The sequence below is a fragment of the Azoarcus sp. KH32C genome (genome assembly GCF_000349945.1).
GTDB lineage: Bacteria > Pseudomonadota > Gammaproteobacteria > Burkholderiales > Rhodocyclaceae > Aromatoleum.
Genome location: NC_020516.1, coordinates 169,918 through 285,260 on the forward strand (window position 1 = coordinate 169,918; position 115,343 = coordinate 285,260).

General features: G+C 65.4%; 95 protein-coding genes (2 of these 95 only partly in view). 37 read left to right on the top strand and 58 right to left on the bottom strand.

From position 1 onward, the window contains the following. The 6 genes from AZKH_RS00785 to AZKH_RS00810 all read left to right on the top strand — a co-directional run. Positions 1-258, top strand: partial view of a VOC family protein gene (locus tag AZKH_RS00785; RefSeq protein WP_015433810.1) — the 3' portion only. 204 nt of this gene lie to the left of the window's left edge; 258 of the gene's 462 nt are visible here — the last part of the coding sequence; its start codon lies off the left edge, out of view; the stop codon is at positions 256-258. Positions 259-469: 211 nt separating this feature from the next. Next, on the top strand, positions 470-736 hold the full coding sequence (locus tag AZKH_RS00790) for a hypothetical protein (protein WP_015433811.1): 267 nt from the start codon (positions 470-472) through the stop codon (positions 734-736). Positions 737-913: 177 nt separating this feature from the next. Further along, positions 914-1,627 (top strand): phospholipase D family protein, encoded by a 714-nt coding sequence (locus AZKH_RS00795; protein ID WP_015433812.1) that lies wholly within the window; start codon positions 914-916, stop codon positions 1,625-1,627. A gap of 24 nt (positions 1,628-1,651) precedes the next feature. After that, positions 1,652-2,407, top strand: a complete 756-nt coding sequence (locus AZKH_RS00800) for a nuclease-related domain-containing protein (RefSeq protein WP_156822012.1) — start codon at positions 1,652-1,654, stop codon at positions 2,405-2,407. Then, positions 2,400-2,996, top strand: a complete 597-nt coding sequence (locus AZKH_RS00805; protein WP_015433814.1) for a hypothetical protein — start codon at positions 2,400-2,402, stop codon at positions 2,994-2,996. The genes AZKH_RS00800 and AZKH_RS00805 overlap by 8 nt, the downstream gene beginning before the upstream one ends. 843 nt (positions 2,997-3,839) lie before the next feature. Beyond that, on the top strand, positions 3,840-5,321 hold the full coding sequence (locus tag AZKH_RS00810) for an AAA family ATPase (RefSeq protein WP_015433815.1): 1,482 nt from the start codon (positions 3,840-3,842) through the stop codon (positions 5,319-5,321). A 93-nt stretch (positions 5,322-5,414) separates the two neighbouring features. Here the strand turns inward: AZKH_RS00810 and AZKH_RS00815 are convergent, their stop codons facing one another. Continuing rightward, the gene (locus tag AZKH_RS00815; RefSeq protein WP_041655775.1) at positions 5,415-5,777 is read right to left on the bottom strand and encodes a hypothetical protein; all 363 of its coding nucleotides are present in this window, start codon (positions 5,775-5,777) and stop codon (positions 5,415-5,417) included. 326 nt (positions 5,778-6,103) lie between these two features. On the opposite strand from AZKH_RS00815, the gene AZKH_RS00820 reads away from it, so the two are divergent. The 6 genes from AZKH_RS00820 to AZKH_RS00845 all read left to right on the top strand — a co-directional run bounded on the left by AZKH_RS00820 (position 6,104) and on the right by AZKH_RS00845 (position 12,635). Beyond that, positions 6,104-8,242 (top strand): 4Fe-4S binding protein, encoded by a 2,139-nt coding sequence (locus AZKH_RS00820; protein WP_015433817.1) that lies wholly within the window; start codon positions 6,104-6,106, stop codon positions 8,240-8,242. 87 nt (positions 8,243-8,329) lie between these two features. Beyond that, positions 8,330-8,755, top strand: a complete 426-nt coding sequence (locus AZKH_RS00825; RefSeq protein ID WP_015433818.1) for a response regulator — start codon at positions 8,330-8,332, stop codon at positions 8,753-8,755. 8 nt (positions 8,756-8,763) lie between these two features. After that, positions 8,764-10,944, top strand: a complete 2,181-nt coding sequence (locus AZKH_RS00830; protein WP_051071628.1) for a response regulator — start codon at positions 8,764-8,766, stop codon at positions 10,942-10,944. Positions 10,945-11,064: 120 nt separating this feature from the next. Next, a complete protein-coding gene (gene msrB, locus AZKH_RS00835; protein WP_015433820.1) occupies positions 11,065-11,568 on the top strand; it encodes a peptide-methionine (R)-S-oxide reductase MsrB in 504 nt (167 codons plus the stop codon). Next, positions 11,565-12,188 (top strand): peptide-methionine (S)-S-oxide reductase MsrA, encoded by a 624-nt coding sequence (gene msrA, locus AZKH_RS00840; protein ID WP_015433821.1) that lies wholly within the window; start codon positions 11,565-11,567, stop codon positions 12,186-12,188. The genes msrB and msrA overlap by 4 nt, the downstream gene beginning before the upstream one ends. Before the next feature lie 15 nt (positions 12,189-12,203). Then, positions 12,204-12,635: a gamma-glutamylcyclotransferase family protein gene (locus tag AZKH_RS00845; protein WP_041655776.1), complete on the top strand. Its 432-nt coding sequence runs from the start codon at positions 12,204-12,206 to the stop codon at positions 12,633-12,635. Between the two features lie 19 nt (positions 12,636-12,654). On the opposite strand, the gene AZKH_RS00850 is transcribed toward AZKH_RS00845, so the two are convergent. Then, positions 12,655-13,554, bottom strand: a complete 900-nt coding sequence (locus tag AZKH_RS00850) for a LysR family transcriptional regulator (RefSeq protein ID WP_015433823.1) — start codon at positions 13,552-13,554, stop codon at positions 12,655-12,657. Between the two features lie 106 nt (positions 13,555-13,660). Between AZKH_RS00850 and AZKH_RS00855 the strand changes: the two genes are divergently transcribed. Next, entirely contained in the window at positions 13,661-14,293 is a 633-nt protein-coding gene (locus tag AZKH_RS00855; protein WP_015433824.1) for an NADPH-dependent F420 reductase, read from the top strand. Between the two features lie 8 nt (positions 14,294-14,301). Here the strand turns inward: AZKH_RS00855 and AZKH_RS00860 are convergent, their stop codons facing one another. Both AZKH_RS00860 and AZKH_RS00865 read right to left on the bottom strand, forming a co-directional pair. Next, complete coding sequence (locus AZKH_RS00860) at positions 14,302-14,775, bottom strand: hypothetical protein (RefSeq protein ID WP_015433825.1); 474 nt, start codon at positions 14,773-14,775, stop codon at positions 14,302-14,304. 307 nt (positions 14,776-15,082) lie between these two features. Continuing rightward, the gene (locus AZKH_RS00865) at positions 15,083-15,643 is read right to left on the bottom strand and encodes a response regulator (RefSeq protein ID WP_041656562.1); all 561 of its coding nucleotides are present in this window, start codon (positions 15,641-15,643) and stop codon (positions 15,083-15,085) included. A 378-nt stretch (positions 15,644-16,021) separates the two neighbouring features. Here AZKH_RS00865 and AZKH_RS00870 point away from each other — a divergent pair, with 378 nt between their 5' ends. Continuing rightward, positions 16,022-16,948: an alpha/beta hydrolase gene (locus AZKH_RS00870; protein ID WP_015433827.1), complete on the top strand. Its 927-nt coding sequence runs from the start codon at positions 16,022-16,024 to the stop codon at positions 16,946-16,948. Positions 16,949-17,007: 59 nt separating this feature from the next. Here the strand turns inward: AZKH_RS00870 and AZKH_RS00875 are convergent, their stop codons facing one another. Then, positions 17,008-17,340, bottom strand: coding sequence for a hypothetical protein (locus tag AZKH_RS00875; RefSeq protein WP_156822013.1), 333 nt, complete (start codon positions 17,338-17,340; stop codon positions 17,008-17,010). 41 nt (positions 17,341-17,381) lie between these two features. Next, positions 17,382-18,095 carry an SDR family NAD(P)-dependent oxidoreductase gene (locus AZKH_RS00880; RefSeq protein WP_015433829.1) on the bottom strand — a complete coding sequence of 238 codons (714 nt, stop codon included), beginning with the start codon at positions 18,093-18,095 and terminating at the stop codon, positions 17,382-17,384. A 180-nt stretch (positions 18,096-18,275) separates the two neighbouring features. Between AZKH_RS00880 and AZKH_RS00885 the strand changes: the two genes are divergently transcribed. Beyond that, entirely contained in the window at positions 18,276-19,325 is a 1,050-nt protein-coding gene (locus tag AZKH_RS00885; protein ID WP_041655778.1) for a patatin-like phospholipase family protein, read from the top strand. A gap of 84 nt (positions 19,326-19,409) precedes the next feature. After that, entirely contained in the window at positions 19,410-20,006 is a 597-nt protein-coding gene (locus tag AZKH_RS00890; RefSeq protein WP_015433831.1) for a hypothetical protein, read from the top strand. Positions 20,007-20,019: 13 nt separating this feature from the next. Here the strand turns inward: AZKH_RS00890 and AZKH_RS00895 are convergent, their stop codons facing one another. From AZKH_RS00895 to AZKH_RS00930, 8 genes are all read right to left on the bottom strand, one after another. Next, positions 20,020-20,664, bottom strand: coding sequence for a DUF924 family protein (locus AZKH_RS00895; RefSeq protein ID WP_015433832.1), 645 nt, complete (start codon positions 20,662-20,664; stop codon positions 20,020-20,022). Positions 20,665-20,712: 48 nt separating this feature from the next. Then, positions 20,713-21,297 (bottom strand): class I SAM-dependent methyltransferase, encoded by a 585-nt coding sequence (locus AZKH_RS00900; protein ID WP_015433833.1) that lies wholly within the window; start codon positions 21,295-21,297, stop codon positions 20,713-20,715. Positions 21,298-21,355: 58 nt separating this feature from the next. After that, entirely contained in the window at positions 21,356-21,676 is a 321-nt protein-coding gene (locus AZKH_RS00905; protein ID WP_015433834.1) for a cytochrome C oxidase subunit IV family protein, read from the bottom strand. Positions 21,677-21,685: 9 nt separating this feature from the next. Further along, positions 21,686-22,378 (bottom strand): heme-copper oxidase subunit III family protein, encoded by a 693-nt coding sequence (locus AZKH_RS00910; RefSeq protein WP_015433835.1) that lies wholly within the window; start codon positions 22,376-22,378, stop codon positions 21,686-21,688. A 16-nt stretch (positions 22,379-22,394) separates the two neighbouring features. Continuing rightward, entirely contained in the window at positions 22,395-23,057 is a 663-nt protein-coding gene (locus AZKH_RS00915; RefSeq protein WP_015433836.1) for a cytochrome c oxidase subunit 3, read from the bottom strand. After that, positions 23,054-24,811 carry a cytochrome c oxidase subunit I gene (ctaD, locus tag AZKH_RS00920; protein WP_156822014.1) on the bottom strand — a complete coding sequence of 586 codons (1,758 nt, stop codon included), beginning with the start codon at positions 24,809-24,811 and terminating at the stop codon, positions 23,054-23,056. The genes AZKH_RS00915 and ctaD overlap by 4 nt, the downstream gene beginning before the upstream one ends. A gap of 11 nt (positions 24,812-24,822) precedes the next feature. Then, positions 24,823-25,950: a cytochrome c oxidase subunit II gene (locus AZKH_RS00925; protein WP_015433838.1), complete on the bottom strand. Its 1,128-nt coding sequence runs from the start codon at positions 25,948-25,950 to the stop codon at positions 24,823-24,825. A gap of 123 nt (positions 25,951-26,073) precedes the next feature. After that, positions 26,074-26,592, bottom strand: coding sequence for a DUF1269 domain-containing protein (locus tag AZKH_RS00930; RefSeq protein WP_156822015.1), 519 nt, complete (start codon positions 26,590-26,592; stop codon positions 26,074-26,076). 290 nt (positions 26,593-26,882) lie between these two features. On the opposite strand from AZKH_RS00930, the gene AZKH_RS00935 reads away from it, so the two are divergent. Together AZKH_RS00935 and AZKH_RS00940 are read left to right on the top strand one after the other, a co-directional pair. Then, positions 26,883-27,251: a hypothetical protein gene (locus tag AZKH_RS00935; RefSeq protein ID WP_015433840.1), complete on the top strand. Its 369-nt coding sequence runs from the start codon at positions 26,883-26,885 to the stop codon at positions 27,249-27,251. Between the two features lie 13 nt (positions 27,252-27,264). Continuing rightward, entirely contained in the window at positions 27,265-27,837 is a 573-nt protein-coding gene (locus tag AZKH_RS00940) for a YMGG-like glycine zipper-containing protein (protein ID WP_015433841.1), read from the top strand. 85 nt (positions 27,838-27,922) lie between these two features. On the opposite strand, the gene AZKH_RS00945 is transcribed toward AZKH_RS00940, so the two are convergent. From AZKH_RS00945 to AZKH_RS00960, 4 genes are all read right to left on the bottom strand, one after another. Continuing rightward, positions 27,923-28,831: a hypothetical protein gene (locus AZKH_RS00945; RefSeq protein ID WP_041655780.1), complete on the bottom strand. Its 909-nt coding sequence runs from the start codon at positions 28,829-28,831 to the stop codon at positions 27,923-27,925. A gap of 131 nt (positions 28,832-28,962) precedes the next feature. Beyond that, the gene (locus tag AZKH_RS00950; RefSeq protein ID WP_015433843.1) at positions 28,963-29,526 is read right to left on the bottom strand and encodes a YSC84-related protein; all 564 of its coding nucleotides are present in this window, start codon (positions 29,524-29,526) and stop codon (positions 28,963-28,965) included. A gap of 258 nt (positions 29,527-29,784) precedes the next feature. After that, positions 29,785-30,288 carry a YbaK/EbsC family protein gene (locus AZKH_RS00955; protein ID WP_015433844.1) on the bottom strand — a complete coding sequence of 168 codons (504 nt, stop codon included), beginning with the start codon at positions 30,286-30,288 and terminating at the stop codon, positions 29,785-29,787. Beyond that, complete coding sequence (locus AZKH_RS00960; protein ID WP_015433845.1) at positions 30,289-31,893, bottom strand: MFS transporter; 1,605 nt, start codon at positions 31,891-31,893, stop codon at positions 30,289-30,291. Positions 31,894-32,113: 220 nt separating this feature from the next. Here AZKH_RS00960 and AZKH_RS00965 point away from each other — a divergent pair, with 220 nt between their 5' ends. The 3 genes from AZKH_RS00965 to AZKH_RS00975 all read left to right on the top strand — a co-directional run bounded on the left by AZKH_RS00965 (position 32,114) and on the right by AZKH_RS00975 (position 40,188). Continuing rightward, positions 32,114-33,460: a DUF1615 domain-containing protein gene (locus tag AZKH_RS00965; RefSeq protein WP_041655781.1), complete on the top strand. Its 1,347-nt coding sequence runs from the start codon at positions 32,114-32,116 to the stop codon at positions 33,458-33,460. 108 nt (positions 33,461-33,568) lie between these two features. Continuing rightward, on the top strand, positions 33,569-37,975 hold the full coding sequence (locus tag AZKH_RS26085) for a response regulator (protein ID WP_015433847.1): 4,407 nt from the start codon (positions 33,569-33,571) through the stop codon (positions 37,973-37,975). Next, entirely contained in the window at positions 37,972-40,188 is a 2,217-nt protein-coding gene (locus AZKH_RS00975; protein WP_015433848.1) for an EAL domain-containing protein, read from the top strand. Before AZKH_RS26085 ends, AZKH_RS00975 begins: the two co-directional genes overlap by 4 nt. A gap of 13 nt (positions 40,189-40,201) precedes the next feature. Here AZKH_RS00975 and AZKH_RS00980 read toward each other — a convergent pair whose 3' ends face one another. Beyond that, a complete protein-coding gene (locus AZKH_RS00980; protein WP_015433849.1) occupies positions 40,202-41,848 on the bottom strand; it encodes a PQQ-binding-like beta-propeller repeat protein in 1,647 nt (548 codons plus the stop codon). A 182-nt stretch (positions 41,849-42,030) separates the two neighbouring features. Between AZKH_RS00980 and AZKH_RS00985 the strand changes: the two genes are divergently transcribed. Continuing rightward, on the top strand, positions 42,031-42,735 hold the full coding sequence (locus AZKH_RS00985; RefSeq protein WP_041655785.1) for a 2-phosphosulfolactate phosphatase: 705 nt from the start codon (positions 42,031-42,033) through the stop codon (positions 42,733-42,735). A gap of 42 nt (positions 42,736-42,777) precedes the next feature. Here AZKH_RS00985 and AZKH_RS00990 read toward each other — a convergent pair whose 3' ends face one another. The 3 genes from AZKH_RS00990 to AZKH_RS01000 all read right to left on the bottom strand — a co-directional run bounded on the left by AZKH_RS00990 (position 42,778) and on the right by AZKH_RS01000 (position 47,803). Then, positions 42,778-43,602 (bottom strand): hypothetical protein, encoded by an 825-nt coding sequence (locus tag AZKH_RS00990; RefSeq protein ID WP_015433851.1) that lies wholly within the window; start codon positions 43,600-43,602, stop codon positions 42,778-42,780. A 52-nt stretch (positions 43,603-43,654) separates the two neighbouring features. Next, positions 43,655-46,642: an EAL domain-containing protein gene (locus AZKH_RS00995; protein ID WP_015433852.1), complete on the bottom strand. Its 2,988-nt coding sequence runs from the start codon at positions 46,640-46,642 to the stop codon at positions 43,655-43,657. Positions 46,643-46,744: 102 nt separating this feature from the next. Continuing rightward, positions 46,745-47,803 carry a PHB depolymerase family esterase gene (locus AZKH_RS01000; protein WP_015433853.1) on the bottom strand — a complete coding sequence of 353 codons (1,059 nt, stop codon included), beginning with the start codon at positions 47,801-47,803 and terminating at the stop codon, positions 46,745-46,747. 334 nt (positions 47,804-48,137) lie between these two features. On the opposite strand from AZKH_RS01000, the gene AZKH_RS01005 reads away from it, so the two are divergent. Further along, complete coding sequence (locus tag AZKH_RS01005) at positions 48,138-48,410, top strand: STAS domain-containing protein (protein ID WP_156822017.1); 273 nt, start codon at positions 48,138-48,140, stop codon at positions 48,408-48,410. Positions 48,411-48,683: 273 nt separating this feature from the next. After that, a complete protein-coding gene (locus AZKH_RS01010) occupies positions 48,684-50,777 on the top strand; it encodes an EAL domain-containing protein (RefSeq protein WP_156822018.1) in 2,094 nt (697 codons plus the stop codon). Positions 50,778-50,780: 3 nt separating this feature from the next. Here the strand turns inward: AZKH_RS01010 and AZKH_RS01015 are convergent, their stop codons facing one another. Beyond that, entirely contained in the window at positions 50,781-52,079 is a 1,299-nt protein-coding gene (locus AZKH_RS01015; RefSeq protein WP_015433856.1) for a DUF445 domain-containing protein, read from the bottom strand. Positions 52,080-52,237: 158 nt separating this feature from the next. On the opposite strand from AZKH_RS01015, the gene AZKH_RS01020 reads away from it, so the two are divergent. Further along, a complete protein-coding gene (locus AZKH_RS01020; protein ID WP_015433857.1) occupies positions 52,238-54,295 on the top strand; it encodes a helicase-related protein in 2,058 nt (685 codons plus the stop codon). A gap of 13 nt (positions 54,296-54,308) precedes the next feature. On the opposite strand, the gene AZKH_RS01025 is transcribed toward AZKH_RS01020, so the two are convergent. Continuing rightward, entirely contained in the window at positions 54,309-55,214 is a 906-nt protein-coding gene (locus AZKH_RS01025) for a ketopantoate reductase family protein (protein ID WP_041655787.1), read from the bottom strand. Positions 55,215-55,420: 206 nt separating this feature from the next. On the opposite strand from AZKH_RS01025, the gene AZKH_RS01030 reads away from it, so the two are divergent. Together AZKH_RS01030 and AZKH_RS01035 are read left to right on the top strand one after the other, a co-directional pair. Further along, positions 55,421-56,590 carry a zinc-dependent alcohol dehydrogenase gene (locus AZKH_RS01030; protein ID WP_015433859.1) on the top strand — a complete coding sequence of 390 codons (1,170 nt, stop codon included), beginning with the start codon at positions 55,421-55,423 and terminating at the stop codon, positions 56,588-56,590. Positions 56,591-56,649: 59 nt separating this feature from the next. Then, complete coding sequence (locus AZKH_RS01035) at positions 56,650-57,195, top strand: hypothetical protein (protein ID WP_015433860.1); 546 nt, start codon at positions 56,650-56,652, stop codon at positions 57,193-57,195. 25 nt (positions 57,196-57,220) lie between these two features. On the opposite strand, the gene AZKH_RS01040 is transcribed toward AZKH_RS01035, so the two are convergent. After that, complete coding sequence (locus tag AZKH_RS01040) at positions 57,221-58,654, bottom strand: hypothetical protein (RefSeq protein WP_015433861.1); 1,434 nt, start codon at positions 58,652-58,654, stop codon at positions 57,221-57,223. Further along, positions 58,651-59,913 (bottom strand): prohibitin family protein, encoded by a 1,263-nt coding sequence (locus AZKH_RS01045; protein WP_015433862.1) that lies wholly within the window; start codon positions 59,911-59,913, stop codon positions 58,651-58,653. Before AZKH_RS01045 ends, AZKH_RS01040 begins: the two co-directional genes overlap by 4 nt. 259 nt (positions 59,914-60,172) lie before the next feature. Here AZKH_RS01045 and AZKH_RS01050 point away from each other — a divergent pair, with 259 nt between their 5' ends. Both AZKH_RS01050 and AZKH_RS01055 read left to right on the top strand, forming a co-directional pair. Next, positions 60,173-60,889 (top strand): response regulator, encoded by a 717-nt coding sequence (locus AZKH_RS01050; protein ID WP_041655789.1) that lies wholly within the window; start codon positions 60,173-60,175, stop codon positions 60,887-60,889. 8 nt (positions 60,890-60,897) lie between these two features. After that, positions 60,898-62,988, top strand: coding sequence for a HAMP domain-containing sensor histidine kinase (locus tag AZKH_RS01055; RefSeq protein ID WP_197538744.1), 2,091 nt, complete (start codon positions 60,898-60,900; stop codon positions 62,986-62,988). Between the two features lie 25 nt (positions 62,989-63,013). Here the strand turns inward: AZKH_RS01055 and AZKH_RS01060 are convergent, their stop codons facing one another. Together AZKH_RS01060 and AZKH_RS27145 are read right to left on the bottom strand one after the other, a co-directional pair. Further along, positions 63,014-63,511 carry a hypothetical protein gene (locus AZKH_RS01060; RefSeq protein ID WP_015433865.1) on the bottom strand — a complete coding sequence of 166 codons (498 nt, stop codon included), beginning with the start codon at positions 63,509-63,511 and terminating at the stop codon, positions 63,014-63,016. Positions 63,512-63,594: 83 nt separating this feature from the next. Then, a complete protein-coding gene (locus AZKH_RS27145; protein ID WP_172642445.1) occupies positions 63,595-66,339 on the bottom strand; it encodes an ATP-binding protein in 2,745 nt (914 codons plus the stop codon). Positions 66,340-66,568: 229 nt separating this feature from the next. Here AZKH_RS27145 and AZKH_RS01070 point away from each other — a divergent pair, with 229 nt between their 5' ends. Beyond that, positions 66,569-68,551, top strand: a complete 1,983-nt coding sequence (locus AZKH_RS01070; protein ID WP_015433867.1) for a glycosyltransferase family 41 protein — start codon at positions 66,569-66,571, stop codon at positions 68,549-68,551. Between the two features lie 139 nt (positions 68,552-68,690). Continuing rightward, on the top strand, positions 68,691-69,455 hold the full coding sequence (locus AZKH_RS01075; protein ID WP_015433868.1) for a hypothetical protein: 765 nt from the start codon (positions 68,691-68,693) through the stop codon (positions 69,453-69,455). Positions 69,456-69,574: 119 nt separating this feature from the next. On the opposite strand, the gene AZKH_RS01080 is transcribed toward AZKH_RS01075, so the two are convergent. Next, positions 69,575-71,062: a diguanylate cyclase domain-containing protein gene (locus tag AZKH_RS01080; RefSeq protein WP_015433869.1), complete on the bottom strand. Its 1,488-nt coding sequence runs from the start codon at positions 71,060-71,062 to the stop codon at positions 69,575-69,577. A 91-nt stretch (positions 71,063-71,153) separates the two neighbouring features. Next, positions 71,154-72,995 carry a diguanylate cyclase domain-containing protein gene (locus tag AZKH_RS01085; protein ID WP_015433870.1) on the bottom strand — a complete coding sequence of 614 codons (1,842 nt, stop codon included), beginning with the start codon at positions 72,993-72,995 and terminating at the stop codon, positions 71,154-71,156. A 377-nt stretch (positions 72,996-73,372) separates the two neighbouring features. Between AZKH_RS01085 and AZKH_RS01090 the strand changes: the two genes are divergently transcribed. Beyond that, the gene (locus AZKH_RS01090) at positions 73,373-74,662 is read left to right on the top strand and encodes an HD-GYP domain-containing protein (RefSeq protein ID WP_015433871.1); all 1,290 of its coding nucleotides are present in this window, start codon (positions 73,373-73,375) and stop codon (positions 74,660-74,662) included. 25 nt (positions 74,663-74,687) lie between these two features. Here AZKH_RS01090 and AZKH_RS26095 read toward each other — a convergent pair whose 3' ends face one another. The 3 genes from AZKH_RS26095 to AZKH_RS27430 form a co-directional block, all read right to left on the bottom strand. Next, a complete protein-coding gene (locus AZKH_RS26095) occupies positions 74,688-75,839 on the bottom strand; it encodes a response regulator (protein WP_015433872.1) in 1,152 nt (383 codons plus the stop codon). After that, positions 75,836-77,305: an ATP-binding protein gene (locus AZKH_RS26535; protein WP_015433873.1), complete on the bottom strand. Its 1,470-nt coding sequence runs from the start codon at positions 77,303-77,305 to the stop codon at positions 75,836-75,838. The genes AZKH_RS26095 and AZKH_RS26535 overlap by 4 nt, the downstream gene beginning before the upstream one ends. A gap of 409 nt (positions 77,306-77,714) precedes the next feature. Next, positions 77,715-77,897 (bottom strand): hypothetical protein, encoded by a 183-nt coding sequence (locus AZKH_RS27430; RefSeq protein WP_172642446.1) that lies wholly within the window; start codon positions 77,895-77,897, stop codon positions 77,715-77,717. Positions 77,898-78,038: 141 nt separating this feature from the next. Here AZKH_RS27430 and AZKH_RS01105 point away from each other — a divergent pair, with 141 nt between their 5' ends. Both AZKH_RS01105 and AZKH_RS01110 read left to right on the top strand, forming a co-directional pair. Continuing rightward, on the top strand, positions 78,039-79,382 hold the full coding sequence (locus AZKH_RS01105) for a sigma-54 dependent transcriptional regulator (RefSeq protein WP_041656598.1): 1,344 nt from the start codon (positions 78,039-78,041) through the stop codon (positions 79,380-79,382). Between the two features lie 15 nt (positions 79,383-79,397). Next, positions 79,398-80,717 (top strand): acetate kinase, encoded by a 1,320-nt coding sequence (locus AZKH_RS01110; protein ID WP_041656604.1) that lies wholly within the window; start codon positions 79,398-79,400, stop codon positions 80,715-80,717. Between the two features lie 6 nt (positions 80,718-80,723). Here AZKH_RS01110 and AZKH_RS26100 read toward each other — a convergent pair whose 3' ends face one another. The 5 genes from AZKH_RS26100 to AZKH_RS01135 all read right to left on the bottom strand — a co-directional run bounded on the left by AZKH_RS26100 (position 80,724) and on the right by AZKH_RS01135 (position 86,183). Beyond that, positions 80,724-81,584 (bottom strand): hypothetical protein, encoded by an 861-nt coding sequence (locus AZKH_RS26100; protein WP_015433876.1) that lies wholly within the window; start codon positions 81,582-81,584, stop codon positions 80,724-80,726. A gap of 16 nt (positions 81,585-81,600) precedes the next feature. Beyond that, positions 81,601-82,299 carry a C39 family peptidase gene (locus AZKH_RS01120; RefSeq protein ID WP_015433877.1) on the bottom strand — a complete coding sequence of 233 codons (699 nt, stop codon included), beginning with the start codon at positions 82,297-82,299 and terminating at the stop codon, positions 81,601-81,603. 12 nt (positions 82,300-82,311) lie between these two features. After that, positions 82,312-82,698, bottom strand: coding sequence for a hypothetical protein (locus AZKH_RS01125; RefSeq protein WP_015433878.1), 387 nt, complete (start codon positions 82,696-82,698; stop codon positions 82,312-82,314). 72 nt (positions 82,699-82,770) lie between these two features. Beyond that, on the bottom strand, positions 82,771-84,432 hold the full coding sequence (locus tag AZKH_RS01130; RefSeq protein ID WP_015433879.1) for a hypothetical protein: 1,662 nt from the start codon (positions 84,430-84,432) through the stop codon (positions 82,771-82,773). A gap of 95 nt (positions 84,433-84,527) precedes the next feature. Further along, positions 84,528-86,183: a hypothetical protein gene (locus AZKH_RS01135; protein WP_015433880.1), complete on the bottom strand. Its 1,656-nt coding sequence runs from the start codon at positions 86,181-86,183 to the stop codon at positions 84,528-84,530. Between the two features lie 376 nt (positions 86,184-86,559). On the opposite strand from AZKH_RS01135, the gene trmA reads away from it, so the two are divergent. Further along, positions 86,560-87,648, top strand: coding sequence for a tRNA (uridine(54)-C5)-methyltransferase TrmA (trmA, locus tag AZKH_RS01140; RefSeq protein ID WP_015433881.1), 1,089 nt, complete (start codon positions 86,560-86,562; stop codon positions 87,646-87,648). Here trmA and AZKH_RS01145 read toward each other — a convergent pair. Continuing rightward, on the bottom strand, positions 87,645-87,989 hold the full coding sequence (locus AZKH_RS01145; RefSeq protein WP_015433882.1) for a hypothetical protein: 345 nt from the start codon (positions 87,987-87,989) through the stop codon (positions 87,645-87,647). The genes trmA and AZKH_RS01145 overlap by 4 nt on opposite strands. 158 nt (positions 87,990-88,147) lie before the next feature. On the opposite strand from AZKH_RS01145, the gene AZKH_RS01150 reads away from it, so the two are divergent. Then, complete coding sequence (locus tag AZKH_RS01150; RefSeq protein ID WP_015433883.1) at positions 88,148-89,191, top strand: type I glyceraldehyde-3-phosphate dehydrogenase; 1,044 nt, start codon at positions 88,148-88,150, stop codon at positions 89,189-89,191. 85 nt (positions 89,192-89,276) lie between these two features. On the opposite strand, the gene AZKH_RS01155 is transcribed toward AZKH_RS01150, so the two are convergent. Beyond that, positions 89,277-90,149: a Tim44 domain-containing protein gene (locus AZKH_RS01155; RefSeq protein ID WP_015433884.1), complete on the bottom strand. Its 873-nt coding sequence runs from the start codon at positions 90,147-90,149 to the stop codon at positions 89,277-89,279. 132 nt (positions 90,150-90,281) lie between these two features. On the opposite strand from AZKH_RS01155, the gene AZKH_RS01160 reads away from it, so the two are divergent. After that, positions 90,282-91,184, top strand: a complete 903-nt coding sequence (locus tag AZKH_RS01160) for a LysR family transcriptional regulator (protein WP_015433885.1) — start codon at positions 90,282-90,284, stop codon at positions 91,182-91,184. Here AZKH_RS01160 and AZKH_RS01165 read toward each other — a convergent pair. The 18 genes from AZKH_RS01165 to AZKH_RS01250 all read right to left on the bottom strand — a co-directional run. Further along, entirely contained in the window at positions 91,151-92,695 is a 1,545-nt protein-coding gene (locus AZKH_RS01165; protein WP_015433886.1) for an LTA synthase family protein, read from the bottom strand. The two genes, AZKH_RS01160 and AZKH_RS01165, sit on opposite strands and share 34 nt — an antisense overlap. Before the next feature lie 6 nt (positions 92,696-92,701). Continuing rightward, positions 92,702-93,463 carry an SDR family oxidoreductase gene (locus tag AZKH_RS01170; RefSeq protein ID WP_015433887.1) on the bottom strand — a complete coding sequence of 254 codons (762 nt, stop codon included), beginning with the start codon at positions 93,461-93,463 and terminating at the stop codon, positions 92,702-92,704. A 2-nt stretch (positions 93,464-93,465) separates the two neighbouring features. Next, on the bottom strand, positions 93,466-94,689 hold the full coding sequence (locus AZKH_RS01175; RefSeq protein WP_015433888.1) for a capsule biosynthesis protein: 1,224 nt from the start codon (positions 94,687-94,689) through the stop codon (positions 93,466-93,468). A gap of 2 nt (positions 94,690-94,691) precedes the next feature. Further along, positions 94,692-95,750 carry a capsule polysaccharide biosynthesis protein gene (locus tag AZKH_RS01180; RefSeq protein WP_015433889.1) on the bottom strand — a complete coding sequence of 353 codons (1,059 nt, stop codon included), beginning with the start codon at positions 95,748-95,750 and terminating at the stop codon, positions 94,692-94,694. Beyond that, entirely contained in the window at positions 95,737-96,885 is a 1,149-nt protein-coding gene (locus AZKH_RS01185; RefSeq protein ID WP_015433890.1) for a glycosyltransferase family 1 protein, read from the bottom strand. Before AZKH_RS01185 ends, AZKH_RS01180 begins: the two co-directional genes overlap by 14 nt. A gap of 73 nt (positions 96,886-96,958) precedes the next feature. Then, positions 96,959-97,990, bottom strand: coding sequence for a polysaccharide biosynthesis/export family protein (locus AZKH_RS01190; protein WP_197538745.1), 1,032 nt, complete (start codon positions 97,988-97,990; stop codon positions 96,959-96,961). Between the two features lie 362 nt (positions 97,991-98,352). Beyond that, positions 98,353-99,339 carry a GDP-mannose 4,6-dehydratase gene (locus AZKH_RS01195; RefSeq protein ID WP_015433892.1) on the bottom strand — a complete coding sequence of 329 codons (987 nt, stop codon included), beginning with the start codon at positions 99,337-99,339 and terminating at the stop codon, positions 98,353-98,355. Further along, on the bottom strand, positions 99,332-100,414 hold the full coding sequence (gene gmd / locus AZKH_RS01200; RefSeq protein WP_041655794.1) for a GDP-mannose 4,6-dehydratase: 1,083 nt from the start codon (positions 100,412-100,414) through the stop codon (positions 99,332-99,334). The genes AZKH_RS01195 and gmd overlap by 8 nt, the downstream gene beginning before the upstream one ends. 111 nt (positions 100,415-100,525) lie before the next feature. Continuing rightward, on the bottom strand, positions 100,526-102,361 hold the full coding sequence (locus tag AZKH_RS01205; protein ID WP_041655796.1) for a Wzt carbohydrate-binding domain-containing protein: 1,836 nt from the start codon (positions 102,359-102,361) through the stop codon (positions 100,526-100,528). Between the two features lie 79 nt (positions 102,362-102,440). After that, entirely contained in the window at positions 102,441-104,291 is a 1,851-nt protein-coding gene (locus AZKH_RS01210; protein ID WP_015433896.1) for a hypothetical protein, read from the bottom strand. A gap of 13 nt (positions 104,292-104,304) precedes the next feature. Beyond that, the gene (locus AZKH_RS01215) at positions 104,305-105,606 is read right to left on the bottom strand and encodes a glycosyltransferase family 4 protein (protein ID WP_015433897.1); all 1,302 of its coding nucleotides are present in this window, start codon (positions 105,604-105,606) and stop codon (positions 104,305-104,307) included. Then, on the bottom strand, positions 105,603-106,640 hold the full coding sequence (locus AZKH_RS01220) for a glycosyltransferase family 4 protein (protein WP_015433898.1): 1,038 nt from the start codon (positions 106,638-106,640) through the stop codon (positions 105,603-105,605). The genes AZKH_RS01215 and AZKH_RS01220 overlap by 4 nt, the downstream gene beginning before the upstream one ends. Further along, positions 106,637-107,674 (bottom strand): glycosyltransferase family 4 protein, encoded by a 1,038-nt coding sequence (locus AZKH_RS01225; RefSeq protein ID WP_015433899.1) that lies wholly within the window; start codon positions 107,672-107,674, stop codon positions 106,637-106,639. The genes AZKH_RS01220 and AZKH_RS01225 overlap by 4 nt, the downstream gene beginning before the upstream one ends. After that, a complete protein-coding gene (locus tag AZKH_RS01230) occupies positions 107,671-108,777 on the bottom strand; it encodes a DegT/DnrJ/EryC1/StrS aminotransferase family protein (protein WP_015433900.1) in 1,107 nt (368 codons plus the stop codon). Before AZKH_RS01230 ends, AZKH_RS01225 begins: the two co-directional genes overlap by 4 nt. Further along, complete coding sequence (locus AZKH_RS01235; RefSeq protein WP_015433901.1) at positions 108,774-109,415, bottom strand: acetyltransferase; 642 nt, start codon at positions 109,413-109,415, stop codon at positions 108,774-108,776. Before AZKH_RS01235 ends, AZKH_RS01230 begins: the two co-directional genes overlap by 4 nt. After that, a complete protein-coding gene (locus tag AZKH_RS26105; protein WP_051071630.1) occupies positions 109,412-112,459 on the bottom strand; it encodes an FkbM family methyltransferase in 3,048 nt (1,015 codons plus the stop codon). Before AZKH_RS26105 ends, AZKH_RS01235 begins: the two co-directional genes overlap by 4 nt. A 1,115-nt stretch (positions 112,460-113,574) precedes the next feature. Then, positions 113,575-114,729: a glycosyltransferase family 1 protein gene (locus AZKH_RS01245; RefSeq protein ID WP_172642447.1), complete on the bottom strand. Its 1,155-nt coding sequence runs from the start codon at positions 114,727-114,729 to the stop codon at positions 113,575-113,577. A 122-nt stretch (positions 114,730-114,851) separates the two neighbouring features. After that, on the bottom strand, positions 114,852-115,343 hold the 3' portion of the coding sequence (locus AZKH_RS01250) for an ABC transporter ATP-binding protein (protein ID WP_015433904.1). It continues 165 nt past the right edge of the window; only the last 492 of its 657 coding nucleotides appear in the window; the start codon falls outside the window, past its right edge — the gene reads right to left on this strand; the stop codon is at positions 114,852-114,854.

Here is a 115,343-nt window from a genome sequence, read left to right on the forward strand (position 1 = left end):
GAATGGAACGCCCTTGGGGCCAAAGCCCTGAAAGGTTCGCCGGTCACGATCCACCTCTACGTCGACAACGCCGACGCCTTCTTCGAACGCGCCATTTCCGCCGGAGCCAAGGTCACGATGCCGCTCGACGACGCCTTCTGGGGCGACCGCTACGGCAAACTCGAAGACCCCTTCGGCCACCAGTGGTCCGTCGCGACCCACATCCGCGACGTCGGCCCCGAAGAGATGCAGGAGGCGGCGAAGAAAGCCTGCGGCTGACGTAAATATTCCATCCGCACGAAACCCCTATGGAACTTGGCGCTGCGGCCGCCGTCAACGCGTGATATCCCGCGCGCATCGGATGCTGGGTGTATTTCCCCGCTTGCGTTCGCAAGTGCATGTGACATAATGCCTTTCGCGTGAAGACGCACCGGCGTAGCATCCGGCTGCATCCTCTTTGCGATCCGATTGTCGGGGAGCCATCAGAACGATGAAACCGGTCAGCGAATACCTTGCCCTGCTATGGACTGGCCCCCTCGCGCCGCGTCTGCTCGCCGCTGCGCTGGCCGTCGCTAGCACGCCGGCGATGACGCCGCTGCAATCGACCTACCGTTGCGTCGACGCCGGCCGCGTCATCTACGCTGACACCCCCTGCTACAGAACGCTCGCGCAGACGAGCCGCACCCCCAGCTCCACAGAGAGACCCGTCACCCCCACCACCAACGCCGCCATCAAGCAAAGCACCATCGGCGGCTGAGGTGATGGGCGGGACGCCATCCGCGAACTATTCCACTTGTGTCATATGTGTGCGAATGTAAGATGCACACATAAACGCCATCGACATGAACACAGAGTCATCGTCCGAGCTGACCGTTGACCCCGTGCCCCATCCGATCGAATGGCCACGAGACACAACGGAGAACGGATTCGCGACATGGCCAAGTTCCTCAACACCAGCGCCACCAACTACTTCCTCGAAGAGCTGATCAAGACCGCCAAGGATCGCCTGATCCTGATCAGCCCCTTCCTCAAGCTTAACGACCGCATGAAGGAGCTCTTGGCCGACAAGAACCGGCTCAAGATCGACGTCCGCATCGTCTACGGCAAGAGCGAACTGCAGCCGGAAGAAATCAACTGGCTCAAGGAACTCACCTACATCCGCACCAGCTTCTGCAAGAACCTGCACGCCAAGTGCTACCTGAACGAAGAGCTGGCCATCATCACCAGCCTCAACCTCTACGAGTTCAGCCAGATCAACAACAACGAAATGGGTGTGCTGATCCGCCGCAACGACGACGCGGAACTCTACAAGGACACCTACGAAGAAGCCCAACGCATCATCCGCATCAGCGACGAAGTGCGGATCACGCTGGAGCGCGTCACCGCCGAAGCGCGCACCGACGGCGACGGCAAGGTCGACGGTGAAGAAGCCGCCGACAAGGCCGACAAGCTCACCACCTCGAAACTCGCGCAAAAACTCGGCGTCCGCACCGCCGACATCCTCGACCGCCTCGTCGCCGGCGGCCTGCTCGAACTGCGCGACGGCAAGCACTACATCACCGCCAAGGGCAAGGAAGCCGGCGGCGAATTCCGCATGAGCCCGAAATTCGGGCCGTATTTCCTGTGGCCGGAAAACGTCGGGTTGTGATCCTGCGCCATGAACGCGATCGACATGACCCCGATCCTGGCGCCCCTGTGGAACGTCGCCTACTTCCTGATCATCGCCGCGGTGATCGCCGGTGTGCTGCGCTTGCCCGTCGTCAAGGGCTGGTTCGGCGAAGCGCAAGGCGCCGTCGCAAAGCACCTGCTGCTCAATAAGGACATCTACACCACCCTCCACAACATCACCATCCCGACCTCGAACGGCACCACCCAGATCGATCACGTCGTCGTCTCGAAGTACGGCATCTTCGTCATCGAGACGAAGAACATGAAAGGCTGGATCTTCGGCGACAAAAAAGGCCCCCAGTGGACGCAAAACCTCTTCGGCCGCAAGTTCCGCTTCCAGAACCCCCTCCACCAGAACTACCGCCACATCCGCGCGCTGGCCGAATTCCTCAAACTCGACGACACCAACTTCCACTCCGTCGTGATGTTCTGGGGTGATGCCCAATTCAAGACCCCGATGCCGGAAAACGTCCTGACCGCCGGCTACACGAGCTACATCAAGAGCAAACAGAAAGTGCTCTTTTCCGACGACGACGTCCGCTCGATCGTCTCCGTGATCCAGTCCGGAGCGCTGCCGAAAACCTGGGCGACGAGAACCGCGCATGTCGAATCGCTCAAGGCGAGGCATTCGACTACGACGACGTGCCCGAAATGTTCGAGCGAGCTGGTGTTGAGGACGGCGAAATCGGGGGCGAATGCGGGGAAGCAGTTTTATGGGTGTTCGAAGTTTCCGGCGTGTCGGTATGTGCGGAATGTTTGAAGGGATTTCGATGAACAAACCTCCATTTCCGCGCCTGCTCGCCGCCGCGCTCGCGCTCCTCGCGATGCCGCTCATCACGCATGCCCAATCGATCTACCGCTGCGAACAGGGCGGCCGCGTCACCTATACCGACTCCCCCTGCAATCGCCCGCTGATTCAATCGGGCAACGCCGCTCCCGCACTAACCTCCAGTGTGAAACAGACCGTCGTCGGCGGTGGATACGAAAAGCCGAACGGCCCGTGGCAGGGGGAGGCGCAATACCAGGTGACGAATGCGGGGCTACGGCAGAACGGCACTCACTTCGTCGTGCCCTTGAGTATGGAGATTTCCGAAGACGGCAAGTTTGTCGGGTCGAGCCCGGAAAACCGGTGCCAATTGCTCGGCGTTGCTTCGCCGGGGTATACGCCGAAGATCCTGAACTTGGATGTGACTTTGTCGAATTGCGCCGCGGAGGATCTGAATCAGCGGTATCAGGGATCGTTGGTTTTGAATACGGCGGCGCGGACGGCGCAGTTGAGTTTGCATGCGCAACGGATATGGCCTGGAGTAGCTTTGATTGCGGATGTGAAAGGGACGATGCGAAGGTGATTATTCGGACGCGCAGCGTCAGGCCGAACCCGGGGCCAGATGCGGACGTTGTGACCCGCGCAACGGATGTCTGGTTTTCTTCCAAAACGTGACGCCATAAATCAAGCGCCTACTTCGGACATTCCCCAAAAATCGGAGGGCTACCGGTCAGGTGGGGGCCCAAATCTCTTTGGACGACCACCCGAAAATTGGCCGATGCTACGATCCCTTCGTCGGTGAAGTTGATGGATAAGATCTTGAAGGTTACCGGGATGCCCGTTACACCTCCCCTCAAGCCACCACCATACAAGAATGCAACTCCACCCTCCTCAGATTCACGCACATAGACAAAGCAATGGCCGTTGCGCCCCCTATGGTCAGGGTCACCAAGTTTTGAGATAACGTCCGCCCTAGTCGTAGTGCCAGTAACTATGAATTCGGGAACTGAATTCGATATATTCTGGCGCGTCCCCGGTCTATCCCCCAATGGCAGCACGGGGATGGGTAAGCAGCTGCATAAAATTCCCGGCAACAAGAGGGCCAAGATTGCGCGAGTCCTTTTCTGCCAGTTCATTTTGAAAAATTGGCTGCGATTACGAGAACCATCATAGCTTGCGACACGAAGTTCCGCTCTTAAGTTAGATGAAGCCGAAGCCGCGGTCGTCGTTCCATTTGCCCAGCGTGCCGTCGATGCGCATGGGAAGCCCGAATGTCATTTGATGGGGGCATGATACGCGGAGCTGACGGCCAGATGAATTGGCGCTGCGAGCCACGGCATCTCGTGCGGCGACGGGCATATGGATTCAGCTATCATCGCGTCGCCGTGGCCATCCACTTTGAACCCCGCCAGAACGACGACAAAGCATGAAAGACATCCGAAATCTCGAATCGCTCCTCGCTGCCGGCATGCCGCTTGTTGCTGTTGAATCGCACGAGGAGTCCAAGGTGCTGGCGATGATGGAGCGCTTCGCCAACCTGAACGACCGCGCGATGTTCGTCTGGACGCTGACCCACGGACTGCGGCCGCGCAATACTGGAAATTCCGCCTACAACACCGAGGAGATCGTTCAGGCCTTGCGCCATATCGAGGGTTCGCCGCAGAACGCCATCTACGTGTTTGTCGATGCCCACCCCTTCCTTGAAGATCCGATGGTGGTGAGGACGATCAAGAACATTGCCAATAAGGCCGAGGTCGTGCCGCGCATGCTGGTGTTCCTGTCGCACCAGATCACGCTGCCGCCCGAACTGTCGCGGCTGACGGCGAGCTTTACGCCATCACTTCCGGATGCGGCGAGGATCAAGGCGATCCTGAACGAGGAGGCGACGCGCTACCGCGGCGCCACCGGCAGCAAGGTGAGTGCCAACCGCGAGGCGCTCCTGATGCTGATGCAGCATCTGGCGGGCCTTACCGAAGAGGACGCGCGCCGTCTGGCGCGCATGGCGATCCGTGACGACGGTGCGGTGACGCTGGCAGATATCGGCCGCGTGCTGAAGGCTAAACACGAATTCCTGCAGGGCAGCGACATCCTGTCGCTGGAGCCGGGCATCCCTGACATTGATCAGCTTGGCGGTCTGGCCAATCTCAAGCGCTGGCTGGGTGTGCGGCGCGAGATCTTCCTCTCCGGCGACTCCTCCAGCCCGCTGCCGCCGCCCAAGGGCATGCTGCTGCTCGGCGTGCAGGGGGCCGGCAAGAGTCTGGCCGCAAAATGCGTCGCGGGTGCCTGGCACCTGCCGCTCTTCCGTCTGGATTTCGGCACCCTGTATCAGAAATATCACGGCGAGACGGAAGCCAACCTGCGCGAGGCGCTGCGCGTCGCCGCGGCGATGGCGCCCTGCGTGCTGTGGATGGATGAAATCGAAAAGGGCATTGCCGGCGACGCCGACGGCGACAGCGATGGCGGCGTCTCCAAACGCCTACTGGGCACGCTGCTGACCTGGATGGCTGAACGCAGCGCACGCGTGTTCATGGTCGCAACCGCGAACGACATCTCGCAGTTGCCACCGGAGCTGATGCGCAAGGGGCGCTTCGACGAAATCTTTTTCGTCGACCTGCCGCAGGCGCCGGCACGGGAGCAGATCTTCACCATCCATTTGCAGCGCCACAAACTGGTGCCGGAAAGCTTCGACCTGCCTGCGCTTGCGGAGGCGGCGGACGGCTTTTCCGGTGCGGAAATCGAACAGGCGATCGTTTCCGCGCTCTACGAGGCACACGCCGCGAAGGCGCCATTGGCGACGGCGCATGTGCTGCAGGAATTGGCGCGGACGCGACCGATCTCGGTGGTGATGGCGGAGAAGATCGCCAGGCTGCGTGAATGGGCTTCGGAGCGCGCGGTGTCGGCCGATTGAATCGTTCCGACATCAACTGCAGGATGGGCTGATCGTTGCGATATCTGTCGCTCAACCCATCCTGGGCGGACTGCAAGCTGCGGCAGCTTCCGTTCAGTTGGCCGGACTCGGGTGGTCCGTCGTGAATTGATGCTTGAGCCAGGCGTCCGACAAGGGGGCGGCCGACATGTCTTTCTCGGTCGGACCGGTGCGGCCCGCGACGCCTTCGGTCGATACGAAGGCCATGGGTTTGCCCGCAAATTGGCGTCCAAGCCAGGCGACGGCATAGTCGTGGCCGGATTCGTCTGAGCCGCGGGCGCGCGGTGCGCTCATCGCCTCTCTGGCCGTGAGCTCACGGTGATCGGTGCTGAATTGACGCTGCAGCCATTCGGTCGAGTCGACCGCGCCGGCCGGTGCTGCCGCAAGGATTCCGGCGCCGAGGGCGGCCAGAATCAAGCCTTTCGAGACTGTTCTCATGATCAGTTCCTCCAGTTCTACGTTGGGGGGAGGGTGGCGAGCACACCCGTACTGATTAGTCGTGCGATGCATGCCTTTTCTTACAGCCCGGACTCTTGCCGCGCTGAAGCTGCCACGTAGCTTAGACGTCTGCGGATGGCGAAAGATTGCCCAAGGTCAGAATCCTTTTCCGGCATGCCCCTTGCTGAAATCCTTGGGACGGATCTCTCGGGAGGTACGGGTGTCGCGAAAAAGAACGTGGGCATCTTGATCGCCATGCCGTTCCTGCGCAGTTGTGTCGTTTCGGCGCAGCCAGGCGACAGCTTTTCGATCAGAAGGAGGACGGGATGGCGCGGCAAGCTTGCGGCTTCTGGCGGCTGTGGCCGCTGGCTCTCCTGCTGTGGGTCGTGGCGGCCTCGGCCGGAGAACTGACGCAGGCCGACGTTGCGCGGCGTTTTCCGCCCCCGCTGCAGGTCGGTGCGAAGATCGGTGCGACCCTCAACGAGGCGCCGGCCTGGCCTTTGACGAACGAGCTGACCCCGGAGGCGGGGCCGGTCGGCTACGTTTTCGAATCGATCGACCTTGCGCCGATCCCGGGATTTGAAGGCACGCCCTTCAACCTGCTGATCGCCATCGATGCCCGCGGCGACTTCACCTCCGTCGAGGTCCTGCGCCAGCACGAGCCGGTCTTTCTGTCTGGCTTGGGCGAGGCGCCATTGCACGCCTTCGTCGCGCAGTACGCCGGCAAGAACATCAAGCAGCCGATCACGGTGTCCAGCGCCTACGGGCGTAGCAGCGACGCCGGCGGCCGCCGCGTGGTCCTCGACGGCGTCGCCAAGGCGACGGCTTCCATCCGCGTCGTCAATCAGACCGTACTCACGGCCGCGCTCGCCGTCGCCCGGGCCCACCTCGGCCTCGCGACGCCGGGCCGACACGGGGCGGTCGCCGAGGTACGTACGGAACTGTACGAGAACAAGGATTTCGCCGCCCTGCTGCGCGACGGCGACCTCATCCGCAAGCGCTGGAGCAATCGCGAAGTCGAAGCCCTTTTCGCCGGCACCGATGCGGCAGGGATTGACGAAGCGGCCCTGGCCGCGCCCGACGACACCTTCATCGATCTCTACGTCGGCTACCTCAACGCTCCCACCCTCGGGCGCGCGCTGCTCGGCGAGCGCGGCTACGCCGAGCTCATGCGCCAGCTCGGGCCGGGGCAATCCGCTTACTGGCTGGCGGCCCAGGGCCGTCACCGCCTGCTGGGGCCGGACTTCGTGCGCGGCACCATGCCGCCGCGGCTGACCGTGAGCCAGGACGGCCCCCTGGAAGCGCGCGACGCCGACCTCGAACTGCGCCCGCCGGCCGGCGCGCCGCCCTTCGACACCATGGTGGTCCTCAAGTCGCCGCAATTGTCGGGACTCGACCCGGGGCGGGGGGTGAATATCGCGCTGGAGGTAGTGCGGGAGAAGGGGCAGATCTACCCGGTCCTCACCCGCCAGACCCTCGATCTCGATTACACCCCGCCCGCGCGGTATTTCACCTGGCCGCCGGAGCCGCTGCCCGAATGGCTCGTTGCCTGGAAGGCCCGCTGGCCTGAGCTGGCGATCATCGCGGCCGGGCTGCTTACGCTCTCCCTGGTGCTGGCGCGGCCGCGCCGGCTGGCGATGGACGAGCGCCGGATGTTCGCCTTCCGCATGGGATTCCTGGCCTTCACGCTGGTCTTCGTCGGCTGGTACGCGCAGGGCCAGCTCTCCATCGTCCAGCTCACCGGCGCGGTCAAGACCCTGGTGGCGGGCCAGGGGCTGGGCAGCTTCCTGTATGACCCGGTGTCGCTGCTGCTCATCGCCTTCACCGCGATTTCCTTCGTGCTGTGGGGGCGCGGCACCTTCTGCGGCTGGCTGTGCCCCTTCGGTGCGCTGCAGGAATTCGTGGCCGTGATCGCCCGCCGGCTTGGCGTGAAAAACCGGCGTCTGCCGCAGCGGCTGGAAAGCCTCCTCGAACGTGGCCGCTTTGTGGTCCTCGCCGGCCTGCTGCTCGCCGCTGCCGTGGCACCGGGCGTGGCCGAGGGCCTAGTCGAGATCGAACCCTTCAAGACCGCGATCACCGTCGGCTTCGACCGCAGCTGGCCCTTCGTCGCCTGGGCGGTGCTGCTGCTCGCGTTGGGCGGTGTCTATTACAAGTTCTTCTGCCGCTTCGTCTGTCCCCTCGGCGCGGCGATGACCGTGGGCGGGCGCCTGCGCCGCTTCGACTGGCAGGCAATCCGCCCGGAATGCGGCCACCCCTGCCAGACCTGCCGCGCCCGTTGCGAATACGACGCCATTGCGCGCGACGGCCGCATCCTCTACGACCGCTGCTTTCAGTGCCTGGACTGCGTGGGCGTCTATCACGACGCGCGCCGGTGCGCGCCGCTCGTCTTCCATGCCCGCACGGGCCGCGAGTGGCGGCTGAATCAGGCGTCAGCGCAGGCACCGGCGGAGCAAACCGCGGACTGATCCTCGACAAGCCACGCCGGGACGAGCATGCGCACGGATTCGGATAGAATTCGCGCGATTTCAAACGGATGTTTCGGGGACGAGCCGATGGAAGACAATTCGTTAGCAAGTCTCGGTGCGCTGCACTTTCTTGTCGTCGACGACGACCCGTTGATGGTTTGCGTCGCCGTTGAACACTTCAGTTCTCAGGGCATCGAAGTGGAGGCGGTCAGCAATGGTGCGGAGGCATTGCGCAAGATGGAGGCTCGGCTGCCCGATCTGGTGCTTTGCGATCGCAAGATGCCTGAAATGTCCGGCGCCGCATTGTTGGAGGAAATTCGTCATCGCGGACCGGAGTGGCAGCGCGTCGCCTTTATCTTTGTCACCGGCCTGGTGGACAGGCGGGATCGCTACGCCATGATGCCGCTCCATCCGGATGGCTACATGACCAAACCGGTCGATTTCGACAAGGAAGGTCCGGTGATCGCGAAAATTCTGCGCGAGAAGCGCGCTGAATATGGCGCTGCCCCGTGACAGGTGCTGTGAATAAACCCTCCGGTCGGGTCTCGGCCTACATCACCGGCCTCAGTCTGGTGATCGCGCTGACGATTGCAATCAGCCTTCCGTCGCTTTATTGGGTGCTCAAGCATCAGCAGCTTCAAGCCGAAGTCGATGTCGAGAGCGCGATCAATGCTCGCGAGATCATGGAGGTGGTGGCAGTCGACCCGGAGAACTGGCAGCAAGAACGGATCCTCCGAGAGAAGATCGAGGAGGATCAGACCGCGACGGATCTTCCCGAGTACCGTGGCGTCATGAATGCCGAGGGCAAGGTGATTGCCGAGACGGCGCCCCTCGAAACAAGCTGGATCGTCGAGCATCGCAGTGCAATCGCGGACGACGGCGAGGAGTACGGTTCGATGACCGTCGCACGCGACCTGCGACCCGTGTTGCTGCATACCGGCATCGTGGGGCTGCTGGCGTTGCTGCTCGGCTTGAGTGTATTTGCTGTCCTGCGCATCGTGCCGCTGCGCGCGCTGGATCGGGCGCTCAAGGAGCTTCAGGATCTGAACGACGAACTTGAAGAGCGGGTGACGGAGCGCACGCGCGCGCTGTCCGCGGCCCAACAGGAGGCAGAGGCTGCAAGTCATTCCAAGAGCGCATTCCTTGCCAACATGAGCCATGAAATCCGCACGCCGATGAACAGCGTGCTCGGCATGGCGCACCTGCTGATGCGCACCCCGCTCGCCCCCGTGCAGCAGAACTATGCCGAAAAGATCATGCTTTCCGGCCAGCACCTGCTGCGCCTCATCGACCAGATTCTCGATCTGTCAAAGATCGAGGCCGGCAAACTGATCCTCGAGGTTGCGCCATTCGATATCCGGCTGGTGGCCGCGAACGTTTCCAGCCTGATGGAGGAGCGAGCCACCGCAAAGAATCTCGATTTTGCGTGCCATCTCCCGCCCACGCTCGACCGGATGCTGCTCGGCGACTCGCTGCGCCTGGCTCAGATTTTGATCAATCTGAGCGGCAACGCGATCAGGTTCACCGATGCAGGCCGTGTCGAGATCCATGTTTCGATCGACGAGGAGAGCGAATCCGACGTCCTGCTGCGCTTTGAGGTGCGGGACACGGGGATCGGTCTGACCGCAGGCGACAGGGAGCGGATCTTCCGTTCCTTCGAGCAGGCCGACGTGTCGACCACGCGCAAGTTCGGAGGGACCGGGCTGGGTCTTGCGATCAGCACACAATTGGCCGAATTGATGAACGGCACGCTCGACGTGTCCAGTAATCCGGGCGAAGGCAGCACCTTCTGGTTCACGGCCCGATTCGCGAAGGGCGAGCGCTTGTCCAACGACGTCGTGGTCGCCACGGCGGGCAAGGCGTGCCTGGAGGCGGAAATTTCCAGGTATCGGCAGCTGCTGCAAGGGCGGAACATCCTGTTGGCTGAAGACCATCCCCTGAACCAGATGGTCGCCCGCGCCTTACTTGAGGATGTGGGCTGCGTGGTCACTATCGCCGGCAATGGCAAGGAGGCGCTCGACCTGTTGCGTGACACCAAGCTGCGCTTCGATTGCGTGCTGATGGACGTGCAGATGCCGGTCATGGATGGCTACGAAGCGACGCGCCAGATCCGCGCCGATGCTTCGCTGGACGACGTGTTTGTCGTCGCGATGACCGCCAACGCGACGAGGGAAGACCACATGAGCTGCGTCGACGCCGGCATGGACGACTTCCTCACCAAGCCGGTCGACCCCGCAAAGCTCTACGCGATGCTCGCGGCGATGCTCGCGGACGCGCCACCGGCCCAGCTGCCATTCGGGAAGGATTCGACTCCGGACCGGAGACCGCCCGCCGCTTCGCAGCCGATCGACCCGGAGCTACTGCCTGACTTTGATCCAGCGACACTCGAGAAACTGTCCGGGCACAATCGGCAGAAACAGATTTACTTCGCCGATATCTTCAGGACCTCCACCCAATCCGACCTCGAGAAGATCGCTGTCGCCTTGGATGTCCGGGATTTTGACGAAGCCTCGGAAATCGCGCATCGCATCAAGGGATCGGCTCGAACCATCGGCGCATTGCGGCTCGGCGAACTGAGCTTTGTGATGGAAAAGCTGCGGCGATCGGGCGATATCGACAGTGCGCGCGGGACCCTGGAACGGATGAAAGCAACGTTTCACGAGGTCTCCACCGCAATCGAAAGGCTCTTTACGGCCTCCTGAGGCTCCGCCTGCTTTCGTGACTGTAAGATTTGATCGGTTTGCGCGACTAACTGTCACAGATACGAGGAGCGCGGCGGAAGGCGGACTTCCCGCGCTGCGTATCGTTGATGGGGAATAGTCATGAATCGACGTTATTCGCTTCAAGCCTTGCTGGGTCTTGTTCTGATGCCGTTCGGGGTGCGTCGTGGCACAGCCGCGGACAAGTCCGGCCCGGCGCTTGTGAAATCCCGTTCCGAATGGGCGAAGCTGTTGCCCGCCGACGCCTATCGGGTGCTGTTCGAGGAGGCGACCGAACGCCCCGGGAGCAGTGCGCTGAATCATGAGAAGCGGGCCGGGACCTTCGTCTGCGCGGCGTGCTTTCAGCCCTTGTTCGATAGCGCGACGAAGTTCGAAAGCGGGACGGGCTGGCCGAGCTTCTGGCAGCCCTTGCAGGCTGCGGTCGCGACGAAGACCGATTACCTGCTGGTGGTGCCGCGCACGGAATATCACTGCTCGCGCTGCGGCGGGCATCAGGGGCACGTCTTCGACGACGGGCCGAAGCCGACCGGTCTGCGCTATTGCAACAACGGCGTCGCCTTGCAGTTCGTCGCGCGGGGCGAGCCTTTGCCGGAGCTGCGGACATGAAAGCCAGGTTCGCTGTGGTGGCGGGCTTGGCGCTCGCGCTTTCCGGCGGCCTGGCCGCGAACATCACCCATGGGGCCGACGCGGCGGCGCCGTCCTCCGCATCGGCCTCGGCAATCTTCGCCGGCGGCTGTTTCTGGTCCATGGAGGCGGCGTTCGAGAAGCTGCCCGGCGTGATCAGTGCGGAGTCGGGCTACACCGGCGGGCGGACGGCCAATCCGAGCTACGAGGACGTGAGCTCGGGGCGGACCGGACATGCGGAGGCGGTGCGCGTGCGCTTCGATCCGGCGAAGGTGAGCTATCCGCAACTGGTCGATTACTTCTGGCATCACATCGACCCGACGGTGAAGGACCAGCAGTTTTGCGATCACGGTCCGCAGTACCGGACGGGAATCTATTTTTCCGACGAGGCGCAGCACAAGGCGGCCGAGGCGAGTCGCGACGCCTTGCTGAAGAGCGGCCGCTTCGCGCAGATCCGTACCGAGATCGTCGCGGCCGGGCCCTTCTATCCGGCGGAGGAGTACCACCAGGACTTCGTGAAGAAGAATCCCTTGCGCTACGAGGCGTACCGGATCGGCTGCGTCCGCGACGCCCGGCTGGCTCAGGTGTGGGGAACGAAATAAGGAGGGCGCGGGGCGATGCAGCATTGCTTTACCTACGGTTCGCTGATGTGCGAGGACATCATGTCGGCGGTATGCGGCGCGCAAAGCCGCTTCGTCGCGGCGTCGCTCGACGGGTATCGACGCCGGCCGGTGGTCGGGCAGGCCTATCCGGGGATGGTGCCCGCGGCGGGCGCGCGGGTGGCGGGGGTGTTGTACCTGGACCTGCCTGAGTCCGCGTGGCCGCGGCTGGATCGTTTCGAGGGCGACGAGTACGAGCGCCGCGAGGTGCTGGTGCGCTTCGAGGATGGCCGGACGGAGACGGCATGGACCTATGTCTTCCGGCCGGAGTATGCGGCGCGGCTAGGGGAGGGAGAGTGGGATTTCGAGCGCTTCCTCGCGACCGGCAAGGCGCGCTTCACGGCGCAGTACGTGGGCTTCGACACCCTGGGGGACGAGGGCGCGATCTGATGTGAAGGCAAGCCGTGAGTCACCAGACGGGGTCGCGGCTCGCAAAGTGTTCGGCAAGGAAGTCGATCAGGACGCGGACCTTGGGCGAGAGGTGCTTGCGCGTCGGATACACGGCATAAATGCCGAACTCGATGGACTTGTAGTCGGGCATGAGTTCGACGAGGGTGCCGGCGGCCAGGTCGCTCCCGACGAGGAAGGTCGGTTGCAGGACCACCCCCTGATGCGCGAGCGCTGCGGCGCGGCAGGTTTCGCCGTTGTTGGTGTGCATCCAGGGATTCGTTCGCACGCTGACCGGGCCGTCCGGCCCGACGAAGTGCCATTCATCGCGGGTGGATAGATAGGTGTAGCCGATGACGTCGTGGCCGGCGAGTTCGTCCGGGTGGGAGGGCGTGCCGCGGCGCGCGAGGTATTCCGGCGAGGCGCAGAGCACCATCCGTGCGCTGGCGAGCCGGCGGCTGACGAGCGACGAGCTTTCCAGTGCCGCGATGCGGATCGCCACGTCGAAACCTTCCTCGACGAGGTCGACCACGCGATCGGCGAGCGTGACCTCCAGCGTCACGCGGGGATGGCGTGCCTTGAAGAGGCCCCACAGCGGCGCGAGATGCAGGATGCCGAAGGTGAAGGGGGCGTTGATCCGCAGCAGGCCGCTCGCCGCTTCGCTGCGCGAGGTGATTTCCGCTTCGGCGTCGGCGAGGTTCGCGAGCAGTTCCTTGCTGCGCGCGTAGAAGACCTGGCCTTCGGCGGTCAGCGATACGCGACGGGTCGTGCGGTGAAGGAGCCGGATGCCGAGCCGCTCTTCCATCTCGACGACGTGCCGCGACACCGCGGCCTTGGAGAGCTTCAGCGCATCGGCCGCCGCGACGAAGCTGCCGGCTTCGACGACCGCGTTGAAGGTCTGCATTTCGAGGAATCGGTCCATTGTATCGATTTGGGGAACAATTAATCCATGTGACGGCAGTTTATCGTCGATATTCGTTCCAATAAAGTGACCTCCACGTACTCATCAACTCCTTGGAGGAAACATCATGAAAGTCACCGTCATCGGCGCCGGCAACATGGGCTCGGCCTTCGTCAAGCAACTCACCCGCGCCGGCCATCAAGTCAGCGTCGTCGCGCGCAACGCCGAGAAAGCGCAGGCCGTCGCCGCGGCCCATCCGGGCGCCAAGGCCGTCCCGGCCGAGGGTTCGGCTGCTTCGGCCGACGCAGTGATCCTCGCGACCGGTTACGGCGACGCGGTGTCCGCGCTGAAGAGCGTGGGCGGTCTCGCCGGCAAGGTCGTCATCGATATCACCAATCCGCTAACCGCGGACTACATGGGCCTGACGGTCGGTCACAGCACGTCGGCATCCGAAGAGATCGCCAAGGCGGTTCCTGGTGCGGAAGTGGTCAAAGGCTTCAATACGCTGTTTGCGCAGGTGCTCGGCGAAGGGGCGGATTTCGGCAATGGCCGCGCGGCGACGGTGTTCGTGGCGAGCGACAGCGAGCGTGCGCGGAAGGTCGCGAAGGAGCTGGCGTCGAGCATGGGTTTCACGACCGTGGATGCGGGCGGGCTGAAGAACGCACGTTACCTGGAGCCGCTGGCGGGGCTGAACATCTATCTGGGCTACGGTGCGGGCCTCGGTACGGCGATCGCGCCGACCTGGATTCACCGCGGCTGATCCCGCCCCTAATCCCGCGCCGGATCCTCCTCGAAGGCGTCGATCACGGCGGTCGACGAGCGCATGATCTGCGCGCGGCAGGCTGGACGGATGTCGCACATCACGGCCTGCACGAGCGTGGCTGCGAACGCGAGGTCGCGCGGCGGGGTGAAGAGCGGGATGGTGATCGTGCGGCTGCGCAGCAGGTCGGGCTGCTCCTGGATGGTCTTGACGATCGGCGGAAGCGGGCCGCGCTTGGGGTAGAGGGAGCGGCGGGAGCTCGTCCGGTCGGCCCGGCGGGCGTATTGCGCGCGGACTTCGGGGGGCGTCTCGGGCGCCCGGGCGAGGCGGCAGCGGAAGGTGGAATCGTGGTTGTACCAGCACAGCCACAGGGTTTCGCCGAGGGCATCGTCCAGCGGGCGTTGGCCGTGCCCGGGAGGGGCGAGCGTGCCCAGCGCGGCAAGTGCTGCGCAGGTTCGGAGGGCGGATCTTGGCTTGGGCATGGATAGCACTCCAGAAGCGTGGCGGCGCGATGCCGCGTGTCTTGCAGAGGGAGAATAGCCATGCGCGCCGAAGCGCCGGCTTCGCGAGCCGGTGCCGGTCGCGGCGTTGTCGGATCATGCGCGCCCGTCGCGGGCGGCGCCCCGGACGTGTCGTTGCCGGGCTGCCGTCGGGGCCGCACGCATGCGGCAGGCACGCATGATCACTATAGACAGCGCCGGTGTCGGCCCGATCCGTAACAAATTCATGCGGCCGCGCGACGACAGGGTAGCCAGACGCGGAAGGAGGGGCCTGGGCCGACCGTGCCGGTCAGGCGGCGGCGTACAGACGGTTGACGGTGGAAACCAGGTCTTCGTTTCGGAAAGGTTTCGGCAGCACGCCGTGAGCCCCGCGCGCGAGGGCGGCATCGAGGCGGTCCTGCGTTTCGGCCGAGATGACCAGCACTTTGAGCGGAACGGGCGGCGGAGCTTCCTTGAGGTGATCCAGCACGGCGAAGCCGTCCATGTGCGGCATGCGCAGGTCGAGCGTCATCACGTTGGGCCTGAAGGTGTGGATCATCGTCCCGGCCTGGAAGCCGCCCGCGGCGATCGCCGTCTTGTAGCCGGCGAGATTGAGTGCGCGAGCGATCGCGTTCCCCATGCCGGGCTCGTCGTCGACGATCAGGACCCGCCGCTCCGCGGTCTCGACGCTTGGCTCCGGCATGCCGTGCGCCTTCATGAAACGCCGCAGCTCGTCGAGCGGGATGCGGTAGTCCCCGCGCCCCGGCAGGCGATAGGCATTGAGCTCGCCACGTTCGACCCAGCGGATCACCGTCCGGAAGCTGACGCCACACAGTTTGGCGGCTTCGGTCGTTGTTAGCACTTCGTTCATGGCGGTCACTCCGATGGAATCCATGGAGTATTTATATGTTCGCCTGTCACATTAGTCAATTAAGGTCTGTTAGTGCTGTTGTGAAGAATTGTCACGTCGATCGTGACGGTGCCGAAGGGGCTATTCGACCGGGCAGCCGCGAAAGGGTTAGCATCCTGGCCGAGCGGGAATTGAAGCCGTGTGTGCGCTCCCACGCCGCTCTACCCGATGCGGCGCGGCTATTGCTGGATCATTTGCGGCACGGGGAGTGAGGTCGCGACACTTCGCGGCCATCCTGCATCGACCAAATCGCTGCCAGGGCGTAGGCTTGAATGCTGCCTTGGGGGCAGGGGGCTGCTGGTGCCGACCGCCCGGTCCCCGGTTGTCGCGGAAATTGCAATGTCGATGGCCATCACCTTTGCCAATGCCCTGATGCTCTTCACCGGTGCGGCGGCAACCCTCGCCGTGCTGCGCGCGGCCGCGCATTACGCGATCCGCGTGACACTCGCCGCGCCGTGCGTCCGCGAGACCGAAACCCCCGCCGCCCGCGGTCTCGCCTTCGAGACCGTGCGCATCCCCACCGCCAACGGCAGGCAGCTCCATGCATGGCTGATCCCGCGCGCCGCAACGGGTCGCGCACCGGGCGTCGTCCTCGTGCACGGCTGGGGCGGCAACGCGCAGGCGATGCTGCCGCTGGCGGGGCCGCTGCACCGCGCCGGCTTCACCACGTTGCTGATCGATGCCCGTTGCCATGGCCTGTCCGACGCCGACACCTTCGCCTCGCTGCCGCGCTTCGCGGAAGACGCGAGCCACGCCTGCGACTGGCTGGCGGCGCGAACCGACATTGACGCGCAGCGCATCGCGTTGCTCGGCCACTCGGTCGGCGCCGGCGCCGTTCTCCTCGCCGCGGCCCGCCGCGCCGACATCGCCGCCGTGGTCAGCGTCTCCGCCTTCGCCCACCCCGAAGAAATGATGCGCCGCGTCCTCGCCGCCAAGCGCATCCCCGACGTCCTTGCGCGCTACATCCTCCGCCACGTCGAACGCACCATCGGCCACCGCTTCGACGACATTGCACCGCTTGCCAGCATCGCCCGGCTGCGCTGCCCGGTACTGCTGGTGCATGGCGAACAGGACATCATCGTCCCGCCGGCCGACGCCCGTCGCCTCCATGCGGCGGCCCGCCCCGGTGCCGTCGACTTGCTGATCCTGTCCGGCGATCACGAATCCTTCACGGATATGGAGCGCGAGCTCGCGGCCGTGGTGGTTTTCCTGCAGCGCGCATTCTGGCCGTGCGGCATCAGTTGGCCGCCCGAGCGGCGCAACTGATTCAAGCAAGCGGCAAGTAGCTTAGCGAGCCTCCATGACGATTGGGGGGGCTCAGGTCATTACGCCCCGCACGGCGCCTGCCGCGCCCCACTCTCGCGCATGATCATCTCGACCACTGCCCGATTCTCAGTCGGTGCGAGTTCCACGCGCAGCACGCATCCGCCGACATGCGCTGTGTCGGCGTCGGATGTCGTGAAGGTTTCACTAGGCGACTGGCCGGGCTGGTTCGTGTAGGACTGCCCCGGGCATTCGGCGGCGAGGGCGTCGGCGGCGAGGTCGGTGCTGAGGGCGATGCTGGTTTCCGAGACGCCGGCCTGCACGAGGCGGAGTTTGGCGCGGTCTGCGTCGGCGGGGGTGGGGAAGGCGCCGACCAATACGGTGCTGGTTGCCATCTTTGTCTCCTTCATTACTGGTTTGCCAGCGGGACGCTGGGTCAGAACTTCTCGCACCAGGGCCGCAGGTCGAGTTCTTGTGTCCAGGCGCTGCGCGGCTGGCAGTGCAGCTGGTAATAGGCGTCGGCGATGGCGGCGGGGTCGAGCATGGAGGCTGAGGCTTCGCCTCCCGCGGGGCCGATCCGGCCGTCGATGACGATGTGGGCGACGTGGATGCCGCGGGGGCCGAGCTCGCGCGCCATGCTTTGCGACAGCGAGCGCAGGCCGGCCTTGCCGACGGCGAGGTTGTGGAAGCCGGCGCTGCCGCGCAGGCTCGCAGTGGCGCCGGTGAAGAGGAGGGTGCCGCCTTCGCCGCCTTGCTCGATGCGCGCGAGCATCGCGCGGGCCGCCGCCCGGCCGACGAGGAAGCCGCCGAGACAGCCGACACGCCAGCAGCGTTCGAAGTCGGCGGCGCTCGTTTCGAGCACGCTGCCGGGGACGTAGGTGCCGGCGTTATAGACGACGACCTGGGGTGTGCCGAGGTCGGCTTCGACCGCGGCGAAGAGCTGGTCGACCGCGGCCTCGTCGGTGGCGTCGCAGATGTAGGGATGGGCGGAATGCACGATGCCGCAGCAGGCGGAGGCGAGCCCGTCGAGGCGGGCGGCGTTGCGTGCGACGAGCGCGACGCTCATCTCGGCGTGCGCAAAACGTTGTGCGAGCGCGAATCCGAGGCCGGGACCGGCCCCGACGATGACGGCGACTTTGGCGGCTTTCATCGCAGGCTCCTGTTGGGGGAAGGGGATGAGTTCATCTTAGCTCGTGGCTCGCGGAACGCATTTGGGCCTGCAAACGGCGTTCCTTGGAATCCCTGGCATTGAATTCTTGACACATCCTTCTTTCATTCTTCCTGTATGGTGCACTGCACCAATGCATCGCCGAAGAATGGAGGATTGTTCATGCTTCGAAAACGATGGTGGCAAGGCAAGGCCGGCTCGGTGCCGGCGTTGAACCTCGCGCTACAAGGCGGCGGGGCCCATGGAGCCTATACCTGGGGTGTCCTCGATCGCCTGCTGGAGGACGGCTGGCGGCTCGAGGGCATCAGCGGCACGAGCGCCGGTGCGATGAACGCCGTTGCACTTGCGCAGGGCTGGACGCGCGGCGGGCCCGAGGGGGCGCGCGAGAGCCTGTCGGCTTTCTGGGAGGCGGTCGCGGACAAGACGCCGCCGGAGCTGGACCTGCTGCATAGCCTGAACCCTGGCGGCAACGGTGGGCTGCCGGGCCCGGTGAATGCGCTGATGCATGTCACGAAGCTGTTGTCGCCCTACCAGTTCAACCCCTTCGAACTGAATCCGCTGCGCGACGTCGTCAGCAGCCAGTTTGATTTCGACTACCTGCGCCGCGCCTGCCGCTTGAAGCTCTTCATCGCGGCGACCCGCGTGCGCACGGGCAAGGTGCGCCTCTTTCATACGGGCGAGATCACCGCCGAGAGCCTGCTGGCGTCGGCCTGTCTGCCGTCGATTCACCATGCGGTGGAAATCGACGGCGAGGCGTACTGGGACGGCGGGTTCAGTGCGAATCCCGCGATCTATCCGCTGATGTATGAATGCCGCACGCCGGACATCCTGCTCGTGCTGCTCAATCCCTTGAGCACGTCCGACGCGCCGCGCAGCGCGGAGGACATCGCCGGCCGGGCGACCGAACTGGGCTTCTCGACGACCTTCCTCCGCGAGATGCGCATGATCACGCACGCTCGCGCCTACATCGCCGAGGGTCCGTCGTGGGTGCCGCGCGGGCGCCTCGAGCGCAAGGTCATGGGGCTGCGCTTCCACCTGATCGAGGCCGAAGAGCTCGCGGAGACGGGCAACGGCAGCAAGCTCAACGCGGCGCGCGCCTTCCTGCACGAGCTGCGCGACTTGGGCCGCGTGCGCGCCGCGCGCTGGATCCGCACGCGGCGGCGTTTCGTCGGCAAGCAGGGGACGGTGGATCTGCCGAAGCTGTTTTCGTGAGCGTCTGCGTTCCAGTTTGTTTCACTGGATGCGATCCGGATATTCCCCTGCTAGGCTTGGATGGAGTGACCTGGGGGGGAAATCATGCGGAACCCAATCGCTTCTTCGGTCGTTTCGCTTTGCCTGCTCGGCGGCTGCGCGTCGCAAGGTGTCTCGCTGCAGGAGGGGACGGTTCTGCTGGGCGAGGTCAGCCACACGGTGACCGAGCGTGATGTCGCAGCGAATCGAATCGGGCCCGAAACGACAGTCGCCGACCTCGCGCATCACATGAGACGTTTGGGCTTCACCAAGGAGCAGATTGCCGCCGGACGGGTGGTCGCGGTCCGCGAACGCATTTACTGGCACACCGTCGTATCCGGCATCAGGCACGATGACGTCTTCCTGGCCTTGGTGCCGGAGGGGATGAGCGTCAAACCCGGAGACATCGTCGAGAAGGCGCTGCAGCGCCCGCCGACGATCGTGCGCGTGCGTGCGCGAAGCCAGGCCGACGCCCATTGCCGCTTCGAGGAGCTGCCCACGGGGGACCTCAAGGGCGTGACCGGCATGCTGAGAAGAGTGGGGCCGAGCGGCGCGGCGACCTTGTACTGCGAAGGCATCGAGAAGGAAGGGTGGGTGCGGCTGCAGTCGTACTGGCACAAGCCACCTCCCGGAAGTGCGGAGTCGGACGAGCAATCCATGTGATCTACGGCGCGATTCAGAAGGACGAGCCCGGCTCGCGCAGGAAGGCGATCTCATCGTCGGTCGACGTTCGCCCCAGCAGCCGGTTGCGGTGCGGGAAGCGGCCGAAGCGGGCGATGATGTCGCGGTGGCGGATGGCGTAGTCGGTGTAGTCGTCGAAGGTCGCGCGGCCGGCGTCGGGGACTTCGTCGGCGAGGCGGCCGAAGAGGGCGACGACGCGCTGCTGGTCGGCGAGCGACTCCGAATGTTCGAGCGGCAGGCAAAAGAACACGCGCTCGATCGGGCGCAATGCCGCATTGGCACCCGCCGCGAGCCCTTCGACGCACCAACGGCGGGCAAGCGGGTCGTAGGCGAAGGCCTGTGCGGTGTCCCGATGCATGTTGCGGGAGAACTGGTCGGTGAGCAGGATCAGTGCGAGGCGGCCGCGGGGCGTCGCGACCCAGTCGTCGAGTTCGCCGGCGGCGGCGCGGTCGAGCCACGCGGCGAAGCGCCGCCGGATCACGCCGTCGGTTTCGCGATCCTTGCGCCACCAGAGCTTTGCCTGCCTCGCGGCGACCGCAGCGTCGTCCGGTCCGGTGCGAGCGGCAGTGTCCGTGCCGAACCAGAAGCGGCAGATCGAGGCCGGCGTTTCGATGTCGGAGGCAGGAGGTTCGCGGGTCATTTCGGCGGCAAGCTCATCACGAAGCGGATGCAGCGAGCGACCCCAAACTTACGTTGTCCGGGAATCCGCACGCAGCTCCCAGATTCCCGCTGGCGGCGTGTTCCGCCATACCACCGCGGTGCGCTTCCAGCGCAGGAGTCGCGGGGCCGGGAAGGGCGCGCGGGGGTGGTAGGTGAATTGGACGAGCTTGCGGTCCGGCTTGTGTGCGAGGAACCGGCACAGGCTGTGTGCCGTCTCGATGGCGACATGCTCCGGAAGCGAACGGAAGGGCAGGCTGGAGACGAGGACAATCTTGCCCGGGTAGTCGATCAGCTCATCCACGACCTCTTTCGCCGAGGCCTGCCTGACGTCCACGTCGGGGTAGCGGCGCTGGAGCCGATGGGCGAGGGAGGGCTGCAACTCGACCGCGATCAACGGCACGTCGGGCAGCTTGTCCAGCAGCGCATCCGTGACGGGGCCGGTCCCGGCGCCGAGTTCGATGACGAGGTCGGCACCTGCCGCCGCGTTTGCCATGGTGTTCGCCAAGGCCCGTGAAGACGGCAGCAGCGTGCCGGTGGAGCCCGGATTGCGCAGCATTGCCATCAGCAATTGAAGGTGCATCGAGGCGTGTTCACGCGAACCAAAGGAAACCATCTTAATTTCGAACCAGGTGCTGCGGACGGGCGCTTACGTTTTGATAGGTTCCAGACTCTCACGGGCCGGTAAAGAAGAGATGCCGCATGAGGAAGGTGTAGTCGCCCTCGGCGACCATCAGCCCGACCAGCACCAGCACGCACAGCGGCGGCAGCAGGATGGTGCAGATCAGCGCGAGCCGCTCCCAGCGCAGGTGCATGAAGACGGCGACGATCAGGCCCGCCTTCATCGCCATCAGGAGCAGGATCAGCGACCAGCGCAGCAGGCCCTGGAAGTGGAAGTAGTCGACGAGGTAGGAGAAGGTGCTGAGCACGAAGAGCAGGCCCCAGACCTTCAGGTAGAGGCCGATCGAGTGCTGTTGTGCGGGGGCGTGGTCCATGGCTGCCTCCTACCACAGGTAGAACAGGGCGAAGATGAACACCCAGACGAGGTCGACGAAGTGCCAGTACAGGCCCGCGATCTCGACGATCTGGTAGTTGCCGCTCTTCTCGTAGCGCCCGGCGAGCACGCGCGAGGCGACGGTCAGCAGGTAGATCACGCCGGCGGTGACATGCAGGCCGTGGAAGCCGGTGATCATGAAGAAGGTCGAGCCGAACTGCGCCGCGCCCATCGGGTTACCCCAGGGGCGCACGCCTTCGTGCACGATCAGCTTGGTCCATTCCAGTGCCTGCATGCCGACGAAGCTCGCGCCGAAAAGCGCGGTGACGATCATCAGCACGCCCGTGCGGACGCGGTCGCGGCGATAGGCGAAGTTCACGGCCATTGCCATCGTGCCGCTGCTCGTGATCAGGATGAAGGTCATGATCGCGATCAGGATCAGCGGGATGCTGTGGCCGCCGACCGTCAGCGCGAAGACTTCGCTGGGGTTGGGCCACGGCTCGGTCGTCGCGAGGCGCACCGACATGTAGCCGGTGAGGAAGCAACTGAAGACGAAGATGTCCGAGAGCAGGAAGATCCACATCATCGCCTTGCCCCAGGGCACCTGGAAGGCCTGGCGGTCGCCGGACCAGTCGTCGACGAGGCTGCGCCAGCCGGTGGCCGCGGCGGCGGTGGTCGGTTCGGTGGGTGAGATCGCGCTCATCGGGTCACCTCATGTGTCATCGCACGCCGCAGAATTCGGCGATCGCGCCGAGGGTCGCCGGCGGGCTCGCGAGCAGCGCGAAGAGCACGAGCCACACGGCGAGCAGGAAGTGCCAATAGCGGGCGCAGAGCGCGACGGCAGGGTCGGCGCCGGCGGAGGGAGGCGCGCGCCAGGCTCGCAGCGTGACGCGGGCCCACGCGACGAGTCCGCCGGCGAGATGCAGGCCGTGCAGGCCCGTCAGCAGGTAGAAGAAGCTCGCCGCCGGGTGGCTCGCGACGAAGTGGCCGTGTGCGACGAACTGCCGCCACACCAGGCCCTGCCCGACGAGGAAGGCGAGCGCGAAGCAACCCGCGAGGGCGAGCGCGCTGCGAACCGCCACCCGGCCGTGGCGCGATGCGCTCGCCGCCGCCTGCAGCGCAAGGCTGCTCATCGCGAGCAAGGCCGTGTTCACCCACAAGGGCGCGGCGTTCGCGAGCGGGGCGCCGGGTTCGTCCACGAGCGCCTGCCAGTCCGGCTGCTGCGAACGGATCACGACCGCGAGCACGAAGAGGCCGAACAGCACCGCGATCACCGCGATCAGCATGTGCAGGCCGATTGCCGCAGCGGGGCGCGGCGTGTGTTCCGCCGGCGCCGGCTGGGGCAGCCAGGGGCGGGCGGCAAGGGCGTCGAGAAAGCTCATGCGTGTCCCTCCCAGGCCGGCCGGCCCTCGGGCATGCCATCCGGCGGCGTCTGCTGGGGCACGTTCTGCGGGATGAAGTCCTGCTCGGCGCCCGGCACGCTGTAGTCGTAGGCCCAGCGGTAGACGACCGGGAGTTCGGCGCCCCAGTTGCCGTGCTTCGGCGGCGTGTCCGGCGTCTGCCATTCGAGCGTCGTCGCCCCCCACGGATTCGCGCCCGCCGGCTTGCCGTGCCGCGCGCTCCACGCGAGATTGAACAGGAAGGCGAGCTGGGTTACGCCGACGATCAGCGCGGCGACGGTGATGAAGGCGTTGAGCGACTGCGCCGACGGCGGGATGAAATCGTAGCCCTCGAAGGCGTAATAGCGGCGCGGCATGCCGAGGAAGCCCAGGTAGTGCATCGGGAAGAAGATGGCGTAGGCGCCGACGAAGGTGACCCAGAAATGCAGCTTGCCGAGCGTCTCGTCGAGCATTCGTCCGGTGACCTTCGGGTACCAGTGGTAGAGGCCGCCGAAGATCGCGAGCACCGGCGACACGCCCATCACCATGTGGAAGTGGGCGACGACGAAGTAGGTGTCGGAGAGCGGAATATCGACGCTGACGTTGCCGAGGAAGAGGCCGGTGAGCCCGCCGATGACGAAGGTGCTGATGAAGCCGACCGCGAACAGCATCGGCACCGTCAGGTGGATGTCGCCGCGCCACAGCGTCAGCACCCAGTTGTAGACCTTGATCGCGGTCGGCACGGCGATGATCAGCGTCGTCGTCGCGAAGAAGTAGCCGAAATAGGGGTTCATGCCGGACACGTACATGTGGTGCGCCCACACGACGAAGGACAGCACGCCGATCGCGACCAGCGCCCACACCATCATGCGGTAGCCGAAGATGTTCTTGCGCGCGTGGGTGCTGATGAGCTCCGAGATGATGCCGAAGGCGGGTAGCGCGACGATATAGACCTCGGGGTGGCCGAAGAACCAGAACAGATGCTGGAACAGGATCGGGCTGCCGCCGCTGTGCTTGAGCGGCTGGCCCATCGACACGATCGCCGGCACGAAGAAGCTCGTGCCGAGCAGCTTGTCGAAGAGCATCATCACCGCGCTGACGAAGAGCGCCGGGAAGGCGAGCAGCGCGAGGATCGACGCGATGAAGATCCCCCACACCGTGAGCGGCATGCGCATCAGCGTCATGCCGCGCGTGCGCGCCTGCAGCACCGTCGTGACGTAGTTGAGGCCGCCCATCGTCGCCGCGACGATGAAGATCGCGAGCGACACCAGCAGCGTGACGATGCCCCACTCCGTGCCCGGCGTACCGGGCAGGATCGCCTGCGGCGGATACAGCGTCCAGCCGGCCCCCGATGCACCGCCCGGAACGAAGAAGCTCGCCAGCAGCACTAGCACCGCGAGCAGGTACATCCAGTACGACAGCATGTTCAGGTAGGGGAAGACCATGTCGCGCGCACCGACCATCAGCGGGATCAGGTAGTTGCCGAAGCCGCCGAGGAAGAGCGCGGTGAGCAGGTAGATCACCATGATCATGCCGTGCATCGTGACGTACTGGTAATAGCTCGCGGCGTCGATGAAGCTGAGGCGGCCGGGAAAACCGAGCTGCAGGCGCATCAGGTTCGACAGCGCCAGTGCGATCAGGCCGACGACGAGCGCGGTGATCGTGTACTGGATCGCAATGACCTTGTGGTCCTGGCTCCACACATACTTCATCCAGAAGCTCTGCGGTCCGGCGTGGGCGTCGTCGTCGTGGCTCATCGCGGCCTCCGTCATGGCGTCTTCGTGGCGCCGCCGCCGGCGCCGTCGAGCGACTTGATATAGGCGACCAGCGCCGCGACCTCGTCGTCGGCGAGATTCGCTTGCGGCATGATCGCGGGGTAGCCCTGCACGATTGCCGCCGTCGGTTCGCGCATCGACTGCGCGAGGTAGGTCTCGTCGGCGACGACCTTGCTGCCGTCGGCGAGCGTCTCGTTGCGGCCGAAGAGCCCCTTCCAGCCCGGGCCGATGCTGCGGCTGCCGTCGATGCTGTGGCAGGCGCCGCAGCCGCGCGCCTGCGCGAGCGAGCGTCCGCGCGCGACGAGGGCCTCGGGTCCGCTCGCGGCCGGCGCTGCGAGGATCTGGCCGAAGGTCGGCTGCGTCGCGAGCCAGGCGTGGAAGGCCGATTCGTCCTCGACGACGACGTGGCCGCGCATGTTGAAATGGCCGACGCCGCAGAGCTCCGCGCACAGGATCTCGAAGCGCCCCATCCGCGTCGGCGTGAACCAGAAGCGCGACACCGTGCCCGGCACGATGTCCATCTTCGTGCGGAATTCCGGCACGTAGAAATCGTGCAGCACGTCGCGCGAACGCAGCACGATCTTCACCGGCTTGCCGAGCGGCAGATGCAGCTCGGGGCCGTCGATCAGCACGTCGTCGCGGCCGTGAGCGTCGTTCGGATCGACGCCGAAGGGCTTGTCCGCGCTCATGAAGCGGGTGTCGCTGAGGCCGAGCTGGCCATCCGCGCCGGGAAAGCGGAAGCGCCACTGCCATTGCTGCCCGAGCACTTCGACGACCAGCGCGTCAGGCGGAACGTTGATCATGTCGGAATAGACGTAGAGGCCCGGCGTCAGCATTGCGACGATGCCGAGCGTGGTGATGACGGTGAGCGAGCTTTCGAGTTTCGGGCGTTCCGGCTCGTAGGCCGCGCGGTGCCCGGGGCGGTGCCGGTAACGCACGATCGCCCAAGCGACGAAGAGGTTCACCGCGACGAAGACGACGCCGGTGATGATCAGCGTGATCAGGATCGTGTCGTCGAGCCGGCCCCAGTTGGATGCGATCGGCGTGAACCACCACGGGCTGGCGAAATGGAACAGCACCGAAGCGGCAACGATCAGGATCAGCGCGATAGCGAGTGCCATGGTGCCTCGTTCCCGGCACGCGGGCTGACGCCCCGGCCCGCGGCCGCGCCGGTGTTCGGCCGCGGGACTTGCCCTTCCTGAACCGTAGTTCCCGCAACGGCCCCTTTCAAGGCCGCGGGTGTATCACGGAAACGCGGGGATCGTCGGCTCCGTGCCTTCGATGTCGGCTTCGGGGTGGTGCTCCCGGATCATGTCCTCGAACTCATCGACGCGATCCGTCGGCACATCGACCATCATCAGCAGCATCCCCTTGTCGATCGCCTCCTGAAAGCGCTGGAGATGCGAGTTCGGAATCCCGACCCCGATCATCGCCGACACCCAGGCGCCGAAGCCGGCGCCGCCCAGCGCGCCGAACAGGATCGCGCCGCCGGCGGCCACCATCCCGACCGGCGGGAAGGCCAATGCAGCGAGGCCGGCCAGTACGCCGACGGTGCCGCCCACCGCCAGCCCGCGCTCGATCGCGGGCACGAGGTCGGTTTTCTGGGCGATGCCGGCTTCGGGCAGTTCCTCGAGCGGGACGTCGCTGCTCGCGAGCACATGTATATGTTCGTAAGGAATGTGTGCCAGGAGGAATTCATCGACGATCCTGCGCACCGTGTCGACGTCGGGCAGCAGGAAGTACAACCTCTTCAAGCCTTTCATGACGGTCTCCTTGCCGGGGTGGGCGGCTCCTCCCTTGTTGTGCGTGCTCCGCAAGTCCGTCCGTGTCTTGCGGGCGGGGGAGGCGCTGCGGAGTGTGCCAAGTCTGAGACCGCGGATTTCTCCCCAAGGTTTCGGCCATTCTCGCTGCTTTTGTGCCGGCCCGAGGGGCTACCGTGGATACAGTACTGTACAAATCCGCGTGAATTTCACCCCCAAAGTCGTGGTCTTTCGTATAGAAAGGCATCACCCGGCTTTGCCGGGTGGCGACAAGGAGAAAGAAGGAGAAAAGCATGAAAGGGTTCAAATGGACGCTTGCGCTGGTCCTGGCCATGGGCGCGGTGCTGCCGACGGTTGCGTCGGCGGACGGCCACTGGCGGGGCAGCGTCGGCGTCTACATCGGCGGACCGGGCCTGTACTACGGGCCGGGGCCGTATTACGGGCCGTATTACGCCTACCCGCCGCCCTACTACGTCTATTCGCCGCCGCCGGTCGTCGTGCACGAGTCGCCGCCGGTCTACGTGGAGCGGGGCGAGGATGAAGGCGCCCCGCCGCGCAGCAAGAACTACTGGTACTACTGCGATCGCCCGTCGGGCTACTACCCCTACGTGAAAGAATGTCCGGGCGGCTGGCAACGCGTCGCGCCGACCCCGCCGCGCTGATGGAGAAACTGCGATGACCGCGATGAAGGTCCTGCCGGTGTCCGCCCTGCTGATGGCCCTGCTCGTGACGGGAGGCTGCGTCTCGCTGCCGACCGGTCCGAGCGTGACCGTCCTGCCGGGCTCAAACCGGAGTTTCAGCGAGTTCCGCCGCGATGATGCCGATTGCCGTGAATACGCCTACGAGCAGATCGGCGGGCGTTCGGCCCAGCAGCGCGCCAACGACAGCGCCGTCAGCAGCGCGGCGGTCGGCACCGTGGTCGGTGCGGCGGCCGGGGCAGCCTTGGGGGGTAGCCGCGGCGCGGGCGTAGGGGCGGGAACGGGCCTGCTGTTCGGCAGCGCCATCGGCGCCGATGCGGCGCAGAGTTCGGCCTACGGCTCGCAGCGGCGCTACGACAACGCCTACGTGCAGTGCATGTACGCGAGCGGACACCGGGTGCCGATGTCCGGCCGCTACGCGACGGGCCGGTCCGAGCGCTACGATCGGTATGACGGCGGCTATCGGGATCGCGATTACCGCGACCGCGACTATCGCGGCACGCCGCCGCCTCCGCCCGAGGGCATGCCGCCTCCGCCGCCGCCGTACTGAGTCCCTTCCTGTTGTGTAACGGTTTGCGTCGGCCGCCCCTGCCCTGGGGCGGCCTGGTGCTTTGCGCAGCGGTCGCTGCGCGACGCTAGCGTTCGGGCTGATCGTTCTTGCCGCCTTCCTTTTGCTGCGGGTGCTTGCGCCCGTGCGCCTGCTGTTCGCCGCCCTGACCGCGCGGTCCGCGTTCTTCCATGCGCGGGCCGCCCGCTTGGCGTTCGCGCATGTCGCGTTCACGCATCTGCTGTTCGCGCCTCGACTCCATGTCCCGCCGCTCCATCTGACGGCGTTCCATCGGCATCGGTTCTTCCCGGCGATGGCGCGGTTCCGCGTCGCGGGCGAAAGGCTGACGATCCCGCTCCTCCATGCGCGGGCTGCGCTCAGGGCGCGTGGCTTCGCGTTCGTGTCGATCCGGTGCCTTCATCCTCGATGACGGCTCGGGCACGACCTCGCGCGCGACGGACTCGTGCGGCCGATAGCGGTAATGCTCGCCGATCAGTTCTCGCTGCTGGCGGATCTCGCGCGGATAGCGGTCGCCCGAGTACTGCCGCTGATAGGTCGGCAAGGGGGCCGGCCGCGGGGCGGCGCGGCGGTTCCAGTGGTCCCAGCCGCGATGGCGCTCAGCCCATTCCGGACCCCAGTGCTCGTGCCAGCGCGGCGGACGATCACGCCGCCAGTCGCGGAAATACACCGGCGGAGCCCGGTAGTAGCGCACCGGGACGCGCAGCACGAAGAGCGGCACGGCCGCCGGCGCAACGATCGTCCACGGGCCGTTGTACCACGAGCTCATGTACCAGTCGTCGTCGTAGAAGACCCAGTACACGCCGTCATAAAAGAAGAAATTACCCGGCACCGAGGGCGCGTAATACACCGGATACCCTGGTACCGGCACAAGCTGCGGATACACCGGCAGGTTGATGCCGATACTCACCTGCACCGCAGCCATCGCCGACGTGACGCCGGCCAACAGCAGCCACAACACCATCAATAGAGCACGCATGGTCGTATCTCCCTCGGGGTCGCCCCACGTGAGATGCTATCGCTGTTGCCGTGGTCGTGGATGAGATCCCGTGTGCTTTTCGAGCCCGGCGAGATATCCGGGCCCGTCTAGCCTCCGCTTGCATGTTGCGATCAGCGCTTGATGCGCGAGATCTTGGTGCCTTCGATGCTGAGGCTCGCCATCAGCCCCTGCTGGTCGAAAATGAACGCATACGCGTCGTCGCGCAAGGTTGTCGACGACAGGTTCTTCGCGACCCCTTCATTGACCGCCACGACCGTCGGGCCCACGCCGATTTCCCAGCCCTTCGACTGGTCGAGGTATTTCACGGCCTTGTCGGTCATCAGGAAGACGACGTAGCCGTAGGACTCGGCCCCGGCCTGCCAGCCCCAGGATGCGGACACGGAGTTGTAGTAGCCGGCGATCTTCGCGCCCTTCATCAGCACGCCTTCACCGTAGCTGCCGCCGAAGACGAGGCCGGCCTTGATGATCTTCGGAAAGACCAGGATCTCTTTTGCCTTCTTCGAGATGGTTTCCGCCGTGGGATTGGTCTTGTAGAGCGCCTGCAGCGCTTCGGCGGCATCGCGGTTCAGGTCTTCGGCGGTCGCGCCGATCACCTGGCTGCTCAATCCGCCCAGCGACAAAGCCGCTGCGGCGACGAGAATCGACTTGTGGAATGTGCGTCGTGTCACGGTCATGGTTCGTTCCTTCCGCTACGTCGGGATGGAAGACCCCAACCTTTCTGGAGGTTGCGTGCACCATGCAAACGGGATGAATGTGACAGCCCGTGCGCGGGCGCCCTTCGGTCGTTCCAGTACCTTTATAGGACGACGATGCACGCCGCGCCATCGTTTCCTGCTGCGAACTTCGGCGAAATTGCAACGAAATGCTGAATCGTGGAGCGCCTGCGCGCCGATCGGTCATGCCATGCGGGCAATCCCGGTCGCGTATTGCGATCAGCCTTCCTGACGGATGTCGGACCACTCGACGCCGGTCAGGCGGGCGAGGTCCCGCGGCGTCAGCGGGAACACCGAGAAGGGGGTGCCGGCGGCGGCCCAGACGCGCTCGAAGCGCTGCAGGTCGGTGTCGAGCAGCAGTTTCACCGGCTGGGCGTGTCCGAACGGAGCGACGCCGCCGATCGCGTAGCCGGTCGCCTGACGCACGAAATCCGCATCCGCGCGGCCGAGCGCCTCGCCGACGAGCTGCGACACCTTGCGTTCGCAGACGCGGTTGTCGCCGCTCGCGACGACCACGACGGCGCGGTCGCTTTCCTTCGCACGGAACACGATCGACTTCGCGATCTCCGCGACCGTGCAGCCGATCGCCGCGGCCGCCTCGGCGCTCGTGCGCGTCGGCTGTTCGAATTCGACGACCCGGGCGGCGAGGCCGGCGTCGGCGAGCAGTTGCTGGGTCTTCAGGGCGGTCGGGTGCTGGGCGGGTTTCATCGGCGGCGCGGTCATTCAGTTTCCGCTCATTGTCTCCGAAACGTAGCGGCGGATGCGCGGCGCCTCGCTGCCGATGTGGAAGGCGAGGCGCCGTTCGCGCAGCCCGACGTCGGCCGCGGTGAAGCGCTCGAGGCGACGCTGGTGCTCGATCCAGTTCTCGTCGACGAAGTACTCGATATAGCGTCCCGGCAGCGAGGTGTCGCGAAAGAGTCCCCACGACATCGCGCCCTGGCGCAGCCGCGCGCGGCGCGTCTCCTGCATGACTGCGCTGAAGCCGGCGGCGCGCGCGGGGTCGATCAGGTATTCGATCGTCACCATCACCGGGCCCTCGTCCGGCTGGATGTCGATCACCGCGGGCGGAATCGTCGAGGTGACCGAGGCGGGCGTCAGGTCTTCGTCGGCGGTGTGGACCTTCACATGGCGGCGCGTGATCACCATCACCAGCGGCCCGACGACCGACGCGATCAGGATGCTGACCGTCACCGTCGTCAGGTTCGCGACGTAGCCCCACAGCGCCGCGCCGGCGGCGCTACCGCCCATCAGCGCCATCTGGTAGATCGACATGCCGCGCGCCCGCACCCAGTTCGGCAGCCCCATCTGCGCGGCGACTGTCAGGGAGTTCGCGGTCGAGATCCACGCCATGCCGGCGACGACCATCGCCGGCACCGCGAGCCACAGCGTCGGCACCAGCACGACCACGACGGCGCAGGCCGCGTGCGTGAGCGTGCCCCAGCGCACGAAGGCTTCGCGCTCGAGCTTCTGGCGCAGGCGCGCGAGATTCAGCGCCGCGAACACGGCACCGCTGCCCATTGCCGCGAGCAGCAGCGTGTAGCTCCCCGCCCCGCCGCCATGCACGTTGCGCGCAACCAGCGGCAGCAGCGCCGTGAGCGAGGTTGATTGCAGGAAGAAGAGGAAGATGCGCGCGAGCACCCGGCGCATCGGCGGCGACTGCAGCACGTGCTGCAGGCCGACCCGCATCGCGGCGAGGAAGCGCTCGCCGGGCAGGGCGCTGATCTTCGGTTCGGTGCGCCAGCGCATGATCTGCACGAAGGCGATTACGGCGAGCACCGCGTTGAGCATGAAGACGTAGGGACTGCCGACGCTCGCGAGCAGCGCCCCGGCGACGACCGGACCGATCACGCGCGACATGTTCATCGCGACGCCGTTCAGGGCCAGCGCGGCCGGCAGGTCGTGACGCGGCACGATATCCGGGATGATCGCCGCGAACACCGGCCAGCGCATCGCGAGCCCGATGCCGTTGGCGAAGGTCAGCGCGAGCAGGAGTTCGGCGTTGAGCGTTCCGGTGAATGACAGCGCGCCGAGCACGACCGCGACCAGCGCGACCCACAGCTGCGTGCCGGCGAAGTACCGGCGGCGGTCGACGATGTCGGCGAGCGCGCCGCTCGGCAGCCCCAGCACGAACACCGGCAGGGTGGAGGCCGCCTGCACCATCGCCACCATCAGCGCGCTCGTCGTCAGCGAGGTCATCAGCCAGGCCGAGGCGACGTCGTTCATCCACATCGTGACGTTCGCCGCGAGCCAGGCGAGCCACAGCATGCGGAACACGGGCACGCGCAGCGGTGCGAGCGCCGAGGGCGCTTCGGCGGAATCGAGCGGCAAGGTTTCCTCCGTGGGGTGAGGGGGATCGACGTCGATGTGCAGGACCCGCGAATTTTTTCAGTATAGCGGGGCCGACGATCCGTTCTCGGAGCCTTGCCCATCGCGGCGAGTTCCTCATCCGCTGCTCCCATCCTCGCGCAGCGTTATGATTGCGCTTCGCGTCAGCCCGACGCGGTCGCGCCGCGTTGTTCCACGGTGCGACGCCCCTCCCTCCGAAAGCATGAACGCCTCACCGAAACCCCGTTCCCTCGCCGTCCTCCTTGCTCCCAGTCTGATCGTCGCCGCTTGCGCGACCGGCCCCCGGCCTGCCGTGCAGGCACCCGCGCCAGTCGAGACGCTGCCGATGCCGGGGGCGCCCGGCGGTCCCGCATCGACCGCCCCGTCGACGCCCGCGGCGACTCCGCTGCCGGTGCCGTCGCCCGACATGCCGCGCGGTGGCGGCCGCATCCCGCCGCTCTCGGTGCCGGCGCCGGTCGTACCTCCGGCGCCGGCTCCGCGCCCGTCCAGCCCGCGCGAGCTCGAGGCGCGCGCGCGGCTGCAGGTGCTGCTGCCGCCGACCGTCATCCGCGACCGCGACGAGTGGGCGGGCGACATCGCCGCCGCCTTCGGCGCGCTGCAGCTCGCGCCGAGCGCCGAAAACCTGTGCGCGTCGATCGCCGTGATCGAACAGGAGTCCGGCTTTCAGGCCGACCCCGTGGTGCCCGGCCTGTCGCGCATCGCCTGGAAGGAGATCGAAACGCGCCGCCAGCGCTACGGCATCCCCAAGCTCGCGCTCGATGCCGCGCTGTCGAAGACCTCGCCGGACGGCCGGACCTATCGCCAGCGCATCGACAGCCTGCGCACCGAGCGGCAGATGAGCGTGCTCTACGGTGACATCATCGACGAGGTGCCCGGCGGCAAGCTGCTGCTGAGCGGCTACAACCCGGTGCACACCGGCGGGCCGATGCAGGTCAGCGTCGCCTTCGCCGAGGAGCATGCCCGCACGAAACCCTATCCGGCGCCCGGGAACGGCAAGATCCGCGAAGCCGTGTTCTCGCGCCGCGGCGGCCTGCATTTCGGCATTGCGCACCTGCTCGACTACCCGGTGAGCTATTCGAGCCCGCTCTACCGCTTCGCCGACTTCAACGCCGGCCACTACGCGAGCCGCAATGCGGCCTTCCAGTTGGCGGTCGCGCGCCTGACCGGGCAGACGCTCGCCCCCGACGGCGACCTGCTGCGCTACGAGAACGGCGAGCCGTCGCGGAGCGCAAGCGCGACGCAGAAGGCGCTGTTCAAGCTCTCGATGCCCTTGCGCCTGTCCCGCGGCGAGATCCTGACCGCCCTGGAACAGGAAAAGAGCGATGCCTTCGCCCGTACCGCGCTCTACCAGCGCGTCTTCTCGCTCGCCGACCAACGTGCCGGCCGGCCCATGTCGCGCGAGGTCCTGCCGCGCATCAGCCTCAAGAGCCCGAAGATCACCCGCAAGCTGACCACGGCGTGGTTTGCTGAGCGGGTGAATACGCGCTACGGCAGCTGCATGGGGCGCGCACAGCCCGTGATGCTCATGCCCACCGCCAGGCTGAAGTAATTCACGCCCGGCGGCCGGAAATTCTCATCAATGTAAAGGGGTTATTGAGTTCCTCCCGGCATGAGGCGATCATGATTACCGGCTAGCCACTAACTGGAGTCCGCCCCCGTGGATGGCGCAATCAAGTGGATCGAAGCGGTCTTCGAGGCCATTCCCCTGCCTTTGCTCGAAGTCTGGGGCATGGTCGGCTACCTGCTCGGATTCGGGCTGATGATCTGCGCCTTCGGCGGCTTCACCTTTCGGCCCGGCGGACGCTGGCGCGTGGGCCGCGAGCGCCAGACCTGGGATGGCCGCGCGCTGCGCAGCCTCGTGCTGACCTTCGTGCTGATCCTCGCGACCGGCTACCTCGGCTCCTTCATCGTCCTGGTCCCCGGCGCGCAGACCTTCGAATCGCTGAAGGACCTGACCGTCTTCCTGTGCGTCGTCCTCTTCGGCTATCCCGCCCTGATCGTCGTGCCCTTCGCCTACGGGCTGTCGGATCTGATCGAAGGCGTGCCGCCGGATTTCTTGCGCGACTGGTTCTTCGGCTACTTCATCAACCCGGCCTGCTTCTGGGTCGCCTACCAGTTCATCGGCCGCGATCCCGACTTCCGGCAGCTGCGCACCTGGCGCTGGTACCTGCTGTTCGTCGCGGTCTTCATGAGCATCGAGCCGCAATTGTGGGGCTACATCTGCGCCGACAAATTCACGGCGGAGATCTCCTACCGTAACATCACGCCGGCGCTGTTCTTCACGACCTCGATCACGTGGATCCTCGCGCCGTTGGCGATGCTCGTCGCGTTGCCGCTGGCGCGGAAGTACCGCCTGTTCTGGGCCGAGATCCCCGGCCATGTCCGCGAACGCGTGCTGGGGCGCAAGGACTGGGTGTGGGAGAGCGGCGTCGGCGATCCGCGCACCGCTGAAAGCCGGGCGCGCGACGGTCTGCCGATCCGCATGTTCCTCGCCACGCCCTTCATCGTGCTCGTGCTGGTGATGGTCGGCGCGACCGCCTACACGACGCTGCACAGCGCGGAGGAGTCGGCCAACAAGCTCGCCACGCGACTGCACCAGGAAGCTTCCGAGAACATCAATCTCTATCTCGACGATTACCTGGAGCGCTCGCGTGAGTTCGAGGCCGGGCGGCGCATCGCCGACATCAACCAGTTGCTCGGCCGCCTGCCGCTCGCCGAGCACGGTCGGGCCTTCGTCGTCGACCGCCAGGGCAAGCTCGTCGCCTCGTCCGAAAACGCGGTGCCGCCGCTGCCCTTCGTGCGGGAAGATCCGGTTGTCGTGAAGGCGGTCGAGCGGCTCGGCGAGACGAGCGGGCCGCTGGCGGCGCTGACGACGCCGGCCCAGTTCCAGTTCGACATCGTCACAACAAAGCCCCTGTCGCGCGAGACCTGGCTGGCGCGCGCGACGCCCTACCGCGACCGTAGCGGCGAGACCGACTGGATCCTGATGACGGCCATGCCGGCCGGCTATTACCTGGAAGGCGTAAGGGCCGGCAACAGCCGTTCGGCGATGGTGTTCGCCGTGGCGTTGACGCTGTCGCTGGTGATCGCGGGCTATCTCGCGATGATCGTCGCCGCACCGATCCGCAGCATCGTGCTCGCGACGCGCGAGCTGATGAAGGGCGACCTCGCGCAGCGGGTGCCCGGGACCCGTCTCGAAGAGCTGGGCCTGCTCGCCCGCTCCTTCAACAAGATGGCCGAGGAGCTGCAGACCTCCTTCGAGGCGCTGCGCAACGAAGTCAAGACGCGCAAGGCGCGCGAGCGCGAGCTCGAGGACAGCGAGGGGCGCGTGCGGCTGAGCGAGAACCGCCTGCAACTGGCGACCTGTGCCGCGCATCTCGGCGTGTGGGACTGGGACATCGGGAAGAACGAGCTCGTCTGGGACGACGCGATGTACCGCCAGTACGGCATCGAGCGCGACCGCTTCGGCGGCGCCTACGAGGCCTGGTCGAGCAGCCTCGCCCCGGAAGACTTCGAGCGTGCGAACGCCGAGGTCGAGGCGGCGCTGCGCGGCGAGCGGGAGTTCGAGTCCGAGTTCCGCATTGTCTGGCCGGACGGCTCCGTCCATTACATCCGCGGCGTCGCCCAGACCATCCGCGCCGAGGACGGACGGCCGCTGCGCATGGTCGGCATCAACTACGACGTCACCGAGCAGAAGCGCGCCGCGGCCGAGATCCTCAAGCTCAACGCCGAGCTCGAGCGGCGCGTGATCGAGCGCACCGCCCAGCTCAAGGCCGCGAACAAGGAGCTGCTGAAGGCGAAGGACATCGCCGAGGACGCCAAGCGCGCGCAGTCCGAATTCCTCGCGAACATGAGCCACGAGATCCGCACGCCAATGAACGCGATCCTCGGCATGCTCTATCTCGCGCTGAAGAGCGAGCTCACACCGAGCCAGCACAACTATCTCGCCAAGGCGCAGGGCGCGGCGCACTCGCTGCTCGGCATCATCAACGACATCCTCGACATCTCGAAGATCGAAGCCGGCAAGCTCGACATCGAGCAGGTCGAATTCGGCCTCGACACCGTGCTCGAGCAGCTCACCGACGCGGTCGGCTACCTCGCCGAGGACAAGGGCGTCGAGTTCCTCGTCCGCTACGATCCGGCGATCCCCTCGCGCCTCGTCGGCGATCCGCTGCGCCTCGGGCAGATCCTGCTCAACCTGTGCGGCAACGCGGTCAAGTTCACCGAGCGTGGCGAGGTCGAACTGTCCTTCCGCTGCATCGACGCGGGCGAGACCGACATCCTGCTCCAGGTCTTCGTGCGCGACACCGGCATCGGCATGACGGCCGAGGTGCAGCGCAAGCTCTTCGAGAAATTCACCCAGGCCGACCAGAGCACCACGCGCCGTTTCGGCGGCACCGGGCTGGGGCTCGCGATCAGCCGCAATCTCGCCGAGCTGATGGGCGGCAACATCTGGGTCGACGACTCGCAGCCGGGCAAGGGCACGACGATGTGCTTCACGATGCGGCTCCGGATCGCTCCGCAGGGGCAGGCCCGCCAGCGCGAGCTGGTCGAGCGCGCAGGGCCACTGCTCGAAGGCATCCGCGTGCTGGTCGTCGACGACAACGAGGCCTCGCGCGAAATCCTCGCCGACATGCTGCGCTTCTTCCGGCTCGACGTCGGCACGGCGCTAAGCGGGGCGGCGGCGCTGGCGGCCTTGCGCGGCGCGACGGAAAAGCCCTACGACCTGGTACTGATGGACTGGCGCATGCCCGGCATGAACGGCGACGAGGCGACGGCGCTGATCCATCGTGACGGCGCCATCCCGCATCATCCCAAGGTGGTGATGGTCACCGCCTACGGGCGCGAAGACGTCTTCCGTTTCGCCGAACAGGCGGGCGTCGACGGTTTCCTGATCAAGCCGGTGTCGCCCTCGGTGCTGCTCGACACGATCCTCTCGGTGCTCGGGCGCGGACGCATCTTCGGCGCCGAGGAACGCACGGGCACGCGCGAACCGACGACCGCCGGCCGACTCGCCGGCGCGCGCGTGCTGCTCGTCGAAGACAACGACATCAACCGCGAATTCGCCACCGAGCTACTGCGCAGCGAAGGCATCGAGGTCGACGAGGCGCGCACCGGCGCCGAGGCGGTCGACCGCGTGCAGACGGGCGACTACGACGCGGTGCTGATGGACATCCAGATGCCGGTGATGGACGGGCTCGAAGCCGCGCGCCGGATCCGCGCGCTCGCCGGCTTGCCCGGCTGCGAAGCCTTCGCGCGGCTTCCGATCGTCGCGATGACGGCGCTGGCGATGACGCGCGACGCCGAGAAGAGCCAGGCCGCCGGCATGAATGACCACGTCACCAAGCCGATCGCGCCCGAGCGCCTGATGGCGACGCTGGCGAAGTGGGTGCAGGTGCCGCCGGAGCGCCACGCGGCGCAGCTCGCCCGGATCGCGCCGAAAGCCGGCGAAGTGCCGGGCGACCTGCTGGCGCTCGCGAGCCTCGACGCCCGCGAGGGCATCCGCCGCATCGGCGGCAAGGCCGACGCCTATCGCAAGCAGCTGCAGCGCTTTCGCAAGCGCCACGCCGGCGCGGTCGCCGACTTGCGCGCCCAGCTCGCGGCCGGCGCGCTGCAGCGTGCCGAGGAAATCTGTCATGTGCTGAAGGGCGTCACCGGCACGCTCGGCGCACGGGCGCTGTACGAGAGGATCTCGGCCATCGACGCGCTGCTCAAGGCGGGCGTGCTGCCCGACGCCGTCGCGCTCGACGAGGCCGAGGCGCTGCAGCAGCGGCTGATGGACGAGATCGACGGCCTCGACACCGGGACCGAGGTGCCTACTCGAGCGGCAGCGCCGCTCACTCCGGAGGCCGTGCGGGCGCTCCTCGTCAGGCTCGAACTCGCGCTCGACAGCGATCTCGGCGCCGCCGAACCGCTGCTCACCGAATTGCGCGCCGGCATCGCCGGCACCCCGCTCGAAACCGAAGTCGCCGTCGTGGCCGCGCTGGTCGATGTGTTCGACATCGATGCGGCCCGCGCGAAGCTCAAGCAACTGGACGCCCCCCAACCGGATACGACGCGATGAATCCCACTCTCGCCCAAGCCGCCCGGCCCGCCCGCGAACGCTGCCGCCTGCTGATCGTCGACGATGCGCACGAGAACCTGCACGCGCTGATGAACATTCTGCGCGACGACTATGCGCTCGTCGCCGCGACGAACGGCGAGAAGGCGCTCGAACTCGCGCGCCGCACTCCCCAGCCCGACCTGATCCTGCTCGACATCCGCATGCCGGACATGGACGGCTACTCGGTGCTCGCCGCGCTGAAGCTCGATCCGGCGACGGCCGACATCCCGGTGATCTTCGTCACCGCGCTCAGCGAGGCGGCGGACGAGGCGCGCGGACTGGCGATGGGCGTGGCCGACTACATCACCAAGCCGGTGAATCCCGACCTCCTCAAGGTGCGCGTGCGCGATCAGTTGGAGCTGCAGCGCTACCGCAAGCACCCCGTGCTGTTCGACATCGCCGCGCATGCCGATCCGACCCATCCGGCGTCGCTGTTGGTCGTCGACGACATCCCGGAGAACATCCACGAACTGCTCGAAGCGCTGAAGAGCGAGTATCGCATCCGCGTCGCTCGCAACGGCGCCGAGGCGCTCGATGTCGTGCAAGGTCCGACCCCGCCCGACCTCGTGCTGCTCGACATCCTGATGCCCGACATGGACGGCTACGAGGTCTGCCGCCGGATCAAGGAGATGCCGGGCGGGGACCGCATCCCGGTGCTCTTCGTCACCGTCGTCGACGCGACCGACGAGAAGGTGAAGGGCTTCGAGCTCGGCGCCGCCGACTACATCACCAAGCCCTTCGACATCGACGAGGTGCGCGCGCGCATCCGCACCCATCTCGAACTCGCGCGCCTGCGCCGCTTTCTCGAAGACCTCGTCGCGCAACGCAGCGCGATGCTGCAGGTGAGCGAGGAGAAATACCGCGTGCTCGCGCACCGCGACCCGCTCACCGGGCTCGCGAACCGCATGCTGTTCGCCGAGCTGCTGTCGCACGCGATCCTGCACGCGGAGCGCAGCCAGAACCAGTTCGCGCTGCTCTTTCTCGACCTCGACCGCTTCAAGACCATCAACGAAAGCCTCGGCCACAAGGTCGGCGACCAACTGCTGATCGAGGGCGCCAAGCGGCTCAAGGCCCTGCTGCCCGACAGCGACGCGATCGCGCGGATTGGCGGCGACGAATTCAACATCATCGTCGACCACAGCGACGACATGCCGATCGACCTGATGGCGCAACGCATGATCGATGCCTTCGCCGAGCCCTTCGTCGCTGCCGGTCACAGCGTCTACGTCGGAGTCAGCGTCGGGATTGCGCTGTTTCCTGCCGACGGCACGAGCGCGGAAGTGCTGCAGAGCAGCGCCGACGCCGCCCTGCATCAGGCCAAGATGCAGGGGCGCGGCATCCTGCGCTTCTTCTCGCCGGAGTTGACCCGCCGCGCGAAGGAGCGCGTCGCGCTCGACGCCGACCTGCGCCGCGCGCTGGAGCGCCAGGAATTGCGGCTGCACTACCAGCCTCAGGTCGACCTCTTCAGCGGCGAGATCGTCGGGCTGGAGGCGCTGGTGCGCTGGCAACACCCCGAGCGCGGCATGATCCCGCCGGGCGACTTCATCCCGCTCGCCGAGGAAAGCGGCCTCGTCGTGCCGCTCGGCGACTGGGTGCTGCAGGAGGCCTGTCGCCAGATCAAGCTCTGGTCCGATGCCGGCTGCGCCGTGCGCCAGACTGCGGTCAACGTGTCCACGGTGCAGCTGAGCCGCGGCAACCTCGTCGGATCGGTCAGGAGCGCGCTGGCGACGAGCGGCATCGCGCCCGAACAGCTCGAGCTCGAGATCACCGAGAGCTTCGTGATGGCCGACCGCGAACAGTCGTTCAAGACGCTCGCGGAACTGAAGGCGCTCGGCGTGCGCCTGTCGATCGACGACTTCGGTACCGGCTACTCATCGCTCGCCTACCTGCAGCAGCTCGACGTCCATACGCTCAAGATCGACCGCTCCTTCGTCAGCGACATGACGACCGACAGCGGCAACGCGTCCATCGTCCGCGCGGTGATCGGCATCGGCCACAGCCTGGGGCTGACCGTCGTCGCCGAGGGCGTCGAGGACGAGGTCCAGGCGCACGTCTTGCGCTCGATGCGCTGCAACGTGATGCAGGGCTACCTCGTCAGCCGTCCGCTGCCCGTCGAGCGGATGACCGAGTTTCTTGCCTCGTACCGGCCCGGCGGCATGCCGCCGGGCGGCTGATCCGCGGCGGCGCTCAACGCGCCGTCGCAGTCGCGATGTTGGAGTATCCCGAACTCCCCGCGGTATTGCTGGCGCGCAGGCGATAGGAATAGGTCGATTTCGACTTCACCTGCGCGTCGGACCAAGCGGTCGCGGTCGCGGCGAGCTGAGCGACGGGAGCGAACGCAGTGCAGGCGCTTCCCATACAGCGCTCCACCGTGATCGAACTGGCGTCGCTGGCGGTATTGCGCCAGACGAGGTCGATCCTGCGCCGCGTCGTCGAACTTGCCGCCAGGTTCGTCGGCGCGGTCGGCACCGTCACGCCGGGCGGCACCGGCACGACATTGGGGGGAACCGCCCAGCACGTAATCAAGGCATCGTAGCCACCCGTGGCGCACACGTCGCCATTCGGCAGCGCCGCCGCCCAGACCGTCTCGAGCGTGGAGAAGGCGACCCACAGCAGTTGTCCGCTCGAACTGTAGCCCGCCGTTACCCCGGGGATAAAGCCACCCGGCAGGTTCGGGCCGCCCCGGCCCGTGACCACCGTGGTGCCGTCCGGCATTACGAGCACCGCCCGCGGGATCTCGTCCGTATTCAGCTTGCCGTCGCGGACCGCTTCCCAGCGCACCGCGCCGGTGGTCTCGAAGGCGACCGTGTACCAGTCGAGGAAGCCGCGGTTGGTCTGCCCGGTCACCGCCAGGCTGCCGTCGGGCGCCATCGCCATCCGCAGACCGAAGGCGTCGCCGGCGTCGGCGGGCTTCCGGTCGGTGCGCCATACGCGCTTCCCGGTTGCCCGCTCGTAGGCGATCACCGTGAGAAAGTACTTGAGCGCAGGCGTGCCCGCGCCGGTCACGCCCTGGCCGGTGACGTAGACGCGTTTGGCATCGACCACGACGTCCTTCGCCGTCGTGCCTTCGGCGGCGGTCACCTGCCACTTGCGGATACCTGTCGCGGTGTCATACGCGATCGTGTTCCACAACGCGCCGCCGGAGATCCCTCCCGTCACCACCACATCGGCGCCGTCGGGGCTCAAGGCCAGCGAAGCGGCGAGCGCGTAGCCGCTGCCCGTCGCATCCCGTTGCGACCACAGCAGGGCGCCGGACGGGTCGTACTTCTGGACGAACATGCCGCTTCCCCGTCCGCTCACGGCCAGATAGGCATTGCCATCCGCATCGACCACGAGCCGTCCGACGGCCGGGAGGAATCCCACCGCCGGATCGACGCGCCACAGCAATGCCCCGTTCGTGTCGAACCGGACCAAGGTGCTCTGGATCGGATTGCCGCTTGAGTTGACGCTGTGACCGACCGCCAGGAAATCGCCGCCCGGGGCCGCGACCACCCAGTCGCCGACAAAGGTCCCCGATGCCGGGTTGACCGTGCTGCGCCAGCGGAACACACCGTTTTCGGTGTACGAGGTGACGGCCAGATTGCGCCCGCCGGACGGCCCCGACACGATGGCGACATTGCCCCGGGCATCGACGGCCATCCGCGCCGCCTGTCCGGCGCTGTCGATCCCCGCGGAAAGACCTCCCGCCGTCCATTGCAGCACCGGCTCGGTGATGGCGGCGCCGACGGGCGGCACCATTCCCACCGTGAGCATCAGGACGACCGCCGCCGCGGCCATCGCCCGGCCAATACGGCATGCCGGGATAAGGGATTGAGCGTTGAAGTGCTGTCGCATGATCCAATCTCCTCCAACCATCCCCCGGTGAAAAAAGTATAGGAACGGCTGTCGCCGCCCGCGGACGCGAACGCCATTGGTTTGATGGCCGTCAACAAAATCGCCGAATGCTCTGCGAGGACGTTCGGGCGGTGGGCTCGCCGATCGACTCACGCCTACCCCCTTTGCCGTATGATGGCCAGATGGAGATCCATCGCATCAGCCTGCACCGCCTCGTGCAGGCGCCGCACGATTTCGACACCGTCGTCGTGATCGATGTGCTGCGCTCGTTCTCGACCGCCGCCTACGCCTTCGCGGCCGGTGCGTCGGAAATCCACCCCGTCCAGACCGCCGCCGAGGCGCAGCTGTTGTTGAACCGGATCCCGGAGGCGCTAACGATCGGCGCGCTGCCCGGCGGCCGTCCGATGGCCGGCTTCGACCTCGGCAATTCGCCTTCCCGCGTGCAGGCGCTTGCGCTTGCCGGGCGTCCGGTGATCCTCACGACCGCCGCAGGCGTGCAGGCGCTGATCCGCTTCGGTCACGTGCCCCGTCTCTTCGCGACGAGCCTCGTCTGCGCCGGGGCGACGCTTGCCGCGCTGCAGGCCATCGCCCCTCGGCGCATCGCGCTGCTCACGACCGGCGAATGGACCGATCGCGACGGCGACGAGGACATCGCCTGCGCCGACTACCTCGCCGCGGGCCTGCTCGGCCATCCGATCAGCCACGCCGTCCTCTCCCGTCGTGTGCGCGAATCCGACTTCGGCCGGCGTTTCGCGGCCGGTACCGACCCGGCGCTGCCCCTCGCCGACCTGGAGCTCTGCGCAGTCGTCGACCGCTTCGACTTCGCGATGCCGGTCGTGCGCGAGGACGACGGGCTGGTCGTGCGCCCGCTCCGGTCTGCACCGTAAGAACCCTGCAACGCTGACCCGTCTGGCGCGAAGCGCGCCTGCTCACTCCCCCGTCGGTGCCTTCCTCAACAACTCCGTCGGCCGCATCGGATTCCGATACCCGCCGGCTCCGGCGTCGTAGGTCTCGTACGGCATGTCGTAGTGGCGGCCGGTTGCCGGGTCCTGCATGCGTTCGTAGCCCATGGTCAGCTCGCGGCGGGCCTGCGAGATGCGGTCTTCGGACAGGCCTTTCTGGCGCCAGGATTCGATCAGGCCGGAGTTGTCGAGCGGGTTGTTGCGCGGGAGCATGACGCGGTCGGCGCCGGCGACCTGGCGGGGGTTGGTGACGGCGATGCTCTGCGCGACGGCGGGCAGCCAGGTGCGGTCCTGCGGCCAGTTGGCGGCGGGGGACTGGTAGAGGGTCATCGTCGCCCAGTAGCGGCCGTAGGCCGAGCTCACGCCGACGGTGGCATTCATGCGCACCGGCACGCCGTTGTAGGTGCCGGCGAGTTCGTATTCCTCGGTACGCCAGGGGCTCATGATGCCGGGCTGGTCGCCGAGGCGGCGGTTGGCGGTGACCTGCATCGTGGGATTCACCTGCCGCATCGTCATCGCGAGGAACTGCTGCGGTGTCATGTCGCCGAAGCCGCCGGCGAGGAGCGCGCTGGAGACGAAGGTCGTGCCGTTGGGCGCGAAGAGATCGACGCCGTTGGTCGTCTCCTTCATCGCCCAGCCCTTCGGGGTGGACCAGCGGAAGTACTGCCCCTGGTGGGTCTCGAGGACGGGGCGGTTCAGGGCGACAGGTTTGGCATCCACCGCCAGCCCGGGAGGCGCGGCCGACAGCAGCACGGCGGAGGCGAGGGCGGCACAGAAATTCCGTAGTGTCATGGCAGATGTCCGGCGGCAGGTGATATGGAATTGTGCTGTAAATCTTTCCGCATCAGGCTGAGGGAACGGTCCAGGCGTGCGCCGGGAAGCGCTCGGCCCAGGCCATGAAGTCTTCCGGCGGCATCGGCCTCGCGATGAAGTAGCCCTGGCCGACGTCGCAGCCCAGTTCGGCGAGCCGGTCCCAGCTCTCGCGCGTCTCGATGCCCTCGGCGACCGCCTTGCGCCCGAGGTCGTGGATCAGGTCGATGGTCGAGCGCACGATCAGCTCGCAGTCCTTGCGGCTCGACATGTCACGAATGAAGGACTGGTCGATCTTGATGTACTCGACCGGCAGCTTCTGCAGATAGCTGAGCGAGGAGTAGCCGGTGCCGAAATCGTCGATGTAAAGCGGGATCCCCTCGTTGCGCAGGCCGTGCAGCACGTGCAGTGCGAACTCGGCGTCCTCCATCACGGCGCTTTCGGTGATCTCCATTTCGAACAGGCCGGCGCAGACGCCATAGGCCGCCTGCAAATGGCGGATCTTCTCAAGCAGCTTTTCGTCGTGCAGGTTGCGGGCCGAGAGGTTCACGGCGATCGGCAGTTCGCGTCCTTGCCGTGCCCACTGCTGATTCAGGCGCATCGCCGTCTCGACCACCCATTCGGTGAGCGGCTTGATCAGGCCGGTGTTCTCGGCCAGTTCGATGAATTCGCCGGGCGGGATGATGCCGCGTTCGGCGTGCTTCCAGCGCACCAGCCCTTCGGCGCCGCAGACGCGGCCGCTCGCGAGCTCCACCTTGGGCTGCAGGTAGAGCAGGAGGTCGCCGTGCTCGATCGCGCGTCGCAGCTCGCTGACAAGGGTCAGGCGGCGCGCCTGGGTCGGGTTCTGCGCGGGATCGAACATGACGTGGCCGAGCCCTTTCTTCTTCGCCACCTGCACCGCGATGTCCATGTGGCGGTACAGGTCGTGCGCGGTGGTGCCGTGCTCGGGGAAGAGCGCGACGCCGATGCGGGCGGAGACGTCGAGCGCGATGTCGGCGATCGGGAAGGGCGGCGCCAGCGCCTGCTCCAGGCGGCTCACCAGCGCGAGCGCGGCGCTTGCGTCGCCCGCGGGCAGCAGCGCGGCGAATTCGTCCCCGCGAAGGCGCGCCACCGTCGCCGATGCGGGGGCCGCGCTGCGCAGCCGCGTGCCGAATTCGCGCAGCATGTCGTCGCCGTGCCGGAAACCCAGCGCGTCGTTGATTTCGCTCAGGCGTTCGATGTTGGCCTGCAGCACGGCGAAGGGGGCGTCGGACTGCTTGCCGGATTCCAGCGCGGCGTTGATCGCGGCGGTGAATTGCGTCTCGTTCGGCAGCCCGGTGAGGGTGTCGAAGTGCGTCAGCCGGTACATCGCCTCCTGGCTCTTCTGCTGTTCGGCGCGCACGCGCAGCGTGGCGATGCCGAAGGCGAGGTCGTCGGCCGACTCGGTGAGCAGCACGACTTCGTCCGGGCCGAAGATGTCCGGTGCCGCATCGTAGATCGCGAGTGCGCCGATCACTTCGCCGCCGACTTGCAGGGGGCAGGCGATCACCGATTCGTAGGCGGGGACTGCGGCCCTCCAGGGGGCGTAGTTCGGGTCGTTGGCAATGTCCCGCACGACCCTCGTCTGTCCGTTGCGGATCGTCGTTCCGACGGCGCCCCGGCCATGCTCGTTGTCGGCCCAGGTGGCCGTCAATGCGCGCACGCCGGCCAGGCCGCCGGGATAGCCGCTCTCGGCCATCGCCCGAAGCGACTGGGCCGGGTCGTGAAGGCGGTACCACACCACCGCCGTGTCGTAGCCGCCGGTTTCGACAATCGCGCGGCACATGCCGTCGAGGAGCTCCTGTTCGTCGGTCGCACGCAGCATCGTCCGGTTGCCCGCGCTCAGCGTCCGCAGCGCGCGGCTGACATGCTCCAGCTCGTACACGTGGCGCTCGAGATCGGCATTGAGGCTGCGGATCCGCTCTTCGGCTTCCTTGCGTGCGGTGATGTCGGTGCCGAGCACGTAGTAGCCGGCGACGCCGCCGTCGGCATCCCGTCGCGGCGCATAGCTGATGAGCTGCCAGACGCCCGGGAAGGGCTGCCAGTCGTAGCTCTGCGGCTCGCCCAGCAAGGCTTTCGCGATGATCGGGGAGGCGATCGCGTAGCGCTCCTCGCCGAGGATCTCGCGGACGGTGCAACCGGTGATGTCGGGGCGATCCGACGCGAAACGCGCCCGATACTGCTCGTTCACATAGACGTAGCGCTGCTCGGCGTCCACGTAGGCGATCAGCGCCGGGACGTTGCGGATCACGCTGCGCAGGTGATCTTCGCTGTCGCGCAACTGTGCCGTCCGCTCCCGCACGTGCTGTTCGAGCAACTCGTTCTGTTCGAGGATCGTGCGGCGGGCCTGTCGCTCGATGGCTTCCGACTCCCGCAACTGCCGGCGGATCAGCGAATAGCTCGCCGCGAGCAGCGCGAAGAGCGACGCCGCAAGCAGGGCACCGACCGACGCCAGGACCTTGTCGGTGCGTTGTTGCTCGGCATTGCGCGCCTTCAGCTGGCGGTTCTCGTCCGCGTCCATGTCGCGCATCAGGCCGTAGGCGCGTTCACGCGTTTCCTGCAACGGCGCCGATGCGGCGTAGGCGTTCGCGGCATCGACTCCTTCCGTGCTGCGCAGCATCTGTACGCGCTGCGAAATCGCGATGCGCTCGTCGACGACTTCGCGCAACAGCTGCCAGCGTTCCTGCTGCCGAGGTTCGTCGGCCGTGAGCTGCTTGATGCGTTGCAGACTGGCTTCGCGGGCCGCGATCAGCGTGTCCCGTTGTTCGAGATGGGCCGGATTTCCCGAAAGCCTGTAGTTCTGCGTGCTCAGTTCGATCTCGACCGTGCTCGCCTTGGCCTGGGCGAGGTTGCTGAGCACGTCATGGCTGCGGGTCAGCCGGTGTTCCGCTTCCGCAGCATCCTTCGACAATTTCCAGGTGGTAATGCCGAGCACGCCGACCACCAGCACCGCAGCGACGAATGCGATCAGGACTCGAGTTTCGAAGCTGGCCTCAGGTTTCAATCGGTCCCTCCGGATTGCCTACGTCAGTAAGAATAGAGCACAGCGCCCGTACCGCATGGGCATTGCCGCACGGCAGGATGAAAGGGGCGGAGCGTAGCCGCTTCAGCCGGACTTCACCGCCGCATCGAAGAAGCGCCACGCGAGCTTCAGCGCGTCGGGGCCGTGCGGATCCGAGAACGCCTGGTGCGCCGCTCCGCCGCTCCAGGCGTGGCCGAGGCCGGCGACGCGGATCAGCCGCACCTGCGTGTGCCCGCCGTGCTTCCAGTCGGTCACCGTGTAGGGATGGCGCTTGCCGCGTTGGGCCTGTCGCGGGCGAGCCTGCATGGCCTTGGCGGGCGCGAGGAGCTCGAGCCACAGGCGCACCGAGGCGTCGGCGTTCGTGTCCGCGACGCCGTGATCCGCGTCCCCGTGGATCACGATCAGCGGCGGCAGGCGACGGCCCGCGAGCCGGTGACGGAGCGGGTCGTGATGCGGCTGGCGCCGTCCGCGCAGCGCCTGGCCCGCCTGCAAGGGACTCGACGCGCTGTGCGGCACCGCGCCCGAATGCGTGCCGACGGCGGCGAACAGCGACGGGTAGCGCAGCGCCACCGTCAGCGCCATCGCCCCGCCGGCGGACAGGCCCAGGCCGAACACCTGGTCGGCGCGCAGCCGGTGCGTGCTGCAGACGTGATCGACGATTGTCTTCAGGATCGCGGCTTCGGTGGCGACGACGTGTTCGTGGCCGAACCAGTTCCAGCATCGATGCGGGTTCGCCTCCTGCGCCTGTTCGGGCAGCAGCACCGCGTAGCGGCCGGCACGCGCGTTCGCCGCGGCGCGGGTGGTGGCCGCGAAGCTTGCCGAATCCTGGCCGCAGCCGTGCAGCAGCACGACGAGCGGCAAGGGGCGCCGGAGGCCGGGCGGAAGGTAGAGCCGATAGCGGCGCATCGCGATCGGCCCGAGACCCCAACGCCCTTCCTCCCAGCGGCCGCCCGCGCGCGTCGAAGGCGCCTGCGTAGGCGAGGCGACGCCGGTCAATATCTGCGTCGCCGCCTTCTTCAAGAGCGGCGTAGCGCGCTTCGCCGTGGCTTTGCCCGCCGCGCGCTGGACGCGTGCCGACGCGCGCGCAGTGCTACGCGCGAGATCGAACCAGGCGCCGATCCATTTTGACCGTCGTGCATTCATGCCCGCAAGCCGGAAAGTTCCATTGCACATGTCCTCGACGTAGAAGGCTCCGGGGTCGCCCGGCGTGTGGAATCAGCAATCGATATGCCTTGCGCTTGCCGTGACGCCCTCCGCGCGGTCGGGATCGCTTTTTGCGGGCGCGGACTCGACGTCGTCTTCATGCATACCGCATGGACTGCCTGAAATAGGCATTCGGGTAGATGAAATACTCATATTCAATGATATCGCCGACCGACCGAGAATCGTACCATCGCGACTTCCAAAACAAGTGAGTGCGGGCCGGCGATCCCGGGAAGCACTCGACAAGAACGGCAAGAGGGCGGAGGAACATTCGATGCGAGTGACATTGGTTGAAGGGGGTGAGGTTTCGCGCCTGGTGTTCGAAGGAGACATGACCCTGGAATTCTCCAACGAAATGGAAGATCGGATCATCGGCGCGATGCGACGGCGCAAGCCCGTCCAGGTCGATCTGTCGGCGGTGGAGGAGATCGACCTGTGTGGCGTACATATGCTGGGCATGATGCAAACGATGGGTAAGGACAAGGTGGATATCGTCGCGACCTCGCCGGCGGTCGAACGGCGCTTCAGAAAACTGCTCTCCAACTAGCGGCGCGGCAGTCGTCGCGGAGGAGAAAGCAGGGCCGGGCAATGAGGAGGGGGAGATGCGCAGAGCGCCAGAAGGTGCCGCGCCGGATGTGCGGGGTTGTGCCGATTGCGGTGCAGCCCCGCGTTCCGATTGCCGTCTTCCCGGCCGACCCCGGCCGCGCCCGAATGCCCGAAACCCTTGAGCCGTGCGCTTGGCGAATGAACGGCGGACGTCTATCCTAAGCTTCAGGACGAGTTGGGCGCGGTTCACTCGATCCGGAACAAGGGTGGTGCGATGGATCAACGCCGGATTTCTCGCGACACGGGCTTCCTCGACCATGACTTCGAGGAAATCTTCGACGCGATTCCGGTTGCCGTATTCATCAAGGACCGCGACAGTCGCGTGGTACTGATCAACCGGGCCTGCGAGGCGCAGTGGGGCATCCCGCGCGAGGCAATCTGCGGCACCGATGGCGCGCAGTTCTTCCCTCCGGAGCAGATGAAGGTCTTCCTCGAGAAGGACAGGGAAGTCTTTCGCGGCGGCGCGCAGATCGAGTTCGAGGAGGAGTACTGGAACTCGACGCTGCAGGAAAACCGCATCGGCCACACCGTCAAGAAACCGATCTACGATTCCGCCGGCGAACCGGCCTACCTGGTCGGGATCACCTCGGACATCACCGAGCGCAAGCGCGCCGAGAGCGAGCATCGGCAGGTCGAGGAGTCGATGAAGCTCGCCGCCCAGATCTACCGGTCGAGCAGCGAAGCGATCATGGTCACCGACGAGCACAACCGCATCGTCGATGTGAATGACGCCTTCACCCGGCTGATGGGTTACGAGCTCTCCGAGATCGAGGGCAAGGACCCGAGGATCATGCAGTCCGGCCTGCACGACAAGGAGTTCTATCGGCAGTTCTGGCAGGCGATCAAGGAGCACGGGCGCTGGCAGGGGGAAGTCTGGGATCGTCGCAGCGACGGCCAGCTGATCGCAAAGTGGGTCACGATCAGCGTCATCCGCAGCCTCGACGGCAGCGTCTTCCGACATGTCGCGCAGTTCTCCGACATCACCGAAAAGAAGCTGCAGGACGAGCTGATCTGGCATCAGGCGAATTTCGATCCGCTGACCGACCTGCCCAACCGCCGCCTATTCCGCGACCGCCTCGAGCAGGAGGTCAAGAAGGCGCACCGCACGGGGAAACCGCTCGCGCTGCTCTTCATCGATCTCGATCGCTTCAAGGAAATCAACGACACGTTCGGGCACGACAAGGGCGACCTGCTGCTGGCGGAAGCGGCGCGGCGCATTCGCCTGTGCGTGCGGGACACTGACACCCTCGCCCGCTTGGGCGGGGACGAGTTCACGGTGATCGTCCCGGAGTTCCAGGGGGTGGTCGCGGTCGAGCGCATCGCGCAGCAGATCATCATGGAGCTCAGTGCACCGTTCGAGCTCGGAAGCGATCGCGGCCACATCTCGGCGAGCGTCGGCATCACGGTCTATCCCGACGATGCGGAGAGCCTGGAGGAGCTGATGAAGCTCGCGGACCGCGCGATGTATCTCGCCAAGGAGCAGGGCCGCGGCAGATTCGCCTACTTCACCGAGAGCATGCAGCGCAAGGCCGAGGAAAAGCGCGTCCTGACCAGCGACCTGCGGCACGCGCTCACGCGCGACGAGTTGGTCGTCTATTTCCAGCCCATCGTCGACGCCTCCACGGCCCGGATCGTGAAGGCCGAGGCCTTGCTGCGCTGGCGGCATCCGACGCGCGGCATGGTCAGCCCGATGGACTTCATCCCGCTGGCCGAAGAGTCCGGACTGATCCTCGAAATCGGCGAGTGGGTGTTCCAGCGGGCCATCGATGCCGTCGCCCACTGGCAAGAGGCTTTCGGCCGGCTGATTCCGGTGAGTGTGAATAAGTCGCCGCTGCAGTTTGCCGAGCAGTTGGCCGGCAATCGGTGGATGGAGCGCCTGCGCACCCTGTCCTTGCCCAGCCACAGCATCACGGTCGAAATCACCGAGAGCATCCTGATCAAGGATTCGCCGACCGTGAAGCGCCGCCTGCTCGATTTTCGCAATTGCGGCGTCGAAGTGTCGATCGACGATTTCGGCACCGGCTTTTCCTCGCTGTCCTACCTGAAGCAGTTCGACGTCGATTTCCTGAAGATCGACCGTTCGTTCATCGGCAATCTGGCCGAGGATGCGGCCGACAAGGCGCTCACCGAGGCGATCATCGTGATGGCGCACAAGCTCGGCCTGAAGACCATCGCCGAGGGGGTGGAAACCGAAGCGCAGCGCGACATGCTGGTCCGCTTCGACTGCGACTACGCGCAGGGCTACCTCTTTTCGGGGCCGCTTCCGATCGAGGGGTTCGACGCGCTGTTGCAGGTCCAGGCCGCCTGAGCGCTAGGACGCGCGCGCCACCAGCAGCGTCAGCGCATGCAGCAGCAGCCCGATGCCGCCGCCGACGACGGTGCCGTTGACGCGGATGAACTGCAGGTCGCGGCCGACGGCGAGTTCCACTTCGCGTACCAGATCGTCGTCGTTCCAGCTCTTGATGGTCGAGGCGATGTGGTGCGACAGCGCGTCGCGGAAATCGTCGGCGAGCGCAACGACGGCGGATTCGAGGTGGTCGTCGAGCGAGGTGCGCAGTGCCAGGTTGTCGGCGAGCGTGGCTCCGAAGGCGCTCGCGGCGCCGGCGAGGCGCTGGCGCAGGTGGGATTCGGGGCGATCCAGGTCTTCGTTCAGCCAGGCTTTCAACTCGTCCCACAGGCCGTTGAGGTAATGCGCGAGCACCGGGTGCGTGAGGATCTCGAGCTTCGCGGCGTTGATCCGCGCAGCGAAATCGGCATCGTTCTTCAGGCGGTCGATGAACTCCGCGACCATCTCGTCGAAGGCGCGCCGCCGCGGGTGCTCCGGGTCGTCGCCGATGTCGTGCATCCAGCCGTTGACGCCCTTGACGATGCTCGCGGCGATCTTGCGCGCGAACTCCTCGGTATCGGTCACGAGCCCGACTGCGCGCAGCGTCTTCGGATATTCCTTGCCGGCGATCTCGATGATCATCGTCGCGAAGCTCGCCTGCACGTCCTCGTCGTCCAGCCAGTGCGCGAGCCGCCGCAGGCCCAGGTCGAGCAGTTCCTGGTGGCGGTTGTCGACGGTCAGCGTATCGAGCACCTGTCCGGCCACACGCGAAACGTCGATCTCCTTCAGCCGCTCGCGCACGCCCGCGGCAATCAGGCTGCGCACCCGCGCGTCGTCGATGAAGTCCAGCCAGCCCGCGAGTGCCACCGCGAGCTTGTCCGCGACGAGCTTAGCGTTGTCCGACTGCCGCAGCCAGCTTCCGAGCCGGTCCGCCGGGCCGAAGGCGCGCAGCTTGTGGACGAGAGTCTCGGTCGCGAGGAACTTGTCGCGCACGAAGGCCGCCAGGTTGTCGCCGACGCGCACCTTGTTCGACGGGATGATCGCGGTGTGCGGAATCGGCAGCCCGAGCGGCCGCCGGAACAGCGCCACCACGGCAAACCAGTCGGCGAGCGCGCCGATCATCGCCGCTTCGGCGAAGGCCGCGACCCAGCCCCAGATCCCGGCGCCATGCTGCAGCCGGGCAAGGACGAACAGCCCCGCGGCGGCCGCGAGCAGCCCGCCGGCCACCCGCTTCATCTTCGCCAGCTGACGCGCCTTGGCGTCCCGCGCAGTGATGGCCATCATCGCTCCTCCATCGGTGAAGGTGTGAGCAATCCGATGCAACGAAAGAAGCCTAGCCTGCCGCAAGGGATTGAGTAAGATCGCCTACAGGCATTGTGATTGCTATCCGGAAAGCCCTCAGGCATGAGACCCTCCCTCCTTTGACGCCTGGAACAAGCGAATTGGACGAGAACTTCCTCATCGACCCCGAAGCCGTCATCCCGGCCGGACCGGACCCGGAGGCGGATGACGCGCTCCTCGACGTCGCGCGCGAACTGCATGCCTATCTGCAAGGCTTCAACGCGCGCCTCGTGCACAACGAAGGCGCGGTCGCGATCGAGGTCGCCGGCGAGGTTGAGGCGGACGGGCGGCGGCAGCCCTATCGGCTGGTGCCCGTGCGCTGCGTGCTCGCGCGCATCCAGAAGTGGCGCAAGCTTACGCCCGACCGCCACCTCGCGCTGGTGCGCGAGCGGCTGCATGCCGAGTCGATCGCGGAGTTCGAGGCCGACGTGCGCGGCTTCGTCGCGAGCGTCGTGCGCCGGGCGGAGGCTGAAGGGCTCGACGCCGCGCGTTTCCTGCGGGCGCTGGAGACCGGCAAGGAACTCGCGAGCCGGCGCTTCCAGATTGTCGAGGACCGGCTCGCCGAAGCGGTGGGGCGCCGCCGTGTCGAAGCGCAGGCGGAGACCTTGCGCGGCACCGTAAAGCTGACGCGCTATCCCGAATCCTTCGAGACGGCGTTCATGATGCGGCGTCGCTTCATCGCGATCCTCGGACCGACGAACTCGGGCAAGACGCACGCCGCGATGGAGGCGCTGGCGAAGGCCGAGAGCGGCGTCTATCTGGCGCCGTTGCGCCTGCTGGCGCTGGAAAACTACGAGCGTCTTCTGGATCGCGGCGTCGCGGTGAGCCTCATCACCGGCGAAGAGCGTCGCCTCACGCCGGGTGCGACCCACGTCGCGAGCACGATCGAGATGCTCAACACGGCGCGCCCCGTGGAAGTCGCCGTGATCGACGAGATCCAGATGCTGGAGGACCTCGAACGCGGCTCGGCATGGACCGCGGCGGTGTGCGGGGCGGCGGCGAAGACGGTGTTCCTGCTCGGCGCGCTGTCGGCGCGTCCGGCGATCGAGGCGCTCGCCGAGCGGCTCGGCTGCGAGCTCGAAGTGCGCACGCTGGAACGCAAGTCGCCGCTCGAGATGGCGCCGCGCGAGGTCGGCAGCATCGGCCAACTGAAGCGTGGCGATGCGGTGATCGCCTTCTCGCGCCGCGACGTGCTGAATTGGGCGACCAATATCGCGGAGGCGGGTTTTCGCGTCGCGACGATCTACGGCAACCTCTCGCCCGAGGTTCGCCGCGCGCAGGCGCAGCGCTTTCGCGATGGCGAGGCCGACATCGTCGTCGCGACCGACGCGATCGGCATGGGGCTGAACCTGCCCGTGGCGCGCGTCGTGTTCTCGACCGCGAAGAAGTTCGACGGCATCTCCGAGGACATCCTCGCGCCCTGGCTCACGCATCAGATCGCGGGCCGCGCCGGGCGCTTCGGCATCCACGACGCCGGCCTCGTCGCGGGCTTCGACGAGCACACCCACCGCATCATCGGCCGCCTGATGAAGACGCCCGCCGACCCGCTGTCGAACCGCGGCTTCTACGTCACGCCCTCTCTGCACCACGTGAAAAGCATCTCCGCCGCGACCGGCGAGCGTGGGCTCGCGCGCCTGCTGGAACTCTTCTCGCGCAACATCGACCTCACCGACGACTTCTTCCTGCCGGGTGACCTGACCGAGCAGATCGAACGGGCGCGTTGGCTCGATACGCTGCCGCTGTCGCTCGAACACCGCTTCACGCTGTCGCTGGTGCCGGTGTCGACGCGCGTCGAATCGCTGAACCAGGCGTGGCAGACCTGGGCGCGGGCGCTGTCGAAGGAGAAGAGCTCGCACCTCGCGATCGAGCCCATCGGCGAAGGGCGCTACGCGCTGCAGGCGGCCGAGGATGCGTGCAAGAAGTATTCGGCCTACGCGTGGCTCGGCTACCGGCTGCCGGACTACTACCCGGATGCCGAGGCGGCCGTGTCGCTCGCGCGCAGCATGTCCGAGACGGTCGACGAGATGCTCGCGCGCCAGCACGGACGGCGGCGCGACGCGAAACGGCGCCCGGGCTCGCGCGGCAAGGCGCGCAGCGCCGCGCCGGGCGCGTATGGCGATCGGCGTTCCGAAAGACGAAGATCCGACAGGCGCTCGTAGCGCGGCCCGTTTTCTAGGTCGTCGCCTCCGCGCGGCGCGCTTCGAGCAGCTTCACGATGCTGTACAGCACGCGATTGACCGGCGTCGCGACGCCAAGCTCTTCGCCCCGGTGCAGCACATAGCCGTTGAGGTGATCGATTTCGCTGCGCTTGCCGCGCGCGAGATCCTGCGCCGTCGACGAGAACTGCGTCGGCATCGTCTGCGCGATGCGCTGCACGGATTCCCAGCAGTCCCCGGGCACCGTGACGCCTTCGGCCCACGCGACGTCGAGGCATTCCTGCACGGCGTCGCGCATCACCCTTTCGATGCCGTCGCCGGCGACGAGCCGCCCGTAGGGCAGCTGCGTGATCGCCGACAGCGCGTTGTAGGCGCAATTGAGGACCAGCTTCCGCCACAGCGCACCGGTGACGTTGTCCGAGACCTCGACGCGGACGTCGGCTTCACCGAAGAGCGCGACCAGCTGCGCGCTTTCCTTCGACGGGCCGATCACCAACTCGCCGCGGCCGTGGTGCTTCACATGGCCGGGCCCCGCCATCTCGGTCGCGACATAGACGACCGCCGCGCCGACTTCCCGCCCGAGCTGGGTCTGTAGTCGCTCGGCGTTGTCGACGCCGTTCTGCAGGCTCAGCACGATCGCCTCCGGGTCGAGATGAGGGCCCATTTCGTTCGCCGCGATCGCCGTGTCGGTCGATTTCACGCAGCACAGCACCAGTTTCGCGCCGCGCACGGCCGCCGCGTCGGTGCTCGCGTGGACCCGTACGTGCTCGCGAAAGGTTTGCGCATCCAGATAGAGCCCGTCGCGCTGCATCGCCTCGACGTGCTGTGGCCGCCCGATGAGGACGACCTCGTTTCCTGCCCGCGCCAGCATGCCGCCGTAGTAGCAACCGACGGCACCGGCGCCCATCACCGCAATCTTCATCTTGTCCGCTCCTGGTTCGGTGTTCCGCGAATGTTCCATGGGGACGATTTGACATCCTCGATGTGTCTTTTACAACGCTCCTGCCTGATCGCGACGGGGAGAGGCGGGCCATCCCGTCAGGAACGGCGTTTGCACCGTTCGCCCGAAGCGGGGTCCGGACCGCCGCGGCAAGGCCCCGGCCCTGCGGCAAGTCGAAGGAGCAGCCGATGAAAGCACTGTGCTGGCATGGCAAGAAGGATGTCCGCTACGACAGCGTTCCCGACCCCCGCATCGAGGATCCCCGCGACGTGATCGTGAAGGTCACGAGTTGCGCGATCTGTGGTTCCGACCTGCATCTGTACGATGGGTTCATGATGGGGATGGAATCCGGCGACATTCTCGGCCACGAGTTCATGGGCGAGGTCGTGGAGGTCGGTTCGGCGGACCATCGGCTCAAGGTCGGCGACCGCGTCGTCGTGCCTTTCACGATCTGTTGCGGGGAATGCGAACAGTGCCGGCGCGGCAATTTTTCGGTCTGCGAGCGCAGCAACCGCAACAAGGCGCTCGCCGAAAAGCTGTTCGGCCACGCGACAGCGGGGCTCTTCGGCTATACGCATCTCACCGGCGGCTACGCGGGTGGCCAGGCGGAATACGTGCGCGTGCCCTTTGCGGACGTCGGTCCGGTCAAGGTCGACAGCGGGATGACGGACGATCAGGTGCTCTTTCTCGGCGACATCCTGCCGACCGGGTGGCAGGCGGCGGTGCAGTGCGACATCCAGCCGACCGATACCGTCGCGATCTGGGGCGCGGGCCCGGTCGGGCAGTTCGCGATCCGCAGCGCCGTCCTGCTCGGCGCCCGGCAGGTGATCGCGATCGATCGCGTCGCCGAGCGCTTGTCGATGGCGCGGGCCGGCGGGGCAATCACGATCGATTTCGATCACGAGAGCGTCACCGACCGGCTCAAGGACCTGACGGTCGGCAAGGGGCCGGAGAAATGCATCGACGCGGTCGGCATGGAGGCCCACGCGACGCACGCGCTCGACTCGCTGTACGACAGGGCGAAGCAGGCCGTGATGCCCGAAACGGACAGGCCGTACGTATTGCGCGAGATGATCTACGCCTGCCGCCCGGCGGGAATCCTGTCCGTCCCCGGCGTCTATGGCGGATTCATCGACAAGGTGCCTATCGGGGTACTGATGAACAAGGGCCTGACGCTGCGCACCGGCCAGACGCACGTCAATCGCTGGACCGGCGACCTGCTCGACCGGATCGTCGAGGGCCAGATCGACCCCTCCTTCGTCGTCACGCACCGGGCTTCGCTCGCGGACGGCGCGGAGATGTACAAGACCTTCCGCGACAAGAAGGATGGCTGCGTGAAGGTGATCCTCACACCCTGACCCCTGACCCCTGACCCCTGACCCCTGACCCCTGACCCCGCTACTGGAGGATGAATGCGATGGACACTGTCACAACTTCCGTGAGTCGTCCCCGCCTCGCCCGGTCGACCGCCCGCCGGCTCGGCTGGTTGAGCATCGGGCTCGGCGTTGCGGAGCTGCTGATGCCGCGCGCCGTTGCGAGCATCACCGGCATGCGTGGTCGCGAAGGTATGGTGCGCGCGTGCGGGGTGCGAGAGATCGTCACCGGCATCGGCATCCTCGCCGCGCGCCGGCCGGCTCCGTGGATGTGGGTGCGCGTGGCCGGCAATGCGATGGACGCGGCCGCGCTGGGCCTCAACAACCGTTCGCGCCTGGACTCGCGCACCGCGGTGGCCGCGATCGCAACCGTGGCCGGTGTCGCGGCGCTGGATGCGGGGTGCGCGACCGCCCTCGGACGCATCGAACGCCGCGGCAAGCCGCAAGGCCGCGATTACAGCGACCGGCGCGGCATGCCTTTGCCGCCGTCGGCGATGCGCGGCGCGGCGCGCAAGGATGTCGGGACTCCGGCCGACATGGCGACCCCGGCACTGCTCGCTCCCTGGCCTCCGAGCGGGAGCCGCTCCTAGCGGCTATCGTCAGAGCGCCCCGTTCTCAGCGCACGCTCACCGTCTGCGCCTTCCACGCCGGATCCTGCCAGCGGTAGAAGGTGCTGAGGTTGTTGACCTTGTCGGCCTGCTTCTTCGTCTCCAGCGTCGCGAGCGACAGCACTTCGAAGCTCTGCGCGTAGCGGCCGTCGACTCTAGCCTCGCGTGCGGCGAGCATCTCGCTGTTGCCCGGCACCCAGCCGGCGAATTCGACATAGCCGAGGCGCGGCGCATCGACGGCGGGCGGCAGGACCTCGACATGCCAGCCGTCCGGGTCGTGGCGGAACACCCACATCTCGCGCCAGGTGTCGAGCGGCTGCACCGCGAGCGCGAGCGCCGTGCCCTGGCGGTTGGCGGTCGCCGACGCGGGCCAGACGATGCCGTAGGTGCAGCGCGTCAGCAACGCGTGGGTTGCGTCGTGCGCCGCATCGACGAGATGCACGCAGGTCTCGCCGGGCTGGCCGGCGCTGAGGATCACGCTCACGGTCGCCTTCGTCGGCCCCGCCGGCAATCCCGGCTCGGCCGCCCAGCGCGAAGCGCCGACGCGGATCGCAGCATCGCTGTAGGCCGCGGCGTCCGTTTCCATCAGTTCGGACTTGTTCACCGCGGCGAGCTCGTCGATCGCCCGGCGGCCCGCTTCCTGCACGGCCCCCGCGCCCAGTTCGGGGCGGCGCGAACGCTGCCACGCGAGGCTCGCCCACACGCCGGCCTTCCTCAGGTGGAGGCGGTTCTTCGTCACTTCGGCCAGGTTTTCGAGCTTCACGCGGTCGAGCACATCGGCACGCCAGACGTCGAGTGCGTAGCGTTCGACCGGCGTCAGCGCCGGAGCGACGCAATCGTGGCGGGTCAGCGCGAGCGCGGCCGCGGCCTTGCGGGACTCGGGCGCCGGCATCGCGAGCACGCGCCGATGCGCATCGCCGTCACTGCACAGCTGCATCTGGCCGTCGCGCTCGAAGGTCACCATATTCACGCCGTAGGTCGCGGCGACTTCGAGCTGGGCGGCGACGATCTCGCCGGCCTTGCCCGGCCGGCCGGCACTCGCGCGGCGGGCGAGGCGCTCGGACATCGTGCCCAGCGCATCGAACACCTCACTGTCGATCGCCTGCGCCGGCGCAGCCTTCAGGTAGGCTGCGGCGTAGCCGATGCCCAGCGCTTCCGATCCCGCCGAATCCTTCAGGAAGCGCACGACGGTCAGCAGCTCCGGTGCCGCTTCCGGGGCGAGCGATTGCACCCGCACCTGGCTCGCCGGGATGTAGCCCGCGCGTTCGCGCCGATGGTCGTACACCTGCAGGTAATCGCCCTTTTCGCCGCGGATCTCGAGGCTGTCGCCCGCCCACAGCACCGCCTGCTGGGCGGCGGAGTCCCGCGGTGCAGCCCGCAACGCGGCCTGGTCCTGGGTGACGATTGCGATGACAGTGAGTGCGGTCGCGAGCATGGTCATTCCCCTTCCTGCACGTTGTCGATCATTTCGGTGTGGTTCGTGGGCTGGGCGCGGCCGGCGGTGCCGAGCAGCGTCGCACCGATGAATCCGCCGTCGGCCGGGGGCGGGGCGATGATCACCGAGATCTTGTCCGAGAGCTTGTCGGCGAGCGTCTTCTGGATCAGCAGCGGGTTCTTCTGGATCAGCGCGCCGTCGCGGGCAAGTTGCTCGCTGGCGATCTTGCCGATGCGCTCCTGGCGGTAGGCTTCGGCATCCGCCAACTTGCGGCGCGATTCGGCTTCGCCCGCCGCCTCGATCTGGCGCGCCTGGGCGGTGGCTTCGGCGCTCTTGATGCGCGCGACCTTCTCGGCTTCCGCTTCGAGTCCGCGCTGCTCGATCTGCTTCTGCTTGAAGGGCAGCACGTGCTTCATCGCTTCGGCCTGCGCCTTCGCCGCGATGATCTGCTCCTCGCCCGCGGCCTGCGCCGCCGTCTCGCGCCGCGCCTTGTCGGCGAGCGCTTCGAGTTCGGTCTGCCTGACGCGCTTTTCCTTCAGTTCGAGCGTGTAGCGCATCTTCTCGGTCGCGAGCTCCTCGGCAAGGAGCTGTTCCATGCCGGCCTTGTAGTCCTGCGGCAGGTCGACCTTGCCGATCAGCACGTCCTGCAGCTTGATGCCGTCCTTCTCGAGCAGCGGCTTCAGATCGGCTTCGATCGCTTCCTTGATCTCCTGGCGCTTGGTCGAGAAGATCTCGCGCACCGTGTAGCGGGCAAGCGTCTTGTAGAGCACGCCCTGCACCGCCGGCTGCACGACTTGGCCGCCGATGTCTTCCGGCAAATCGCGCGCCATCGCGGCGAGGCGGGTCGGGTCGAGCGTATAGCGCACCGAGATGTCGACCCCGATCGACAAGCCTTCGACGCTCTGGAAGGGCGCCGTGCCCCCCGCGCTCTCCGCGCCCTCGGGCTTGTAGATCTGGTCACGCAACGGGAAGCGACGCAGCTCGTGCAGGCCGGGAATCACGACGACCGCGCCTTCGCGCACCTCGCGCACTCCGCCGGTGAAGACATTCACCCGCACGCCCGCTTCGCCGCGCTCGACGCTCTGGAGCGGGGGATGAGTGTAGAGCGCGTACGCGCCGATGCCGGCGATCGACAGTGCGAGGATGCCCATCCTTGCGCCATGCGCCCGCTGCGCCACGCGACCGGCTGCAGTGCCTGCGCCAGACGAGAACTTCCCAAGCGAGTTGCGCAGGTTTTCGACGATGTTCTTGAAACGTTCCGACATGATGCCGTCCTCCTCTCGTTGATCTTCCGGGATGGGGGCTCGCCCCCTCGGCCGGTGCGTGAAGATCGTTCCGCACCGCCGTCTTCCATGGATGCCATCGTCCTCCGAGGGGCATGGAGCGCTCCATGCCGCCGCGGGGCGACTTCGGTAAGGCGGTGGGGGCGGCCGTTCCGGGGTGTGAACAAACCTTCACGCCATGCGCATGCGGGCGGCGGCGAAAACGCGGATACTGGCGGCACTAAATGAGGTGGAGCGCGCCATGACCCGGGTCGCCGTGATCGAAGACGACATTCCGACCAGCAACCAGCTGAAGGAGTGGATCCTCGCTGCGCGCCCGGGGATCACGGTCGACCAGTGGTTCACCCGCGATGATGCGGAAGCCGCGATCGCGCGCGAGGACTATGCGATGGTGGTGCTCGACATCGAACTCGGGCGCGAGAGGCATGCGGGCGTCGCGATCATCAATGCGATCAACAAGGGTGCGCGCGGCACGCCGGTGCTCGTGGTGTCGGCGATGCCGGCGACGATCTACCGCAGCATCATGAAGGCGCTCGACGCGTGGGATTACCTGCAGAAGACGACCTTCGAGGAAGCCGATTTCATCGACACCTTCCTCGAAATCCTGCGCGCCTCGCGCGACCGCGACGCCGAGAAACCCGCCGCCCCGGCGGGCGACGAACTCTCGCTCGACCCGCTGCGCCAGAACACGCCGCTGTGGCGCGGCAAGCGCGTGAACCTGCCGCTCACCGCGCAGCGCATCCTGTTGGCGCTGTATCAGCGGCGCGGCGAGGTCGTGTCTTACGACGAGCTCTTCCAGGTCGTCAAAAGCGGCCGTAACCGCGACAACATCCGCAAGCACATCAGTACGATCCGCGAAGCCTTCCGCGAGCTCGACGAGGACTTCGACCGCATCGAGAACATCCCGATGCGCGGCTTCCGCTGGTCGGATCCGGCGCCCGCGGGCCGGGGGCGGTGAGGGCCGCCGTGAGCGCTTCCGTGCGGGGCTCGATGTCCGCCTTTCTCGCGTGGCTGGCCTCGTTCCGCCTGCGCATCCTTTTCCGCACGGCCTTCCTGCTGCTCGCGGTCGCGGTGCTCGCGATGGCGGTCGCGGTGCTGCAGGAGGAAAAGCAGCGCAGCTACGACAACTACCGGGCGGGCTTCACGAAGACCAAGGCACAGATCGTCGCGCGCCTGCGCCATCCCTCCGGCCAGCTCGCGCTCCTCAACCCGCGCTGGGACGCGGCGGCCGCCTCGCGCGGCCGTCCCGTCGTGCTGCCCTATTCGGCGATCGATTTCGACGACCAGACCAAGGTTCGCACTGCCGTCGAGATGGCGGGCTGCCTCGTGCAGTACAAGGACGCCGGCAGCCTGTGTGTCGCGATCGGCAACAACCCCTGGGCGGGCGGTTTCATCTACGCGGCGGGCACCTTCGCGAGTGGCCTGCTCGAAGCCCATCGCATCGGCGACGAATTCCTCGACGGTGCGCATCGCCTGCGCGTCACGGTGAGCCTGCGTGGGCAGACCTATCGCTGGCTTGCACCGTTCGAGCCGCTGGCCGGCAACGGCGGCGGGCGGGCTGAAGGCGTGCGCGGCCGCTTCACGGGCTACGTCGAACTGGACGACCGCGACTACACAGGCGCGCGTCCGGTGAAGGAATTCCGCGGCTGGGTGTGGCAGGGCGGGAAGTGCCTCGATGCTGCCCGCAACGACGGGGACTGCGAACGCAAGTCCTTCTTCTCGCTACGCCTGCCCGTCGAGGTGCTGCGCGATGCGCTTTTCCAGCGCGAAAAGCCAACCTGGCCGCCGCCGGATCTCGACGAATTCCAGGTTCGCGTCGAAGTGCTGCCGCCGGGCGACGGGCTCGCGCTCTTCGACAGCCACGACGCTGGCGCGATGCCGGCCTTCGCACTCGACGACCTGACGACACTCCTCCTGCCCGGCGAGACGCTGACGATCCGCAAGGCCGGAAGCGCGGACGCCGAGACCGTGCAGCTCTCCGGCAAGGACGAGGCGCAGGAGCAAACCTCGCCGCTCTTGACTCGCCTGATCCGGCGCCTGCCGGTCGAAAGCCTCGACGCACCCGTCGTCGAACTCGCCGACGAAGTCGCGACGCCGACGGGCAGCTACGAACTGCGGCTGAAGGGCGACGCGCGCAGCGTGAACAAGACGCTGTCCGCGGTCGCGACGCGCGTGTCGTGGTTCGTCGGCGCGATGCTCGGGGCGATCGCGCTCGCGTGGCTCGTGATCGAGCTCGGCATCGTCGGCCGCATCGGGCGGCTCACCGGACGCACACGCGGCTTGTCGCGCAGCGTCCACGCGGACGGCAGTCTCGAACGCTTCGAGCTCGCGGATCTGCGCGGGCGCGATGAACTGGGCCTGCTCGCGGCCGGTCTGGACGACCTGCTGCGCCGCGTGAAGGAAGACGCCGAGCGCGAGCGCATCCGCGCCGAACAGGAAAAGGACATGTGGCACGCGGTCGGCCACGAGATCATGTCGCCGCTGCAGTCGCTGCTCGCGCTCCACCGCAGCGAGGACGACCCCAGCCACCGCTACATCAGCCGCATGCAGCAGGCGGTGCGCGTGTTATACGGCAGCGCGAGCCCGAGCGAGGCCTTCCAGAGCTCCAGCCTGCAGGTACAGGCACTCGATATCGCGGAATTCATGCACAATGTCGCCGAAAACGCCGGGATCGACGACGTTCGCTGCACGTGGACAGATGGACCGGTCCTCGTGCGGGCCGACGAATATCCGCTCGAAGACGTCTTCTCCCACATCCTGCGCAACGCCGACCGCTACCGCGTGCCCGGGACCCCGATCACGCTCGGACTCGAGACCGGCGACACAACTGCGACCGTCACGATCCACAACACCGGTCCACAGATTCCACCGGACTTCATCGACAAGATCTTCGAATACGGCGTCTCCGACCAGGCCGAGGCCGGCGCCCACGGCAACCGCGGCCAGGGGCTCTTCGTCGCGAAGACCTACATGGCGAAGATGAGCGGGACCCTCACCGCGCGGAATGTTAAGGACGGCGTGAGCTTCGCGCTCGGGCTGCCGCGAGTGAGGGGATAGCGCGCCGCCGACCTACCCCGCTGTCTTACCACTTGAAACCCAGTTCCAGCGCAGCCCAGCCGTTCGTGTAGTGGCCGACGTGTGGCAGCGCGCTGAGGTCTGCAAACAGCCCTGATCTTTGCCCGATTCTGAGCATTGGCAACGGGAAGCAGTATGTCTGCATCTTGTCGCTGCCATAGTCTTCGCCCTTGTAGGTGCAGGTGAGGCCGAGCATCGGGGTGAAGAGACCGTAGCGGAAATTCTCGTGGGAAACGTTGCTGAATATGGCATAGCTGCGCTTGCCATAAGTATCGACATAGGTCTTTACGCCGGTATCGAACTGATATGGCCCGGAGTGCAATTCCTTCGACAAGCCGAACAGATCCATTCCGCCTTCATGAGCAGTCGGCCTGGGATCGGCGTGCTTCAGGTTGCCGTAGAAGTAGATGCTTCCATACTCCTCGGCGTGGAGCGCAGAACCGAGGAAGCAAGCGAGCAAGAATGAACCAAGGTGTGCAGAACGACTAATGTGGCGCTTGGGCATGTCAGCGGCGAATCATTTCGATTCGTTGATTGTATTGGAATTGACTTCCCGGGCGCTCAATTTTTCAAGGATCGCGGAGCGCGTCAGCCGGCGTCCACCGTGTCCTCGCTCGTCACGTCGTGCAAGTAGGCCTGCAGGGTTTCCATGTCGAGCGGCTTGTGCAGGACCACGATGCCGCGCGCGGCCATGCTGCGCATCAGTTTCGGGTCGGTGTCGCCGGTGATGATGATCGCTGGCAGACTCCGCTTCAGCAAGGCCCTGGCCGCCGTGATCACGTCGAAGCCCGTTTCGCCTTGCGCGAGCCGATAGTCGGAGACCACGATATCCGGCTGGAAGGCCTCGAGTCCTGCACAAAGTTCGGCCCCTGTCGCCACGGCGAGCACGCGATGGCCGACGTTCTGCAGGGCGCTGGCCATTGCTTCCCGCACCAGCAGGTTATCTTCGACGAGACCGATGCCGAGCGGGCGGTAGCTAAAGTGCTCGGCGTCCGTTTCCGGCAGGAAGACTTCATACACGAGGGGCAGTTCGACCGCGAAGACCGAGCCGCGGCCGGGCCGCGAGCGCACGCTGATTTCGAGCCCGAGCAAGGCGGCCGCCTTGGCGACGATCGCAAGACCGAGGCCGCTGCCGCGCGTGCGCGCCTCGTCGTGCAACTGCCGGAATTCCTCGAAGATTTCGCCGGTCTTGTCCTCGGCGATGCCGATGCCGGTATCCCAGACTTCGATCCAGGCCTTGCCCCGCCGTCGGCGGCACGCGACGAGCACCCCGCCCCGGTCGGTGTAGCGGATGGCATTGTCGATCAGATTGCCGATAATGCGCCTGAACAGCACCGGGTCGGTCCGTGCCATCCGCCGTGCGGGTCGGCAATCCAGCCGCAGTCCCTTAAGGTCGGCTTCGGGGGCATGCACCGAGATCTGGTCCGCGAGCAGCTCCGCGATCGAAAAGGTGCAAACGTTCGGGGTGATCACGCCGGCTTCGAGCTTGCTGAGGTCGAGGAGGTCGGTCAGCAGTTCGCTCAGGCTGCTCACGCAGGCCTTCATGCTCGCAATCAGCGGCTGATCGGCCGGCGGGAGCCGGTCCTCGAGCACCGTCGTGTAGAGCGCGAGCGCCGACAGCGGTTGGCGCAGGTCGTGGCTTGCTGCCGCCAGGAAGCGCGACTTGGCGTTGTTTGCCCGCTCGGCCTCGGTCCTCGCCGTCGTCATCGCGACTTCCGCTTCGTGGCGTGCGGTGATGTCGACACAGGCCGAAATCGCGCCCCGCGGGCGGCCCCATTCGTCGAGCAAGGGCGTGGCGTTGCAGAGCAGGTGGCGGCTCATTCCGTCGCTGGTCACCAACTGGTATTCGTAGCCGCGCACCTCGGCCCCGGCCGCCGCCCGTTTCAGCGGCAGCTGGGAGACGGGGATGTCCTCGCCGTTCTTGAGCAGCCGGATACTCCTCCGTCCGTCGCCATAAGGGAGGTAGGGCGTGATGTCGACGCCTTCGGGCAACTGCAGCCATTCGTACAGCAGCTTGTTGCCGCGCACCTCCGTCGCCTCGGGGTCCAGGGCCATCCACACCGCCGCCGGGACGGCGTCGAGCAGCGCCGACAGGTCGGCCGCGCGCATGCTCTCGCGCTTCTCGCTTGCGCGCAGCGCCTCCATGACTTCGCGCCGCGCGGTATCGTCACGCAGGATCGCGGTCAGGTAGTTCTCGCCGTCCACCTGAACGTGCGCGAGCGAGGCTTCGATCGGGAATTCCTTGCCGTTCGCGCGCACGCCGAAGATCGTACCGACGCGGCCCTTGCGGTCTGCTGTTCCGCCGGGGAAGGAGCCGAGGTGCTCGCGATGTGCGACGTGGAAGCGTTGCGGCAACAGGATGTCCAACTGGGTGCCCAGCACGTCGACGGTCGAGCGCCCGAACATCTCTTCGGCCGCCGGATTGAAGAGCACGATGCGCTGCATCGAGTCGACCATGATGATAGCGTCCATCGCCGATTCGATGATGCCCGCGAGCTGCAACTGCTGCTGGCGCCGTTCGAGTTCGGCCGACAGCCGTTGATGGTCCGCCCGCCGCAGGGTTTCGGCCGTGTGCCAGATCAGCGTCGCAAAAAGCACGACGTAGACCAGTGAGAGCAGGGCCACGCCGAAATCGGAGGGATAGAGTCCGGCAACTTCGCCCCGGATGCACAGCCAGCCGATCAGGAAGGGTGCGGTCACGGCGAGCGGAAGGAGGCGGCGAGCCATCATGCCCCCGACCGTCTGGCTGATCAGCACCGCAATGGGACGCCGACGCGGGCGGGCGTGGAGAATGCCCATGTTGATCGCGATGAACGCGACGGCGGTCGGCAGCGCAACGCTGGAATACGCGTCGGCCCGAAACAGCGCCGGGATGCCGAAGACGTAGCCCATCAAGGCGAGGGCGCCGATCAGGCCGCCGGCCAGGGCCACCGCGTACGACGCCGCGCGGGCGCGACTGTCCATACCGAGCAGCGCCAGTCCGGTCAGGACAAAGGACGTCGCCGTCGCGAAGGCCATGCGGGCGGTCGGAATAAGGCCGTGCGATCGTTCCGTGGGATCGTAGAGCAGGGCATCGATGCCCGGATTCCAGCCCGTCAAGTGTTCGATGCACGTCAGCACGCCCAGCAGGGTCAGCGCACTGGCCAGAGAGAGGTGGAGCGTGCGCCAGCCGGACGCATCCTTGCGGCGCATCGCGGCAGACAGCGACAGGCCGGCGAGAATGAAGCCGAGTGCGGAATTGGGCTTCATCGGAACCCAGCCGTGGACCGCCCCTGTCAGCACATCGACCTGCAGCCACCAACCGAGCAGAGCGGTGATTCCGATGACCGTCACGGCGACCGCACAGCCGTGTGCGACTCGTTCGCAACGCGCAATCAATGCAGGGTCGATCGTTTCATTCAGCATGACAAACGAAAAGGCGTCGCGAGCTCTCGTGAGCCGAGATGATAAATCTTTAGAAGCGACAAGGGGTATTCGAATGAATGGATGGTTGCGAAGAGGACGGGGCGATCGGGCATGCGAGTAGAATTCCATCCACGGCTCATCCCTTGACGATCCTGCCATGACTGCCTATCCAGAACGCACTCTCAAGGCGCTCCAGCGCGCGAGGACCCAGCTTGCCGCCGGCGGCGTCCAGGACGCGATCCGCGAGTTGCAGAAGGTGGTCGCGAAGGTCCCGAAAGGCGAGGAAGGCTGGATGCTGCTCGCACAGGCCTATTGTCAGCGCGGCGCCCACGATCAGGCATTGAACTGCTATGAGCGGGTGACACGGATCAGTCCCAGGAACGCGATCGCATGGTTCAACCTCGGCATTGCGCATGCCACGCTGCATCGCTACGCGGAGGCCGTCAAGGCTTATGCGGAAGCCATCCGGCATACGGGCGGCGACCATCCGGCCGCCGTGATCAACATGGGCTGGTGCTTCATCCAGCTCGACCAGTACGACATGGCGCTGCAGGTGTTCGAGGCCTATCTGGAGGACTTTGCGGCCAACGCCGAAGTGTATTCGCTGATCGGCATCGCCCGGCAGGGGCTGCAAGACAGTGCGGCAGCCGCCGACGCCTATCGGAAGGCCCTGGAGTTTGGGCCGGGCGACTACACGCTCCACCTGAACCTCGGTTCCTGTCTGCACGTCTTGCACGACTATCGTGGCGCCGCGGAGCATGCCGCGCGTGCGCTCGACTTTCAGCGCGACGATCCGGTCGCACGTTTCAATCTCGGCACGGCCCTGTTCGCCCTCGGCGAAATCGACAAGGCGCGCGGGACCTGGGAAGGCGTGCCGCGCCCCGAGGCGACCCTGTCGAGACTCGCGGCGCTGAGCTATCTGGAGCCCTTCGACGGCGAAAGACTCCTCGCCGAGCACCGTGCCTGGGGGAACGCGCTCGCCGCGGCCTGTGCGGCGGAGCCTGCCCTGACGCCGCCGATGCCCGCGCCCGGGCCGCGCCCCAAGCTGCGGCTGGGCTTCGTCTCGCCGGACTTTCGCGAACATCCGGTGGCCTTCTTTCTGGAAGGCCTCTTGCGGCACATCGACCGTGAGCGTTTCGAGCTGTTCCTCTATTTCGACGCGCCCAACCGCGACGAGGTCACGGCGCGCTTCCAGATGCTGGCCGACGCTTGGATCGAGCTCTACCCGACACGCGACCCGCGGGACGCGGCCCAGCGCATCCGCGCCGATCAAGTCGACATCCTCTTCGATCTGGCGGGGATGACGTCGCCCCGGATCGAAATGTTCGGACGCAGGATCGCGCTGGTGCAGACCTCCTATCTGGGTTACGCGTCGACAACCGGCGTGCCGACGATCGACTACGTATTGAGCGACGCGCGCCTCGATCCGCCGGGACGCACCGAAGCCCACTACAGCGAGACACTCGTCCGTCTCGGGAACTGCTTCGCGACCTATACGCCCCCGTCAGGGGCCCCGCTGCCCGCCGGGCGGCCGATGAAGCGTAAGGGCTATCCGGTGTTCGCTTCCGTCGCGCGGCTCAGCAAGATCAGCGACGGGGCGCTCGACCTGTGGTGCGCAGCGCTGCGCAGCGTTCCGGATGCCCGTCTGTTGATCCTTGCGCAGGGCCTGCACCATGCGGCGACCCAGGCGGCCTTGCTCGAACGGCTCACGCGGCGGCGCGTCGCGCCGGAGAGGGTTGAGTTGCGAGGCTCGGTGCCGATGGAGGAATACCTGGAACTGCATTCGGACGTCGACCTCATGCTCGATACGACACCCTGGTCCGGGCACACGACGACCTTGCATGGGTTGTGGATGGGCGTGCCGACCGTCACCTTCGAGCAGGCGCATCACGCCGGCCGCTTCACGACGATGGTGATGGAGAGCGCCGGACTGCCAGAATTCGTCGCGCGGGATGCCGAGGGTTTCGGAGAGCACGTGCGGCGGCTGTTGACGGACGACGCGCTGATGGATCGCGTCAGGGCCGAAGGACGGGAGCTCGTGCGATCGTCGCCGCTGATGGACCACGCGGGCTTGGCGCGGGCGTTTGAGGCTGCGTGCAGCGCGATGTGGGACGCCTACGCGAAGACAGTTTCGCTTTGATGCATTTTGTATGTTGCAGTGCAAAATAAATGGCGTTATCGTGGTTCCCGGCATCCTGTCGGGCGGGAAGGAGCGGTTGTCCGTGGATGCGACGCGCCGGCGTGGAGCCGGACGCCCACCCTGACGATTGGAGGCTCTGATGTTGACGCTCGACGACCTCGACCATTTCAGTAGTCCGGCGATGGCGCATCTGTTCGCGCCCGCCACGCGCGAGCCGGACGCCGATACCCTTGCCCGCCTGAGCCGCATCGTCACCTGCCTGGGCTTCTGCCGTGACGTTGCGAACGACGAGCTGGCCGAAGGCGGGTTGCTCCTTGCCCGCCGTGCCCTCAAGACGGCGTTCCGGGGTCAGCAACGCGGCCGCCGCCTGCCTGCGGATGAACTCAAGAAGGTGCTGGAAGGCCTGCTGCTCGCGCTCGGCGAGCAGCCGCGGCGACCGGGCGAGGCGCCCGAGGCGGCCGAGGAGCGGCATGCGGTGGAGGCCGAGATCCAGACCGCCGCGGACAGCCTGATCGTCGAGGATTCCGTCGATCTGCCGCTACTGGGGGCCTTGGCTCGCGGCGAGTTCGAGATCCTGCCATCGTCGAATCTCATGGCGCTCGTCGAGACACTCGGCCGGTTTTCCGGCTCCGCGGCGATCGACGTCGACCTCGCAATCGACGATGCCGGCCCCGTGCAACTCGTACGCATCCATCTGCTCGTCGAGAGCGGCTTCTGGCGCTGGACGGCAAACGAGGGGAGCTGCATGAGCCGCAACGGCGACGCTGCGGTCTTCTTGCCGCCCGACGACGCCGTCGTCAAGGCGCTTCTGACCGGCCTCGCGCTGCGTGGCGGGCGCGCGATCACCTTTTGGGCCGACGCCGTCGCTGCCCGGGAGGAGCCGGTCGAAGCGCAACCCGCCTAGCACTTACGCCCGGCTTCGTGCTCCACGCTCACTGGACTTAGCCCCCTCGGGGGCTCCTCCCTCTCCCCGTGAGCGTTGTCCCTGCCGCCGGCATTCGCTGCCGGTTGCAGGGATTTTTTTCACGTTTCCGGCGGGGGCTGCGGCGGACGGTCGACGTCGAGCTCGGGTCGGAAGAAGCGGAAGGCGTTGCACTCCAGCCGTTTGGCCGCGTACATCGCCATGTCGGCACATCGCATCAGCTCCTCGACGTCGTTGCCGTCGCGGGGGAAGAGGCTGATGCCGATGCTGGTCGCGAGTTCCACCTCGACGCCGCAGGCGAGATAGGGGCGGCCGAGATCGTCGAGGAGGTGGCTCGCGATCGCCGCGACGTCATGCTCGCCGTGGACATGCGCGAGTATCGTCACGAACTCGTCGCCGCCGATCCGGCCGACGAGATCTTCGCCGCGCAGTCTTTGGGTCAGGCGCGTCGCGAAATCCTTCAGGACCGCGTCGCCCGCATCGTGTCCGTAGGTGTCGTTGATCGGCTTGAAGCGGTCGAGATCGATGAAGAGGAAGGCCGCCTTGCGACCTCGTCGTCGCAGCGTGGCGAGCAGGTGTTCGGAAAATTCGCCGAGCAGGGCGCGGTTGGGCAGGCCCGTGAGCGGATCGTGCAGCGCGACCTGGCGCGTGATTTCCTCGGCCGTCTTGCGGTCGGTGATGTCGATGTTGACGCCCAGCATCGTGTGCGGCCGGCCTTCGTCGTCGCGGTGGACTTCGGCCCGCCCGGCCACCCAACGCACGCTGCCGTCCGGCCAGATCACCCGCCACTCGGCTTCGAACGTTCCGCTCTGCATGGCTTCGCCGATCAGTGCTTCGATGACCGGGCGTTCGTCCGGGTGAATCAGGTCGCACCATTCGTTCAGCGCCGCCTTGAAAGGCTCGCCTGGCAAGCCGTAGAGCGCGGCGATTTCCGGCGACCAATGGACCTCGTTGCGGACGATGTCCCACTTGAACGTCCCGATACGTCCGATCTGCTGCGCGAGGCGCAAGGTCTGCTCGCTGTTGCGCAACTGCATCATGATCTCGTGGCGCTCACCGGCGCGCTGGAACATTTCCATCTCCAGCGCTTCGACGCGCGCCTGCCACGCCTGACGGTCGTTCGCGAATTGCGCGGCGTCGTGCGACAGGCGCACGAAATCGGTGACGTTCTCCACGCGATGCAGCAGGTACGTGACTTCTCCCCATTCGTCGAGCACCGGCACGTTGAGCGGACTCCAGTAGCGCTCTTCGAATCCGCCTCCCTGCTCAGGCGTGCGGCGGACGTCGTAGCGCTGCACGGGCATCGGGTCGGGCTGGCGGCTCGCCAGCACGCGTTCGAGCGAGGCGCGCAGGTTCGCGACGTCCGTCGCGCCGGCATCGTCCGGATTGTCGGGAAAGAGGTCGAAGATCGGGCGGCTGAGGATGTCGGGCAGACTTGTCAGCGTGTTCTGCAAATACGCGTCGTTGGCCCCGACGATGTTGAATCGTCGATCCAGGATCACGCAGGGCGTCGGGACGGCTTCGAACACCCGCTGGTAGTCGGGCGCCGGAATCGATGACCCGGATGCGGCGTTATCTGGCGCTGGCATGATTGGCATGTGCTCGCGGGAGGGGCAAGCGGGGACTACGCTTGGAGCTTAGGCAGAACGAGCCCGGCGTCCGTTCCCTCAATCGCCCCAATCAATCGCCCGATTGCATGCTGCTGGCGTAGCGCCCGCGACCGTGCTCCTTGGCGCGATACATCGCTTCGTCGGCGCTCCGGAGCAGTTCGTCGGCGCTCTCGCCGTCTTCCGGGAAGCGGGCGATGCCGATGCTCGCGGCGATGCTCAGCGCGCGGTCCCCGAGCACGTGGGGCGCGTCGAGTGCGTCGAGGATCTTCTGTGCGACGATCTTGGCGTCGCCGCGGTGCGGCAGACTGGGCAGGATCAGGCAGAACTCGTCGCCACCGAGACGCGCGACCGTATCCTCGGCGCGTACCGATTGCTGCAGGCGTTTCGCGACGCTCTGCAGCAAGGCGTCACCGGCGGCGTGACCGAGCGTGTCGTTGACCTGCTTGAAGCGGTCAAGATCGACAAAGAGCAGGGCGAGCCCTTCGCAATGGCGCTGCGCGTGGGCGACGGCCTGTTCCAGGCGATTGTGGAAGAGCGCGCGATTGGCCACCCCCGTGAGGCCGTCGAGATGCGCCTGGCGCCACATCTGCCGTTCGGCTTCCTTGCGCGCGGTGATGTCGCGAAAGATGCTGAGGAAGAGGCTGTCGGCCCCGGCGATGAGCGTGAGCGTCGTCTCGACCGGGTAGATCCGGCCGTCCTTTGCCCGATGTTCGCCTTCGAGGCGGAGCGGCGCACGGGTTGTGGCCAGACGTGCCAGCAGTCGGACGTCGATCGCCGGATCGATCTCCGAGTAATGGCGGTGGAGCAGCGCGCTGGCGCCGCAGCCGAGGCTGCGGCAGGCTTCGTCGTTGATGTCGCGAATGAAGCCTTGCTCGTCGCACAGGATCATTCCGTCCGAAGCGTGCTGCATCACGTGCTTGTAGCGGGCCTGCAGCGCATGCTGGCGTCGGATCTGGACCAGCAGCAGGACGATCGATAGCGCGACGATGACGCTGCCGCCGAAGGCTGCCGTCAGATACTCCCGGCGCTGTTCGACGAGGTTCGCGAAGGCGTCGGCTTCGTCGACGCCGACGATCACGACCAGCGGCAGTCTTTCGAGGTACCGGTAGGAATAGAGACGCCGGATGTTGTCGATCGGGCTCGGCGCATGGAAGTGACCTTCGGCCGGCGCACCGGGCGCGAAGGCCGGGAAATCGCTCAGGTCCTTGCCGAGGGCCTGTTGCTGAAATGAGGAGCGGGCGCGCAGGACGCCGTCGGTGCCGGCGAGCGCCACGACGCCGCCTTTGCCGAGTTTGACCGAGTTGTAGAAGCGGCTGAAATAGGTCGGGTCTACGGACAGCACGATCACGCCGGCAAAGCTCCGATCGTCGCCGATGATCTTGCGCGCGAACTGCAGCGTGGCCTTGCCGGAGACCCGCCCCACCACCGGCTTGCTGATGAAGAGCGTGTCGTCGGCCGATGCCTGGAGGGACTTGAAGTGTTCCCGGTCGCCGAGATAGGTCCGGCCGGGCGGCGCGGGCAGGTTGGTGTAGGCGAGATAGCCGTCGGGCCCGATGATCGCGATCTGCGCAATGCCGCCGTCGAGCAACTCGCGGCCGAGGATCTCGGCCTGCTCGTCGATATCGTGGCGGTGGTGCTGGTATTCGCGGCGCAGGAGGATGAGGGAGGCGTCGATGCCGCGTACCGCTGCGCCGACGTGTCCGTCCAGCGCCCGTGCAAAGCTCTCGAGGCTTTCCGCGATCGATTCCTCCTGGTGCTGCCAGTCCCGGTCGAGTTCGCGCAGGGCGACGATCCAGAACAGCGCCACCAGGAAGGTCCCGAACAGGATGCTCCACGCGGCATACCAGGCGAAGCCCTTGAACGGACGATCGCCGGAACTGCGAAGCGCGACGACTCGTCGGGAGAACGGCATTACGGCGATATCTCCTGCAGGTTCGCGGGCCCATTTCGATCGGGATAGATGGCGGGCCATTCTAACGGCCGGATGGAAGGCAAAATGCGAACGGTTGGCTGCAGTGTAGCTGTCGCTGCGCCGGAGATGCAGCACCTGCGCTGCCCGGGCTGGGTATCGGTCCGCTGGGGGAACGCCGTCCGATGTCGCCGGGGATTCTGCCGCAGGCCGGACGAGCCCAAGACTTGCGATGGATCGCGAAGCGGCGGAAGGCGGGGTATTTCGGCGCCGAGCCGCCTACAACGACCGGGCAAAATCACCTATCATGGCGAAACGGAGATCCGGTCAGCGTATCGTCTCCGGCAGGGGGCAGCAGGTTCGCATTGTGAGGCTGCGCGATGAGTGACGATCGGTGTGCGGAAGCCGTCTACGTCGACATACATGAGCTGTCTATCGGCATGTTCGTGATCCTCGAACTGTCGTGGCTGCAGCATCCGTTCACATTCAACAGCTTCGTCGTGCGTACCGAGGAGCAACTGGCGACGATCCGCTCGCTCGGCTTGGCGAAGGTGCGCATCGACCCGCGCCGCGGGATGACGAGCCCGACCGCGCAACCAGAGGCCGCGGCGCCGGCCGGCCCATCGACGGGCCCCGTCCCGCCGTCCGACGAGGCTAGTGCCGCGATTGCGGCCGCCAAGGCGTGGCGCATCGAGCAGAACCGCATCCTGCGCGCCAGCATGGGCGCCGCAGAGCGCAAGGCCGCGAAGGCGGCGACGGTGCTGCGCGACATCACCAAGTGCATCCATTCCGAACCCCAGCGCGTCGTCGCGAGCGCCGGGGCGCTCGTCGACGACGTGACCTCGACGCTGCTCGGCAACAGCGAGGTCATGATCCACCTGCTCAACGACCATGCCGCGGGCGAAGAAGTCTATTACCACAGTCTGAACGTGACGATGCTCGCGCTACTGCTCGGCAAGGCCATGCAGTTCGACGCCGAGATGCTGCGGGTGGCGGGGATCGCCGCGATCTTCCACGACATCGGCAAGGAGGAGGTGCCCTATCGGGTCCGCAGCAAGACCGAACCGCTGACCCATGCCGAAGCGGACTTCCTGCGCCAGCACTGCGCGATCGGCGCGCGCCTCGCGACGCAGGCGGGCCTGCCCGAAGCGGTCGTCGGCGCGATCCTGCAGCATCACGAAAACCTCGACGGCAGCGGATATCCCGACGGTCTTGCGGGCGAGGCGATCACGCCGGTCTCACGCCTGGTCGGCGTCGTGAACGCGTACGACAACCTGTGCAATCCGGTCGATGTGGCGAAGGCCCTGACCCCGCATGAGGCACTGTCGATCATGTTCGCCAAGCGCAAGGGGTGGTTCGACCCGGCGATGCTCGGCAAGCTGATCCACGTGCTGGGCGTTTATCCGCCGGGCAGCATCGTGAAGCTCTCGACCGGTGCGGCTGCGATGGTCGTGTCGATCAACCCCGCGCGTCCGCTGTTGCCGATGCTCATCGTGTACGACCCCGCCATCCCGAAGGAAGAGGCCGTCATCCTCGAGCTCGAGAAGCAGCCGGATATCAGCATCAGCAAGGCCATCCGGCCCGCGACGCTGACGCGCGAGGTCTACGAATACCTGAGCCCGCGCAAGCGCATGACCTACTACTTCGACGAAAAAGGCCGTCCGACCTGAGGCTTGTCGGCCGCGGCGCGTACGCTCAAGGGAGCGGCGGGTGATATTCGACGAAGCCGAAGACGTTGCCGACGATTTCGTCGCCGAGCAGCTGAGGATTCGCATACCAGCGCACCGTGCTGCCGTCGCGTAACACGAAGGTGCCGCTCGAACCCTTGTCCGGCGCGGAGAGGTGAGTGCGGAAGGCTTCCGTGATCTGCTCCGGGGCGACCGACTGCGCCGCGATCCATTCCAGCATCTTCCAGCCGTCGGCGGCGGCGAGCAGCTCGTGCGGGAAGTGCCACATGGCTTCGAGCCGGCGGTTCATGCGCGTGAGCCGCTGTTCGCTGTCGAGCACCAGCAGGCCCTCGGACGTGGCTTCGAAGATCGAGGCCATTTCGGCGTTGATGCGTTCGAGCGAGGACTCGACCGCGCGCTCATGCTTCAGACTGTGCGCCAGCACCAGCACGTGGCCATTGGCGCCGTCCGAGGCGTTCGACGTCGTCTTGCGCACCGGGACCCATTCGCCGTCGCGGGTCAGGTACTCGGTCTCGACCGCCTGCATCGGCCGGAAGCCCGATTGCGCGATCTCGTCCCAGTAGTACTGGTCCTGCGGCAGCGGTTCGAAATCCGCCACCGGGATGCCGACGAGTTGCTCCGGCACCGTGCCCAGCAAGGCCCCGGCGGCGGCGTTTGCGCTCACGACGCGCCGGCTCGCCGAATTGACCAGCATCACGGCATCGGGAATCGCATCGATCATCGCCTTGTTGAGCGCCGCGAGCCGCAGGTTCTCGCTCTTCATCTCGTAATGGCTGAAGGCTTCCGCGATATGTCCGCGCAGCAGTTCGTCGTCCCACGGTTTGGTGAGGAACTTATAGATCGCCCCCTGGTTGATCGCGGTCGCGATCGAGTTGAGCTCGGTATAGCCGGAAAGCACGATGCGAATGGTTTCCGGGTGCAACTCCTTGACCTTGCCGAGGAACTCCGAGCCGCTCATGTGGGGCATGCGCTGGTCGCTGATGACGACGCCGATCGGCTCGCGCGCGAGGATCTCCAGCCCCTCGGCGCCGCCGGGCGCGGTGTGGATGACGTAGCCGTCGCGGCGCAGCATGCGGCGCAGCGCGGTGAGGATGCTCTCCTCGTCGTCGACCAGCAGCAGGTGGCGCTGCGGTGGCGCTGCCGGAAGATTGGCCGTCATGACGCCGTCTCGCCGCCCGACGGTTCATCGGGTGGACCCGCGACCGGCACGCGCACGGAGAACGAGGTCCCTTCTCCGACCTTGCTCGCGACGCTGAGCGTGCCGTGGTGCTTGCGGATGATGTCCCACGCGATCGACAGTCCGAGCCCGGTGCCCTTGCCGACCGGTTTGGTCGTGAAGAAGGGCTCGAAGATGCGTTGCTGGATGTCGGCGGGAATCCCCTTGCCGGTATCGGTGACGGTGACGACGACGTCGTCGCCGTCGGTGCGGGTGCTGATCGTGATCGTCCCCTTGGTCTCGATCGCATGGGCCGCATTGACCAGCAGGTTCATGAACACCTGATTGAGCTGCGCGGCGACACAGCGCACCGGCGGCAGCGGCGTGAAGTCGCGGAGCACCTCGGTCTTGTACTTGAGCTCGTTCCAGACGACATTGAGCGTGCTTTCGAGCCCCGAATTCAGGTCCGCGTGCTGCCAGTCGGCCTCGCCGGCATGGGAAAAGTCCTTCAGATCGGCGACGATGCGCTTGATCCGGCCGAGTCCGTCCTGCGATTCCTTCAGCAGATCGAGCACGTCTTCGCGCAGGTAGGCGAGGTCGGTGCGCTTCTTCATATCGGCCAGGCGCTGCTGCAGCGCCGGATCCTGCGGCAGCAGCGGCTCGAGCCCGGCATAGGTGTCGATCACCTCGAGCAGGTCTTCGACATAGCCCTTGAGCGTCCCCAGGTTGGAATTGACGAAGCCCACCGGGTTGTTGATCTCATGGGCGACACCGGCCGCGAGCTGCCCGATCGAGGCCATCTTTTCCGACTGCAGCAGTTGGCTCTGCGTGAGTTCCATCTTCTTGACGAGGTTAGCGAGCTCGTCCTTGTCCCGGCCCAGGTCGGCGGTGCGGGCCGAGACCATGCTTTCGAGCGAGTGGTTGATGTCGGTGAGCGCCCGATTGCGGCTCGAGATGATGTGGTACAGGCTGGTCAAGGCGTCGAGCAGCGGCTGCATGGCCGCCGCATCCTGTTGTTCGAGCGCCTGGCGATGCGCTTCGCGTGCATCGAGCCCCGATTCGACCATGCGGATCTGTTCGGCCATCAGGCGGTCCGCACTGAGGAAATGGAAGCTCAGCCAGCTCGTCAGGAAATGCAGCATGGCGACCGCTTCGCCTTGCTCTCCGTTCGAATTCTCCCGGATCGCCGTGATTTCGCGTTCGAAATCGCGATGCTGCCGTACGTGGCCTCTAATGAAGGCCTTGTCGAGGTGGCGTTCGACCATCAAGGCTTCTTCGTCGGCAAAATGCAGTCGCGTGTACTCGATCAACTCATCCTGAAGGCCTTCCAGGAGCTTGATCGAAGCCGACTGGGGGGACGCGATCACCGCCGTCGCGTTGTTGATCATCTCGAGCAACGCCCGGTGCTGCCCATCGATATGCTCGAAGCCCGTTTCGAACACAGGGGACCACTGGAATGCGGTGTCCATGCCATATCTCCACTGAGTTTGCGGGCGTCGTCCAGGTTGCGGCCACTATTATTCTATACGCCGTTCCTCGCGAGGTGGGTCGGCATTCATGCCGTATGCAAAATTCCGGGGTGGGTGCGCGAGTGGCTGGCGGCGTGCCGGCGCGTTACCCAATGTGGGGGCGGGCTTCATGGCGGGGGGGCGGCCAGGAAACCGATCATTTCCCAGCCGATCTTGCCTTCGGAGCCGACGATCGTCGCCGCAGCGTCGTCGTTTCGCTGCCGTTATGTGCATTGAGCGGCAGTCGTCCCCTCGAAGCTCGCCAGCATCTTCGTGTCGGAATTTTTTACAGTGATCACGAAGGTCCGGTTTTGCGTCCAAAGCGGGAATTTCATGGCCACGGTCTTACGGACATTGGCATACCTGAAAATCAGTAGAGCTCGGCGGATATGAAGATTGGATCGAATGAGGTGCCTTTGCTTGCAGCCCATTGCAGGCGTCTGACCCGCCGCATCGCCGGGCGCCGCGCCAGGTCTGGGACTTCGGCTGAACTGTCGAAAACGCTTCGTCGAATCGAATCGGATAGCCGCTTGAATAATTCGCGGGTCATCATCGACTCCTAGTAGATAGTTCGCACTTGCTTACATTCGCGATCCCAGAAACGCGGAATCGGCGCACTGATCTTGCTACCGATCTTGTTCGTTCGGCGGGTGCAGCACTTGACCGTCTCGCGGACTGATTGGAAGCGATGCTGATGGTAAAACGCAAAGGGCTTGTGCTGGACCAGATCGGAACTGTTGCGGCGGCGCTCAACACGCTGCGTCTTGCGGACTGGGAGTTCGAGGTCGTTTCGTCGATCGAGTCGGCGCGCAAGGCGCTGAATCGAGGAGCCCCGCTGGTCGGATTGGTGGCCTTCGACTCGGGGCAGGCTTGGCGTGCGCACGAGATCATGCCGCTCGTCGCGAGTGATGAAGCGGAGTGGATCGCGATCCTGGGGAAGAATTCTCCCCCCCACCAGATGCAGGGACTCGCCGGACTGCGCAGCTTTCACGACTTCCACACCTTGCCGCTCGATCGCGAGCGGCTGACGGTCACGTTGGGCCACGCTTACGGCAAGGCGATGATCCAGAGCGCCGAAGAAAACGGCTCCGCATCGAACGACGGCGCGGAAGGCCGCTACGGCATGATCGGGCGTCATCCGAAGATGCTTCAGCTGTACCGCAAGATCGAAAAGATCGTGACGGTCGACGCGCCGGTGCTGATCGGCGGCGAGTCGGGGACCGGCAAGGAGCTTGTCGCGAGCGCGATCCACCGGCATTCGGGTCGCGCGAAATTTCCGTTCATCACGATGAATTGCGGTGCGATCCCCTCCAACCTGATCCAGTCCGAGCTTTTCGGCCACGAACGGGGTGCTTTCACGGGCGCGCATCAGCGCAAGGTCGGCAGCATCGAAGCGGCCAACAACGGGGTGCTGTTCCTCGACGAAATCGGAGACCTGCCGCTCGACCTGCAGGCGAACCTGCTGCGCTTCGTGCAGGAGAAGACGATCGTGCGCGTCGGTTCGACCGAGCGCGTGCGGGTCAATGTTCGCGTGGTCGCGGCGACGCACGTGGATCTCGCCCGCGCGGTGGAGCAGGGGCAATTCCGCGAGGATCTGTTCTACCGGCTCAACGTGCTGCATCTGGAGGTGCCGCCCTTGCGTGAGCGGGGGGGCGACATCCTGCTGCTGGCGAACTCGATTTTTTCCCTGAACTCGTATCAGAAGGGCTCGCAGGTCCGGGGCTTCAGTGCCGAAGCGATCCGCGCGATGGGGGAGTACCCCTGGCCCGGCAATGTGCGCGAACTGATCAATCGCGTGCAGTACGCGATGATCATGACCGAGAACCGTCTCATCTCCGCCGCCGACATCGGCATTCCCGTTCCCGAGGCGCTGCAGGTCAATCCGACGCTCGACGAGGTGCGCGCCTCCGTCGAGAAGGAAATCATCGTCAGCTGCATGCACAAGTACCAGAACAACGTCTCCGAGGTCGCACGCCAGCTCGGGATTTCCCGTGTGACCCTGTACCGGATGATCGACCGTCTGAACATCAGTGTGTGAATGGGGGGGATGAATATGAAAGCACTGCCGCATCGTTCTGGCGCAGCTCTCGGTTGTGGCGTGGCCGGACTCGTCCTGGCCGCGTCCAGCTCCGTTCTTCATGCCGAGGAGGGCGGGCCCGATAACGCCGACGGGCTCCGGCGACGGATCGAGGCGCAGAGTGAGCAGATCGAGAGCTTGAAGCGGGATCTGTCGCGGCAGCAGGCGATACTCGACGATATGCGCAAGGCCTTGGGACTGAGCGACCTGAGTGGGCGCGGGCCGGCGGTCGGTTCGTCCGACGCGGTGCCGGCGCCCGCAGTGGCGGCCCCCGCGCGTCCGGCTCCGGCGGAGACGGTGGCGCAGGCGCCCGCGCCGGTCGGGCAGGCGCCCGAGCGCGGCAGCGACAAGCGTCCCCCCCAGGTCGCGCCGATCTTCGAGCAGCCCGGCGTGCTGACCCCGCGCGACAAGTGGGTCGTCGAGCCGTCGCTGCAGTATTCGCATTCGTCGAGCGACCGGATCGCGCTGATCGGCTACACGGTGATCCCCGCGATCCTGATCGGCCTGATCGACGTGCGCGAGGTCAAGAGCAATTCCTTCATCGGCGCGCTGACGGTGCGCCGCGGCATCACCAACCGCTTCGAGCTCGAAGGCAAGTTTCCGTATGTTTATCGTTCCGACACCAGCGTCAGCCGGCCGGTCGGTGCGGGCGCGGCGGCGGACCAGGCTTTCGATGTCGATGGGCGCGGTATCGGCGACATCGAGCTCACGGGCCGCTACCAGCTCAACGACGGCGGGGCGGAGAATCCGTACTACGTCGGGTGGCTGCGGCTGAAGACGCGCACCGGGCGCGATCCCTTCGAGGTCAAGGTCGACCGCACGATCCGCGGCACGACCGGCACCGGCTTGCAGACCGAATTGCCGACCGGCTCGGGCTTTTACACCTTGACGCCGGGCCTCACGGTGCTGGTGCCGTCCGATCCGGTGGTGTTCTTCGGCGGCGTGAGCTACCAGTACAGCTTGAAGCGCGACAATGTGAAGCAGAAGACCAACGATGGCGACATCGCACTGGGCGACGTCGAGGCGGGCGGCGCCTTCGGTTTCAATTTCGGCATGGGGCTCGCGCTCAATGAGCGTTCGTCGTTCAGCATCGGTTACGACCACCTGTCGGTCGGCAAGCTGCGGGTCAATGGGCGTACGCCGAGGAGTTCGGTGCGCTCCGAGCTCGGTACGCTGCTGCTCGGCTACTCCTATCGGCTTAACTCGGGCAAGACGATCAACCTGTCGCTCGGGGCGGGGCTGACGAACGACACGCCCGACGTGCAGATCACACTGCGCGTGCCGATCACCCTGTGACGCCGGCTAGCGGATCATCGCGCCGCTCGCCGCGCTGCGCAGCGATTCGCCCAGACGGCTCGCGCGCATCATGTCGAGGCTGTTGACCGTCGCATTGATCGTGGTCACGGCCTGGATGCGTTGATTGTTGAGCGAATTCTGGATCACCGTCGCGAATGCGGTGGCGAACGCGCCGTCGGCCAGCGCATCCGACACGAAGGTGTTGTTCGGTCCGTTCTGGATCACGGCGAGCGTGCTGCCGACCGCCGAGAGCTGCGCCGGGTCGATGCCGCTGCCGCTCAATGACCCCAGGTCGGCGACGTTGAGCCGCGTCATGCTGGTCAGCGCACCGTTGATGTAGACGAGGCGTTCGATGCCGAAGGACATCACGAGGCCGCCTGGGGTTTCGAAGCCGCCGCGCAGGCCATCGAGCGTATCGTCGTCGACCAGCGCGCCGGAAAAGAGGACAGGTTCCTGGCCGCGCGGCGCCGGGGTCGGGGGCGGGAGTGCGGCGGGTGCATCGTTGGCTGGCGCGAGCGGCTCGAACTCCACGGCCGCGGGGGCCTCGATCGCGGCTACGACAACGGCTTCCTCGCGGGCTGCGGGTTCCTCGTCGGAGTAGGCAGCGATGATATCGGCAGCGGTCCTGCGGCGGCAGCCGATTCCTGCGGCATCAAGCGGCCAGTCGGCGAGCGCGAGCAACTCGGCCGGCGGGAGATCGCCCGCGCACAGGGCCGGAGAGAATCCCACGACGACATCATGCGTGCCGACATCGGAACCGAAGACGGGATTGAGCAGCCACCGCTGCGCCCGTTCCGGGACGCTTGCCGTCGCAGCGAGAACGGCGGTGACAAGAATCATCGGGAGGCGTTTGCGTGAGGCGGCCATGATGTCGGAACACTCGTCAGAAATGGCTTGCGCGGCGCAGCAGCATGGTGTCTGCGCCACTGCCGGGGCCGGGCGCCGCTTCCGCGAGCGGGGCCGCAGGCCGCACCCGCCAGTCCAGGTCGCGGTTGAAGCGGGCGCGCGCGAGCTCGTTGTTGACGACGAGCAGGATGCCGTTGGTCCAGTATTTTTCGAACTCGACGCGATCCAGCACCCGCGTGCCCTGCGCCGGATCGCCGATCACGACGCGGCGGGCCCGTACGCCCTTGATCACGACGAAGTGCATGTAGCCGTTTTCCTTGATCAGCGCGATGGCCGGGATTCCGACCTTCGCGAGCTGGTCGAGCGACGCCTGCACGCCTTCCGCGCGAAAGCCCATCGCGTCGAGATAGAACTTCATGTCGAGCATCGAGAAACCCTCGCGCCGGATCTTGGCCTGGTCGCCGCGCTCGAACATGTACTTGAAGACGTCGACTTCATCGACCTTGCGGTCGTAATGGTGCGTCAGCAAGGTCGCGACTGCCGCCGAGCCGCAACTGAAGTCGTATTGCTGGTGTTGTGTCGTGACGAAGCGCGCGCCCTTAAGCGACGTCACCGGGACCGCGTAGCTGGTCCCGGACGGTCCGAGAATCCGAAGCGGCTCGGCCGGCGCCTGTGCAAGCGCGCCGCCGGCTGCCACGAGGAGGAACAGTGCCGACTGCAGCGCGCGGATGGCCATCGCCGCGCCTCGTCAGTGCAACTCGACATTGAGGATCACGGCGTTCTGGATCAGCACGCCGTTGCCGCTGTTCTGGATGAACATCGGTATGCCGCTGGCGCCTGCGAGGGCACCGCCGGTGATGAGATTGTGGCCCGTGACGGCGTCCGACACCGACACTTCGCTGACCGACCCGATCGCGCGGAGCTCGCTCGTATGCGCGTCGGCCCCGCCGCGCTGGCCCGAAAGTGCTGCCGCGTCGAGCGCCGGCGTCCCCAGCACCGTGTCGGCGGGCTGCTCGTGCAGCATTGCTTCCGCGTCGCCCTGCATCACCGTGTCGTCGCTCCATGCGGGATCGGCCCGAAGGCCCAGCACGGCAAGCGCCGTCATGAGGGGCAGCAGGGGCAAGGGCTGTTTCATGGCTTCACTCCTCGAACGCAGGTGAAGCCGGGGGGCGGGCTGGTGCGCGCCCCCCGGCTGTGCGCGTGCGACTCACCTGACGGTCAGGTTCGCCTGCACGTTGGCACTCTGCTGCACGAGGGCGCCCATGCCACTGTTCTGGGCATTGATGATGATCCCCGCGCCGTTGGTGAAGCTGCCGCCGATGCCGTTGGACAGGTTGAACGTTCCGGCGTCGACCGTGACGGTGCCGCCGTTGCCGCCGGCTCCGCCCGTTCCACCCTGGCCGGCACCGCCGGTCGCGGTGCCGGCAGTGTTCGTGCCACCGTCACCGCCCGCACCACCGGTATTGCCGCCGCCACCGGCGCCGCCGCTGCCGCCGTTGCCGCCCGTCGCGCTGCCGTTGCTGGCGCTGCCGCTGGTCGCCGTGCCGCCCGTGCCGCCGTTGCCGGCGACGTTCGTGGCATCGCCGCCGTTGCCGCCGGTTGCCGTGGCCGCGCCACCCGCGCTCGTCGCATCACCGGTCGTGCCATTGCCCGCCGAGGCCGTTGCCGCCCCGCCCGCTCCGCTGCCGGCTCCGCCGGTCGCAGTCGTGGCGCCCGAGGTTCCGTTGCCGCCGGTACCGGTTCCGTTGCCGCCCGTGGCCGTGGCACTGTGGGTGTTGTTGCCGCTCGTCGCGCTCACCGCACCGGTGCTTCCGCCGGCCAGCGTTCCGCCGTCCCCGTTCCCTCCGTTCCCGCCGGTCCCGGTCGTGGTGTTCGTGCCGCCGGTCGCGGTTGCCGTGCCGCTGCCCAGCACTGTCGGATCCGTGCTGCCCGCGGTGCTCGTGGCATTGCCGCCCGTCGAACTGCCGTTGCTGGCAGACCCGCCGGAGCCGCCGCTACCACCGCTGCTGCTGCCTTCGGCCAGGCCACTCGCGGTGGCGTCTCCGGTCGTTCCACGGTTGCGCGCCCTTGCTGCTCCGCCCGTGCCGTCGCCACTGGCGCCTGTCGCGGTGTTGGTCGCCTGTGCACTGCTGCCGTTACCGGTGCCGCTGGCCCCCGTTGCAGTGGCGTCGCCGCCACTTGCCCGGTTCCTCGCCTGGGCGTCGCCGCCGGTCGAGGTCGCGCTGCCGCCTGCGCCGGCGGTGACGTCAGTTGCCGAACCGCCGTTGCCGCCATTGGCGCCCGCCGCCATGCCGCTCGTCGCGTCGCCGACCGTGGCCGAGCCACCCGACCCGCCAGAGGCGCCACTGCCACCAACGGCCGACCCGCCGCCGGCGCCGGAACCGGACGCAGCCCCGCCGGTGGCACTGCCGCCGTCGCCGCCATACGCCTTGCCGCCCTTGCCGCCGTTGAGGTTGCCGGCGTTCCACGCCTGGTTGCCCAAGCCCGACGCCTGGATGTTGGTGACCATGCCTTCGAGCTTGGACAGCGCGACGACGGCCGTCTTGTTGAAGGCATTCGAGAAGTTCGACGTCGTGGTCGAGCCGTTGCTTGCGGCCGCACTTCCATAGTCGCCCGCGTTGGCGTCGCCGCTGTTGTTGCGGTTGTCACCGGTGCTCGTGTCATTGCCCTGGTTCGAGTTGTTGTCCTGGGTGATGTGCGAGTTTTCGTTGGCCTGCGGGCTGCCGTCGCCCGACATGGTGGACGTCGCCGATGCAGTCTGGCTGTTGTCGTTCGTGACGTCGGTAACGGTGTTGGTCGGATTTGCCCATGCCGGACCAGCGATACCGAAGGCGAGTGCAATCGCACTAGAGATCAGCGTCCTTTTCATTGTTCGTTTCCTCCAGGAGTTTCGATTTGCGCGATGCCGTTGTTCAGGATCGTTACATCGCGCTCGCGCATTGGGGCTTTGGCGTCAGCCGCGGCCTACCTCACGGTCAGGTTCGCCTGCACATTGGCGCTCTGCTGCACCAGGGAACCGATGCCCGTGTTCTGGGCATTGATGATGATCCCCGCGCCGTTCGTGAAACTGCCGCTGATCGTGTTGGAGAGGTTGAATTCGCCGGCATTGATCGTCAGGGTTCCGCCCGCGCCGCCGGCGCCGCCGGTTCCGCCCTGACCGTTGCCGCCGACGGCCGAGCCGGCCGTGTTGGTGCCGCCGCTACCGCCCGCGCCGCCCGCGTTGCCGCCACCGCCCGCGCCGCCCTCGCCACCGGCGCCGCCATTGGCGTTACCGTTGGTGGCGCCGCCGCTGGTCGCCGACCCGCCGGCGCCACCGTTGCCGGCGCTGTTGCTGGCCATGCCGCCCGCAGCGCCATTGGATGTCGCTGTTCCACCCGTGCTCGAGGCTGCGCCGGTGGACCCCGCTCCGCCGTTCGCGGTGGCAGTGCCGCCCGAAGCCGTGCCATTGCCGGCCGTTGCCATGGTGTCGCCGGTGGTCGCGCCGCCGCCGGCGCCGCTGCCTGCGCCCCCGGTTGCATTCGCTTGCTGCGAATGGCTGCCGGTGGTGCTCGTCGCCGAACCCGACGCTCCCCCCGTCAGCGCGCCGCCAGCACCCGCACCGCCAGCCCCGCCGGTTGATGAGGTGCTGTTGCTTCCTGCCGTTGCGTTGGCGGTGCTGCCCGTCGTGGAGCCGTCGCAACACGCAGTGGAGGTTGCAGAGGCGCCACTCGTCGTGCCAGAAGCAGAGCCACCACCACCGCCGCTACCACTGCTTTGGCTGCCTCCGGTCGTGCTTGTCGTGTCGGCGGCGCCGGACCTCGCGCGGCTGCGGGCGAGGGCTTCGCCGCCGCTGCCCGTGGCAGTGCCTCCGACTCCGGATGCGCTGGCGGTGGCGCTGCCGCCGTCGCTTTTGGACTCTCCGCCCATCGCAGTGGCGGCGCCTCCTGAGGCCCTGTTGCGTGCCGCGGCATTTCCGGCCTGAGATTGTGCAGCGCCGCCGTTGCCGGCGATTGCCGACCCCGTGGTGCCGCCTGCGCCACCGCTGGCTCCCGTTGCGTTGCCCGAGGAGGCTCCGCCGACCGTTGCCGATGCGCCCGCCCCACCTTCGCCGCCACTGCCGCCATGTGCATCGGCACCGCTGCCACCGAAGCCGTTAGCATTGCCGCCGATGGCACTGCCGCCATTTCCGCCAGACGCTTTGCCGCCCGCGCCGCCATTGAGATTCCCTTCATTCCAGGCGCGATTGCCGAGCCCGCTGACCGTGACCATTGAGACTGTGCCCGCGAGCTTGGACAGCGCGACCACGGCGGTCTTGTTGAAGGCGTTCGAGAAATTCGAGGTGGTCGTCGAGCCGTTGCTTGCTGCGGCGCTCCCATAATCACCGGCGTTGGCGGTACCCTCATTGTTGCGGTTGTTGCCGGCACTGCCGTCGTTGTTCTGGTTGGAATTGTCGTTCTGCCCAATGGTGGAGCCTTCGTTGGCCTGCGGACTGCCGTTGCCACCCGTCGTTGAGTCCGCGGTCGCGCTCTGTGCGTTACTGCCATCGGAGACCGTGCTGACGGTGTTGGTCGGATTTGCCCATGCATGTCCGCTAAGGCCGAAGGCGAGTGCAATCGCACTGGAGATCAAAGTCCGTTTCATCTCATACCCCTTCGGAAGCCTGGGCAAGGCACCGTGCCATGTCCAGTGCTCATCGGACGGCAAGAGCTGTGCCACGGCCCGTGGATCAAGGCTTGGCGGGCGATTGGACGGGGCGCATTCCCGTCGGCACCTTCCCGCCGCAGGTGGCGCGCACGGACTTGTACAGATGTTGTACAGCCCAAGGGCGAGTGGCGGGCGCGAGATTCGGCGTGTAGCCCCTATCATTTTGATTTACGGGCTGTTTGTCGTTCATGGATGGCGGCGGCCGAGTGTTGCAGCAGTGAAACACTTCCGTCCGCTGGCGCACCGCAATGGGCCCTCGCCCTGCGGACCGGCGTATATTCCGGAACCGCACCGATTGCCCGTCCCTCGCACCATGCCCCTGCCCAGTTTCGATCCCGCCGCCTACCCTTCCCAGCTCGCCGAAAAGGTGGCCCGTTTCGCCAGCGACTTCGCGCCGCTCGGCGTTCCGGCGCCCGAGGTCTTTCAGTCCGAACCGCTGCACTACCGCCTGCGCGCCGAATTCCGCCTGTGGCACCACGGTGGCCGCGTCGATTACGCGATGTTCGATTCGGACGACCCCAAGACGCCGGTGCTGCTCGACGACTTCCCGCCCGCGGCCGCGCCGATCGCCGCCGTGATGCCGCGCCTGCGCGAGCGCGTGCAGGCCGACGAGATCCTCAAGCGCAAGCTCTTCCAGGTCGAATTCCTCGCGACCCTGAGCGGCGAACTGATGGTGAGCCTCGTCTATCACCGCCCCCTCGACGAGGCCTGGGAGGCCGCTGCGCGCGCCCTTGCCGCCGATCTCGGCGTGCAGCTCATCGGCCGCAGCCGCAAGCAGAAGATCGTGCTCGATCGCGACTGGCTGCTTGAGGAGTTCGAGCTCGACGGCCGGCGCCTGCGCTACCAGCAGATCGAAGGCAGCTTCACGCAACCGAACGGCGGCGTGAACCGCCAGATGCTCGGCTGGGCGCGCCGCCAGGCGGCCGGCGCCGGCGGCGACCTGCTGGAGCTCTACTGCGGCAATGGCAACTTCACGATCGCGCTCGCGCCGCTCTTCGACCGCGTGCTCGCGACCGAGGTCAGCAAGTCCTCGGTGCGCGCGGCGCACTACAACCTCGAAGCGAACGGCATCGACAACATCACGATGGTGCGCATGTCGAGCGACGAGATCAGCGACGCGCTGGCCGGCGGGCGCGAATACCGCCGCATGAAGGACGTCGGGCTCGCCGATTACCGCTTCTCGACGCTCTTCATCGATCCGCCGCGCAGCGGGCTCGACGAGGCGACCGTCAAGCTCGCGCGCGGCTTCGACCGCATCCTCTATATCTCGTGCAACCCGCAGACGCTGCGCGACAACGTCGCCGCCCTTGCGGATACGCACGGCATCTCCGCCGCGGCGGTCTTCGACCAATTCCCCTACACGCACCATCTCGAGTGCGGGCTGGTGCTGACGCGGCGCTAATCCTGTTTCGGGGGATCGGGGCGATCGGCGTCGTCGAGTGGATAGGAATCGGCAAAATAGGCCGGCCCTTTCATGATGAGCAGGATGCCGCACGCGATCGCCAGCGTGCCCACCGTGGTCCAGGTCAGCAGCGCCACGCTGATGCCGAAGATGTCCGCCGTCGTGATGCTGGCGGTCGGATCGGCACCGAGCCCGGCCCAGGCCATCGCCCGGGCGAGCAGCGGGGGCAGGCTCGCGATCGCGCAGCCGCCGAAGAAAACGAACGGCAACCGGCGGAGCAGCCCGCGCTCGAACGCCGTGTCTGCGGCCTTGCGGTGGCCGTGGGAGGTCGTGGTGTTCATGGCGGTTCCTCTGTCGGGGTTGGGGGTGTCCGACGGTCCTTCGACTGCGACCTGCCGGCATGATGGTTCGATGCATCCGAGGGCGGATGATTCCACACCTTTACCAACGGATGCATCGGCTCGTGCATCAACGCGACATTTCCGCTAGTGTTCAACCCATGACCTTCCGTATCGCCATCAACGGCTACGGCCGCATCGGCCGTTGCTTCCTGCGTGCCCTGCACGAGTCGCCGCTGCGCCACGACCTCCAGATCGTCGCCATCAACGAGCCGGCCGACATCGACAGCATGGCCTACCTCACGCGCTTCGATTCGACCCACGGCTGCTTCCCCGGCACCGTCGCGGTGCGCGACGACATGCTCTACATCGACGACAGGCCCATCGTCGTCTCCCACGCCACCGCGCCCGACGGCGTCGACTGGCAGGGGCTCGACATCGACCTCCTCGTCGAAGCCTCTGGCTGCTACCGCTACCGCAACGAACTCGACGCCTTCCTCGACGCGGGTTGCCGACGCCTGCTGTTGTCGCACCCTGGCCATAGCGCGGCGGACGTCGACCGCACCGTCGTCTTCGGCATGAACGAGGCCTCGCTGACCGGCGAGGAGCGCCTCGTCTCGGCAGGCTCCTGCACGACCAACGCCATCGTCCCCATCCTCGCGATCCTCGACGAGGCTTTCGGCATCGACCACGCGCTGACGACGACGCTGCACTCGGTGATGAACGACCAGCCGCTGATCGACGGCTACCACCACGCCGATCTGCGCATGACGCGCTCGGCGATGCAGTCGATGATTCCCGTCGATACCGGCCTCGCGCGCGGCATCGCCCGCCTGCTGCCGGCGCTCGCGGGCCGCATCGAGTCCAAGGCGATTCGTGTGCCGGTGCCCAACGTATCGGCGATCGACCTCGTCGTGACGATGAAACGTGACGTCACCGCCGACGAGATCAACGCCCGTCTGCGCGCCGCTGCGACCGACGGCAGCGTGCCGACGCTCGCCTATTCCGACGCCCCCCACGCCTCGATCGACTTCAACCACGACCGCCACTCGGCGATCCTGGATGGCAGCCAGACCCGCATGATCGGCGACCGGATGGCGAACCTGCTGATCTGGTTCGACAACGAATGGGGCTTCTCGAACCGCATGGTCGAGGTTGCCGCCTGCTGGGCCCAGCGTCTGGGCCGACGCGTCGGCGGAGCGTAGACGCAAAAAAAGGCCGGTGCAGCGCGGGGGACGCTGGCGACCGGCCAAGGGATGAACGGGGGCAGGGGAACCCCCGTGAGCGGTATCAGTTCAGTTGCTGCACCCCGGCCACGACCCAGCCACGGCCGCCGTCGATCGGCTTCGTCAGGTGCCAGATCTCGTCGAAGCGTTCCGCGGGGCCGCCGACCTCTTCGCGGATCAGGCCGCCGAAGCGTACGCTGACGACGTAGCGCTGGGCTTCCTGTTCAAAGTCGACGATCTCCGCATGCAGATCCAGCACTTCGGTGTGCTGCTTCGCCGTGCCACGTTCGGTCAATTGCATCTGCAGCTCGGCGAACACTTCCGGCGACACGAACTCCCGCAGATCGGCGAGATTGCCCGCGTCGTTCGCCGCCTGAAGGCGGATGAAGTTCAGCTTGGCCTGGCGCACGAAGCCTTCGGCATCGAAATCCGCGGGAAGAGTGCGCGGTGCGGCGGTGCCCGTCGCGGTGGAAGCCGCGGCAGCCGGCATCGGCTCCTGATGCGACATCGGCGCCATGCCGCCACCCGCACCCATCCCCGCATACTGCATCGGCGACTCGGCCGCGCGCTTGCGTGCCGCGAACATCCGGACCGCAACCACCGCAGCCATTACCAGCAGCGCGATCAGCATCATGCTGCCGAATTCCTCACCGAAGCCGAAGTGCGACGCGAGCGCGGCCAGGCCGAGACCGGCGGCGAGACCGGCCACGGGGCCGAGCCAGCTTCTACGCGGGGTCTGCGGAGCCGTCGTCGCCGCACCGGCAGGTTGCGTCGGCGTCGTGGCGCTGCGCGCCGGCGGTGCGGTCGGTGCCGTCGAAGGGGTGCTGCGCTGCATGCCGAAGGACTGGCTGCCGCCGAGGCGCTTCGCTTCGGCATCGGGTGCCGCAAGGCCGACGCTCACAACGAGCGCAAACAGGGCCAACAGAATGCGTTTCATGGTGTTCTTGACTCCTTGGGTTCATTGAATCGATCTGCCCTCTGCAGATCATTGGTGCCAGCATAGACTATTCGTTGACTTCGGATGAAGCTGAGTTTTAAGTAGCGACATTACCAAAAAACGGAAGAAGCCATGCAGCCGCTCAATTATCGACATCTCTATTATTTCTGGGTTGCCGCCAAGGAAGGCGGCATCGCGCGCGCCGCGGAGCGGCTCGGCATGGCGGTGCAGACGGTCAGCACCCAGGTGCGCGAGCTCGAACGCGAGCTGGGGTACGCATTATTCCGTTCGGCCGGCCGCGGCGTCGAACTCACCGAGGCCGGCACCACTGCCGCGCGCTTCGCCGAACAGATCTTCCAGCTCGGCGAAGCGCTTCCCGCCGCTGTGCAGGACGCTGCCACCGCCCAGGGCCTGCGCCTCGCCGTCGGCATCTCCGACGCCCTGCCCAAGCTCGCCGTGCGCCATCTGCTCCAGCCGGCGACGCAGACGCCCGAGCTGCGCCTGCTGTGCCACGAAGGCGATTTCGACGATCTGCTCGCCGACCTCGCGCTGCATCGGCTCGACGTCGTCCTCGCCGACCGGCCCGCGCCGCCCAACCCCAACCTGCGCGTCTTCAGCCACCGCGTCGGCCGCGCCTCCGTCGCATGGTACGCGCCCGCCGCGGTCGCAAGCGCCGTCCATCGCCCCTTCCCAGCCTGCCTCGCCGACCTTCCGCTGCTGCTGCCTACCGCCGATTCGGCGCTACGCGGCCGCCTCGATGATTGGCTCGCCCGCCACGGCATCCGCCCGCAAATCGTTGGCGAATTCGAAGACAGCGCCCTTCTCGCCACCTTCGGCGAAAGCGGCTTCGGCGCCTTCCCCGCGCCGGAAATGTCGTCGGAGGAACTGACCGGTGCGCGCGGACTTACGCTGATCGGCCGCAGCCCGGACGTCGTCGAGCATTTCTATGCGATTTCGGCGCAGCGCAAAGTCGAGCATCCCGCAGTTCGCAAGTTGCTCGATCAGGCGGGGGAAGCGGCCGAATCAGCCACATAGGGCTGTCCTTGGTCTTCGATATCCGTTGCCGCACGAAGCAGCCGGAGTCCCAGCGTTTCGACGGAAAGTGCTTCGTGGCCGGCCGTGGGCGCGGGGGAGCTACTCCACAGAACGTAGTCGGTCTCGCCCGTGGGACGTGCGAGCTGCCGGTACACGGTCGGCATGATCGGCACATGGTCGCCGTACCAACACAGCAGCCCTGGGCGGGCCTGTCGCGTCAGTGTCGCCCGCAGGCTCGCCACCATCCGGTCCGCATTGCGCAGATGTCGCAGATACACGGTCAGGTCCTCGCAGCCGTTCGGAGGTGCTGCCGTGTAATGCGTGGCGATATCATCCGGCCCCGTCTTTTCCAGGTGCAGCGGGCCGTGGTTTTCCATCGTGATCACGAAGACGAACACCGGCCCGGCCGCATTGGCGAGGATTTCGGCCACTTTCGCAGCCACTGCCTCGTCGCCGATGTAGGGGCCGCAGCGGGGGGCGTCGGGGAAGGAGCGGATGTCGACGAACTCGTCGAATCCCAGCAGCGGACAGACCTTGTCGCGCGTGTAGAAGCCGGCCGGGTAGGGGTGTACGCAGATCGTCCGGTAGCCGCGGCGCTTGAGCACGTGTGCGACACTGACCGCGCCCGAGCGCGCTGCCTTGCGGTAGGGGTTGAAGCGATGGACGCCGAGGGTCGGTGCATCGACGGCGGTGAGGAAGGCGAACTCGCTGCGTACCGTATTGGCGCCCCACGCGGGTACCGACAGCTTGCCGTGCGATATCGCATCGCGTTTCAGATCGTCGAAAGCGGCCAGCACCTCCGGCCGGATGCCGTCGAACAGCAGGCGCGCGTCGAAGAAGGATTCGCTCTGCACCGCGACGATGTGCGGGGGCTCGGTATCGGGTGCTGGCGGCGGAACGTCGGCGAAGCGGTCGGGCAACTGTGGAGCGCGGCGCTCGGCGCAGCCGTAGGCCCACAGACAGGGCAGCAGCCCGAAGGCATCGAGGTCGCCTGTCGCATCGTAGCGCACCGGCGGACCACGCCGCGAAGGTGTGACGAGCAGGATGCCGACTGCAGCCCAGACCGCGAGGGCGCCCAATTGCCCCGATAACGCGAAGCGATCCGCAGGGACCGCTTCGAGCCACAGGCCGGTCGCTACCGCCGCGACGAAGCCGGCCGCAGCGGCCAGCGCATTGCCCCAGCCGAGGAAAGGAATATAGAGCCGCGGATGGCGCATCGCGTCCGTGAAATACTCGAAATCCTGGAAGACGAACGGCTCTTCGAGCGAATGGAATTTCGCGTTGTTCACGAGCACGATCAGCAGCAGGAAGGCCGAGGTCGCCGCCGTCGCGAACCACGGCCGGCCGAGCACGAGGCAGAGCGGCACGAAAGTCAGCAGCCACAGTCCGCAATGCAGCGTGATGCAGCTTGCAGGGCGCCGCCACATCGGCCGCAGCGGCGGCTGCATCGCTGCCTCGATCGCGAACGACAGGGCCAGCCCGACGGCCGGCGCGAACACGATGGACGTCATGCGGGCCTACCCGTGATAGCCGAACAGGCGCACGAGGCGCACCGACAGGCCGGCCGGCAGGGCGGCCAGGAACCAGGTGCCGAGGTTGAGCGGAAAGGGGAAGGTGATGCGGGCGCGGTCGTTTTCCAGCCCGCGGCGGATCGTGCGCGCGGCGCGCTCGGGCGTCCATAGGAAAGGCTTCGGACCAGGCATCGCGTTGCACATCGGTGACTCGACGTAACCCGGCATCACGACGTTCACGCGCACGCCCTCCGGTCCCAGCCAGCCGCGCAAGGCTTCGCCATAGGCCTTCACGGCGGCCTTGCTGGCGCTGTAGCTCGGCGTCACCGGCAAGCCGAAATAGCCCGCGAGCGAACTGATCAGCGCGACCTGACCGCGTCCGCGGCGGCGCATCGCCGGCAGGAAGGCGTCGACCAGCGCGATCACGGCGCGCACGTTCAGCGCGAACAGGGCTTCGCTGTCCTCCCAGCGCTCGCCGGCCCCGTCGGGCCCGATGTCGATGTTCATGCCGGCGTTCGCGACGAGTAGATCGAGCTCGTGGCATGCCGCCATGTCGAGCGCCCACTGGCGCGCCTGCGCCACGTCGCCCAGGTCTATGCAGCACGGGATCACGTCCGCGCCGCGCGCCCTGCAGTTGGCCGCGACCCGCTCCAGTTGCCCGGCGTTGCGGCCGTGCAGGATCAATTGCGTGCCGGGGCGCGCGTATTCGTTGGCGAGGGCGCCCCCGATGGCGCCGGTCGCGCCGGTAATCAAGACACAGCGTGACATCGTCACAGCAACTCCTCCAGCGGCGAGCGTTCGGCGGTCAGGATGCGTGCGCTGTTCTCCACCGCGAGCGCCATGCCGCGACGGCAGTAGAAGCCGCCATTCACCTGCGTCGCGTGCATGACGACGCGCCGGAAACAGTCGAAGAATTCGCGATCCGGCGTTTCGCGCGTCGTCCAGAAATCGTCCAGCGGCGCTTGCGAGGTGAGCCCCGGCAGGTTGTAGATCGGGTCGCTCAGCGTCAGCGTGGGAATACCCTGTTCGAGCGAGACGATGCCGACCGTGCTGTTCACCGTCACCGTACCGACGGAATGTTGCAGCATCGCGCCCAGGTCGCCATCTTCGAAATAATCGACGCGGTCCGCCACGCCCAGTTGCTTCGCCAGTCGGCCGAGTACCGATCCATACGGCACGAGGCCCATGTCGAGCGGATGATTCTTGATCGCCAGTCGCGTGTCGCCGGGCGCACGGCGAGCAAACGAGTCGAGCACATGGGCGATCACCTCCTGCATGTTCTCGAAGCGCGAGTGGTCGCGGATCTGGGCGTCGGTGTTCAGCTGCAGCGGCAGTACAAAATAGCGTGCGCCCGACCTCGTGAGCGCATTCGCGCGCCGCCATTCGCGCTGGCGTATCGCCTTGAGCATCGTGAAGCGCTTGATGTAACCGGCGTATTCGACGGGCGCCGTGATCGACGAATGCGTCCGGTAACGCGGAAACAGCAGCGGGTTCAGCGCCCCGGCGACGTGATACGTGACATCGTGCGCGGCCCGTATCGAGAATGACGAGCGGAAGGCCACCGTATCGGTGCGCTCGCCCAGCCGACGGCCGGTGTCGCGGAACCAGTCCGGGTCGCGCGGCAGCAGGGAATGACCGTTTACGCCTTCGCGCTCGAGCGTCACCCAGTGCGGGCGGAAGTAACCTTCCTCGAATACATGCGTGCGCACGCCACATGAGTCGCCGTGGTCGATGGCCGGTCGATGCACCGGCCGCCGGTCGCCGAACAGGATCTGGTCGGTGATGCCGAAGCGGCGGTACTTGTCGTCGAGAAAATCGCGCAGGGCGGCTGGCTTGCCGCGGAAATTCCATGCCTTGCCGCCTTGCCAATAGGCCAGGTCGCCGCCGTTGAAATTGATGCGGGATACGCGGTGTCCGGCGGCGCGCAGCCGGTCGCCCAGACGGCGGAAAAACGGCGTACTGGGCCCCTGCAGGAGCAGAAAATGCCGTTTCATGCTTAACGGACCCCTACGACCTGCCGCAGCACCATCCGCATCAGCGGGCGCCACCACGGCTGCCTGCCTCCGCTTTGCTCGCGCCAGGTACGCAACTGTTCCAGCGCCGTTTCGGGCGAGACCCGTCCAGTGCCATTGCGGTCGAAATACACCGGATAGCGGATCAGCACGCCCGCGACCAGTTCGTCCAGCGTCAGTTTCCGGCTGCGGCGGGGGCAAGGGATGTGGTCGGTCGTCAGTCCCCAGCCCGCATAGAACGGCAGGCCGTGACAGGTCACCCGTTTGCGGCGCAGCAACGCTTCGAAGCCGGCGAGCGAGGTCATCACGTGCAGTTCATCCACCGCATCGAGCAGCGAGTCCATCGATACGTCGACGGCCACTTCGTCGCACCACCTCAAGGCCGAGGATTCATCCTGGCCCGCCGCGCGCAAGCGTGCGACGACATCCGGGTGGGGTTTGTAGACGACGTAGGCATCCGGATGCGCAGTCCGGACGGCGCGCAGCAGGTCCATGTTGCGCCGGATGCCGGGGGCGCCGAAGGCGAGCGAAGCATCGGTCTCCACCTGTCCCGGAACGAGGATCGTGCGGCGCGCATCGCTCGGACGTTGCCAGGGGCGCGCGGCGACGTTGTACTTGGTCAGTCGGTCGCTCACGATCGTGTCGCCCAGCGCGCGTGCGCGTTGCCGCAAGGCATCGTCGAAATCCGTCGTCTGCAGCAGGTGCTCGAGGTCGGAAATGCTGTTTGCATCGTAGTGGATGCCGCGGCTGTCGATCACCCACGACATCGGTCGGACGAGATCCGCCCCCAGCCCCACCGAACGCACGAAACCGTCCTCGACCCGCAGCACGCGGACCCCCTGCGGCAGCGATTCCGGTTCGCGCCGTCCCCACAGCAGCACGCAGCCATCACGCGGCACGGCCGACAGGTGCGACACGAATTTCACGTCGCTGGCGGGAAAGCAGTGGCGGACGAAGGGCCGCTTCCAGGCGGAAAAGTCGAGCGCGTGGACCACCGGCGGCGCCTCGCCCCGCAGCGGTCCGAAATGATCAGCGTGCGGCATCGAGCCCCTTCATCAATTCTTCGACAACGGTGAAGTGCTCGTCCCAGGTCGGTGGCGCGTAGCCGGTCATGCGTTCGCATTGCGCGCGCCGCCGAGGGCTGTCCGGCTCGACATAGTCGAGGATCATGCGCTTCCAGCCCAGGCCGTCGATCGGGTCGAGATACTCCGGAATATCCTCGGCGATTTCGCGAAAAACGGGCAGATCGCTCGCGATCACCGGCACGCCGAGCATCAGCGCCTCCACCAGCGGAATGCCGAAGCCTTCCGCAAAGCTCGGGAACAGCAGGGCCCGTGCGTGGTGCAGCCAGGTCGCGAGCTCGACGTCCGTGCAGCGGGCCTTCTCGATGACGAAATCCCGCAGGTGCTCGCAGCGATCGAGCTGATCGACCACCTGTTCGCACTCCCAGCCTCGCTGCCCGATGACGACCAACCGGGGTGCATCTTCGCCCATCACTTCCACGAGGTGGCGCCACAACTGCAGCAGCAACAGATGGTTCTTGCGCGGCTCGATCGTGCCGAGAATCACGAAGTAGGGCTGCTCCAGCGGCCTCCGTTCCTCCGGTTGCGGCAGGCGCGCGGGCGCGAGCGGGGCCACCGCGCACGGCGGCACGGCGACTCTCCGGCGTTCCGCGTAGTCGAACAATTCGTCGCGCGTCACGTCCGAATTCACTAGCAGACCGTGCCCCACCGACAACATCGCGTCCAGCCGGCGATGGTGCTTGTCCGCTTCACCGGGCCGGCAGTACTCGGGATGAGTGATCGGAATCAGGTCGTGCAGGAAGAACAGCGGTCGCAGCGCGCGGCGCTTCACCGCCCGAACGTATTCGGGCTGGTCGAGGCCGGTGTGTCCGGTATTCCACAGCAACGTCCCGTGCCGGCGCTGCCAGAAGCTGGCATAACCCCGCGCGACGCAGCGTCGGAGGGTGCCGGCCCGATTCGTCGTGCCGTCGAGCAGCGCATTGAAAATCAGCTGAGAGTCCCGATGCGTCATCTCCGCCCACCGACCGCCAAAGCGGACGAGCGCGTGCGCGCGGTCGTGAAAATGCTTCACGTACGCAAGGCTTACCCGGTCAACGCCGGTCGGCAGGCGCCCCTGGAGAAACCGGTCGGCAAGGCGGGTGACGTCGATCAGCATTGTCCCTCAGACCTTGAAGCGCTTGGCTGCCGTGTGCCACGCGGGCAAACTCATTGCAGCCAAGTCTCAGGGCTTAACGTCCCAGGCTAATCAGTGAATTAACCGAAAACAGCGACGACGTCAGGATGTTGAGAAACTTCTGAAGTTCCGAAGCTGGTGCGTTGGCGACATACATGACATCCTTGTTCCGGACCGGAAAACCCTGCGCGATGAAAAAGCTGCGCGGGTCCGTGAGGTCGACGCGATACACGACTGGCACCTTGTTGTCGGGCGTGAGCAGAGAATTGCTGCCTTGGGCGCCGAGGACGGATGGATCCTCGAAACGGAAGAGAAACACGCCGCGCGCGTCGGCTCGCGCGTCCTGCAGGCCACCCGCGCGCGCGAGGGCCTGCGCAAGCGTGATGCCATTGGCTTCGAACGGTATGTCTTCGTTCTTACCTGTCGCCCCCAGAACCGTAAGGCTCAGCGGCTGGTGCAATGCTGTGACCACATCGCCCGGGCGCAGTATGATATTTTGATGAGGATCCTGAATGATCTGATCGAGCGGCATTGCATTGACGAGTGATCCGCGGGTGACCTGAATCGTCATCTTCCCGACCGGCTGTCGAACGCCTCCTGCGGCCGCCAGTGCATCAAGCAAGCGTTCGCCACGGGCGGTCAGCGGCATTCGGGTGCTGCTCGCTACGTCACCGACAACCGTCACGTTTGACGTGTTGTTGCGCACCACACGCACAAGTACCTGGGGTTGGTTGGCTTGTCCGGTGAGGCGCTTGGTGATTTCGCGTTCAATCTGCTGCGGAGAGCTTCCCCCGGCGGCAATCACGCCGGCAAATGGAATGGTGATTGTGCCATCCGAGGCGACCATTTGCTCAGGAAGGGTGGTGGTCGCAGTGCCTGCCCCATTGGCCCGGGCATCGAGCATCGTCGCGCCGAATAGCGCAGCAGGCGGTGCTTCCCAGATCGATACCTGCACAACGTCACCGGGCCCTATCAGGTAGCTTTCGACACCCTGCGTACTCAAGACTTCCGAGAAACGCAACCGCTTATCGGACTCCTGCAGCCGGCGGGCAAGCCCGTCAGATATGTCCACAATCTGGACCGGCATCGGAGTCGTCGCGGGCACATCGGCAACTTCCCTGCGACTTGGGCCCGACGCGGGTAACCAGCTTGAGCAACCCCCAAGAAATGCCGAAAGGAGGACTGCCATCAGGATTGGCGATCGTTTCGCCAACCGGGACAAATTTGCTTTCATGAAATTTTCAAGTGATCCAACGAACTGTTATGCATTCCGCGCGACCGTCTTGGTGAAGAACAGTCCGATATCCTTTGACGATTGGATGCTTGGCCGGCCCGGTCAAGAACCCTGCGGGGGCACCGAATGACTCACGCATTCGGTTTGCGGCTGACCTATCCTGTGGGGAAGGGCGCACCCGCGTCGAACGGCCTCGTGACAACCTGTGCCCCGACTCAAAGGGCCTGATTATGAGCCTGAAGCGCATCCTCGCATAATAGTTTCACTACCTCGCGCATCCGATTCCGGGCGCGCCAGCCCAGCAGTGCCTCAGCTTTGGCCGGGTTCCCGTGACTCCATGGGATCTCGTTCGGTCTTACAAGCCCTTCCTCAAATCGGACATGCTTGCGCCACTCGAGGCCGAAATACGCAAATGCTTGCGCAACGAAATCCTCCAACGAGTGAGGCTCGCCCGTTGCGATGATGAAGTCATCGGCCTGATCCGCCTGGAGAACGTGCCACATGGCTTCGACATATTCCGGAGCCCAGCCCCAGTCGCGTACGATGGTCAGCGCCCCCAAGGAGAGGACTTCCCTCGATCCATGTGCGATTCTCATGGCGCCCTGGACAATCTTTTGCGTGACAAAACGCCCAGGTCGCAAAGGGGACTCGTGATTGAAGAGCAGTCCGCTCGCAACGAATAGGCCGTATGCTTCACGGTAATTCCTTGCCAGCATATGCGCCGCTGCCTTGGCAACGCCATACGGACTGGCTGGCGCGAAGGGGGTTCGTTCGTCGGCTGGCATCCCCCCCGTATTGCCAAAGCACTCGCCGGAACTGGCATGGAACAGCCGCGCCGGCAACCTTAGCTGGCGCACCGACTCAAGGAGATTGAGCGTCCCCAGCGCAACGCTCTCAACGGTTTCCGCCGGTCGTTCAAACGAGGCTCCCACCGAACTCTGGCCGGCCAGATGATAGATCTCATCCGGCCGAACCTCATCGACCGAAGCCAGGGTGGACTTGAAGTCCTGCGGCATCATCGAGATGACGGCAACCTGTTCGGCGATACCCAGACGATCCAGCGACGGCAAGGCCTTGGCGCGGGCATCGCGCGACGTGCCGATCACGCGATAGCCCTTGCCGAGGAGGTACCTGGCCAGGTATGCACCATCCTGGCCCCCAATACCTGTAATCAGTGCCGTCTTGACGGGACTGTCACTCATGGTAGTCGTATGCGGCGAATCCGTGTTTCTTGACGAGTTCGTCCCGTTGGGCGCTCTTGAAGTCTTCCCGCACCATTTCGGCTACCAGATCTTCAAACTTGGTCTGGGGCGTCCAGCCGAGCTTCTCGTGAGCCTTCGTCGGATCGCCAAGAAGAGTATCGACCTCGGTGGGGCGGAAATACCGCGGATCGACCTTGACGATCTGCCTGCCATATTGGTCCGTTCCGGTTTCCTCGACCCCGACGCCTGTCCACGTGATCTTGAGGTCGAGCTCCCGGGCGGCTGCATCGACGAATTGACGGACGCTATACTGCAGGCCGGTGGCGATGACGAAATCCTCGGGCTTGTCCTGCTGCAGCATCAACCACTGCATTTCCACGTAATCCCGGGCGTGTCCCCAATCGCGGAGGGAGTCGAGATTGCCAAGGTAAAGGCATTCCTGAAGCCCGAGCTTGATGCGAGCCAGTGCGCGTGTAATCTTGCGCGTCACGAACGTCTCGCCGCGGATTGGCGATTCGTGATTGAACAGAATGCCGTTGCAGGCATAGATGCCGTAAGCCTCGCGGTAATTCACGGTAATCCAGTAGCCGTAGAGTTTGGCGACCGCATAAGGGCTGCGCGGGTAGAACGGCGTGGTTTCCTTTTGCGGCACTTCCTGGACAAGACCGTACAGCTCGCTTGTGGATGCCTGATAAAACTTCGTCTTGTTCTGCAGACCGAGAATACGAATGGCTTCAAGGATTCTGAGCGTGCCGATGCCATCCGCGTTGGCGGTGTATTCCGGCGTTTCGAAGCTGACGGCAACGTGGCTCATCGCCGCAAGGTTGTAGATTTCATCCGGCTGGACTTTCTGGACGATCCGGATCAGGTTGCTCGAATCGGTCAGGTCACCGTAATGCAGAGTGAAGTTGTTATTTGAAACGTGCGGATCCTGATACAGATGGTCAATGCGGTCGGTGTTGAAGAGCGAGGTGCGGCGCTTGATGCCATGCACCTGGTAGCCCTTTTTCAACAGCAGTTCCGCCAGATAGGCGCCGTCCTGACCTGTGATACCGGTAATGAGAGCAACTTTCACAACTTTCTCCACAATAAATAGGCTACTGCGTGTAATGCGGTTAATTCCGCTCTTTCCTAATCCAAATGCTGTTGATCCCCGATCGTGCTCCCGGCGGGATTCAATAACAGATCAATCCGTCGGGGTGGCTTCTATCGAGATATCCAGGCGTGTCGGTTGAAACGAACTGCTCAAACGATCGAACCACGCTACGCGTTCCTGTACCAGTGTAATCAACAACGTGTAGGCGCCCGGCGTGTTCGGCGTTGTGATGTTCAGGCTGGTCTGCAGCAAACAGCCAGCCGCAAGCCGGCCTTGGGGCAGGGCGCTTCTGCCCCCTTCTATCAACACTCGTCCCGTCGCGGGCTCCAACCACCGGTAGGCGATACTGATCGGCCGGAAGAAATCGCCCAGCCAGTCCTGCATGCCATTGTTGTGAATCGTGAGGGGCACCGAAAGGCTCTGGTTCGGGGCGAGAACCGATAACCGCTCGCTGGTCTCAAGTCGTCCGCTCGCGTCGTGGACGATGGCTCGGTCGGCCGCCGGAGGGGTGGATGATAAAGTAATCTCGGTCGGCAGGTATGCATAGCCGGCAAACAACTGGTCTTCCTCCCGAGTGACCCGGAAGTTGCACAGAGCATCAAACCAGGCCAGCTGCTTCTCGCCGACGGGCAAACGTTCGGTGAACGCAAAACCGGCCGAGTAGGAGCCGATCGGGAGGTTAGCCACGACGTGATGAGTTACGCAGTGGCGCCCCGGCGGCACGTCCGTGAACTTGTGTCCCAGCAGGCGGGTATTCGTGCCAAATGCCCAGCGTTTCGCCTCATCGAAGATGTGAATCCCGAGTTCAAGGTTCTGCAGCGCACGCGTAACGTAGAATTCAATTCTGAGGGTAATGATCTGCCCATATTGCACCTCATCGCCTTCGGTCAATTCCACCGGTCCGACGATGAGGTCCTGAGTGGTGATGTCAGGTTGGACGCGAACTGGTTCGGGCATGGATTCGAGCACTTGCCGGTATGCGGCGGCAATTGCATCGAGTGCAGTCACGCTAAACGATGTCGAGGTCTCTTTGCCGCGGACGGATGTATCGCAAAGATCCAAACGGTAATAATCTGTTGCATACGCTATGTGTTCGCGCGCGGCGATTTCTACGTCCTCCGCCTGTTGCGGGCTGAGTCGGTACGTGCCGCCCGGGATGCTTTGTAGAAGGGGGTCGTACTTGAGTGAAAATTCGCTCTCGCGAAGAGGTTGATGCGCATGACTTCGCCGCAATGCTTCCGCGAAAAGTATCGCCTCGGTTGTCAGCGCGGCGTTGTCCGGTCTGTTTTGCAGTTGCATTGAACGCTGGACATGCTCCGGGGAGAGGCCGCAGAGCGAGAAGAAGTCGAGACGCACGTCTCCTTCTGGCAAGTTGTCACGGGAGAAGCGGCGGGCATTGATACTTTCTCGACCAAATACCCGTTCGTAGGCTTCGAGAACGGTGCGAATTTCCTGAACTGGGGGGGGCGACCAAAGGGGGCGCCCTGTTCTCGCACGCTGACTAAGTGCGCTAGTCGCGTACGAGATGATTGGTCGGCAGTAGAGGACGATGCGCACGCGTTCAGAAACGGACGTGAGAAAATTCCTGAACTGCCACAAGGCGGGTTCGTGCATGAAACCGAACGCCTCTGAAGACAGGATTACCGTTTGCGCATTGCTCCCCTTGATCTCGGAAAATATCCGATCGCGGTAATGCCCATCTTCGATTGAAATTTGTGCAGGATCATTCCGACACAGCTCAATGTTGTGAATGTACTCGGTGGGATCGGCATAGAAACACGACCCGAGTTGACCGTGGGCGTCATCGGCATCCGGGTACAGGATCGAGTTTTCGAGCAAGACCAGGCGATTATCGGCGCATGCACGCTGAATTGCCGTGGAGCCTGTCTTGTCAAGACCGATGTGCAATATTATCTGGCGGGTCAACTACGATTCCTCTCAATCTATTCCCTAGTACTGTGGAAACGCCGCTTTAAGTAAATAATGTGGTTTCTTGCGTATTGGATCAGCGGGGCGACAAGGTAACCTCTATGCGTTCGCCGAACCATGCCACGTGTTCGGAGACCATCTGAAAGGCGACTCGAGAACTGGTCGTCAGGGTGTCTGTTATTAGAAGCTCTGTCATGGTCGTGTCTTCCAATGATCCGATGTCATCGTGAATTTCCCCGCGACAGGAAATATCTCCGGCGTGTTCGTTGCACCCGAACCGGACCGAGCCCGCGATGCCGCCGGCCGATCGTCGGGTCAGCCACGTTCCTTCCCCGGTGTTGCCGGCGACAAGTCGGGCAAGTACGGGCGCGTTTGCACGCACGGAGACTTCGTCATCGGCCTTTACTTTTTGCCACGCGCCGTCGGCATTCCGGATTTCAATGGAGGTCCATTCTGCGTTCAGGCACTTAGGGGGGCAGGCGCCGTTGTTTGCAACGTTGCCGACACAGGTCGGGGCCTCCTTCGAGGTCGCTCCGGTGCAGGATGTGCGAACCCCCACGCGCGCAGCGCTGTTCCCAAGCCGTGCCAGTTCCCGGGTCCCTGTGTCATACATTCTCCAGTCCCCGGCTGCGGCATCACGGTCGACAACGATCCAGTCGGAGTAGCTCCGCAGGTCCGCACGAATCCCGACCATAGCCTCATTCAGAAGCCGGGCGGCAGGGCGAATCTGGCCGGAATCATCCCGATCCGGACGGTCGCGAACAATGCCGAAGTCGGACTTTTCCGTGTCCTTAGGGTTCTGGGGGCGAGTGCCGACAAACCACCAAGCGGCCCCACCATTGGACGCTGAGCCTCGAATCATTTCAAAGATGGATGAGTAGAAGGCAGCTTGGACCTCTTCATTGCAGAGCGGACATGAGCCATCCGCATTGGCCGCGTATTCGGCCCAGAATATCGGTTTGCCAACGTCGGCATAGGCGGCGGTAAACCGTCCGCGGTTCAATATTTCAGCGCGATTGGATACGGGCAGCGCGTGGGCTTCAGGGGAGACAAAATCGAGATGCTTTACGCCGGCGCGCAGGTCGGGCGGCGCGCCTTTGCATAACTGCCGCGAACCATTACCACCCCATCCGCTGCGCGCGCCGATCAGGTGGGTTGTATCGACGGCATGGATGGCCGCCCGGGCAGCGCGGTAACTTGCACTGACCATGTCGTCGAGGAAGCGCCTAAAGGCGGAAACCTTGACGTTCGGAGTCTCAGCGCACAGTGCCTGGTCGCTCGGAAGGGAAAGGTCGCCGCCAAACGCTCGACGCGCATTGGCTTCCGTTCCATACGCGCCCGCTAACCAGGCAAGCCAGCGCTGCGTCAGGGCCGCCCGTTCGGTGGCCTCGCCGAAATGGGGCTCCCATGCAATGTCATACGCGAATAGTGCAGGTATTCCGGCGAGCGCACAGGCTTTGGGCAGTTGGGCGAGGCTATTGGCATCCGGAAGCGGCAGCTTGGAGCCGGTACCGATATACAGATTGACGAGGAGACCATGCTTTGCCGCGCGCGCGAGAAAGTCCCGGATATTGGCGCAATCATTTGGGTCGGGTTTGCCATTGGCGCCCACTGCGGCGACCGAAACCAGATTGGCTCCCAGGGCTTGGATGGTGGCCAGGTCTCGATCGACGATTTCGGCTCGATAATGACCGGATTTCAACCAGGACTCCGGGAAGCTCGCGGGGAAATAGGCCGGGAAATAATTAACTCCGTTGAGTATGACTTCCCGGCCGTCTTGAACAAAGCGCTTGCCGTCGACCTTGACCGGCGTCAGGAACTGCACGGCGCCCGTGTCCGCGCGTGCGAACGCTGCCGGACTGCAAAGCAGTCCGGCGCATGCCGTGGCGCACACGATCGCCGCAAAATTCCTGATGGCTTTGAGCATGGCCGGTGAAAGCTTAGCGGAAGACCGAGAGCGGCGCGGCAATCGGGGAGATCAGGGCCGGCTGGCCTTTTCCTCCCCAGCGCGCCAGGATTGAGGAAAACACCTTCGCTGCATCCGCGATGATCCCGGTTTGCTCGATCCTGCTCTTCATCGCAATGATCCTTTCCGCGTAATGGTCGGCGCGGAACGTCGCCGCTGCGTAGCCCCTTGCGCGTTCGCCCAGGGCGATGCGCGCGGCGGGGGCATCCACGAGCTGTTCGAGGGCTGATCGCAGCGCTGCGATCTCTTCCTGCGGCGCTATCTTGATCACGCAGTCGTCCGGAAGGTCGCGATAGAACCCCGTATCCGTCACGATGGCGGGTTTGCCATACAGCATTGCCTCGATGGTTGACGCTGACGCCGCTTCCAGGGCCGGCCAGCGCAGGCAGCACATGAGGTCCGCTGCGTGAATTTCGGCGGCGAGCGTCTTCCCGTCCACTTCGCCAGTGATGGCTACGCGGACGCCGAGGGCACTTGCCTGGGTTTTCAGGGTCCGGGTCATTTCGGGCGAAATGGAACCCACGATGCGGAAGTTCACGCGCTCGCGCAATCGCTCACTCGAACCAATGGCCTCGATTACGCTGGCATGGCGTTTGTTCGGGTTGACGTGCCCAATGGTCAGAATCGACATGGACGTCTTGTCCGCCGCAGGCCGCTGTGCGTTTTCGGGCGCCGCTTCGAGGAAGGGCGCGTCGTAGGGCAGCGGCACAACTTCAACCGGGCCGTGACATGCAGCGGCGATACGGCTCACCGCCCAAGTGGAATGGACAATGACGCCAGTCGCCATTGCCGCAATCCATTCTGTCATCGGCGCGACTTCGCTCGCATAGTTGATAAAGGAAGACGAATCGGCATGGTCAAAAAAACGATGGGCAACGGTTTCGTCGTAAAGCCTAGTCAATAATTGCTTGGCGCGCGGGCGTCCCATGAGTTCGGCGCAGGACCAGAAGAGGTGACCGAGAAAATTGTCGTGTAGAGAAACGAGCCCGGGGAGCTCGGGCATCCACTCCATGCATCCGCGGTGATAGCTAAAGTTATCGCCGACTTGATAGATCACTAGATTGCTGGTTAGCGCTTTGGCGCGAATGCGATCAGGCTGGTTCCAGTCGATAAGCTCGACCCCGAAGTCGTGGACGGGATGATCGAACAAAGCCGGATCCTCCGATCGCACGACCGCGATGGCATGACCTTGCCGCTGCAATTCCGCAACGACGAGGGCTGATACGCGACCAATTGCAGAAGGTGTAAGACAAGGGGTGAAGAACAGGATATTCATCCGAGCAACCTCTCAATCGTGGCAGGCCAGGTGATTTCCATGTCCAGCCACAGCTTGCGGGCGGCCAAGCCCATCGCTTCAATATTCGCGGCACCGCTGCAAGCCGCCTCCAGCGCCGTTGCGAGGGAATCGGCACTGGGTTCGCAGACCCACCCGGTTTCCCGATCATGCACCAGTCCCAGGACCCCGCCGCTGTCGTTGGTGGTCAGAATGGGCTTGCCCGCAGTGGCCGCTTCCATGGCGACGTAGCCCAGCGAATCTTCGTCATAGGGCAGATAGGCGCACGCGCTGGCTTCATTTACGTAGCGGGCCAGTTCGCTTCGGTCGAGGAAGCGGAGCGCAAGGTGTACCCGATCCTGCAGGCCAAGCTCCTCGACGAGGCGGTGCAGTCGCTGCGCGTCGGCGGGAGTATCTGGCGGTCCGGCTACCACGAGGCGCACCGGATGCTTGGTTCGGGCCAGGGCCTCTATAAGGAGGTGCTGGCGTTTCATGCCGTTGACACGGCCTCCGGCAAACACGTAACCCTGCGGTTGCCCGCCGGTAAACAAGTCCGCGTCATTCAGGGGGGGGAGCAAGACTTCCGCGTCGAAACCGTTGTAGTGCTTGAGGCGCTGTTGCGTGACGCCGGAATTCGTGAAGATTCGCCGAGTTTCGGCAAAGCACTCGTTATCGGCATTGCGGATGAGTGTGCGCAGTTCGTCGCCGGCAACGTCCCGTCCGATGTTTGACTGCCCGGCGTCAAAGAGGTCGTAGGCTTGCCGATACTGGTGAAGGAGCCAGAGCGTCTTGTGCGGATGGCGGATCAGGTAGGCCGGAAACTTGAGCGCGATCACGCGATCGACATTCCACAATTCGAACGCGCGCACCATCAGCATCTGCGCCGGAATTCCGTTCGCGGGTTCCCACTGGAAGGGAATGCGCATGACCTCTGCGTCGTGGCCGGCGATGATCAGGTTCTTCTCGAGATGGGCCGCAAGCTCCTCGGCGCCGCCCCATACGAAGGGGGCCATGTTGTTAACGATCAGTACCTTCATGCCAGAAGCCTTTCCAGGACGTGTTGCCAGGAGATGTCGAGATCCTTGATCCGCTGCGCGGCGTTTGCGCCCATTTGGCGCGTCTTTTCGCGGTCACGGTAGAGTTCGTCCATGGCCTCAGCCAGCGCCTTGGGGTCGGGATCGCATACTCGGCCGTTGAGCCCATCGACGACGAGTTCCAGCACTCCGCCGGAGTCCGAGGTGGTCAGGATGGGCTTGGCGGCGTGGCTGGCCTCAAGCGAGGGGTAACCATACGAATCCTCGTCGAGCGGTAGATAGGCGGCCGCCAGGCAGTGAGCGAGGATTTCGGACTTTTCCTCTTCGGTGATCCACCGATGATCGAATATCACCCGGTCTCGAAGCTTGCGGGACGCCGCGGTGCTTTGCAGTTCCTTGGCATAAGCTTCGCCAGCGCTGGCACCACAGAGGCGAAGCCGAACCGGCGTCCGCGTATACCGCATCGCCTCGAGCAACAGATGCTGGCGCTTATGATGCTCGACGCGGCAGATGTAGACGATCTCGTCGTTGTAGTCCGCGCAATGGAAGCGCTCTGGCCGGAAAATCGGCGGGTACAGTACCTCGCTGTCAATCCGGTTGTAGCGTTGAAGGCGCTCGGACACGACCCGGGAGTTGGTGAAGACGTGCTTGGCTTCGCGAATTGCCTCGGTGTCTGCACGGTGCAGGATATCCCGCAGGTTGCGGTGCCGGTCGTCCTCCGGGAAGCCCCGGTAGGGGCTGTCCCACAGGTCGTAAAAGACGCGGACATGGTGGATGAACCACAGGATCTTGTGCGGATGCGGGATGGCGTGAGCGGGTGGGCGAAAGCAGATTACTCGGTCGGCGGTAGACGCCAGATCGATCCAGCGATAGGCGGCCATCTGCGGCAGGATCAAGTCGGGGACGTCGATCTGTGGCAAATAGATGCGCTCGACCTGATGGCCGATAGCCACCAGTTCCTCCTGTAGCCACTCGACGATGTTGCGTGCACCGCCGCGAATAAATGGCACGAACGACGAACAGAGAGCAATCTTCATGATGCCGCCAAGGCCACCTTGAGCGCTTCGGCAATGCGCTGCACGTCATCGCGTGACAGCAACTGGTGTGTCGGCAGATTGATGCCGCGATGCGACCAGAGATCGGCAACCGGGAAGGAACTCGGCTGCTGGTAGGGCGGCAGCACGTGCATCGGGTAGAACACGGGCCGGGTTTCAATGCCCTGCTCATCGAGTGCCCGCATGATGGCATTGCGTCGCTCTTCGCCTCCCGTGCGCAGGAAAACCGTGTACATCCAGAAGACGTGGTGTGCCCAGGGCGCCGTAGCGGGGAGCACAATATCGGTTGCCAGTGGAGCCAGAGCTTCGTTGTACCAGCCCGCCAAGCGCTGACGCTCTGCCAGCGCCTGGTCGATGTTTTCCATTTGCGCCAACCCGATCGCGGCCTGGATGTTGGTCATCCGGTAGTTGTAGCCGACTTCGGGGAACCAGTAGCGCCGCTTGGGATCCATCCCCTGTCCGCGCAGCAGGCGGAGATGCGCAGCCAGATCGTCGTCATTGGTGGTGACCATGCCCCCTTCGCCGGTGGTGACGATCTTGTTTCCGAAGAAGCTAAAGGTCGCGCAATCGCCAAAGGTGCCGACCTTTTTTCCTTGATACTCGGCGCCATGGGCTTCGGCTGCGTCCTCGAGGACGAACAGGTTGTGGCGGCGGGCAAAGGCCATGATCGGCTCCATCTCGGCAGGATGCCCATAGAGATGGACCGGGATGATGCCTTTTGTCTTCGGCGTGAGGCGACGCTCGAGTTCCGCCGGATCGATATTCATCGTGTCCGGGCAGACGTCCAGCAGTACGGGTTCGGCCCCGCAATAACGCACGGCATTGGCGGTCGCGATATAGGTGACGGTCGGAATGAGGACCTCGTCGCCGGGCTTAAGTCCGAGGGCGACCAGGGCGAGGTGCAGGGCCGTCGTTCCATTGTTGGTCGCGATGGCGTGGCGCACCCCGCAGAAACGTGCAAAGGTCTCCTCGAAGGCCGTGATGTACTTGCCGGCGGAAGAAATCCAGGTGCTGTCCATGCAATCCAGGACGTATTCGCGTTCCTTTCCGCCAAACTTGGGTTCTGCAACCGAAATTCTCTTCATTTGCTAGGATTCTCCTTGTAAACGGGTTTGGCCGGATGCCCCAAGGCCATGATCGATGAGGGGATATCGCGTACAACGACGCTGCCGGCTCCGATGGTGGAGCCGGTTCCAATGGTGATGCCCGGAATCACTACGGTACCGGCGCCCAGAAAGGCACGCGGGCCGACCTCCACATTCCCGGCGAGGGCGCACTGAGGTGCGATGTGGGCGCAGGTTCCGATATGACAATCGTGGTCGACGGTCGCACCGGTATTGATGATGGCGAGATCATCGATGCGGGCTTCCGCGTTGATGACCGCGCCGCCCATGATGGCAATGCCATTGCCAAGCGTGGCGGAGGGGGAAACGATTGCGAACGGACTGATGGCGCTGACCAGTTTGAAGCCGATCTCGCGAGCCTGTCCGGCGACGCGCTCGCGCAGGTGGTTTGCGCCGATTGCGGGGAAGACAGACCGCCACCCATTGGCGAATAGCTCGTGCAGGTGATGGTCGCCGGAAAGAACTTCGATGCCGAGGCATCGGTCCGGGCTGCCCGGCCCAGCGACGCAATAGTCCACGACATGGCCGCCGGCGACGAGCAGTTCGATGACGACCTTGGCGTGGCCGCCGGCTCCAATAACGATGACCCCGCGGCTCATGACGGTAGCGCCCCCTTATTCCACAGTGGTGAATCAGGCCGGGCGAAAAAGAGATTTATCGAGGCCACAGCGTCGAGGGCCGCAGGCGTAGTCTCCCGCAACTCACCTGCGTTGCCATGAATCGTCCGGTAGGTGAAGCCATGTCGCGTGAACTCGGCCAACCAGTCCGCCGTATTGATGCCGGTACGCCGCAAATGGGAAATGCCGAATTCGGCAATGATTCCAACGTCCGGGCTCCGGTCGAGGACGCCCGCCGCGCCCCTCAGGACTTCGAGTTCCGCGCCTTCGGCGTCGATCTTGATCAGCGTTGCCTGAATGTCTCCCGCGAGTAAGGCGTCCAAAGTGACTGTATGCACCGTGACCGTCGAGTTGTCGGCAGCGTCGCGTTCGTCGAGCGGGAACAGGGAATGATGTCCACTCGTTACCCCGAGATGCAGGGCTCTCTCGCTGTTTGTTTCGGCGGCGGCAACAGGATGAACCTGAACCAGATGTGCGACTCCATTCATCCAGCATGTCTTGGAGAGCAGGCGGGCCGTCTGGGGATGAGGTTCGATGGCGATAATCCTTCCCTTGTTTTGCAGGGCACGTGCTGCAGCGAGGGTGTGGATGCCAACGTTGGCGCCGACGTCTACGAACGTGTCTCCGGGACCCAGCAGTCGCTGGATGAGTTGGCGGGTGCCAGGTTCCGGATCGGCCGATTCGAGCAGCATTGCAATGAGCGCGTGGTCGTGATCGGCGCACAACAGGTAACCCATCGCCGTACGTACCAGAACCGAATCGGGACCGCAGGGCACAGCCAACCGGCGGGCTGCGGTCATTGCATAGAGTTCAGTTCTGCTCAGCAGGGGGTGCAGCCGGTCTGCCGTTGCGCGCGCAAAGTCGGCCGCGGTTGGCTGCATCGACTGAATCGTTGAAAGCGATTCAGCGAATCTGGCGTCGATCCCGCTCCCGAGCCGCTCAAGGGTTGTGGCGAGTTCGGCGGACGAAGACTGCATCCGCTGCGTGACTTCCTCGTGGGCGCCGAGCGTCGTTGTTTCCATGCGCGAAAGCTGGGAAAGGATCTCCGATTCGGTTTCGCGCGCGGTGGCGATCATTTGAGCCGCGGTAGCGTTCAGGTGGTTTTCGGCCGCCGACGTGTGACCCGCGATGCGAGCGCCGGTCTCGGCAATATCGGCCGAGAGACGCGTGGCCATCGCGATTTGTGCCGCCAGGGTGTCGGCCTTGAGATCCTGCAATCTGGAAAGAACCGCGGACTCGGTTCGCTGTGCGGCCGCGATGACTTGCTCGACTTTGGCATCCAGGCATCGTTCGGAGGACGCTGCATGATCTGCGATCAGGTTCGCCGTTTCGGCCATCCCGGTCGTGAGGCGTGTCGCCACAGTGTCCTGCATGGCAAGTGTCACGTCGCACGCCGACTTGATCTTTGCGGAAATCGCCGATTCAGCATCGTGCAGTGCCGATATCAGCTTGGCGGTTTCGCCCTCCAGACGATGGCTCGCGGTCGCGCTCTGTTCCAGTACCCGCTCAGTCGCATGGGCAACACGCTGCAAGAGCAAATCCGCAAGATCCGTCTCTTTCGTGTGGTTGGCGACCATCCGGTTCAGAAGCTGTGCGCGGCTTTCGTCCAGGTCCTTCCGGACTGCCATGCCGAGTTGAGCCGTTTCCCTGGAGAGGGCTGAAGTCAGTCCAAGAATGTGTCGATCGAGCTGCTTCTGCAATTCATACTGCGCGCGCGCGATCGCTGTGAATCGCGCTAGCAGTGGGGTCTTGACTTCCGTTGCAAGCGCAGAAAGTGACGCGAGCAGCGCCGAGTGCTGGGCATCCAGACGTTGATGGATCGTCTTCTGGGCCAGCAGCAGATGGCTTGAATTAAGGACGTCGATCCGCTTCAGCAGCTCTCCGATTCGTCTAGTGCTATCGACTTCAATTGACGCCGGAATTGAGACGCCAAGCTCCGAACATTCCCTTGCAATGAGTGACTTCAGTTCATCCGCGTGCTGATGAATCTCGGTCCCGATCTTGTCTTGCATACGTGCCGCCGTTGCCAATTCCGTCAGCAGGGGCATTCGGATGCCTTCGGCCAGGACGGGAAGCAAATCAAGCAATGAACCGTGGTGTGCGATCTGGCGGTCGCCAATTTCCTTGCCTGTGACGCAAACATCCCTTTGCACTGAGTCGAGCCGGTGCGAAATCTCTGCTGCCTGGGTTGTATGGGCATCAAGGCGAGTCAGCACGGTACTCAGGACATGCTGCTGAAGGTCAATCTTTGACTGGACCGACGCGAGTTCAGATTGCTGCTGCATCTGCAATTGCTGAATCCGGGCTCCCGCGGTGCGGGCGTAGTCGAGAGATTTCGCCGCGGTTGCAGGCAATGACAAGATGTCGACAATCTGGCGGATGACCGGAGCGCGCCGGACGCGCTTCAGGGTTGCCAAAGTCTGCAGGCCGGCCACGCGCGCGCCTGCGCGCTTGCCTTCCGGTGAAAGCTTCAGGTCAATGAGGACATCATGCCTTGAGTGGCCATCACTTAGCATCGCGAGGTAGTGCGACGCCCCATGTTCGTCGGGTGCGCGCCCCAGCGTTGCATGATATGCCTTCTGGACGAACGATTCGTCATTCCCCGCCAGAAAGTCACGCAAATGAAGCTTCCGAGCGGCGCACAGTAAATCGGCAAACCACGCGATTCCGGGAACTGAGCGTGCTTTCAGTGTCAGATAGGCTATTCGCAGTCTTGCGCAAATCCGCCGGTTCTTCGGGGTGTTTTCACCGGCTGCGATCTGCCAAAGGATCTGAATGCGCGGAATCCCGTCACGCAAGCGTGATGAATAGTAGTGAAGGCCCGAGGGATCCGCTTCCCGCAGGAGGATTGTGCGGTACGCCTCGTGAAGGAATGGCTCGTCGGGAAGCGCCAATAGACGATTCAGGTCCGGAAGCGGCGAGTTGTCCGGCAGGGGTGACGGCGTGGACTTGCCGTGGACAGCCGAGGAGACCGGATCGATGTTTGCACGATCCAGCTGCGCTTGTCGGCGAAGCATGTCACCCATGCTCGGAGCGCTCACCGCATCTTTGGTGTTCGCGGTGCTGGACTGAGCTTGTGTACCAAGATCGATTGCGGGTAGTGCCTCGATCGTGAGTGGGCTCGCTGCGTCCGGAGCCGATTCAGCGGAAGGCAGTGCGTCGGCACCTGGTGTCGTGACGCCCGATTCCGGGGAGGGGGTTTGGCTGGGAGGTTCAGACTCAAACCCCAGCCTTGATTGCGCAGCCTGTCTGCGGATCAAGTCTCCCATGCTTGGAGCCCTGGCTCCACATTGCGTATTAAGGGTCCCCGTCTGACCGCCTGCGGCACGATCGCGGGGGGGCTGGATGGCAAGAGGTCCAACAGACTCTTGGACGGGCGTGTTGGAAGGACGCTCGCCAGTGCACGGGGTGTCGGCGCACGATTCCTGGGGCTGAGTTTCAGATGGCATACCCGTCACGCCGTCTGGTGGGGCTTGAGGCGCAGCCTGTTCCGGTCCGAGCGGAGCAGATTGTGGCGAGGCAGGAGGCATGGCAGCAGAAAAGTCGACCTTCACTTGCTTGCGAATCAGGTCGCCCATGCATGGAGCCGCAACTGCCCGCTGACCCGTCAACGCGTCCCCCGGAACACGCGTGACAAGGGCGGGGATACCAGCCTCATCGTCAAAGACGGGAGGTTCATCCATGACGAGTGCATCGATGGCCTCGGGCTGAGATTCATTGGTCGGCGCCAGGTCGGGCCATGAATCGCAGGTGTGTGATCGCGCACGCCGGAGCTCAAGTGGGTCTTCTGACCCGGTATCAGCTTCAGCCATCGCGACAGGCTGCGGTTCGCAATCGACTGAGGAGGATGCGCCGCAAAGCTGATACAAGCCTTGGAGTTGGCCTTGCGTACACCTGTCGTCGATGCTTGCTTCAGAGCCTGAAGCGGGCACATGGGCGGGTACCCCGCCGTTTGGTGACTCATCGTGGGGCAGGAGCCCCGTGGGCGCTTCTTGATCAGCGAGTAGAGCCTTGCTGTCTGTGTCCGGTGAGCCGAGGGGGGCTGCCCGCCCTGATCCCGGGCTTTGCGTGAGCCTTGCGCGGCGCAAGTCTTCCTTGCGCCGGGTATCAAGCTTGGATTTGCGAGATTTTGTCATATTGGTCAAAACGGATTCCGGGCGGGACAGACATCAGACGACGGAGTACCGGTCGTGCAGATTTGCCAAAGAAACTGGTCCAATTGGGCGACAGCTTCATCCCACGAAAAGACTCTGGCTTCATGGGAGCGGTCTGTTGCCGCGAGCATAGACAAAATTCGCGTACCCAAAGAATCCGGGCTGTCGCTTTCAAAATAGTCAATTTGGCTTCCGCCGATTTCACGGAATACCGGAATGCCTCTCGCGAGCACAGGTTTTCCCGCAGCCATTGCTTCAGCGATTGGCAGGCCCAGCCCTTCGGCCTTGGACGCAGCCATTACCAGATGGGCTACCTCATATAGCAGTGCTAGCCACTGATCGCTGGCATCGTCAAACCAAAACAGGCGTCTGTCTAGTAGGGGGTGCGAGCGCAATCGATCCTGAATGCCATCCGTCTTCCAACCCGGTTTGCCGACGATGATGAGATTAACTTCATGGCCACGATCCCAGAGGTCGTCGAACGCGGCCAAGGCCTCGTTGTAACCTTTCCGGGGTTCTATCGTGCCCACCATCAACACGGATGGGGTACGTGCAAGCTTTTCCAACAGCAATGAGCTGTCAGCGGGCAGCCCTTGGGATGGCGCGCTTTGGTCAATGGCACCGGCCAGATGAATGGCGGACACGGGAATTGAGGCTGTCTGAATGCCCTGATTGGATATCCATTCCTGCAGGTCCCGCTTGACCGAATGCGAAATCGTGATGAAACCGTCAGCCAACTTGGTGCTGGCACGGAGCCATCTCCGGTAATTCCGAACGGTCTTGTCGTTGAACCAATTCGGGTGCTGTTCCGGAAGAAGATCGTAGGCTAGCGACACGATCTTCATGCCCTCCGATCTGTAGCGGGAAAGCAAGGAAAAATGCCGGGGCAGCAGGTGCGCTGCCAGATCGAGTCCGAAGAACACGTCGCCCGCAGCTGGCGTCATGATCGTGTCGTTGGAGGACGTGGTGATCCGATCGAGATGAATGTTCCAGTTTGCAATGCGATAGCCATGTTTCCGCGTGGCGTAAACAAGATGCATTGAACCAAACGAGTGATTCCGCCGCAGTGCGTTGATTACACCCCGCACAATTCTCTGGATTCCTGTCCGGGCATCGTGGGAGGCGAGAACCGAGACGTCCACGAATAATCGTGGGGCATGTTGTGGACGGCGGTGAGCGAGGTGCCGGCGTGCGATGAGCGCTCGTCCGAAGGCGGTCGTGCTGTATCGTGCGATACTCGCCGCAATGCGGTGCCGCAGACGCCTCATTGGAACGACCCAGCATTGTAAAAGGACAGCGCGTCGGTCAGGTTATCGAAGGACGACAGCTTTCCTCCCCCGAGGACTGCGGCATTCCTGCAATGGCTCTGAATGAATTCCGGATGGTGAGAAACGATGATCATCGCTCGGTCGTTCCGCTTCTCGAACAGTTCCCGCTGGCATTTCTCATGGAACCGGCTATCCCCCACTGCAATGATTTCGTCGATGAGGTAGCAGTCGAACTCAATAGCCATCGAGATCGCGAAGGCTAGACGCGCACGCATTCCAGAAGAATAGGTCTTGACTGGCTCTCTGAGATAGCGGCCAAGTTCTGAAAACTCCTCGACATAGCTGACGCGAGGGCGAAAGTCGACTCCGTAGACGCGACAGATGAACCGCAAATTGTCCAGGCCGGTGAGCGACCCCTGGAACGCCCCGCCGAAGGCGAGCGGCCAGGAAATGCTCATGCCCCGGTGAATATGCCCTGCGGTCGGTCG

Bases quoted from the DNA above. Each gene is read 5' to 3' on its own strand.
- AZKH_RS00790 (WP_015433811.1), top strand. From the start codon at position 470: ATGAAACCGGTCAGCGAATACCTTGCCCTGCTATGGACTGGCCCCCTC.
- AZKH_RS00795 (WP_015433812.1), top strand. From the start codon at position 914: ATGGCCAAGTTCCTCAACACCAGCGCCACCAACTACTTCCTCGAAGAG.
- AZKH_RS00800 (WP_156822012.1), top strand. From the start codon at position 1,652: ATGACCCCGATCCTGGCGCCCCTGTGGAACGTCGCCTACTTCCTGATC.
- AZKH_RS00805 (WP_015433814.1), top strand. From the start codon at position 2,400: ATGTTTGAAGGGATTTCGATGAACAAACCTCCATTTCCGCGCCTGCTC.
- AZKH_RS00810 (WP_015433815.1), top strand. From the start codon at position 3,840: ATGAAAGACATCCGAAATCTCGAATCGCTCCTCGCTGCCGGCATGCCG.
- AZKH_RS00815 (WP_041655775.1), bottom strand. From the start codon at position 5,777: ATGAGAACAGTCTCGAAAGGCTTGATTCTGGCCGCCCTCGGCGCCGGA.
- AZKH_RS00820 (WP_015433817.1), top strand. From the start codon at position 6,104: ATGGCGCGGCAAGCTTGCGGCTTCTGGCGGCTGTGGCCGCTGGCTCTC.
- AZKH_RS00825 (WP_015433818.1), top strand. From the start codon at position 8,330: ATGGAAGACAATTCGTTAGCAAGTCTCGGTGCGCTGCACTTTCTTGTC.
- msrB (WP_015433820.1), top strand. From the start codon at position 11,065: ATGAATCGACGTTATTCGCTTCAAGCCTTGCTGGGTCTTGTTCTGATG.
- msrA (WP_015433821.1), top strand. From the start codon at position 11,565: ATGAAAGCCAGGTTCGCTGTGGTGGCGGGCTTGGCGCTCGCGCTTTCC.
- AZKH_RS00845 (WP_041655776.1), top strand. From the start codon at position 12,204: ATGCAGCATTGCTTTACCTACGGTTCGCTGATGTGCGAGGACATCATG.
- AZKH_RS00850 (WP_015433823.1), bottom strand. From the start codon at position 13,554: ATGGACCGATTCCTCGAAATGCAGACCTTCAACGCGGTCGTCGAAGCC.
- AZKH_RS00855 (WP_015433824.1), top strand. From the start codon at position 13,661: ATGAAAGTCACCGTCATCGGCGCCGGCAACATGGGCTCGGCCTTCGTC.
- AZKH_RS00860 (WP_015433825.1), bottom strand. From the start codon at position 14,775: ATGCCCAAGCCAAGATCCGCCCTCCGAACCTGCGCAGCACTTGCCGCG.
- AZKH_RS00865 (WP_041656562.1), bottom strand. From the start codon at position 15,643: ATGAACGAAGTGCTAACAACGACCGAAGCCGCCAAACTGTGTGGCGTC.
- AZKH_RS00870 (WP_015433827.1), top strand. From the start codon at position 16,022: ATGTCGATGGCCATCACCTTTGCCAATGCCCTGATGCTCTTCACCGGT.
- AZKH_RS00875 (WP_156822013.1), bottom strand. From the start codon at position 17,340: ATGGCAACCAGCACCGTATTGGTCGGCGCCTTCCCCACCCCCGCCGAC.
- AZKH_RS00880 (WP_015433829.1), bottom strand. From the start codon at position 18,095: ATGAAAGCCGCCAAAGTCGCCGTCATCGTCGGGGCCGGTCCCGGCCTC.
- AZKH_RS00885 (WP_041655778.1), top strand. From the start codon at position 18,276: ATGCTTCGAAAACGATGGTGGCAAGGCAAGGCCGGCTCGGTGCCGGCG.
- AZKH_RS00890 (WP_015433831.1), top strand. From the start codon at position 19,410: ATGCGGAACCCAATCGCTTCTTCGGTCGTTTCGCTTTGCCTGCTCGGC.
- AZKH_RS00895 (WP_015433832.1), bottom strand. From the start codon at position 20,664: ATGACCCGCGAACCTCCTGCCTCCGACATCGAAACGCCGGCCTCGATC.
- AZKH_RS00900 (WP_015433833.1), bottom strand. From the start codon at position 21,297: ATGGTTTCCTTTGGTTCGCGTGAACACGCCTCGATGCACCTTCAATTG.
- AZKH_RS00905 (WP_015433834.1), bottom strand. From the start codon at position 21,676: ATGGACCACGCCCCCGCACAACAGCACTCGATCGGCCTCTACCTGAAG.
- AZKH_RS00910 (WP_015433835.1), bottom strand. From the start codon at position 22,378: ATGAGCGCGATCTCACCCACCGAACCGACCACCGCCGCCGCGGCCACC.
- AZKH_RS00915 (WP_015433836.1), bottom strand. From the start codon at position 23,057: ATGAGCTTTCTCGACGCCCTTGCCGCCCGCCCCTGGCTGCCCCAGCCG.
- ctaD (WP_156822014.1), bottom strand. From the start codon at position 24,811: ATGAGCCACGACGACGACGCCCACGCCGGACCGCAGAGCTTCTGGATG.
- AZKH_RS00925 (WP_015433838.1), bottom strand. From the start codon at position 25,950: ATGGCACTCGCTATCGCGCTGATCCTGATCGTTGCCGCTTCGGTGCTG.
- AZKH_RS00930 (WP_156822015.1), bottom strand. From the start codon at position 26,592: ATGAAAGGCTTGAAGAGGTTGTACTTCCTGCTGCCCGACGTCGACACG.
- AZKH_RS00935 (WP_015433840.1), top strand. From the start codon at position 26,883: ATGAAAGGGTTCAAATGGACGCTTGCGCTGGTCCTGGCCATGGGCGCG.
- AZKH_RS00940 (WP_015433841.1), top strand. From the start codon at position 27,265: ATGACCGCGATGAAGGTCCTGCCGGTGTCCGCCCTGCTGATGGCCCTG.
- AZKH_RS00945 (WP_041655780.1), bottom strand. From the start codon at position 28,831: ATGCGTGCTCTATTGATGGTGTTGTGGCTGCTGTTGGCCGGCGTCACG.
- AZKH_RS00950 (WP_015433843.1), bottom strand. From the start codon at position 29,526: ATGACCGTGACACGACGCACATTCCACAAGTCGATTCTCGTCGCCGCA.
- AZKH_RS00955 (WP_015433844.1), bottom strand. From the start codon at position 30,288: ATGACCGCGCCGCCGATGAAACCCGCCCAGCACCCGACCGCCCTGAAG.
- AZKH_RS00965 (WP_041655781.1), top strand. From the start codon at position 32,114: ATGAACGCCTCACCGAAACCCCGTTCCCTCGCCGTCCTCCTTGCTCCC.
- AZKH_RS00975 (WP_015433848.1), top strand. From the start codon at position 37,972: ATGAATCCCACTCTCGCCCAAGCCGCCCGGCCCGCCCGCGAACGCTGC.
- AZKH_RS00980 (WP_015433849.1), bottom strand. From the start codon at position 41,848: ATGCGACAGCACTTCAACGCTCAATCCCTTATCCCGGCATGCCGTATT.
- AZKH_RS00985 (WP_041655785.1), top strand. From the start codon at position 42,031: ATGGAGATCCATCGCATCAGCCTGCACCGCCTCGTGCAGGCGCCGCAC.
- AZKH_RS00990 (WP_015433851.1), bottom strand. From the start codon at position 43,602: ATGACACTACGGAATTTCTGTGCCGCCCTCGCCTCCGCCGTGCTGCTG.
- AZKH_RS01000 (WP_015433853.1), bottom strand. From the start codon at position 47,803: ATGAATGCACGACGGTCAAAATGGATCGGCGCCTGGTTCGATCTCGCG.
- AZKH_RS01005 (WP_156822017.1), top strand. From the start codon at position 48,138: ATGCGAGTGACATTGGTTGAAGGGGGTGAGGTTTCGCGCCTGGTGTTC.
- AZKH_RS01010 (WP_156822018.1), top strand. From the start codon at position 48,684: ATGGATCAACGCCGGATTTCTCGCGACACGGGCTTCCTCGACCATGAC.
- AZKH_RS01015 (WP_015433856.1), bottom strand. From the start codon at position 52,079: ATGATGGCCATCACTGCGCGGGACGCCAAGGCGCGTCAGCTGGCGAAG.
- AZKH_RS01025 (WP_041655787.1), bottom strand. From the start codon at position 55,214: ATGAAGATTGCGGTGATGGGCGCCGGTGCCGTCGGTTGCTACTACGGC.
- AZKH_RS01030 (WP_015433859.1), top strand. From the start codon at position 55,421: ATGAAAGCACTGTGCTGGCATGGCAAGAAGGATGTCCGCTACGACAGC.
- AZKH_RS01035 (WP_015433860.1), top strand. From the start codon at position 56,650: ATGGACACTGTCACAACTTCCGTGAGTCGTCCCCGCCTCGCCCGGTCG.
- AZKH_RS01040 (WP_015433861.1), bottom strand. From the start codon at position 58,654: ATGACCATGCTCGCGACCGCACTCACTGTCATCGCAATCGTCACCCAG.
- AZKH_RS01045 (WP_015433862.1), bottom strand. From the start codon at position 59,913: ATGTCGGAACGTTTCAAGAACATCGTCGAAAACCTGCGCAACTCGCTT.
- AZKH_RS01050 (WP_041655789.1), top strand. From the start codon at position 60,173: ATGACCCGGGTCGCCGTGATCGAAGACGACATTCCGACCAGCAACCAG.
- AZKH_RS01060 (WP_015433865.1), bottom strand. From the start codon at position 63,511: ATGCCCAAGCGCCACATTAGTCGTTCTGCACACCTTGGTTCATTCTTG.
- AZKH_RS01070 (WP_015433867.1), top strand. From the start codon at position 66,569: ATGACTGCCTATCCAGAACGCACTCTCAAGGCGCTCCAGCGCGCGAGG.
- AZKH_RS01075 (WP_015433868.1), top strand. From the start codon at position 68,691: ATGTTGACGCTCGACGACCTCGACCATTTCAGTAGTCCGGCGATGGCG.
- AZKH_RS01080 (WP_015433869.1), bottom strand. From the start codon at position 71,062: ATGCCAGCGCCAGATAACGCCGCATCCGGGTCATCGATTCCGGCGCCC.
- AZKH_RS01085 (WP_015433870.1), bottom strand. From the start codon at position 72,995: ATGCCGTTCTCCCGACGAGTCGTCGCGCTTCGCAGTTCCGGCGATCGT.
- AZKH_RS01090 (WP_015433871.1), top strand. From the start codon at position 73,373: ATGAGTGACGATCGGTGTGCGGAAGCCGTCTACGTCGACATACATGAG.
- AZKH_RS26095 (WP_015433872.1), bottom strand. From the start codon at position 75,839: ATGACGGCCAATCTTCCGGCAGCGCCACCGCAGCGCCACCTGCTGCTG.
- AZKH_RS26535 (WP_015433873.1), bottom strand. From the start codon at position 77,305: ATGGACACCGCATTCCAGTGGTCCCCTGTGTTCGAAACGGGCTTCGAG.
- AZKH_RS27430 (WP_172642446.1), bottom strand. From the start codon at position 77,897: ATGATGACCCGCGAATTATTCAAGCGGCTATCCGATTCGATTCGACGA.
- AZKH_RS01105 (WP_041656598.1), top strand. From the start codon at position 78,039: ATGGTAAAACGCAAAGGGCTTGTGCTGGACCAGATCGGAACTGTTGCG.
- AZKH_RS01110 (WP_041656604.1), top strand. From the start codon at position 79,398: ATGAAAGCACTGCCGCATCGTTCTGGCGCAGCTCTCGGTTGTGGCGTG.
- AZKH_RS26100 (WP_015433876.1), bottom strand. From the start codon at position 81,584: ATGGCCGCCTCACGCAAACGCCTCCCGATGATTCTTGTCACCGCCGTT.
- AZKH_RS01120 (WP_015433877.1), bottom strand. From the start codon at position 82,299: ATGGCCATCCGCGCGCTGCAGTCGGCACTGTTCCTCCTCGTGGCAGCC.
- AZKH_RS01125 (WP_015433878.1), bottom strand. From the start codon at position 82,698: ATGAAACAGCCCTTGCCCCTGCTGCCCCTCATGACGGCGCTTGCCGTG.
- AZKH_RS01130 (WP_015433879.1), bottom strand. From the start codon at position 84,432: ATGAAAAGGACGCTGATCTCTAGTGCGATTGCACTCGCCTTCGGTATC.
- AZKH_RS01135 (WP_015433880.1), bottom strand. From the start codon at position 86,183: ATGAAACGGACTTTGATCTCCAGTGCGATTGCACTCGCCTTCGGCCTT.
- trmA (WP_015433881.1), top strand. From the start codon at position 86,560: ATGCCCCTGCCCAGTTTCGATCCCGCCGCCTACCCTTCCCAGCTCGCC.
- AZKH_RS01145 (WP_015433882.1), bottom strand. From the start codon at position 87,989: ATGAACACCACGACCTCCCACGGCCACCGCAAGGCCGCAGACACGGCG.
- AZKH_RS01150 (WP_015433883.1), top strand. From the start codon at position 88,148: ATGACCTTCCGTATCGCCATCAACGGCTACGGCCGCATCGGCCGTTGC.
- AZKH_RS01155 (WP_015433884.1), bottom strand. From the start codon at position 90,149: ATGAAACGCATTCTGTTGGCCCTGTTTGCGCTCGTTGTGAGCGTCGGC.
- AZKH_RS01160 (WP_015433885.1), top strand. From the start codon at position 90,282: ATGCAGCCGCTCAATTATCGACATCTCTATTATTTCTGGGTTGCCGCC.
- AZKH_RS01165 (WP_015433886.1), bottom strand. From the start codon at position 92,695: ATGACGTCCATCGTGTTCGCGCCGGCCGTCGGGCTGGCCCTGTCGTTC.
- AZKH_RS01170 (WP_015433887.1), bottom strand. From the start codon at position 93,463: ATGTCACGCTGTGTCTTGATTACCGGCGCGACCGGCGCCATCGGGGGC.
- AZKH_RS01175 (WP_015433888.1), bottom strand. From the start codon at position 94,689: ATGAAACGGCATTTTCTGCTCCTGCAGGGGCCCAGTACGCCGTTTTTC.
- AZKH_RS01180 (WP_015433889.1), bottom strand. From the start codon at position 95,750: ATGCCGCACGCTGATCATTTCGGACCGCTGCGGGGCGAGGCGCCGCCG.
- AZKH_RS01185 (WP_015433890.1), bottom strand. From the start codon at position 96,885: ATGCTGATCGACGTCACCCGCCTTGCCGACCGGTTTCTCCAGGGGCGC.
- AZKH_RS01190 (WP_197538745.1), bottom strand. From the start codon at position 97,990: ATGCCGGTCCAGATTGTGGACATATCTGACGGGCTTGCCCGCCGGCTG.
- AZKH_RS01195 (WP_015433892.1), bottom strand. From the start codon at position 99,339: ATGAGTGACAGTCCCGTCAAGACGGCACTGATTACAGGTATTGGGGGC.
- AZKH_RS01210 (WP_015433896.1), bottom strand. From the start codon at position 104,291: ATGCTCAAAGCCATCAGGAATTTTGCGGCGATCGTGTGCGCCACGGCA.
- AZKH_RS01215 (WP_015433897.1), bottom strand. From the start codon at position 105,606: ATGAATATCCTGTTCTTCACCCCTTGTCTTACACCTTCTGCAATTGGT.
- AZKH_RS01220 (WP_015433898.1), bottom strand. From the start codon at position 106,640: ATGAAGGTACTGATCGTTAACAACATGGCCCCCTTCGTATGGGGCGGC.
- AZKH_RS01225 (WP_015433899.1), bottom strand. From the start codon at position 107,674: ATGAAGATTGCTCTCTGTTCGTCGTTCGTGCCATTTATTCGCGGCGGT.
- AZKH_RS01230 (WP_015433900.1), bottom strand. From the start codon at position 108,777: ATGAAGAGAATTTCGGTTGCAGAACCCAAGTTTGGCGGAAAGGAACGC.
- AZKH_RS01235 (WP_015433901.1), bottom strand. From the start codon at position 109,415: ATGAGCCGCGGGGTCATCGTTATTGGAGCCGGCGGCCACGCCAAGGTC.
- AZKH_RS26105 (WP_051071630.1), bottom strand. From the start codon at position 112,459: ATGGGTGACATGCTTCGCCGACAAGCGCAGCTGGATCGTGCAAACATC.